Source organism: Enterococcus sp. AZ063 (assembly GCF_051715045.1).
GTDB classification, from domain to species: domain Bacteria; phylum Bacillota; class Bacilli; order Lactobacillales; family Enterococcaceae; genus Enterococcus_D; species Enterococcus_D casseliflavus.
The window spans coordinates 2,694,031-2,809,373 of sequence record NZ_JBIOTA010000001.1; the positions used below are offsets into that span (position 1 = coordinate 2,694,031).

Annotated in this window: 107 protein-coding genes and 3 pseudogenes (2 of these 110 only partly in view); 21 read left to right on the top strand and 89 right to left on the bottom strand. The window is 40.5% G+C overall.

The window, feature by feature from the left end:
- The 8 genes and pseudogenes from IGK61_RS12710 to IGK61_RS12745 form a co-directional block, all read right to left on the bottom strand.
- Positions 1 to 170: the beginning of a hypothetical protein gene (locus IGK61_RS12710; RefSeq protein WP_430601480.1), read on the bottom strand. It extends 601 nt beyond the left edge of the window; only the first 170 of its 771 coding nucleotides appear in the window; the start codon lies at positions 168 to 170; the stop codon falls past the left edge of the window.
- Positions 171 to 301: 131 nt separating this feature from the next.
- Entirely contained in the window at positions 302 to 877 is a 576-nt protein-coding gene (locus tag IGK61_RS12715) for an LPXTG cell wall anchor domain-containing protein (RefSeq protein WP_430601479.1), read from the bottom strand.
- Between the two features lie 28 nt (positions 878 to 905).
- Positions 906 to 4,214, bottom strand: coding sequence for a leucine-rich repeat domain-containing protein (locus tag IGK61_RS12720; RefSeq protein WP_438844913.1), 3,309 nt, complete (start codon positions 4,212 to 4,214; stop codon positions 906 to 908).
- 75 nt (positions 4,215 to 4,289) lie between these two features.
- The gene (locus IGK61_RS12725; protein ID WP_438844914.1) at positions 4,290 to 4,802 is read right to left on the bottom strand and encodes a hypothetical protein; all 513 of its coding nucleotides are present in this window, start codon (positions 4,800 to 4,802) and stop codon (positions 4,290 to 4,292) included.
- Positions 4,803 to 5,462: 660 nt separating this feature from the next.
- A pseudogene (tnpA, locus tag IGK61_RS12730) lies at positions 5,463 to 5,915 on the bottom strand (IS200/IS605 family transposase).
- Between the two features lie 386 nt (positions 5,916 to 6,301).
- Complete coding sequence (locus IGK61_RS12735) at positions 6,302 to 7,756, bottom strand: glucosaminidase domain-containing protein (protein WP_438844915.1); 1,455 nt, start codon at positions 7,754 to 7,756, stop codon at positions 6,302 to 6,304.
- A 942-nt stretch (positions 7,757 to 8,698) separates the two neighbouring features.
- Complete coding sequence (locus IGK61_RS12740; protein ID WP_438844916.1) at positions 8,699 to 9,043, bottom strand: DUF7006 family protein; 345 nt, start codon at positions 9,041 to 9,043, stop codon at positions 8,699 to 8,701.
- 333 nt (positions 9,044 to 9,376) lie between these two features.
- Positions 9,377 to 9,580, bottom strand: coding sequence for a hypothetical protein (locus IGK61_RS12745; protein ID WP_430601474.1), 204 nt, complete (start codon positions 9,578 to 9,580; stop codon positions 9,377 to 9,379).
- Positions 9,581 to 10,394: 814 nt separating this feature from the next.
- On the opposite strand from IGK61_RS12745, the gene IGK61_RS12750 reads away from it, so the two are divergent.
- A complete protein-coding gene (locus IGK61_RS12750) occupies positions 10,395 to 11,891 on the top strand; it encodes a helix-turn-helix domain-containing protein (RefSeq protein ID WP_430601473.1) in 1,497 nt (498 codons plus the stop codon).
- A 717-nt stretch (positions 11,892 to 12,608) separates the two neighbouring features.
- Here the strand turns inward: IGK61_RS12750 and IGK61_RS12755 are convergent.
- From IGK61_RS12755 to rpsP, 33 genes are all read right to left on the bottom strand, one after another.
- Complete coding sequence (locus tag IGK61_RS12755; protein ID WP_430601472.1) at positions 12,609 to 13,049, bottom strand: DNA/RNA non-specific endonuclease; 441 nt, start codon at positions 13,047 to 13,049, stop codon at positions 12,609 to 12,611.
- 26 nt (positions 13,050 to 13,075) lie between these two features.
- Positions 13,076 to 13,339, bottom strand: coding sequence for a hypothetical protein (locus IGK61_RS12760; protein WP_430601471.1), 264 nt, complete (start codon positions 13,337 to 13,339; stop codon positions 13,076 to 13,078).
- 35 nt (positions 13,340 to 13,374) lie between these two features.
- On the bottom strand, positions 13,375 to 13,650 hold the full coding sequence (locus IGK61_RS12765; RefSeq protein WP_430601470.1) for a hypothetical protein: 276 nt from the start codon (positions 13,648 to 13,650) through the stop codon (positions 13,375 to 13,377).
- A 97-nt stretch (positions 13,651 to 13,747) separates the two neighbouring features.
- On the bottom strand, positions 13,748 to 14,167 hold the full coding sequence (gene ssb, locus IGK61_RS12770; RefSeq protein WP_438844917.1) for a single-stranded DNA-binding protein: 420 nt from the start codon (positions 14,165 to 14,167) through the stop codon (positions 13,748 to 13,750).
- A gap of 54 nt (positions 14,168 to 14,221) precedes the next feature.
- Positions 14,222 to 14,602, bottom strand: coding sequence for a hypothetical protein (locus tag IGK61_RS12775; protein ID WP_430601468.1), 381 nt, complete (start codon positions 14,600 to 14,602; stop codon positions 14,222 to 14,224).
- A gap of 33 nt (positions 14,603 to 14,635) precedes the next feature.
- On the bottom strand, positions 14,636 to 14,902 hold the full coding sequence (locus IGK61_RS12780; RefSeq protein ID WP_430601623.1) for a hypothetical protein: 267 nt from the start codon (positions 14,900 to 14,902) through the stop codon (positions 14,636 to 14,638).
- A gap of 525 nt (positions 14,903 to 15,427) precedes the next feature.
- Entirely contained in the window at positions 15,428 to 16,339 is a 912-nt protein-coding gene (locus IGK61_RS12785) for a replication-relaxation family protein (protein WP_438844918.1), read from the bottom strand.
- A 759-nt stretch (positions 16,340 to 17,098) separates the two neighbouring features.
- Complete coding sequence (locus tag IGK61_RS12790; protein ID WP_430601466.1) at positions 17,099 to 17,521, bottom strand: thioredoxin family protein; 423 nt, start codon at positions 17,519 to 17,521, stop codon at positions 17,099 to 17,101.
- Positions 17,511 to 19,685 (bottom strand): type IV secretory system conjugative DNA transfer family protein, encoded by a 2,175-nt coding sequence (locus IGK61_RS12795; RefSeq protein WP_438844919.1) that lies wholly within the window; start codon positions 19,683 to 19,685, stop codon positions 17,511 to 17,513. The genes IGK61_RS12790 and IGK61_RS12795 overlap by 11 nt, the downstream gene beginning before the upstream one ends.
- 15 nt (positions 19,686 to 19,700) lie before the next feature.
- Positions 19,701 to 22,043: a CD3337/EF1877 family mobilome membrane protein gene (locus tag IGK61_RS12800; protein WP_438844920.1), complete on the bottom strand. Its 2,343-nt coding sequence runs from the start codon at positions 22,041 to 22,043 to the stop codon at positions 19,701 to 19,703.
- A gap of 21 nt (positions 22,044 to 22,064) precedes the next feature.
- Positions 22,065 to 24,608 (bottom strand): ATP-binding protein, encoded by a 2,544-nt coding sequence (locus tag IGK61_RS12805; RefSeq protein ID WP_438844921.1) that lies wholly within the window; start codon positions 24,606 to 24,608, stop codon positions 22,065 to 22,067.
- Between the two features lie 9 nt (positions 24,609 to 24,617).
- Positions 24,618 to 25,016 (bottom strand): TcpE family conjugal transfer membrane protein, encoded by a 399-nt coding sequence (locus IGK61_RS12810; RefSeq protein WP_438844922.1) that lies wholly within the window; start codon positions 25,014 to 25,016, stop codon positions 24,618 to 24,620.
- Between the two features lie 80 nt (positions 25,017 to 25,096).
- Complete coding sequence (locus tag IGK61_RS12815; protein WP_079158031.1) at positions 25,097 to 25,381, bottom strand: hypothetical protein; 285 nt, start codon at positions 25,379 to 25,381, stop codon at positions 25,097 to 25,099.
- A 23-nt stretch (positions 25,382 to 25,404) separates the two neighbouring features.
- Positions 25,405 to 26,340, bottom strand: coding sequence for a conjugal transfer protein (locus tag IGK61_RS12820; protein ID WP_438844923.1), 936 nt, complete (start codon positions 26,338 to 26,340; stop codon positions 25,405 to 25,407).
- A gap of 55 nt (positions 26,341 to 26,395) precedes the next feature.
- Positions 26,396 to 26,743 carry a hypothetical protein gene (locus IGK61_RS12825; RefSeq protein WP_438844924.1) on the bottom strand — a complete coding sequence of 116 codons (348 nt, stop codon included), beginning with the start codon at positions 26,741 to 26,743 and terminating at the stop codon, positions 26,396 to 26,398.
- A 15-nt stretch (positions 26,744 to 26,758) separates the two neighbouring features.
- Positions 26,759 to 27,409, bottom strand: coding sequence for a hypothetical protein (locus IGK61_RS12830; protein WP_438844925.1), 651 nt, complete (start codon positions 27,407 to 27,409; stop codon positions 26,759 to 26,761).
- A gap of 10 nt (positions 27,410 to 27,419) precedes the next feature.
- Positions 27,420 to 28,514, bottom strand: coding sequence for a phage tail tip lysozyme (locus IGK61_RS12835; protein WP_438844926.1), 1,095 nt, complete (start codon positions 28,512 to 28,514; stop codon positions 27,420 to 27,422).
- Between the two features lie 96 nt (positions 28,515 to 28,610).
- Positions 28,611 to 29,474 (bottom strand): LPXTG cell wall anchor domain-containing protein, encoded by an 864-nt coding sequence (locus IGK61_RS12840; protein ID WP_438844927.1) that lies wholly within the window; start codon positions 29,472 to 29,474, stop codon positions 28,611 to 28,613.
- Between the two features lie 21 nt (positions 29,475 to 29,495).
- Complete coding sequence (locus tag IGK61_RS12845; RefSeq protein WP_438844928.1) at positions 29,496 to 30,383, bottom strand: hypothetical protein; 888 nt, start codon at positions 30,381 to 30,383, stop codon at positions 29,496 to 29,498.
- Positions 30,384 to 30,415: 32 nt separating this feature from the next.
- Complete coding sequence (locus tag IGK61_RS12850) at positions 30,416 to 30,685, bottom strand: hypothetical protein (protein ID WP_430601455.1); 270 nt, start codon at positions 30,683 to 30,685, stop codon at positions 30,416 to 30,418.
- Complete coding sequence (locus tag IGK61_RS12855; protein ID WP_438844929.1) at positions 30,682 to 31,155, bottom strand: DUF805 domain-containing protein; 474 nt, start codon at positions 31,153 to 31,155, stop codon at positions 30,682 to 30,684. Before IGK61_RS12855 ends, IGK61_RS12850 begins: the two co-directional genes overlap by 4 nt.
- Before the next feature lie 372 nt (positions 31,156 to 31,527).
- Positions 31,528 to 32,982 (bottom strand): glucosaminidase domain-containing protein, encoded by a 1,455-nt coding sequence (locus tag IGK61_RS12860; RefSeq protein WP_438844930.1) that lies wholly within the window; start codon positions 32,980 to 32,982, stop codon positions 31,528 to 31,530.
- A 63-nt stretch (positions 32,983 to 33,045) separates the two neighbouring features.
- Positions 33,046 to 36,063: a SpaA isopeptide-forming pilin-related protein gene (locus tag IGK61_RS12865; RefSeq protein ID WP_438844931.1), complete on the bottom strand. Its 3,018-nt coding sequence runs from the start codon at positions 36,061 to 36,063 to the stop codon at positions 33,046 to 33,048.
- Positions 36,064 to 36,393: 330 nt separating this feature from the next.
- Complete coding sequence (locus IGK61_RS12870; protein WP_438844932.1) at positions 36,394 to 36,681, bottom strand: replication initiator protein A; 288 nt, start codon at positions 36,679 to 36,681, stop codon at positions 36,394 to 36,396.
- Between the two features lie 96 nt (positions 36,682 to 36,777).
- Positions 36,778 to 36,987: a replication initiator protein A gene (locus IGK61_RS12875; protein WP_430601451.1), complete on the bottom strand. Its 210-nt coding sequence runs from the start codon at positions 36,985 to 36,987 to the stop codon at positions 36,778 to 36,780.
- 234 nt (positions 36,988 to 37,221) lie between these two features.
- Positions 37,222 to 37,893 (bottom strand): hypothetical protein, encoded by a 672-nt coding sequence (locus IGK61_RS12880; RefSeq protein WP_430601450.1) that lies wholly within the window; start codon positions 37,891 to 37,893, stop codon positions 37,222 to 37,224.
- Between the two features lie 360 nt (positions 37,894 to 38,253).
- Positions 38,254 to 38,601 carry a 50S ribosomal protein L19 gene (gene rplS, locus IGK61_RS12885; protein WP_002357176.1) on the bottom strand — a complete coding sequence of 116 codons (348 nt, stop codon included), beginning with the start codon at positions 38,599 to 38,601 and terminating at the stop codon, positions 38,254 to 38,256.
- 166 nt (positions 38,602 to 38,767) lie between these two features.
- Positions 38,768 to 39,514, bottom strand: a complete 747-nt coding sequence (gene trmD / locus IGK61_RS12890; RefSeq protein WP_074536035.1) for a tRNA (guanosine(37)-N1)-methyltransferase TrmD — start codon at positions 39,512 to 39,514, stop codon at positions 38,768 to 38,770.
- The gene (rimM, locus tag IGK61_RS12895; protein ID WP_005228921.1) at positions 39,504 to 40,028 is read right to left on the bottom strand and encodes a ribosome maturation factor RimM; all 525 of its coding nucleotides are present in this window, start codon (positions 40,026 to 40,028) and stop codon (positions 39,504 to 39,506) included. The genes trmD and rimM overlap by 11 nt, the downstream gene beginning before the upstream one ends.
- Before the next feature lie 155 nt (positions 40,029 to 40,183).
- The gene (locus tag IGK61_RS12900; RefSeq protein WP_074536037.1) at positions 40,184 to 41,008 is read right to left on the bottom strand and encodes a hypothetical protein; all 825 of its coding nucleotides are present in this window, start codon (positions 41,006 to 41,008) and stop codon (positions 40,184 to 40,186) included.
- 86 nt (positions 41,009 to 41,094) lie between these two features.
- On the bottom strand, positions 41,095 to 41,352 hold the full coding sequence (locus IGK61_RS12905) for a hypothetical protein (RefSeq protein ID WP_074536038.1): 258 nt from the start codon (positions 41,350 to 41,352) through the stop codon (positions 41,095 to 41,097).
- Between the two features lie 113 nt (positions 41,353 to 41,465).
- Positions 41,466 to 41,711: a KH domain-containing protein gene (locus tag IGK61_RS12910; protein ID WP_005228918.1), complete on the bottom strand. Its 246-nt coding sequence runs from the start codon at positions 41,709 to 41,711 to the stop codon at positions 41,466 to 41,468.
- A gap of 11 nt (positions 41,712 to 41,722) precedes the next feature.
- The gene (rpsP, locus tag IGK61_RS12915; protein ID WP_005228917.1) at positions 41,723 to 41,998 is read right to left on the bottom strand and encodes a 30S ribosomal protein S16; all 276 of its coding nucleotides are present in this window, start codon (positions 41,996 to 41,998) and stop codon (positions 41,723 to 41,725) included.
- A gap of 254 nt (positions 41,999 to 42,252) precedes the next feature.
- Here rpsP and IGK61_RS12920 point away from each other — a divergent pair, with 254 nt between their 5' ends.
- Positions 42,253 to 42,804 carry an NADPH-dependent FMN reductase gene (locus tag IGK61_RS12920; protein ID WP_005228916.1) on the top strand — a complete coding sequence of 184 codons (552 nt, stop codon included), beginning with the start codon at positions 42,253 to 42,255 and terminating at the stop codon, positions 42,802 to 42,804.
- An 84-nt stretch (positions 42,805 to 42,888) separates the two neighbouring features.
- On the opposite strand, the gene IGK61_RS12925 is transcribed toward IGK61_RS12920, so the two are convergent.
- The gene (locus tag IGK61_RS12925; protein ID WP_074536042.1) at positions 42,889 to 43,422 is read right to left on the bottom strand and encodes a dihydrofolate reductase family protein; all 534 of its coding nucleotides are present in this window, start codon (positions 43,420 to 43,422) and stop codon (positions 42,889 to 42,891) included.
- 13 nt (positions 43,423 to 43,435) lie between these two features.
- Complete coding sequence (locus tag IGK61_RS12930; protein WP_074536044.1) at positions 43,436 to 44,005, bottom strand: DNA-3-methyladenine glycosylase I; 570 nt, start codon at positions 44,003 to 44,005, stop codon at positions 43,436 to 43,438.
- 100 nt (positions 44,006 to 44,105) lie between these two features.
- Here IGK61_RS12930 and IGK61_RS12935 point away from each other — a divergent pair, with 100 nt between their 5' ends.
- Genes IGK61_RS12935 through IGK61_RS12945 form a run of 3 tightly spaced genes read left to right on the top strand, consistent with a single transcriptional unit; the run spans position 44,106 to position 46,543 of the window.
- Positions 44,106 to 44,492 carry a GntR family transcriptional regulator gene (locus tag IGK61_RS12935; RefSeq protein WP_005228910.1) on the top strand — a complete coding sequence of 129 codons (387 nt, stop codon included), beginning with the start codon at positions 44,106 to 44,108 and terminating at the stop codon, positions 44,490 to 44,492.
- Entirely contained in the window at positions 44,489 to 45,370 is an 882-nt protein-coding gene (locus IGK61_RS12940) for an ATP-binding cassette domain-containing protein (protein ID WP_015510136.1), read from the top strand. The genes IGK61_RS12935 and IGK61_RS12940 overlap by 4 nt, the downstream gene beginning before the upstream one ends.
- 12 nt (positions 45,371 to 45,382) lie before the next feature.
- On the top strand, positions 45,383 to 46,543 hold the full coding sequence (locus IGK61_RS12945; protein WP_074536045.1) for an ABC transporter permease: 1,161 nt from the start codon (positions 45,383 to 45,385) through the stop codon (positions 46,541 to 46,543).
- A 46-nt stretch (positions 46,544 to 46,589) separates the two neighbouring features.
- Here the strand turns inward: IGK61_RS12945 and IGK61_RS12950 are convergent, their stop codons facing one another.
- From IGK61_RS12950 to IGK61_RS12965, 4 genes are all read right to left on the bottom strand, one after another.
- Complete coding sequence (locus tag IGK61_RS12950) at positions 46,590 to 46,790, bottom strand: CsbD family protein (protein ID WP_010749735.1); 201 nt, start codon at positions 46,788 to 46,790, stop codon at positions 46,590 to 46,592.
- Positions 46,791 to 47,183: 393 nt separating this feature from the next.
- Entirely contained in the window at positions 47,184 to 48,602 is a 1,419-nt protein-coding gene (gene ffh, locus IGK61_RS12955) for a signal recognition particle protein (protein WP_074536047.1), read from the bottom strand.
- Positions 48,603 to 48,616: 14 nt separating this feature from the next.
- A complete protein-coding gene (locus IGK61_RS12960; protein ID WP_005228897.1) occupies positions 48,617 to 48,955 on the bottom strand; it encodes a putative DNA-binding protein in 339 nt (112 codons plus the stop codon).
- Positions 48,945 to 49,418, bottom strand: a complete 474-nt coding sequence (locus IGK61_RS12965) for a DUF523 domain-containing protein (protein WP_074536048.1) — start codon at positions 49,416 to 49,418, stop codon at positions 48,945 to 48,947. The genes IGK61_RS12960 and IGK61_RS12965 overlap by 11 nt, the downstream gene beginning before the upstream one ends.
- 150 nt (positions 49,419 to 49,568) lie before the next feature.
- Here IGK61_RS12965 and IGK61_RS12970 point away from each other — a divergent pair, with 150 nt between their 5' ends.
- The gene (locus tag IGK61_RS12970; protein ID WP_010749737.1) at positions 49,569 to 50,276 is read left to right on the top strand and encodes a response regulator transcription factor; all 708 of its coding nucleotides are present in this window, start codon (positions 49,569 to 49,571) and stop codon (positions 50,274 to 50,276) included.
- Positions 50,273 to 52,009, top strand: a complete 1,737-nt coding sequence (gene pnpS / locus IGK61_RS12975; RefSeq protein ID WP_074536050.1) for a two-component system histidine kinase PnpS — start codon at positions 50,273 to 50,275, stop codon at positions 52,007 to 52,009. Before IGK61_RS12970 ends, pnpS begins: the two co-directional genes overlap by 4 nt.
- Positions 52,010 to 52,156: 147 nt before the next feature.
- On the opposite strand, the gene IGK61_RS12980 is transcribed toward pnpS, so the two are convergent.
- Positions 52,157 to 53,065, bottom strand: a complete 909-nt coding sequence (locus tag IGK61_RS12980) for a phosphate ABC transporter substrate-binding protein PstS family protein (protein WP_060792538.1) — start codon at positions 53,063 to 53,065, stop codon at positions 52,157 to 52,159.
- Between the two features lie 194 nt (positions 53,066 to 53,259).
- Positions 53,260 to 54,429, bottom strand: a complete 1,170-nt coding sequence (locus IGK61_RS12985; RefSeq protein WP_074536051.1) for a pyridoxal phosphate-dependent aminotransferase — start codon at positions 54,427 to 54,429, stop codon at positions 53,260 to 53,262.
- Positions 54,430 to 54,607: 178 nt separating this feature from the next.
- Here IGK61_RS12985 and IGK61_RS12990 point away from each other — a divergent pair, with 178 nt between their 5' ends.
- A complete protein-coding gene (locus IGK61_RS12990) occupies positions 54,608 to 55,327 on the top strand; it encodes a DUF2087 domain-containing protein (protein ID WP_074536053.1) in 720 nt (239 codons plus the stop codon).
- Between the two features lie 164 nt (positions 55,328 to 55,491).
- Here the strand turns inward: IGK61_RS12990 and IGK61_RS12995 are convergent, their stop codons facing one another.
- The 8 genes from IGK61_RS12995 to map form a co-directional block, all read right to left on the bottom strand.
- The gene (locus IGK61_RS12995) at positions 55,492 to 56,019 is read right to left on the bottom strand and encodes a prevent-host-death protein (protein WP_074536055.1); all 528 of its coding nucleotides are present in this window, start codon (positions 56,017 to 56,019) and stop codon (positions 55,492 to 55,494) included.
- A gap of 101 nt (positions 56,020 to 56,120) precedes the next feature.
- Entirely contained in the window at positions 56,121 to 58,595 is a 2,475-nt protein-coding gene (locus IGK61_RS13000; protein ID WP_074536057.1) for a heavy metal translocating P-type ATPase, read from the bottom strand.
- A gap of 126 nt (positions 58,596 to 58,721) precedes the next feature.
- On the bottom strand, positions 58,722 to 58,931 hold the full coding sequence (gene copZ / locus IGK61_RS13005) for a copper chaperone CopZ (RefSeq protein WP_005228873.1): 210 nt from the start codon (positions 58,929 to 58,931) through the stop codon (positions 58,722 to 58,724).
- Positions 58,932 to 58,968: 37 nt separating this feature from the next.
- The gene (locus IGK61_RS13010; RefSeq protein ID WP_008377382.1) at positions 58,969 to 59,415 is read right to left on the bottom strand and encodes a CopY/TcrY family copper transport repressor; all 447 of its coding nucleotides are present in this window, start codon (positions 59,413 to 59,415) and stop codon (positions 58,969 to 58,971) included.
- A gap of 141 nt (positions 59,416 to 59,556) precedes the next feature.
- Complete coding sequence (locus tag IGK61_RS13015) at positions 59,557 to 60,543, bottom strand: aldose epimerase family protein (RefSeq protein WP_074536058.1); 987 nt, start codon at positions 60,541 to 60,543, stop codon at positions 59,557 to 59,559.
- Between the two features lie 274 nt (positions 60,544 to 60,817).
- Positions 60,818 to 62,038, bottom strand: coding sequence for a glycosyltransferase family 4 protein (locus IGK61_RS13020; protein WP_074536060.1), 1,221 nt, complete (start codon positions 62,036 to 62,038; stop codon positions 60,818 to 60,820).
- 19 nt (positions 62,039 to 62,057) lie between these two features.
- Positions 62,058 to 62,981, bottom strand: coding sequence for a YihY/virulence factor BrkB family protein (locus IGK61_RS13025; protein ID WP_060792543.1), 924 nt, complete (start codon positions 62,979 to 62,981; stop codon positions 62,058 to 62,060).
- Between the two features lie 79 nt (positions 62,982 to 63,060).
- On the bottom strand, positions 63,061 to 63,825 hold the full coding sequence (map, locus tag IGK61_RS13030; RefSeq protein ID WP_005228863.1) for a type I methionyl aminopeptidase: 765 nt from the start codon (positions 63,823 to 63,825) through the stop codon (positions 63,061 to 63,063).
- A 176-nt stretch (positions 63,826 to 64,001) separates the two neighbouring features.
- On the opposite strand from map, the gene IGK61_RS13035 reads away from it, so the two are divergent.
- Positions 64,002 to 64,448, top strand: coding sequence for a flavodoxin (locus IGK61_RS13035; protein WP_074536061.1), 447 nt, complete (start codon positions 64,002 to 64,004; stop codon positions 64,446 to 64,448).
- 54 nt (positions 64,449 to 64,502) lie between these two features.
- Here IGK61_RS13035 and IGK61_RS13040 read toward each other — a convergent pair whose 3' ends face one another.
- Positions 64,503 to 65,078, bottom strand: coding sequence for a TetR/AcrR family transcriptional regulator (locus IGK61_RS13040; protein WP_005228861.1), 576 nt, complete (start codon positions 65,076 to 65,078; stop codon positions 64,503 to 64,505).
- A 231-nt stretch (positions 65,079 to 65,309) separates the two neighbouring features.
- Between IGK61_RS13040 and IGK61_RS13045 the strand changes: the two genes are divergently transcribed.
- The 11 genes from IGK61_RS13045 (at position 65,310) to vanS (ending at position 76,772) form a co-directional block, all read left to right on the top strand.
- Positions 65,310 to 66,545, top strand: a complete 1,236-nt coding sequence (locus IGK61_RS13045; RefSeq protein ID WP_015510149.1) for an aminopeptidase — start codon at positions 65,310 to 65,312, stop codon at positions 66,543 to 66,545.
- 143 nt (positions 66,546 to 66,688) lie between these two features.
- A complete protein-coding gene (locus tag IGK61_RS13050; protein WP_008377371.1) occupies positions 66,689 to 67,336 on the top strand; it encodes a metal-dependent transcriptional regulator in 648 nt (215 codons plus the stop codon).
- Positions 67,337 to 67,345: 9 nt separating this feature from the next.
- Complete coding sequence (gene zwf / locus IGK61_RS13055; protein WP_010749749.1) at positions 67,346 to 68,872, top strand: glucose-6-phosphate dehydrogenase; 1,527 nt, start codon at positions 67,346 to 67,348, stop codon at positions 68,870 to 68,872.
- 103 nt (positions 68,873 to 68,975) lie between these two features.
- Complete coding sequence (locus IGK61_RS13060; protein ID WP_438844933.1) at positions 68,976 to 69,764, top strand: bifunctional hydroxymethylpyrimidine kinase/phosphomethylpyrimidine kinase; 789 nt, start codon at positions 68,976 to 68,978, stop codon at positions 69,762 to 69,764.
- Positions 69,761 to 70,240 (top strand): ECF transporter S component, encoded by a 480-nt coding sequence (locus IGK61_RS13065; RefSeq protein WP_074536063.1) that lies wholly within the window; start codon positions 69,761 to 69,763, stop codon positions 70,238 to 70,240. The genes IGK61_RS13060 and IGK61_RS13065 overlap by 4 nt, the downstream gene beginning before the upstream one ends.
- 5 nt (positions 70,241 to 70,245) lie before the next feature.
- Positions 70,246 to 70,794, top strand: coding sequence for a TIGR01440 family protein (locus IGK61_RS13070; protein ID WP_074536065.1), 549 nt, complete (start codon positions 70,246 to 70,248; stop codon positions 70,792 to 70,794).
- A 343-nt stretch (positions 70,795 to 71,137) separates the two neighbouring features.
- On the top strand, positions 71,138 to 72,190 hold the full coding sequence (gene vanC, locus IGK61_RS13075) for a D-alanine--D-serine ligase VanC (protein ID WP_074536066.1): 1,053 nt from the start codon (positions 71,138 to 71,140) through the stop codon (positions 72,188 to 72,190).
- On the top strand, positions 72,187 to 72,759 hold the full coding sequence (gene vanXY / locus IGK61_RS13080; RefSeq protein WP_061053864.1) for a D,D-carboxypeptidase/D,D-dipeptidase VanXY: 573 nt from the start codon (positions 72,187 to 72,189) through the stop codon (positions 72,757 to 72,759). The genes vanC and vanXY overlap by 4 nt, the downstream gene beginning before the upstream one ends.
- Positions 72,756 to 74,858, top strand: a complete 2,103-nt coding sequence (vanT, locus tag IGK61_RS13085) for a membrane-bound serine racemase VanT (protein ID WP_074536067.1) — start codon at positions 72,756 to 72,758, stop codon at positions 74,856 to 74,858. The genes vanXY and vanT overlap by 4 nt, the downstream gene beginning before the upstream one ends.
- A 98-nt stretch (positions 74,859 to 74,956) precedes the next feature.
- Positions 74,957 to 75,652 carry a vancomycin resistance response regulator transcription factor VanR-C gene (gene vanR-C / locus IGK61_RS13090; RefSeq protein WP_005228837.1) on the top strand — a complete coding sequence of 232 codons (696 nt, stop codon included), beginning with the start codon at positions 74,957 to 74,959 and terminating at the stop codon, positions 75,650 to 75,652.
- Positions 75,642 to 76,772: a vancomycin resistance histidine kinase VanS gene (vanS, locus tag IGK61_RS13095; protein WP_015510159.1), complete on the top strand. Its 1,131-nt coding sequence runs from the start codon at positions 75,642 to 75,644 to the stop codon at positions 76,770 to 76,772. Before vanR-C ends, vanS begins: the two co-directional genes overlap by 11 nt.
- Before the next feature lie 83 nt (positions 76,773 to 76,855).
- On the opposite strand, the gene IGK61_RS13100 is transcribed toward vanS, so the two are convergent.
- From IGK61_RS13100 to IGK61_RS13190, 19 genes are all read right to left on the bottom strand, one after another.
- Positions 76,856 to 78,295, bottom strand: coding sequence for a glutamate synthase subunit beta (locus tag IGK61_RS13100; RefSeq protein ID WP_005228830.1), 1,440 nt, complete (start codon positions 78,293 to 78,295; stop codon positions 76,856 to 76,858).
- 1 nt (position 78,296) lies between these two features.
- Complete coding sequence (gene gltB, locus IGK61_RS13105; RefSeq protein WP_438844934.1) at positions 78,297 to 82,802, bottom strand: glutamate synthase large subunit; 4,506 nt, start codon at positions 82,800 to 82,802, stop codon at positions 78,297 to 78,299.
- A 368-nt stretch (positions 82,803 to 83,170) separates the two neighbouring features.
- Complete coding sequence (gene ileS / locus IGK61_RS13110; protein WP_074536069.1) at positions 83,171 to 85,966, bottom strand: isoleucine--tRNA ligase; 2,796 nt, start codon at positions 85,964 to 85,966, stop codon at positions 83,171 to 83,173.
- A 583-nt stretch (positions 85,967 to 86,549) separates the two neighbouring features.
- The gene (locus IGK61_RS13115) at positions 86,550 to 87,305 is read right to left on the bottom strand and encodes a DivIVA domain-containing protein (RefSeq protein ID WP_005228824.1); all 756 of its coding nucleotides are present in this window, start codon (positions 87,303 to 87,305) and stop codon (positions 86,550 to 86,552) included.
- Positions 87,306 to 87,325: 20 nt separating this feature from the next.
- Complete coding sequence (locus tag IGK61_RS13120; RefSeq protein ID WP_010749763.1) at positions 87,326 to 88,108, bottom strand: RNA-binding protein; 783 nt, start codon at positions 88,106 to 88,108, stop codon at positions 87,326 to 87,328.
- An 18-nt stretch (positions 88,109 to 88,126) separates the two neighbouring features.
- The gene (locus IGK61_RS13125; RefSeq protein WP_005228822.1) at positions 88,127 to 88,390 is read right to left on the bottom strand and encodes a YggT family protein; all 264 of its coding nucleotides are present in this window, start codon (positions 88,388 to 88,390) and stop codon (positions 88,127 to 88,129) included.
- A 26-nt stretch (positions 88,391 to 88,416) separates the two neighbouring features.
- The gene (locus tag IGK61_RS13130; RefSeq protein WP_010749764.1) at positions 88,417 to 89,070 is read right to left on the bottom strand and encodes a cell division protein SepF; all 654 of its coding nucleotides are present in this window, start codon (positions 89,068 to 89,070) and stop codon (positions 88,417 to 88,419) included.
- Positions 89,071 to 89,086: 16 nt separating this feature from the next.
- On the bottom strand, positions 89,087 to 89,758 hold the full coding sequence (locus IGK61_RS13135; RefSeq protein ID WP_074536072.1) for a YggS family pyridoxal phosphate-dependent enzyme: 672 nt from the start codon (positions 89,756 to 89,758) through the stop codon (positions 89,087 to 89,089).
- Positions 89,759 to 89,770: 12 nt separating this feature from the next.
- Positions 89,771 to 91,015 (bottom strand): cell division protein FtsZ, encoded by a 1,245-nt coding sequence (ftsZ, locus tag IGK61_RS13140; RefSeq protein WP_005228816.1) that lies wholly within the window; start codon positions 91,013 to 91,015, stop codon positions 89,771 to 89,773.
- Between the two features lie 31 nt (positions 91,016 to 91,046).
- On the bottom strand, positions 91,047 to 92,369 hold the full coding sequence (gene ftsA, locus IGK61_RS13145) for a cell division protein FtsA (protein WP_005228814.1): 1,323 nt from the start codon (positions 92,367 to 92,369) through the stop codon (positions 91,047 to 91,049).
- A gap of 153 nt (positions 92,370 to 92,522) precedes the next feature.
- Positions 92,523 to 93,506, bottom strand: a complete 984-nt coding sequence (locus IGK61_RS13150) for a cell division protein FtsQ/DivIB (protein ID WP_074536074.1) — start codon at positions 93,504 to 93,506, stop codon at positions 92,523 to 92,525.
- An 86-nt stretch (positions 93,507 to 93,592) separates the two neighbouring features.
- Complete coding sequence (gene murG, locus IGK61_RS13155; RefSeq protein WP_010749767.1) at positions 93,593 to 94,687, bottom strand: undecaprenyldiphospho-muramoylpentapeptide beta-N-acetylglucosaminyltransferase; 1,095 nt, start codon at positions 94,685 to 94,687, stop codon at positions 93,593 to 93,595.
- Positions 94,688 to 94,702: 15 nt separating this feature from the next.
- Positions 94,703 to 96,061: a UDP-N-acetylmuramoyl-L-alanine--D-glutamate ligase gene (gene murD, locus IGK61_RS13160; protein ID WP_074536076.1), complete on the bottom strand. Its 1,359-nt coding sequence runs from the start codon at positions 96,059 to 96,061 to the stop codon at positions 94,703 to 94,705.
- A gap of 12 nt (positions 96,062 to 96,073) precedes the next feature.
- Entirely contained in the window at positions 96,074 to 97,036 is a 963-nt protein-coding gene (gene mraY, locus IGK61_RS13165) for a phospho-N-acetylmuramoyl-pentapeptide-transferase (RefSeq protein ID WP_074536077.1), read from the bottom strand.
- 19 nt (positions 97,037 to 97,055) lie between these two features.
- Complete coding sequence (locus IGK61_RS13170; protein ID WP_074536079.1) at positions 97,056 to 99,251, bottom strand: penicillin-binding transpeptidase domain-containing protein; 2,196 nt, start codon at positions 99,249 to 99,251, stop codon at positions 97,056 to 97,058.
- Positions 99,252 to 99,671 (bottom strand): cell division protein FtsL, encoded by a 420-nt coding sequence (ftsL, locus tag IGK61_RS13175; RefSeq protein WP_005228796.1) that lies wholly within the window; start codon positions 99,669 to 99,671, stop codon positions 99,252 to 99,254.
- A gap of 5 nt (positions 99,672 to 99,676) precedes the next feature.
- Entirely contained in the window at positions 99,677 to 100,636 is a 960-nt protein-coding gene (gene rsmH, locus IGK61_RS13180; RefSeq protein WP_074536081.1) for a 16S rRNA (cytosine(1402)-N(4))-methyltransferase RsmH, read from the bottom strand.
- Positions 100,637 to 100,661: 25 nt separating this feature from the next.
- Positions 100,662 to 101,093 carry a division/cell wall cluster transcriptional repressor MraZ gene (mraZ, locus tag IGK61_RS13185; RefSeq protein WP_005228792.1) on the bottom strand — a complete coding sequence of 144 codons (432 nt, stop codon included), beginning with the start codon at positions 101,091 to 101,093 and terminating at the stop codon, positions 100,662 to 100,664.
- A gap of 198 nt (positions 101,094 to 101,291) precedes the next feature.
- Positions 101,292 to 101,660 (bottom strand): DUF3397 domain-containing protein, encoded by a 369-nt coding sequence (locus IGK61_RS13190; protein WP_005228786.1) that lies wholly within the window; start codon positions 101,658 to 101,660, stop codon positions 101,292 to 101,294.
- 332 nt (positions 101,661 to 101,992) lie between these two features.
- Here IGK61_RS13190 and IGK61_RS13195 point away from each other — a divergent pair, with 332 nt between their 5' ends.
- Positions 101,993 to 102,112, top strand: a complete 120-nt coding sequence (locus tag IGK61_RS13195; RefSeq protein WP_005237290.1) for a DUF4044 domain-containing protein — start codon at positions 101,993 to 101,995, stop codon at positions 102,110 to 102,112.
- 64 nt (positions 102,113 to 102,176) lie between these two features.
- Here IGK61_RS13195 and cls read toward each other — a convergent pair whose 3' ends face one another.
- The 12 genes and pseudogenes from cls to hpf all read right to left on the bottom strand — a co-directional run.
- Positions 102,177 to 103,622, bottom strand: a complete 1,446-nt coding sequence (gene cls / locus IGK61_RS13200) for a cardiolipin synthase (RefSeq protein WP_005228785.1) — start codon at positions 103,620 to 103,622, stop codon at positions 102,177 to 102,179.
- Positions 103,623 to 103,746: 124 nt separating this feature from the next.
- On the bottom strand, positions 103,747 to 104,631 hold the full coding sequence (gene ftsX, locus IGK61_RS13205; protein ID WP_010749773.1) for a permease-like cell division protein FtsX: 885 nt from the start codon (positions 104,629 to 104,631) through the stop codon (positions 103,747 to 103,749).
- A complete protein-coding gene (gene ftsE, locus IGK61_RS13210; RefSeq protein ID WP_005228783.1) occupies positions 104,624 to 105,310 on the bottom strand; it encodes a cell division ATP-binding protein FtsE in 687 nt (228 codons plus the stop codon). Before ftsE ends, ftsX begins: the two co-directional genes overlap by 8 nt.
- A gap of 112 nt (positions 105,311 to 105,422) precedes the next feature.
- A protein-coding gene (prfB, locus tag IGK61_RS13215; RefSeq protein ID WP_139152385.1) for a peptide chain release factor 2 occupies positions 105,423 to 106,530 on the bottom strand; the annotation gives its coding sequence in 2 pieces (ribosomal slippage) (positions 105,423 to 106,457 and positions 106,459 to 106,530; 1,107 coding nt in all).
- Between the two features lie 88 nt (positions 106,531 to 106,618).
- A pseudogene (locus IGK61_RS13220) lies at positions 106,619 to 106,693 on the bottom strand (SEC-C metal-binding domain-containing protein); the annotation flags it as partial.
- Between the two features lie 45 nt (positions 106,694 to 106,738).
- A pseudogene (gene secA / locus IGK61_RS13225) lies at positions 106,739 to 109,123 on the bottom strand (preprotein translocase subunit SecA); the annotation flags it as partial.
- Between the two features lie 248 nt (positions 109,124 to 109,371).
- Positions 109,372 to 110,187: a DUF1189 family protein gene (locus tag IGK61_RS13230; RefSeq protein ID WP_074536084.1), complete on the bottom strand. Its 816-nt coding sequence runs from the start codon at positions 110,185 to 110,187 to the stop codon at positions 109,372 to 109,374.
- 10 nt (positions 110,188 to 110,197) lie between these two features.
- Positions 110,198 to 111,031 (bottom strand): sugar ABC transporter permease, encoded by an 834-nt coding sequence (locus IGK61_RS13235; protein WP_016608756.1) that lies wholly within the window; start codon positions 111,029 to 111,031, stop codon positions 110,198 to 110,200.
- Positions 111,032 to 111,033: 2 nt separating this feature from the next.
- Positions 111,034 to 112,323, bottom strand: a complete 1,290-nt coding sequence (locus IGK61_RS13240; RefSeq protein ID WP_010749778.1) for a carbohydrate ABC transporter permease — start codon at positions 112,321 to 112,323, stop codon at positions 111,034 to 111,036.
- 160 nt (positions 112,324 to 112,483) lie between these two features.
- Positions 112,484 to 113,749 carry an extracellular solute-binding protein gene (locus tag IGK61_RS13245; RefSeq protein ID WP_015510171.1) on the bottom strand — a complete coding sequence of 422 codons (1,266 nt, stop codon included), beginning with the start codon at positions 113,747 to 113,749 and terminating at the stop codon, positions 112,484 to 112,486.
- A gap of 156 nt (positions 113,750 to 113,905) precedes the next feature.
- On the bottom strand, positions 113,906 to 114,853 hold the full coding sequence (locus IGK61_RS13250; protein ID WP_074536086.1) for a LacI family DNA-binding transcriptional regulator: 948 nt from the start codon (positions 114,851 to 114,853) through the stop codon (positions 113,906 to 113,908).
- Positions 114,854 to 115,037: 184 nt separating this feature from the next.
- Positions 115,038 to 115,343, bottom strand: the 3' portion of a protein-coding gene (gene hpf / locus IGK61_RS13255; RefSeq protein WP_005231866.1) for a ribosome hibernation-promoting factor, HPF/YfiA family. Its footprint extends 252 nt past the window's final position; only the last 306 of its 558 coding nucleotides appear in the window; its start codon lies beyond the right edge, outside the window; the stop codon is at positions 115,038 to 115,040.

Consider the following 115,343-nt stretch of genomic DNA (forward strand, 5'->3'; position numbering starts at 1 on the left):
GCCACATTTTTTTCTTCATTATTCGTTAATTCACCAATTACTTTAACTTTGTCTTTGAAATTTTTAGAATAAATTTCTCTCATTTTTTTTATTGAATAATATTCCCAAGTGTTGCCATTTTTATCAATAAATTTTTTGTCATAATCCCTTTGTTTTTGATATTTCTTCAACTGTATCTCTCCTTCACAAATTTTTCTGTTACAATATAATTAAAGTTGCTTTTCCTCAAAATAAGACTACAGTGTGCAAATTGTATGCTTTGCCTCCTGTAGCCCATTTTCTAGCTAACTTATGAAAAATATTAATCATTCATAAGTAGTTTTTTTATTTTTTTCCAATACATAATAATACACCCAAGTAAAATCAGAAGTCCCATTTGTACCAAAGTATCACTTTTTAATCCTCCGGTTTTTGGAAAAGTTTTATCTGATGAGGATGGGCTGTTACTAACGTCCCCTTCATTTTTTTCATTAGATTCCTTAAAATGAACTTCCAAAAAAGTATCTTCCGCTAATCCTTTCAGCTTAATTTCTGTCCCATTTCTGCTATCGAAGGTTTGCAAATTATTGATTGTAGTTCCTTGTTTCGTTCGCCAAGTAATACTATCAATCTCAGCATTTTTCTCTGGAACTGCCAATAGAACTTTCTCTTGCCCTACAGGCAACTCATAAATCATTGTCCCACTAGCTATTGTTTGAGAACCATCTACCACCATTCCTGGACCACTCACTGAAACAGAAAGTTTATGTTTCTCAGTAATAGAAACAGTATAAACTACCGGAACTTCTTGATTCTTCTCCGATGCTAATGCTGATTCAAAGGAAGCAACGAAAAACAACAAGAATCCAAGTAAAAGTATACAAATACTTTTTTTCATATTGGTTATCCCCTTTCCTTGAAGACACTTATGGATTATATTCAATAATAAACTGCATCGTCCCTGTATAAGTTGCTTTCTCAACGACAAAGCTTTCACTTGGTGTCTTTAACCTGAAAACTCCTTTTCGGTTTTCATTAGTTAACTCCATCAATGGATCGGCTTTGTCTGTTCCCAACCCAGTTAATTTATCTTCAAATGATTTGTATACATTTACTCTTGCTCTATCTTTAGGATCCTTATCATTGGTCATTGTACAAACTGCATCTGTATAAATAGTTATCTTACCAGAAAATTCTTCATTTGATTTGACAGAAACAATGTCTTTTCCACCTACCATACCCGAAACAAGAGGATTCTGTTTATCTACTGTTATATCTGGATTATAGTCAGGTGAGGTTGGATCAATAGTTGGATCATAATCAGGTGAATTTTCATCGATAACATCACCTAAAGTTAATTGAGACGGAATTTCCACCAAATAATCAGGAGTATCTATTGGGCGAAGTGTGACACTCATTGTACCTGAAAACTTCTGTCTAGGTTCAGGCTCGCTTTCCCATTGATAGCTTACCATTTTAGTTTCAGCAGTTACACCTGTCCAAACCACCTTATTTGATACAGCATCATATAGATATTTTTCTGACTCTACAATATCTTTACTTATACCATCAGGAAGATAGATTGTATTTTCAACAGAGAAAGTGTCTTCACCAAAATAAGGTTCTTCTTTACTCGCTACTTGATTTAACACGGAATACTCAAAAATATTATCTTTGTAACTTTGTATATTACTTAAGGGACGTAAGTCAGTTATAAGATTATTATCAAGATTTAATACTCTTAAACTATCACAGCTTTTCAATGGAGCAACACTTTTAATCTTATTTTTCTGAGCATAAAACTCTTCCAAATTGGAAAGTTGTCCTATCTTTTCTAAATAATCCGAGTCTAGATTTGCACTATTAAGATATAAAATTGTTAGTTGAGTTAACTGTTCGACCTTTTGTGGCGCCTCATTCTCCGAAAGATTCAATTGATCTAATTGTGATAAACCCGCTAGTTGACTCACCTCAGAGATTTTGTTCGTACTTAAATCAATATTACGAGCATTCTCACAATATTCTATACCGGTTAAATTTGAGATACCTAAACCTGAGAGTTCTATCTCATTCAAAGTTGCTAATTCTTTAGCATATACCTCTTGTTCAAATACTGTAGGTCTCTCTTGTGGAATCGTATTTACCACATTAGTCACAAGTCCCTGTTTTAGAGCAGAATCTGGAATAGACACAACTTCCTCACCTTTTGTATTCATTTGAGCTTTATTCACTTCACTCCCAACTGTCAACTCATGAGATAATGCGGTAATATCCTTACCCAAAACTTTGGGTATTCGTATAACATATTCAATTGTCCTCACTTGTTGGTTAGCAGGTAATGTGGTTTGTATTTTTTCTCCTTCAAGGAACTTCGTTGCGTCAATTGTTTGATCATCAGTTTCGGATTCTCCCACATAACTCTTAAAGCTCCCCTTTACAATATATGGCTTGTACCAAAATGGTGACGTACTATTGTCTTCTAAGACCCGTTCATTTCTGAATGACTGATCAGTTAATTGTAAATTTACACTCTTTTCCTCTTCAGTTTCTTGAGTGTTCTTTATCTGATAACGGATTTTCACTTCTTCTTCTTCTTCAAAAATAGAGTTATTAGGTACAACTGTTTCATTTCCTGAACCATCTTTTTTAAGATAAGATACATTTATTTCAGGTTGAGAAGTATAGTTTATTTTTTTTATGTGATAACGAATAGGCGCCTTAAGATATTGTCCATCTTGTTGTCCATCTTGGGACTTATCATGTGCAAAGTCACCGGTACATGCAACTAAAGAAATATATGCGTTATTTTTCAGTCTTTGCGCCATTTCAGAAGAAATTTTTTTTTCAGTAATCCACTCACCAAGAGTAAATGTCATCAAATTTTCTGAGCTGTCCCAACTTATCTTAAAATTTTCTGGAGTTGGAAATGCATAGTCCTCAGCGGGCTCATTATATGAAATAGGTACTAACTTGCTAGTTGATGAAACTCGCGCATTTGCATCTGTTTCATTAATACTTATATGAGGACCTTTAGCATTGGCATCTCCATATATCACTCTATTACTATTATTACTACTTGGAGATGAATCTACTTCTAAAACTACACCGTTATCTAGCGGATTTCCATTATATGCACCAAGCCTAGGTACGTCATATACAGCTAAATTAGCAAATGGCCTTGCACCATTGTACCGATCCTTTCCTGTCGGATCATCATGAAATAAAATAGAAAAACCATGGTGCCATTGGCACCAGTCATCATTGAGATCTTGTCCAGTAAAACGAGTTCTTATTAGTTGGAGAGTTCCTTCAATTTCTAAATCACGGTTAAGATCTACTGCAGGACTTGTCATTACAAATTTTTGTCTCATGTAAGATCCTGCTTCTACAGTTCCTCCATCTATCGTATATTTCGTTTTGTGACCCGCATATTCATGCCACGCGTATTTGAACCAATTATCAAAATTGGGTTCTCCTAAAATATCCGAACTACCAAAATTCACCTCACTACTTAGTCCCAACGAATCATCGTTTTCATCCAACGACACTCCACCACTTTCTGTTTCCGAAGTTGCAGGATCAGTATTTTCAGTACGAGATGTGTCCTCTAGTTGCACAGAAAATGACCATACAATTTCACCAGAAAACTCTCCTTTTCCAGTATCATGTTTAAACATTGCCTGATAATTTTGCTGACCATTTTTCAAATCACAAAGATAAATATCTCCTGATTCTGTAAGTTGTGATTGTGGGGTTAAATCAGAAATAGTTTGTCCATGAATATCCTTTAATGGATTTTCTATGGTTATCTCGGATTTAGTTATTAGAGGGATATTTTTTTCTATTTTTTGTTCTGAAATATTCAAAGATTCTAATTGATTTAACGCACTTAATGGTGATAAATCAACAATACTATTTGAGGAAAGGTTGATACTTTTTAAGTTTTTTAAGTTTTCTATACCAGCTAAATTGCTTATCCCTTTATTACTTAAATCAATATTTTCCAAAAGTAGTAAATTTTCTGTAGTTAGTTGTTCATACTTGTTTTGCTCTAAACTTAATTTATTTACTTCTATTAAAAGATTATCGTACAAATTTTTATCCTTAAAACCTAAAGACAACTCTTCTTGAGCATTTTCGTTTGCACTTGCAATATTGGGGACTAAAGCATTTATAACGATAGCTCCCACAAGAGTTATTATTAGAAAAAGAGAAATATATTTTTTCTTTTTCATAAGTCATCCTCCTTTCTTAAAGAAGAGAGCCAGAAAAGATTTTCCTTTTCCGGCCCCCTTAGTCACTCTTGTCTCTTACTGTTTTTCTACGGTGTAAGTTAATGTATCTGTAAATTGACCAACTTTATTTGTTGTCCCAGTAAGTGTTGCTAGACCAGGAATCTTTGCTGTTGTATCACTTCCACCAGTCAACGTCCCAACTTCAACATCACCTGTTGTCATTACTTTAGATCCATATCCTACTTGATAGTCAATTTCTGCATCATCTTTTGTCAGTTTATAGCCGTTAGTTGATGCAAGTTTTACTCCTACATTCAAGCTACTATCAGTATGTTGATTTCCATCCATGTCTTGTAATTCAACTGTAACGTCAACTTTTTTTCGTTCTTCATTGAAGCTCACAGCAGACGGAATTGCAACTTGCCATTGTGGGTCACCTGGATTGTCTGGATCAGGAATTGTATTTTGATTAGAATAAATAACTTTAACATCTTTTTCACCAGGTGTTGCAGCAGATACTACAGAAGGCACCGCGACACTACTCAAAATTGCCCCAATTGCTAAAGTACTTAGTAAAATTTTTTTCATACAAAACACTCCTCTTATTAAGTTACTTGAATAATTTTGTCCCTAGGCCTTTCGGACAAATTTATATTAGCATTTTAAAATGAAACTTCTTTTCTTTTTATTTATTAATTTAACAGTCCTACTAAAAAAAAAAAAAAATGATATAATAAATTTAAGAATACTGAGAAGTTAGTATCGAAAGGATTTAGTCTGCATTCATAAAGATAGATAAATTAGCTAGCTTAATTTTTGTCACAAATAATAGTCTATTTTCGATTCATTAAACTAGAAAATACTATTTTTTACTTTTTTTTAATCCGATTGATTTGTCCCACCAAAAATAAAAAAATTGGTACAAATATATAACTTGTTTTTTATCCAAATATCTTTCTTTAATTAAGATTTTAGGACTTCTTAATTGGTTCTTTTGCACACCAAGAAAGTTATCGGTCTATCCTTACTTTATGCAAGAGTATAACTAATATCACCAATCATGAAGATAATAAAACGAGTATTCTACGGATATAAATCATTCGATAACATGAGAATTAGAAACTTTTTGATCAATTAATTAATCAAAGTAAGATAGTAAAAAGCCCTAGAAGGGCTCACCACTCTCTAGCCCCTTAAAAGGGGCTTTTTAAATGACCACCAACCGCTCACAGCCCTATCTCTCTTTAACTATTTAAATGGATCTACATACTCTTGTTTACTTATACTATCTCTTATTCGATCATCTGCTTCTTGTTCTCGAATATATTTTTCAATTGTTTTTTGATTTAACCCAACCGTACTCACATAGTATCCTTTGGACCAAAAACTTTTATTCCCATACTAATATTTCAAATTCGCATGTTTTTCATGGATTAAGGTTGCACTTCGTCCTTTTAAGTAGCCCATAAAACTAGAAATACTAATCTTTGGTGGTATTCTTACTAACATATGAATATGGTCAGGCATGGCATGAGCTTCAATGATTTCAACATCTTTCATCTCACACAATTTTCTTAATATCTGACCAATACTTACTCTTAACTTTCCTTAAATCACTTTTCGTCAATACTTCGGGGTGAAGACTATGTGAACCTTACAATTCCATCTGGTATGTGCTAAACTTTTATCGTCGTTAGACATAAAAAAACTCCTTTCGATCTGATATGCGGTTGGTAGCCACTATTAGTATATCGAAAGGAGTTTTTTATCGCTAAAGCTATTTCGTCCACGCGCAGAAACGCGCGGTTTTTTTGTTTCGTACGCTACGCGAACGAAACTGACTAAAGTCAATAAACAAAAAATCTGACCCAGATTTGATTTTGCACAACTCATCAGTCCTTATTGACAAAGAGCCCTTTTTGATCAATCAATTAATCAAAGTAAGATAACAAAAAATCTGAGCCAGAATGTGGTTCATTCTGACCCAGATTTGATTTTACGCAACTCATCAGTCCTTATTGACAAAGAGCCATTTTCAGTTGTATATTTCTCTACCATCACTAAATGTCGAAGAACGACTCTTTTTCTTAGAATAAAATTGTTAACGGATCAATCAGTCCATTCACCGCTAAATTGCGATCTAAGGCAAATTCTAAATGCAAATGCGGTCCCGTACTATTTCCTGTTGAACCCACATAACCAATAATTTGTCCCTGTTCAACTGTTTGTCCCACTTCCACACAATATTCTTGTTGATGGGCATAAAGGGCAGCACTTCCGTCTTCATGCTCAATTACTACCACGTTTCCCCAAGAAGGGTGAAACTCCGCTTTGATAACCATTCCTGCCTTACTCGCATAGATCGGTTCTCCTTGATTGGCTGCCATGTCTAACCCTCTGTGGAATTCTTCTCCTCGCCAACCGAAGGAACTAGAAATTGAATAATTTTTTAGAGGTACCATATAGCCATCTTTTGCGAGTGTTGGTCCCGCCACTTCTTTATCAAACGTCGTTAACTCATACGTTTCAATCAACCCATTTAATTTTTGGTCATATTGGGTATCAGTAGCGTATCTTCCTGTTAAAAATTTGGTCGCTTCCTGATAAGTTTTTGCCTTACTTTTCCAAACACCATCATAAAAAGACGTATTTCCAACTAAGCCTTCTTTTAACAGTTTGGCATAGTCTTTTAAGCTTTCTTCGTAGCTCTCATACTGCCGAAAGGTTGCTTGGGTCGTATAAAGTGTTCCGTCCCCTAAATCTTCTTGTGTCGCAAAAGAGACGCCTTTTCCATTATGTGTGCCTTTAATCCCAAACAAATTATAATTCGGTGCTTGGGCTAACTTGCTTTGACCACTAGCTGATTCTAAAATGGCTTGGGCGATCATGACAGAAGCATATAAATCATTTTCTTGTCCAATTTTACGAGCAGATTCACCGATTTTACGGATAAACGTTTCTACAGACTCATCTTTTTCAAAATGAATCTTCCCTTCGGTATCTTGTACGCTAGAAGGGACTAATTCTTGTATCGGTGCGCTTGGTGCTTGATGATAGTTTTTTGTCTCTTCTGAAACGGTTGGTTGTGCCTGTGATACGTCATTCATAGGTGCAGTCACACCCTGTTCAGGTGCCTTTTGTGGGCGTTCCGTTTTTATTGGCTGTTCCACTTCTGTTTCTGTACTTGGTTTTTGAGGAGCCTGTGCGCTTTCATCAGAAGGTTGCTCATTTGGTTTTTCTGACGATTCCTCTTCAGGTTTTTGATTGTCTTCTGGTTTGTCAGGTTGATTCGGTGTTTCTGGCTGTTCTTCAGAATCGATTGGTGGAACATCCGTTTCTGGATTATCTGGTGTATCTTCAGTCGGTGTTTCTGGTTGATTTTCTTCTACAGTGGAACTTGTTGTATTTTCTTCGGTTATCGTTGCAGATTGCGAATTTGTCGGTTGATTGTTGTTCTGTTCATTAGCCAAAACCGCTGGCGTATAACCAAAAACCTGACTAACTATTAACAAAGTAGATAATAGTTTACTTCTTTTTCTCACTCAATATACTTCCTTTCTATGATTATTATTAAGATAGTAGTAGCTTGGTATCTACAAAAACAAGCATTTTTACTATACTTACTCGCTCGATAATGTGTTAATTTTTTGTATATTCTTTCAGAAAAAAAATAATTATTTATCTATTATAGTCTTATATAGTGCATCTAATCGGCGTAACAATCCTACCTTCTTCCTGTAAGTTATAGTCACTCCATCACTATTTGAGATCTTGAAAATCAATTCTCTCCATTATTTCAAATTCTTGAGGATTAAAACTAATACCACACCTCTGTTTTTAAAAAGGTGTATCTTAATCAATGATCTGAAAAGTTAACTAAAACTTTTAAATTAAGTTCAATATGATCAATTAAGTGTTTCACGATCCAGTTAGAACTCTTTATTTGAAACTTTTATTCTTTCCCTGAGCCCTCCCACTTTTCTAAACTTAAACTCCATTATTTAAATTATTAAAATCTGTATTACGATTTTAATGACCAAATATCACTCAAATTAAATCTTTAGATTGGGATTTTTAATAGTTTCTAAAAAATCTTGGGTTCCTTTTTTTATAGTTAGCAAATTTGAAACTATTTATTCTTGATATTTCCATTCCTTTGCATAAAACTTTACATAAATTTTATTTCAAAAAAACAGTTTTAATTAAATAGTCACAAAGAAAACAGTAAACGGTGCATTCATAAATACCTTCTTTATATATATATTCCCCAAAATATTATACTATTTTTTTAGCTTTTAAAAATACGTGATAACATTATCTAGTATGGCTATGCTTTACATTAAACAATTGATACAATTTTTAAAAGTTAATAAAACGTATAGGATCAATTTTTCTCACGGTGCCAATATTATTGGAACTACGAAAACATTAATAACAACGATTATAAAAATACTCCTTCTAGCATCTAATCATAAAAATAAACGTCAGTCGACATTAAAGATCATTAAGGGCTTAACCGGCATCTTTAGATTATATCCGCACAATTCTTTGAAGTAAGTTTGAAAATCATTTTCAACGATGCAAATAATTTCTTGGGAAGAAAAAAAATCATATGAAATAAATTCAGCAAGTAAATTAAGTCTAGCATCAATCCCTAATATTTGAGGAAATACTTGCCAGAACGTTTCTTCTGAAATAATAGCAGTTAGTTCATCTAACCTACATAGTTGCTTATTTATGTAATCATCCCACTCGGTCTCATTTCTTCTCCCCAAAAGAGTACCCTGAAAATATTCTATATATTCTTCCTGAGTTTTGAACAGCGACATGTTTTACCTCCTTTTCTAAATTGACAATAAACAACCTTAAATTTACTAAATCCACCAATTAACTTTTAGATATCTCAAACACTTTATATGTATTCTAGAGTAAGTAACACATTTTGAACGGATTTTCTCTTTGATCACTAAAAAAACATTTTAAATATGAGAAAGACTAAAAAAGTAAAAACATAATAAAAATGAGATTAGTTATAATACTTAATACAATCAATAGAGCACAAAAAACAGCAACTTGATTAAAATTAAAAGACTTTCGCTGTTTTCATCGAAAAAATCGCATTCTTTCTGTTTATTCTCATCTTCAATAATCATCTCTCATGATTATACTAAACTCAATCTATTGTTCAGTTTCCTATTTCTAGGGAATTCATATCCTAGCTTACTCAATTCCTTTTTTGAAAGTAAATAACGTTCCGTCCCATTTTCAATTATAACTGAATTTTCCAAAAAAATAGCTACAAAACCGCGACATTTTACTCCATTAGCATCCTTCCCAATAATTTCCATACCTATTTCCAATAACATAGAATCTTCAATCTCCTTATAATATAAATCTCAGAAAATACTGATGCTTTAGTTTTTCTTTTCTATACTTTTATAAGTCTATTCAGTCCAAACTAAAAACTGTATTTTTCAATTGTTTTTCAACTACTGTAGTGATTATAGTAATTTATAAAAGATTTTTTTTTCAATTTTTGTATCTCATACACTAATAATCAAAAAAAAAAATAAAGTACACAAGCTCTATTCAGATATTTATCATTTTTCGCAAATTTTTTTATCTCTCTCAATTCTATAAAAAAATCGTACGACTGAATTTTTTATGTATGAAACTATAATTAAAAGAAATTTAGTTAGCGGTAATCCTTCCCCTTAAATACTGAAAATGCTAAAATTAGTTAAGGCAGAAACTTTGTGTAAGAATAAAAAAATTCGGTTTACAAAAAGTTAAATGTGTTGATTTTAAAAGAGTAATTTTAAATGATACTATGAGTTATTTTAATAAATAACGTTTACATATCATATCTATCGAAAGCGAGGACAGACAACTAAATTAATCGTTGATACCCTAATTAATTATTTTGATTTGCACATACAGCTATAACTTCCTGTTTTCCATGAACTCACTCTTCACTTACACATTGAATTCAGCATCATGCTCACTTGCAACATAAACTATCTTTATTTATAAAAATGGTAGTAAGCAATCTTATTCCCTTCCATTAACTTATATGATTCTTAAACTGATTTTAATTCCTAACGTTACAGATGTTCCTTTTTCAAAATTATTTTTTCTTATGATTTATCGACACAAAACAATAAGAGAGGACGAATCAAGATGATAGAATCTTATATTGAGAAAGATATTATGCGTCAGGTTAAATTAACAGAATACTTCTTAGATCTCAAGGAATTGAATATTTCCGAAGTCGCAAAAAAACTAAACGTAAATGCAACCACCATCAAAAGAGATTTTGAAAAATTAAGTGCATTTCTAGAACATCATATATTAAATACATCTATCTCCAGTAAAACTATTTCTATTGAATTTAAAACTGATTCTTCTTACTATACTCTTGTTCGTGAGTTATATAATGAATCTAAATTTTTACGAGTTTGTGCTCGATATTTAATGGGAGAACAAAATTACTTAGACATTGTTGAAAATGAATTTGTTTCTGTTACAAAAGCTTTTCATCTCAAAAAGAAAGTAGAAGAATACTTTATTGCTTCTGGAATTATGGATAAAAAGAAAACTTTTTTGAATCATGAGTTTGAATATCGGTTAGTTATTTTATCAATTTGGATGAGATCAGATTTACTAGATGGATCTGTTGACAAAGATGATATGTCTATCGCAAAAAAGTTAACCAATACAATTTTAAGTAACTTTTTAAATAATCCTGAAATTAATCATAGAGACTACAAGCTACTTCTTCTGGGTACTTATTTATCAGTACATAGAGAGAATAAAAGCAACGTGAGTTCATTTAAGTTACCCATATCTTCAGAGTATTTAAGTAAAATCACTACTTCTAGTTTAACTTTTGAAAAAATCAATTCGATAAATTACAAAATATTAAAGGATTGTGCATTAAATACCGAAGAGATAGTTTTCCTAAGCTTTATTTATAAATCTTTGTCATTAAACACAACAAATTATTTGTTAGTTGAGACCAACTATTTTATAGAACGAAATTTCACTATTGCTACTGATCCTAATATTACACGTTTGATTCGAAAATTAGAATACGAGTTTAGTACATCCCTACTAAACGATATCTCATTTGAAAAACCCTTTTTAACTTTTATAAACTCTCTTTGGAATAATACTCAAAACTTCATTGTTGACAAACATTATTACTTAACAAATGTCCAAATCGATTGTTTAGTAAAAATTAAAAAAGCTTTTAACCAATGGAAAAACGAACTAAATTTGTCCAATATCAAGATTAGTGAGATTTCTTTTGAAAAATTCTGTGTACAAGCAACTGCTTCGCTCTTAAAAGAGTCTACATTAAAAACAATTGTAATCATCGTTGCAAAAGATGAACTTTCTCATGTTATTTACAGAGAAAACCTTAAAAGATGGCTTAATTTAGATTTTAATTCTATTGATGACATCATGTATTATGACATAGATAGTATACCAATTTACATTAAGTCGATGCCTCATATAATAATTTGTGAACGTTCATTATTAGTTAATAAGAAAGAAAATAATCATGATGTGTTTGAAATCTCAATCCCTACAATAAATAAAGATTTAAAAAGAATTCTTTATAATTTAATCGATAGAAAGTTAACATGGAAAGATACCTTATCGCATGAATAAAACAAAATTCAGCTTTCTTAATTAATCCATCTCATTTACTAATTGATTAATTAAAAAAAAGATCTACAGATCTAACAACTAGGCCAACAACAAGTTCGTACCAGATAAATAATTATATTCATGAATGCTCGTTGGAGAAAAACTGATTCTAGGACAACTCAAAGCTTTTTGATAACTTCTAATCTATTTTTCACATTGTCAAGCAAATAATCCACGTATAATCCAGCAATGAATTAAAACAATAAACAACTTTCAAAATACAGAACCGACAAAGCGTCGACGATTGAAGTGATTTGTAAAAAAACTTAATCACACCTATGGTCTATACAATTCCAATTATCGATATGATCGATCCTTTCATAGCCCCATGATGCAAAAAGGGCTGTCGATGAACGTTAGAATTATGTCAAGCAAATAACAATGGCTTACGAGACCTGCCAGTTTCTCCTCTATCACTTTACACATAGGAATAACCGAATCTTTTTCGATACAATCAACAGCTTAGAATAACGCATCTCACAATTGTTTTGTAAGAAACTGATTTCTTTATTAAATACAAATTAGGGATTCAACATTCTTTAAAAACCAGATATAGTGATGGTGCATTAGAAGAAATAAAGAATAAGATAAAGTGATAAGATAAGCAACCTACAACTATAGAAATCCCCTCTCTTTTCTCTTAAAATATAAGTGCTAAAAATTTCAACAATTTTTATGTTATTCTCCAGTCCTTTTTAAGAAAAAAGGACTGGTTTTTTTATTTACATAAAATTCTCCTATTAAATAATTAATCGTGTATCCACCTTGCACGTTATGCACGTACATATGAAACGATACCCGATCAACTTCTATAATCTGTGCCTCGATACGCATGCCTCTTACCACTAACTCATTTCCCTGAAAATCTGGTGTGACTCGGTAAAGAACATGATTCCCAGTCGTTCTCAGATAATCAGTTACTTTATTCTCATATTCTATCCTTCCAGGGGTATTAAATGATCGTGTCCCTGTCATCAGATTTTTGGGATTGTTATTTTCTCCTGTCAACTGATATCCAATCAAGTGACAACGATTATAAAGATAATCGCCATTCTTCATTTTCTTTTGTTTCCAGCCAGTCGGCTTAATATATAAGCGTTCCCGTTCTCCTGTTGGCATCATGCTTTTATGCAAAAGTGCGCTGGCTACGCCTCTCGATTCAAACGATCCAAATCTGAAAAAATTTGCCAGTTGCCATTTTCTAACGAAAAGTCTTCTTCAGAAAAATTCGGTTGGTTTTGATTCACTATTTCTACTTGTGTATTTAGTAGTTGTTCTTCATCTTGTTTGATTAATGCTTGTTTTATTTCTGATAAGGAAGCTTTTTGAATATCAATTGCTTCACAGTCAGTCCCAATAAAACCAATCAATGCTAGCGCAATAAAAATACTTCGTTTTAATCGTTTCATTTTTTCTCTCCTCCTAAAAAATTGTCTTCTTGTTCCTATCGATTGAACAATTGAATCGCATTTATGGATTCTTCACCTGTTTGTTTCGCAATCAATTTAGACAAAATTTTTTCCAACCATTTTTGATCTGGGACATAATCTAAAAAGTTGCCTATCGTTGTTAATACCAATTCATCACTTGCGAAATCTACCAAGCGAACGCTTTGATAAGGGGGTAAACTTGCAACGTAATTGATAATATTTTCATCTGTATACTCAAAAGAACCCAAATATTGCATGGTTCGTTGATCGTAACTGTCAATGATTTTCATAAAAAATCGCCTCTTCTCTATTTATGGTTCTATACCTGAAGAAATCAGGCATAGAACAAAATTATTTTTCACTTAAAAATGCGGTATAACGACATGTTTAGAATGGTAAGTCACTATCTGAAATTTGAACATCATTTTCAAACGTTGATTGCTCTACTTGATTATTCGTTATCGCTTTTGCTCGTTGCTCATTGACTTCTTTACTCTCTAACAAATAGAAATCTGTCACTAGAACTTCTGTAACATACATTGTCTGCCCTTGCTGATTCTTATAGCTCCTTGTTTGCAGTCGCCCATTAATACCAATCAAACTTCCTTTTCCAGTATATTTTGCTAAAGTTTCCGCAGCTTTTCTCCAGATTGCACAACGAATATAATCTGCTTCACGCTCGCCGTTTGCATTCGTATAATTTCGATTAACAGCTAAAATAAACGTACCTGTCGCGTTGCCATTTGGCGTATACTTTAAATCCACTTCTTTTGTTAAACGTCCTACTAAATTCACTGAATTCATCATGATTTTTTCTCTCCATTCTTATATTGATTATTTTTGAAAGGGGAAACTATCCCCTTAATAATAACTACTTTCATAAACAGCTTGATTTTTATATCTATGAAACGTGTCCCAACTACGATAACCGCATAACATATCAGGATAGCTTTCTGGATCAATCCGTTTTTTTACAATACTGTCTTTGGTTTTTGCTAAAGGATACTCTATAAACTTGTCTTTCATTGGAACAACTTTTCCACTCATGGACGAATAATGCTCGACCATTTTCTTTTGAATAGGCTGAAACCATGCTGTTTTTTCTGTTAGCTTCACAATTTGCCAAAACGTCACGTTCGTTTGTTCGTAGCCCCAACTACTATAAAAAATATCTCCCACTTGATAAGGTGTGTTTTTTTCCATTTTCTTTTTTCCTTCTCCCTTTATTTTTTTACCGTACAAAGAGAATCATTCTCTTTGTACGTCATGTGATTTTTATAAAAAGTTTTCAAGCTTGCCGTTGTTAATTTCCCACTCGTACCATTCGGTAAAATCCTGCGAAAAGCCATTTACGGCATATTTTTCTTGGTCTTGTACTTCTTGTTCGTTCATCGGGTCTAATGCGGTAGGTTTATTGATTGGTCTAGCATAACAACCAATATAGGTTTCAAAATCTCCTTCAAAGCTCCCCTCAATAATCAAACCTCTTTCTTGCAATTCTTTTCTTGCCTGTTCTTTCAGTTGCTCGTTTTTAGTTGTCATGGTTGTTTCTTCCTTTCTTGAATAGAATGTTTTATTTGATTTTTTCGCCACCCCCACCCACCTTTTCGGTAGTGTGTCGGGGGCGCGGGGGTTTGGGGGTGCAACCCCCAAGGTCTTCATTCGGCTCGTTTTTAGACGAAGGCCTGCTTGTTTGATTTTGGGTTTCAGTTGTCAAGGATCAAAGTGGACTTCTGTTTAGAGGCCCTTTTCGTATAGCGGTCGTTCGGCATAACCGGCTCGAAAACATGTTCTGCCAATTGCCAAGGGCGCGCAGCGTGCATTTTACCCTTGGCAATTGGCAGGTTATGTTTTAGGTTATACTCGCCGAATGACTGCTAGACGATTAGGGACTCTCGAACGTCCACTTCTTTGACAACGGATAAATCCAACAAGCTAGTCCTTCCTAAAAACGAGCCGGTTCAGACGCTTGCGTCTGAACTGTGCCAGCTTGCTGGCACAAAAAAAGAACGAAGCTTGTCTTCGTTCTTTCCCTCTTTCAAATGTGAGCGAAGCGAACACCCTCTTTTACAATACTTCAGGCGTAAACTTCACTTTTGGTTTTTCCTCATTTTCAGTTGATTCTTCAAATAAATTCAAACGACTTTGAACAGCGCCATTCGGATAAATTTTTTCTCGTTCTACTGTCCGCCAATTGACTGCTGGATCATTCTCTAATAGTTCTTCTAATCCCTCTTCAAACTCTAAAGCAGAAAAAACATGCAACCGCTCAAACAATTCTTGTTGACTCGCATCTTTTTCAGTTTCACGCTTGAAAAAAATACGCTTAAACGCATGAAGTTCTTCTTGAATTGCGCCACTAGGTGTCACATAAATTAAATGTGATTCAGGACGTGTTCGCAACTCACGAATATATTTCGGAAAAATCGCTTCACGGTAGCGACGACGTGTTTTCAACGTTAGCTCAATTTCAAAGGACCAATTGATCTCATGATTTTCTTTGTCTCGAAAACGAAAAATAAAATCTGGCACAAAAAATTTTCTTCCTTTTGTTTTAGGATTTAAATCTTTCGTTTCATAGACGGTACGTCTTTCTGAAATAATCCGTTTTAAATGTGGGTGGTCTTTTGCCAATTCCATTCCTTTAATCAAATAATTGTTAATTTGTAAATGGTGATTCAAATTATATTCAGGAACTTTCGGCAACGTATAATATCCACCTATACTTTGGTGTCCTTCTTTCGTTAAATAATAATACATTTCTGTTCCATATTTTTTTCGATCGATTAAATTCTTTTTATATAGCTTTCCCAATACTTTATTTAATCCATCTTCCTTTATGTCCAAATCAAATTTCAATAATTGCTCTAACTGTTTTTTTGTTACTACTCTTAATTCATGAAGTAAACATAAAATTGACAGACTAGTACAATTACGAGCAGAATAATCAATAAAATAGCCATGCAATAAATACTTCATATTTCATCACCTTCAACTTAATAATGCTTTCTTGCAAGTTTCTGTTCGAACAAGTCTTCAAGTTTCCTCTACACTTGTTTTACTCCCACTCTCTCGCAAGTTTCTGTTCTGGACAGCCCCAAGAACACTGGGGCGTTGGCCGTGGGGTTGATTCTCCCCCTCTTTCAAAAGAGGCTGAAAGAGGGGGTTAGGGGGGAGTTAGTTTTGAGACCCCAAGATTGGGGTAGGGGTTGATTTTTTCCCTTTTAAATTTTATGCTACTACTATTTTTAGTAGTGTATTCTTTATCTGTTGGCTGTCGGCGCTTGGTATGTTATTCGGAGACTTCCCGCTTAGGTTTTTGACCATTTTTTCTCATAAGTGGCGGTTTTTCCACGTTGAGAGAAAATGGTCAAAAACCTGGAAGTCGGAGAATGCCTTTAATACCAAGCGCCGACAGCCCTCCTCCATCATATAAGTTTGCCTTCTATTTGCCCTTTGTTTGCCCTATATTTGCCTTATACTTGCCCTGAAACGCAAAAAAAAAATAAACGGATTTCAAACAAAATCCATTTAATTTTTACTTGATTTTATCTCAAAATCGATTCAATTCGAGTAAAATCTTCTTCAAATTTCGATTGATTTTCGTTAAATTTCCGAAGCGTTTTTGTTCTAAAAGCAATTGAATTTGCTTCAAAAGAAAAAATAAATTCAATCGAAAAAAGAGGAAACACTTGATAAAATATTATTTTTTCTCAACGTACTTTCTTTCAGATTTCACTAAAAATCAGGAAGAAATTGTTTCAAAGTTTGCTCAAAAAAGAACGTTTTTCTCTCAATTTTTTTGACGTTTCCGTCCTGAACAATAAGAAAAGTTGGCACACTTTTAATACGGTAACGTTGTAAAAACATTTGAAGTGCTTCTTGTCTTGGTTCTTTTCTTGTTTCAATTCGATACACATTTCTAGAGAATTTTTTGTCGTATCTTTCCAAGAAAGATTCCACTTCTTGGCACTTTTTACAATCATTTCTTGCTAGATACACAAAAAATGACGCGTTCGTTTTTTGAAGTGCTAACACTTGTTCCAAGTCACTCTCGATTAGTTTTCCGTTCAATTTGTCATCATTCGCTACAATCTTAAAACAACCAAATAAGAAACAACTGACAATAAGCATCGCAACAATAGCTTTCTTATTTCGCATGTTGTTTCTCCAAATTTGGTTTCCGAATATAGACGACTCGCGGTGGCTCCTGAACATCTTCAGCTGTTCGATACACCACAAATTCTCCTGTTCTCAATGCTCGAATGCGATTCGGATTGAATTTAAAGCGGTCTACGTCTCGTTTCGTACCTCTTTCTCCTGTCCAATCAACCTTTCCCATATCAGAATAGCCTGCTTCTTGTGTCGTCGTTTCTGTTAATTCAATGTCTTCTTCTGTCCCCATTAAATCTGCCCAATAATCAATTTCTGTCGGGTCATTTGTCTTCCCAATAAAGAACGTATTCACATTCCCAATCAACTGTTTTCGAAGGACAGGATCAATTCTATCAATGTCCGCAAGCGTTTGAGGGGCATACGCCGCATGCACCCCAGCACCTCGTCCCTTATTGACTAAATCTATAAGCTTATCATTTAAATAAGAAGCGGGTTCATCAAACACCACTAAGACTTTTGAACGATTAGCTGTTTCTCCTACTTGTCTATACACTTCTGACGCAAAGAAATTAATATCTCCCACAAGCATTTGAGCCAATGTCCGAATAAACTCACTATAAATCAATCCGTTTAACGAGATATAAACAATCTTCCCTTCCCCGACAACTTCTTGAATATCTAATTCTCTTTTTCCTCCAGAAGTATCAAAGAGCTCCCCTAATTCACTATCCAATAACATATTGATATTGGTCTGTAAATTCTCAGAAGTCGCATACAAATAAAACGGGTTCTTCTTATGTTCGTAACGAACAAACAACCGTTTAAACAACGTTTGCTCGATTTCTGTCATGAGAAAAATGTTTTCTTTTAATAATAGGTAATACGTTTCTAAGTCAACGGTTTTACGATCATGTTCAATCATTCGTTCTTCACTTAACTGTTCCACATCGGCAAAATCACGTTCTGTTTTGTCCATCGCTTCATTCTTTTTCGTTTTTTTCTTCGTGGTTTTCTTCTTTTCTACGACCACTTTTTCTTTAAATAAATCTGGATTTTTCAGCTGAATACGATCCGCAAACAAATGTAAGACGTTTCGTGGCAATAAATAATGTTGTAACCAAACTAGATTTCTTTCAATTTTATGGCTCTTTTGGAACTCGTCTAAAAGCTGAATCGTTACCTGTAATAACGCTTTGGCTGCCGTTGAATAATACACGCTTTCTGTTTCTGCTAGATTGGTTAATTTGTCTCGAACGGCAATATCATTGCCATTTTTTACAGGATTATAACGCAAATCGCCTCCGTCCACAAAGACTTCAAACGGGCGATTATATGCCTCTGCCACTTCTTTTAACGCCTGTAAAGTCTCTCCTGCTCCTTTCCCATCGACTAAGATAACTGGGATACGAAACTTACACGCATGTTCTGCTAGTAATTGAATCACCGTCGTTTTTCCTGAACCTGTAGTCGCTGGAATAATCACATGTTGGTTCAATTCACTAAAGTTCATTACATAAGGGAGCCCATACTCATCTGTTCCTAATAGAATCACTTTGGCTAATGAAGCCAGCTGTTTATTCCGCAAGGCAACGTCTTTTATGACAATTGCTACCTGGTACGCTTGCTGATACTCTTCTGTATATTTTTGGGACTCTTGAAATTTATTTTTCCGACGTTCCTTGTATTCTTTGCTGTTTTGGATAGCTGTTTGTCGTTCTTTCTTTGAAACAACCTTTCTTTTTTCAATAAAAGACGCATACGCAATCAAACAACTTCCTGCACCTGCCCCACCTAAAAGGAGGGCAAAAATCGTTTGTCCATTAAACTGCAACGCATGAGAAAACAAGTTTAATGGAAACAATAAGTAACACGACAAATACCCTCTAGGAAGAACAAAAATAAAACAAAAGAGATTTAATAGCGTAAAACCTAACGCAAAAATAAAAAAAAGAGAGCTTCTTCGTTTCAAGAAGCTCTCATACTCAAAGTCATAAATATGTGCACGTGTCTCTTTTTTATCTATCGCAAAGACAATCGCTAAAGGAATACTGCCTACAATAAAAAATGGATATAGACAAACACCTAATAAAGTGACGATAAAATAAAGTTGTTGAAACCGACTTTTTGGCATTTCTTTTTCTTGTTTTCTTTTGCGATCGACAGAAAACATTTGCTCAAAATGCGTCGGTCGTTTTGGTGCATTCATCATACTATCGATTTCCTCCTATCGTTTTCGTTGTTTCATTTCTCTTCGATAAATCGGTTGTTTTTCTCGTTTTCGTTTCATTTTTGCTTGCGTTGCTCGAAACTCACTCCGTGTCTTCGGTGCTTGTTTTGGTGATTTTGTTTGTTTCATGGTTGAGTATGCTTTAGATACGGTGGAAGGCGCTTTGGTTTGTGCTGTTACTCGATTGACTGCTGACATATGTTCCCGAACCCTCTCTGGACGTCGAACAGATTTCGGTGTGGTAGAACCTGTTGCTCTTGGTACATTCCCTTTTCTTAGTGGTTTTTGTACCGCATGTTTTTGTCCTGCAACTGTCCGGGTTTTCATCGAACTTGTTTTTGTTACGGGAGTAAGTGCCTCCTTCCGACGACGACTTGTTTGTCCCTGACGACGTTTTCGATCGTTCAATTCTGTTCTAGGCGTATGCTTCTGACCATAAGACTTGTGTTTTTGCTTTGGATTCGCTAATGGCACCACCATTGCAGAACCCTGATTGCGATACGGACTACGAGACGCACCTTTTCTACTTCTTTCTCTTAGACTAGGATTGCCTTGCAATTCTCGTTGTAATAAATCGGCTGTTTTTCTTGCCTGTTTCTCCATTGCTGTTCGTTGCATACGTTCTTGACTTTGCTCTTCTGCTTGTTTCGCTTGATCATGCAAGTCTCGTGCTTTTTGTGCCATACGTTCCATACGATTTGGTGCTTTATGACGAGGTTGTTGTGCGGATTCACGCCGAAAAGCACTTCGTGTGGCTTGTTTCGTAGTTTGTGGCATACGAACGTCTGAGCCACCCCCACGTTTTCGTTGACGTTCTTGTCTCTTCCGTGCGTTTTCTTTTTCTTTTTGTTTCTGTGCTTTTCTCGCTTCTTTGCGTTCTTTCAACCGTTGTTTGGCGTCCCTTCTCAATTTTGCCTCTGTCCCAAATGGATTTCCCGCAAAAGCTAACGCTCCTCGGACACCTATTCTTCCAGTAAATAAACTGCCTAAAAACCCTCGGAACAAATAAATTCCCAACGGCGCAAACAAATAAACAATGATCAAGAGAATTTTTTTCCATGGATCGTCTTGTGTACTACTTAATTGGAACCCGTAACTAAGAAAAGAAGAAAAAAGGATACATGCAAAACCTGTCATTCCTTTTAAAAACGTCAAAATACCAAAAACTTTAGCATAGTTGCCAAACACATTCATTGTGACAAGAAACAATCCTAAAAAAAGTAAGAACGGCAACATCGGTACTAACAATAGTTGCATAGTTCCAATAATCAATCGAAACATACTTAAGACAAAATAAACAACGGTTTGAATCAAATTTACGACAAAATAAAACAAGGCAAATGCTGTATTTTTCCAACTATTGTAGTATTGTATGTTCTTGTTTTTCAGTTTATCTGCTTCATACTCTGTGACCTTATCATGAATTTTCTCCCCTGTTTTTGTGCCTAAATCATTGTCCAATAAAAGATTGATTCGATCATATTCTTTTCCAGCATATTTGACTTTCTTCTCACGAATTGTGTCTACATTGGTTGTGTCATAATTTAACAACAGATATGGTTCATAGACATTACTATAAAAGACCCGTGCCGCCATCAATTTGCCTGCCGTTTCCACTTTTTTATCCGCTGTTACCTCTTCTGTTTCTTTTGTTTCATAATTTGTTTCTTCTTCAGGTGTTAACACTGGATTGACCTTCACGAACGCCGTTTCCACTGTAGAATCTAAAGAAAAAAGAACATCAAAAAGATTCTTATTTGTCCCAGAATCTTTTAATACGCTTAACCCAGTAAAAATAAGAATCGTCATAAGAAACACGCGAAGTGCTTGTTTCATTCGAGCCTCTCCGGCATATTTGATTGCCATCATAATTGCTGAAAAACTGATTCCAATAGTTCCTGCAATACTTAACATATTGTCCGCAATTTTTTGTGTTAAGTTTTGAATAGGGGCTCGAATGGCGGAAATAATATCTAATTCAAAGAGAAATTCAACCATTGAGGCATTGAATTCTCCTAACATTTTTACGCCACTCCAAACAAAATTTTTCATCACTCCTGCAACATTGTACGATAGCTTTTTTTTAAGGTTCATTGACTCATAGTCATTGGTCATCAATTCAAACGAATTCTTTTTGTAATTTTTATACAATTGATCCACATCAGTCGTTACTTCTTTTACTTCTACTTTATCGTTGGCATTCTCTCCTTCAGAACGATCTGTTTCAGTGACACCCACACCATCGTTCATTTGATCGGCAGAAACAGTAGCCCCTTGTAGACAGAAAAAAAGACCCCCCAATAAAAGGAGCGTCCACCATTTCAGAGATTTTTTTCGCAAAAAAACCACCTCTTTTTTGTTTTATCGTTGTTTTTCATTTTCTAACATTGCTTGAATTTTTTCATCTTGATTTTCAGTAGAAGAAACAGCCAATAACCAACTATCAAACAACACATCAATGGCAATCGGTTGATTTCTTCCCAAATGATCCTGGAACAAACAAGTGCCTGTTTGTAATTGTTCCATCATTTCTAAATTGGCTGAATTCACTTCCATATCAAAGAAGGACAATAGTTTCTCTCGTGCTTCTTTTTGTTTCGGACGAAACGCAAATTTGTAAGAAATTAACTCTTTTTTATCTTCTTGATCGTAATCTTTAAACGCTTGTATAACAAGGTAAATATCCGTATTATTCGCACGTCCTTTTCGCAAGCTATCATCAATCAAATAGCTTCCTTGTGCGGTATCTTCATACCCTTTTGCCTCGTCATAAATAATCGCAGCGTCTTCTTCTTTGTTTGTAGAAAAAATATACGTAAACTTCATAATGACTTCCATAATCGCCATTCCTGCAAGTTGTTCGCTATTTAGTCGACCCGAGTCAATCTCTTTTTGAGTCGGAATGCGTATTCCTTGCGTCCCTAACACGTTGATTTGTGAATCAAAACGTATCGGCGTACTGTGCTCATTCCCAATGAGAATCTTTCCTAAACCAACGCTATGCCCTAAAATCAATTTAGCTAATTCTTCGTCACTTTTTCGAATTTCTTCGATAACTTGACTTAACGAATGCTTACCTGGCATGGTGTAAACTACATCGATAGCGTCTTGGATCACTGTCTTTTTGTGGCTCGCTGTTTCTCGATTGGTATCTACTTCTCCTAACATTCCTAACACATTTTTAGCGGTTTGAATGGCCTCTTCTTTTGGTAAAAACAATAGAGGATCAAGCATCCCTCGACAGCTTTCATCTGAAGATAACGAAATAAAATTAATTCGTTCATACATAGCTACAAATTCGGGAATATGTCCAAACTTTTCCAGTGCCTTTAAAAAGAACTTTTGCGTCTCATTTTTCGGATCAATGTAGAGAACTTTTTGTCCTAAAAACATCAACCACAAAAAGATATATTTTACAAGGACTGATTTTCCTTGCCCTGGTGGACCAATAATCAACGTATTTCCATTGGTATGAACGGCTCCTTCAATACTTTTCTTTGTCAGATTAGGAAAAAACCATACCAGTTTACTAGATAACGCTAACGCTTCTTTCGCAGATTTAAACTTTTTTGCAATAACAATCCGTCCTAAAGGAAATCCTTTCTTATTTCCTACTTCTTTCTTTAAGTCCAAGCCATAATCTGCCACAAAGCCTGTCGTAGCGACCTGCTCGTAACTTCTAAAACGTTGCGTACTTCCAATTAAGCATTGATTAAACAGTGTCAATTGATCCGCTACCGATCGATAAAATTTAAAATCTGTAGACTCAATCGCAAATTCAATATCTTTGACTCGTTCTTCCAATTCTTCTTTTGAAGAAGCGGATACAACCAGCGTGACGGTAGAATAACACAATCGTTTTTCTTTGCGCTTCAGCTTATCTTTTAAATCCATTAATCGCTCTGTGCCAAAATTTAACACATCATCGGAATCTAAAATGCCGTCAACGGTCTCATATTCTTTTTCTTGTTCATAAATCCGTCCTGCCATTTTATTAATTTTTCGTTCGTCAGATTTTTGGTGCTCAAATCGAAGACGAACATGTGTATCAATTGGAAAAGATAAGCTATCCTGAAGATTTTGAATAAAGCTACTCCCATACATGGCTAAAGGAGCCTCCGTTTGACTTAAAAACGTCGAATAATGCGTTTGATTCAACTGTTCAATCGCAATGTATCCTGCTTCATTCGAAATGACGCCCTCGCAAATTTCCATTGGCGTAAGCTGTCTTTCAGGCAATTTTTCTTCTGATCGATGAAAAAAATAATAATAAATCTGTCCAATCTCTTGGGCAGATAAGCGCTCTATCGGCTTATAATTGGACAATTCCGTATAGAGTTCCTTTTCTAATTTTTCATACGTTGGTAACACACTACTTACAGGAACTCGTTGTCCCGTAATACGATAGATAAACTTTTTAAAAACATACTTAAGCAATTGAAGATACTCGATTGGATCAGACACTTTCATTTCTGTAGTGAAACGCACAAACAGATACGTTCGATACTCGTTTAATTGCACTTCGTCTTTTAAAATTTTTCCTGCTTGTTCAAAGTACACTTTTCCTAAATCTGCGCATTCTCCCTTTACCAAATCTCGAATGGTTTCTTCAATATGCGTATCTAAGTTAAATTGACGCGGAATATTGATAAAATGATAGTCATATTCATCATGTCCAAGTATGCCTTCGCCATCTTGAAGATAGTTTTTGAAAAAATCAATGTCATTTAAAGGAAATACTTGGGAAGAAAGTTGATAGCCTACCCACACATCATCATTTTTGGTCAAGACAAAATTGCGGATAATGGCGTCTATCGGAAATTCTAATCGAGGAAGCTTCGTTTTTTTCTTTTTGAACTGCCAAATTCCGATAATAAAGACAACTAAAAGAAACAAAAACGCCATTTACTCAACTCACTCCTTCCATTTGTGTAGGGAATACGTCACTTTTTCATGAAAAAACGGCACATACAGTTCATGTTCAAAGCGTTGTTTCCGTTTCTGATAATAGGACGTTCGCCCAATTAAATACTCAAAAAAGTGTTTATTGTCCCATTTCATTGAAAACAATGTCCAAACGAGAACACCAATCCCAAAAAGCATAATCAACCAGGACTTTCGAAACAGTGTCTGTAAGAAACTAATTTGATTCACATAAGCAATCAAAAATAGGATCAAAAGAACCAAAAGAAATATTCCACCAATCACTAATTGTTCCATGCGAATCCCGTTAGAAATCCAGGGAATTTTTTGTCCTTTAATCCCGTAAATTTTGTGAGGATGCTTAAACTCCTTTGTATAGTTGTATTCCATGTTCACTCTACCTCCTTTTACAAAAAAAGAAGCGACCAGAAGTTCTAATCTTCTGATCGCTTTTGCAGTTTGTCTTTTTCTTATGATAATTGTATCCAGGGCACAATCATTTGCGTTACCCCCACGTTCTCTTCACTATCCTTAATAAAGATAATGTCCTTTAGCCATTCACCAATATCGACGGCATTCGATAACAATAAGACGAGCATTATCAAAATAAAGACGCCTATAATGGCAAACGCTGCCCGCGCAAAGCCTTGGGTCGCATAAGCACCAACCATTAGAACAATCGCAACGATTGCCAATAGCCAAATGACTTGTCCAGATACATCATCAAATAGCGATTTAAGATCAAAAAGTTTCATTTTCCTTCTCCTTTAGTTTCATTTTATTCATTTAACGTAGTAACAAAATAACTATCACCACTTGTTTTTACTTCCATTGAAAAATTTGATTGGAACTCGTTTCCTTTCTCAAAATAGAAACGATACTTCCCTTGTAAAAGGTAATTCCCTTCTTTATTTTTTACTGCATGATCCAGTTGTACATTGACCAATTCGCCGCCTTCTAATCCTTTTTCGTTAGAAATCAATGCCAATTTTTCATCGTTTTTGACATATAACTCAAAGAACCGTTTCACAAATGCTTCTAGCTTGATTTCTTCGCTTTCATTGACCGCTTGCCCAGAAGAATAAAAACGATTTTCCTGATAGTTCACAGAATTGGTATTCTTACTCTCAGAAAGATTCAAAAATTGAACACCATCAAGTACTTTTAAAACATTGTTTTGATAACTGACTGGAAAAGAAAGTTGACTGCTTTTCCAATGTTCTCCTTCTGTAAAAGTAACCTCATAAAACAACCGATACATCGCTTGTGTTGTGTCAATTTCTTCTAGTTTAATAAAGCGAACGTCTTTTGCTACTCGATTGGTAGCCGTCGTTACAAACCCTAAATCAGACGCTTCCAAGCCTTGTGCAAGAAAGTGATTGACGGAAGTCTCCCATTCGTTTCGTATTTCTGGCGAATAAGTAAATAACCTTTCAATAAAATGTTGTCCCTCGTACTTCAATTGTTCCGTAGAAGACAAGGTTTGGTTGACTTCGGTTAACAATGTTTCTGGATTCACTTGTTTTTTCACTGCTAAACGCGTTAATGTATCCACTCGTCCAAAGTTGAGGAGGAGCACGACACCCATTAACAGAAACAAACAAAAAAAAGCGCCTGAAAATACACTCATGGCACTTTTTTGCGAAAATTGGATCATTCGATCCGACGGTTCTGTTTTCTTTTTTTGAAACAAAAAACGTTTCTTTTTTTTCATTTCCTTCTGTTGTTTCGGTGGCTTAGTTTGGAACGCTTGTGGATTAAATTTTGCATTACTCATGAGAAATGCCATACCGTTCTAACAATAATTTCGGTATTTTGTCCACAATCACTACTTCATGAACGACCACACTTGCTCCCTCCAAAAAAGCAAGTGCTTCTTTGTAAGCATTTTGACTGTATTTTTTTGATAAAGCATGACAAATTTCTTGATAAAACAGTTGACTGCCCACCTGGTATCGATTATTGTGTATTTGCCACAAGACGAACACACTGATTTGAATGGCTGGACGAAAAAAAGAAAAATCCTTTCCATAAGAAAGAGCCGTTTCTTTCTGTTTTTCTTCTACTTGTTCTGTTGGTACTTCTTGTACCTCTCTTATTGCTTCTTGTCTTTCCATGACCTTCTCCTTTTATTATTCTTCTAAAAGTTGTTGATTAAAGCTACTTCCCAAATTTTGCATAAATGTGATTTTTTTTGACACTGGATCAAAGTGTACGTCAAAAATATTCATGGCATTATTCCAGGAACTATCATCAATTTTATTGCGATACGTTACAACGACAAGTCCTTCAATGATCGCATTTTGTGTGCTTTTTAGATATACTGAACATTTCTCTAATTCAGAAGATACCCCGTTTGAATCACCATAGGAAACACCTTCTTTGAAGTATTGCTTCATCAGTTTGTCAGAAAGATACGGTGCACAATTGTTTTTGCGTTCTTGAAAAGAGTCAGGTTCATAATTAAAAAGAACACCAAACGCTTCTGTCACTGTTTTTTGAAAAAGTTGAATGTTCCCTTTTTCTGTTGAATCATTGTTTTTCAATTCTTCATTTGCTTTTTTTAACGTCGTGACCTCGCTTTCTACTTGTTTAAGTTGTTCTTTGAGTGACGTTACAAGGGCTTCTTGTCCTTTCTTCACTTCTTCGAACTTGTTTATCTCCACCGTCAATTTCTCTTCTTTTGTGGTCAGCTGTTGCTTTTCATGAATAAGAAAAAATGTACTACCTACACCAAATATGAACAATCCGCCTACACAAACATAAATAAATAGTTTCTTCATTTGACACCTCTTATTTCTTTATCGGTCGAGCAAAACAAATGTCTCCACCGTTAAGCAAATACCCAAACGATAGATTGACTTGCCCTTCACCTACGCCGTTATTGTTCATTCCCCCTTGTTCGATTACTTTCGTAGAAAGTCCATGCCAATCTTCCGCTAAAACAGCTGTGTGTCCATCATTTCCCACACCAGAACCTAAGTTCACAATGATAATATCGCCAGCTTTTGCCTCGCTCTCAGGTATTTCTTGTAAATATTGCTTACTTCCTCTTGCGTCGCTCGTCATTGAGCCGGTAAACCACCCAACGTTCGCAGGTGTTTTATACCCTGCTTTCGTTAAAACAAGCCACACGAAACTCGAACAATCGGCATAACCATTTTTATCTGGATTTTCGACACTACCAAATTGTGCCCGTTGCGGTTGTGAATAATGGAAATAACCAATCAGACTTTTGGCTACATTTAATACATTGCTATCGGAAGAACTGCTTGTTCCTGTTGTTTCAAGACAATAATCGGTCAAGTCTTTACTTCCTGCGTTTGCCCCATTTTCTAATGTAACTGAAGCGACGGGATCGCTGTCATTTTTTCCTAGTTTTGCATACCATTGGTTCGCAAAATTGATACGATTCCCCATCATTGGTATCCCTGCACGCTCAAATTTCACTTGCCAAAGTTCCGTTGCTTCCTCCACGCTTTTTGCTTGTAACGCAACTTGTGAAGCCTTTTCTGTTGTGTTTAGTTCATGAATCAAAAACTCAACTTGTACACCTAAATCTGACCACTCTTTGTTTCGCTCTTTCGCAAAATTTTTCAAAGCAGTCGTTCGTCCTGCCGTCCATTGTGCTATCCCATGCCCAGATAATGGATCGTTTGGTCGTCCAATCGCTGTGGGACTCATACTCGACTCTTGTTGAAAATTGCCTAACATACCCGCTAGACCTTCTAATGTCGTATTTGGAATATGTTTTTGTACTTCCTTTGCAATTTGAAGCCCGTTTGTCTCCATGCCTTGGTTCGTTAATGAGATAGTACTTGCGACAATTTCGGTTGGACTACAGTCGATTTCTTCCTCTTCAGAACCACTACTAATCAAAACTATCATAAACAGAAAACCAAACATACATAGTAATAGTGTGGGTAGACAACCGAACCCACACCATAAAAGAAGCTTTTTCTTCATGTTTGATCCTTCATTCGCTTAGTTCATTTTTTGTTTTGCTTTTCTCTTGCGCCAAAAAGCAAAACAGCTGCCTGAAGCCAATAATCCACCAAGTGCTGTCACAACGATAGACACTTCTTCGCCAGTCTTAGGCAATACTTTCATTTTGCCATCGGACCCTTTCACCGCAATATTTCCGCTTGGAAGTTGTTCGACCTTGTCTGAAATGGGCGTCAAGCCATTTTCTGATTCTTTATAAGCGACACCATCAACGACGGAAACAATTTTTTCTCCTGAAGCTGTTTCAATTGGTGTACTTGGTGTTGGAATATGGGTTAATTCAGACGCATTATTTGTTTCAATTTGAACATTTTGTCCACCTGTTTGTTGGTTGCCAATACTTCCATCTGGTTTCACTACGACGTCCTGTACTGGAGGCGTAGTGTTCGTCCCCCCATTATTGATAGGTGGTGTCGTAGGAGGTGTTGTTGTTCCTTCATTGCCTCCTGGATTCGACGGCTTTTCTGGTGTCTCCGTGTTGCCACCATTTCCTGGGGTTTCCTCAACAGGTGGAACTTCAGGTGTTTCTTCCCCTCCGCCATTATCTGGATTTTCTGGTACTTCAGGCGTTTCTGTTCCTCCACCAGTATCTGGATTTTCTTCTGTTGGTGGAATCTCTGGAGTTTCAGGAGTTTCTGGAACTTCGGGCGTTTCTTCCCCTCCATCTGTCGGCGGTAAAACAGGTTCTTCAGGAACTTCAGGTGTTTCTTCTGTTGGTGGAATAATTTCTGTCGGTGGAACGGTCGGATCTCCTGGTGACGTAGTATCTGCATAGACACTTGTTCCTACCATACCTAGCAATACAGTTGCACTAAATAAGCTTCCTAAAATCAATTTTTTCATGTGTTTTTCCTCTTTTCTTTCTTATTGATTTATTTCAAAATCATCTAGTTCGGGAAGAGTGGAAACTAGATAATTTTTTCCCTGTTCTTCTAATTGAAAGGACACTTTTTTTGTTTCTTGTGTCTTTTTCTCTGTTTCCAATGTAACGATATACGCAATTTGCCAATGCTTGGCTTCTTTCTTCATTTCCCAGGATAAAATACTTTTGACTTTTTCCTTTTGAGGACTGATTTGTTTCGCAACTTTTTCCGCTAGAAACGATTGAAGCTTTTTCCTATACCGTTCTTCTTCCATTTCACCCGAATAATAATTCGTAATGAAATAACGACAAAACGTATCAATTTGTGGTTGTCTCGCAGCGAGTTCTTCCGCAAATGCAATGCGTTCTTGTAGTTGGTGTTCTTTTTTCGTTAGTTGTTCAAGCTCTCTTTGCGTTGAAAGTTGCATAATAAAAAGACCACAAGATACAACGACGATAAATCCAAACAAAAGCCATTGAAAAGACATTTTTTTCTTCTGAAGAGAGCCGTTGCTCTGTGTAAACGCTGTTTCTACAGAAGGTGGTGTTTTCTTTTCCTTTTTGATTTTTGTTGGTCGACGTTCGTTCTTTTGGTCTTTCTTTACTTGATAAAACTTCGGTAATTCGGAATTTAAGGTTTGAATAAAGGTTTGTGCTTCTTCACTTAATTGCCCATTTTCTGTTAAAGATTGTTCAATTAATGAAATCAAATGAAACTCTTCTACTGGAAAATCATACGAGCCTTCAAATACAGGAATTTCATGGTTTTCTGTGTAGATTTCCAAGGTACACCAGCCAATTTCCGCTCGTGCCAATAGCTCTTCATTTTCTCTTTTCAATTGAATAAATGCCTTATCTAATGCAATTTTTTTATCTGTTAGTAAAGACATGTTATCAACTTCTCTAAATCGAATCATCATCATTAGTCAAACACTTCTTCCACCACTTCTACCGCATATACCACTTGAATAGGGTTATTTAAAGAAAACTTCACCCGATATTCTTGATTGTTCAAACTGACGATATAGCTATCCTCATCTTCAGCATAATAGGTATATTCGTTGCCTTTGACTTGAAAATATTTTTGGATCGCTTGTCTTTGTTGCCATTCTCCAATCTTTGGAAAATAGGCTAAATGATAGCCAAATAAAACGCCAATCCCTAATAAAACAATTCCTGTTACTATAATCATCTGTTTTCCTCCTGTACCTGTTTATCTTCTATTGACTCTTTTGTCGGTAAGCAATAAAGAACCAGTAACACAAGAGAGCCAATCGTTGGGACAAAATAGAAAAAAATAAATGCCCAATGAAACCCTGCGTCTCGTAACCGTCGAACGCTGAGAGAAAGAGACGGGACAAGAACTACTAAACAATACACAATCAATACGCCTATCAAACTAACAAGCATTATTTCAGAAGCATTCAACGCTCCTGCTAGTCCAATCACTATGCCTAAGCCAAACCCAATGAGGGCATTCATTAACGCAACGAGCCAATACTCTTTTCTTGTGGCTTTCTCTTTGTAATTAAAGCTATTCTTCCAAAATTTTTTATAATTTGTGATCATATCTTTGTCCTTTCTACTGTTTATTTTCGATTCTAGTTTCTTCTGTTTTGCTAACAATGAAACTTGCCATAAAAAAGGTTGCCAGTACACCACCAGCTAGCAATCCACTTACAAATAACAAAACTTTTTCCTCCTTTTCATACATTTCACCTTAAAAAGGCAAAGTATAAACATGATAGATCTCATGTGCATACTTTACCTTTTTATACGAAATATGTTAACTCTCCAATCAATTACTGATTTTTAAATTCTTTATAAATAAAATAAAAATCGTTTGAGTAAAGAAATAAATCAATGAAGACCCAAGCGATAAAAAATATTCCTAATACTATATTTAATAAACTACGTTCTAGATAGATACGAGATTTCAAATTAAAAAACGAAAATGAGAGATACAAATATATCAAATATTTAAAAAGTAACCACATTTTCTATACCACTCCATATCAAAAACAGCCTTATTCTTTAGAATAAGACTGTTTCTGGGTTGATTAATTTGTCTTTTGTTAAACTACGATCTAAGGCAAGTTCTAAATGCAAATGTGGTCCCGTACTATTTCCTGTTGAACCCACATAGCCAATAATTTGCCCTTGCTCCACTGTTTGTCCTACGTTCACGCAATATTCCTGTTGGTGCGCATAAAGAGCAACACTTCCGTCTTCATGCTCAATCGTGACATAGTTTCCTGATAAAGTATGATACGAAGCTTCTATGACCGTTCCTGCCTTGCTCGCAACGATTGGTTCTCCTTGATTGGCTGCCATGTCTAACCCTCTGTGGAATTCTTCTCCTCGCCAACCGAAGGAACTAGAAATTGAATAATTTTTTAAAGGTACCATATAGCCTTCTTTTGCGAGTGTTGGTCCCGCCACTTCTTTATCAAACGTCGTTAATTCATACGTTTCAATCAATCCATTTAATTTTTTGTCATATTGGATATCTGTGGCGTATCTTCCTGTTAAAAATTCGGTCGCTTCCTGATAAGTTTTTGCCTTACTTTTCCAAACACCATCATAAAAAGACGTATTTCCAACTAAGCCTTCTTTTAACAGTTTGGCATAGTCTTTCAAGCTTTCTTCGTAGCTCTCATACTGCCGAAAGGTTGCTTGGGTCGTATAAAGTGTTCCATTGCCTAAATCTTCTTGTGTCGCAAAAGAGACGCCTTTTCCATTATGTGTGCCTTTAATTCCAAATAGATTATAATTTGGTGCCTGAGCCAATTGACTTTGTCCGCTAGCTGATTCTAAAATCGCTTGCGCAATCATAACGGAAGCATATAAATCATTTTCTTGTCCGATTTTACGAGCAGATTCTCCGATTTTACGGATAAATGTTTCTACAGACGCGTCTTTTTCAAAATGAATAGTCCCTTCGTTATCTTGTGTGCTAGAAGGGACTAATTCTTGTATCGGTGCGCTTGGTGCCTGATGGTAGTTTTTTGTCTCTTCTGAAACGGTTGGTTGTGCCTGTGATACGTCATTCATAGGTGCAGTCACACCCTGTTCAGGTGCCTTTTGTGGGCGTTCCGTTTTTATTGGCTGTTCCACTTCTGTTTCTGTACTTGGTTTTTGAGGAGCCTGTGCGCTTTCATCAGAAGGTTGCTCATTTGGTTTTTCTGACGATTCCTCTTCAGGCTTTTGATTGTCTTCTGGTTTGTCAGGTTGATTCGGTGTTTCTGGCTGTTCTTCAGAATCGATTGGTGGAACATCCGTTTCTGGATTATCTGGTGTATCTTCAGTCGGTGTTTCTGGTTGATTTTCTTCTACAGTGGAACTTGTTGTATTTTCTTCGGTTATCGTTGCAGATTGCGAATTTGTCGGTTGATTGTTGTTCTGTTCATTAGCCAAAACCGTTGGCGTATAGCCGAACACTTGACTTAGCAATAACAGAGCAGATAAACATTTACTCGTTTTCTTCACAAGATTGCCTCCATTCTCCAATCAATCATCTAGAGACAGCTGATTGCTGTCTCTAGTGATTCTTTAATTGCTTTGTTTCATTTTACGACGAACCAGAACAGCCCCCACACCAACAAAAAGAAACAGTCCCCATGCAATTAGCGCATCGTTCACTGTTTCTCCTGTTTTTGGTAAGCTTTGTTTTGGTGTACTCGTCGGCGTTTGTTTGACAGGGGTTGTCGGCGTTTCTTTTTGTACACCTTTTGCTGTCAATGTTTGTTTTTCATTCTTCAAATCAAAGTGACGTGCTTCTTCCTCTTTATGGTCTTTATCCTTATAGACAATATGAGTTGCGACCAATTTCTCCCCGTCTTTTAACGTGCCTGCTTTGTAGTCAAAGGATACTTTAAACTCTTCAGACGCTTTAGAAACTTTACGTGCAGTTTCTACCGTACCAACGACTGTATCTTTTCCATTTTTATCAATCTTATGAAATTGAGTCACCCAGTATTTGGTTTCCCCTACCGTAGATTCTGGAAATTCTTGCGATACATGATCGATCAACTCTTGGTCTTTGTCTGGATCAAATGTTTGGTCGCCATTCACTGTAACAAAGCGTGTTTCGATTTTTGGTTCTTTCGCAGTCACTGTTTGATCTTTATTCGTTAAATCAAAATGACGAGCGAATTCTTCTTCCTCTTCTTTGTCGTTATAGACAATGTGAGTTGCGACAATCGTGTCACCGTCTGAAACCATGTCTGCTTTGTAGTTGAACGTCACCTCAAATGTTTCTTTTTCATCGGTCACTTTTCGTGTTTCTTTTACTGTATCTAATACAGTGACTTTTCCATCGGCAGTAATTTTATGGAATTGCGTCACCCAATATTTCTCTGTCCCAACCGCAGATTTAGGGAATACTTGGGACACTTTATCCACTAATTCTTGGTCTTTTTTCGGGTTGAAATCTTTTCCACCTGTCGTTGTCACAAACAAAGTAGAAATTTCTGGTTGGTCTTCTTCTGGAACCACGATTTCTTCGTTTTTCACAGTAATTGGTTGTACTTCTCCGTCTTTGACCGTTACTAAAATCGTTTCTGTTTGTCCTGAAGCTTGCCCATAATTCTCAGGGAACACAATTTCCGTAAATTTATACGTACCGTCTGGTAATTTTAGTTTTTCTGGTTCTTCTTTGGTTTCATACACAAAGGACACATTTTTATTATGGGCAGTTATACCTTCAATCAGGAATTTCGCTCCTGGTAATTGTAGATGATTGATTGAATCGACTTTATTAAAGTCTACTTCACCTGTTTTTAACAAGTTGTCAATCACATCTAATTCAAACGTAAGCACAGGCGTCGTGTTATCGCCATAGGCCACAGAGAACGTGGTTTGTTCTTCAGAAGGTTGACGGTAGTTATCTGGTACATTTTTTTCAATCAATTGGTACTTGTTTTGATCGCCATTGTAGAATTTTTTGTTTGCTTTCCAGTGTCCGTCTTTGTCAGTTTTTACTGAATCCAAGACTTCTCCTTTTTTCACAAGGACTGTTTCTTTATCTGGCGCAGTAATATCTGTTTTGGCGATAATGTCAAATTCGATATTTTCTGCAGGAACGGTATCATAAACAGGTTTGCCTTGATTCCAGGATTCTTCCGCATTATACACTTCTTTGACTTTCTTTCCTTCTGGAATGAACTGTTGTAAGTCATTTTTTGCGGTTAACATCACTTCTTTGTTTGGTTCGATCGTTATCGTATGAGTTTGTTTGTCTAGAATATACCCAGCTGGTGCTTTGACTTCTTTGACGTCCAATTTATTTTGAACGTACTTCCCCTCTTTTTCATAGAATGCAGGGATATCTTTTAAGGCGATTTCCCCTTTGGCATCAGTTGTATATTGTTTAGTTTGTCCCGTATCATGGCGTTTAATTTCATATGTTACATTAGGGACTTTTTCCCCTGTGACAGCGTCTAGTTTGTTTAGCTTGAAGTCGCCATTTTTTAGCACTTTAATGTTTAGCTGAGCTCTATTAGGATCGGGAATATATAAACGTCCTAAAGTTTGCGCTTGCGGGTTAACATAAGCATAAGCAGCGCCTATTCCTCTATCATCTGCTTTGAAAGGACTTACTCTTACCATTCCATCGTTTGAATTATTATTTGCTTTAATAAACAAACTATTTCCTGATTTTCTTACTTGAACATTGGCAGTATTTACAGTTACTGCACCTACCCAAGCATTAAAATGCCCTTTTGTATCTTTTATTTCTACTTCTTCACCAACTTTTACTGTAACTGTCTGATTATGAAATGAAGGGACTTCTGTTAGTTCATTCATTCTACTATTTATATTTTGAGAAAAGGTATTAAAAGTACTTTCTCCTACTGTACCATAATTGACAAATGAACCACCTATTACATCCCAGACCATCATTTGAGTTAAAACATAATTGTCCATTGTCGGTTGAGAATAATATCCCAAATATCCGATATACGCCAACTTTTTACGCATGTTCGGATTTGAAATAATGGTGTTAAGATCAGAAACATCATAATTTATACCAGCAGAAGTCAGCGTACCTTCTTGAATACAGAAGACATCTTCCCCATCAATTTGCCAGCGAACCATGTAATCATGAGTATACATTGTTCCCTCTGGAGTAATTCGAGTCATATTGATATCTCTACGACCATTTTCAGTCAACGTTAGATTGGTAGCACGCGTCTGTGCATTCTTTTCCAAGATTGCTTGCCATTCTTCAGATTCTTGTGCCAATCGTTCTTGTTCAGAAAAAGATGTCGCATTTTGAATATCTTCAACGGTTATGAAGTATTTCTCATAATCTTCAGGGACCTCTTGAGTCATTACATTGGGAGGAGAAACATCTTCTGTCGCCTCCTGCGTAGTTGGCTCCTCTGTTGTTTCACTTGTGGTTTCAGTACTGATCGTTTCTTCACTACTTTGTGATTCTTCAGTCTTCATTACTTCTTCAGTAGAATTTGGTTCATTTATTGTTTTTGCAAATGCCGTTACAGTTCCTAACAAGGGGTTGAGAAATGTAACGAAAATTGCCAACCAGGTTAATACTCTTTTAAACATATTTTTTTCGTTCCTTTCGTTTTATTCTTTCTGTTTCACTTAGATAATTTCTTATGGACTTCGACATTTATTTAACATTTTTATCCTCCTTGAACAAAAAAAGCTAGAATTATTAATTCTAGCCTTCTTCTCTATCTACATTTTTAATAAAAATCAACTGTATATTTTGTTGTTCCGTCACTATAAATAATTGGCCCCCCAACAAAACCTGTATAGCCTTGAGCTAACCATTCACTGTTAGGATCATCTAATTGAGCATTTCCCCAAGCAGTTGCTTCTCTACAGTATCAAAGATCATACCGCTATTTCCAACTTCACCTGCGACTATTGTTAGCTCTTCAGGTGTCGTTGTGCCACCATTGTTTTCTGGTGTACTTGGCGTTGTTGTGTCACCAGTTGTTCCTGTTTGATCTCCAGCTGGTGTTGTTGGCGTCGTTGTATTTGACTGTCTACTTGATTTCGTTGAAAGGCTAAATCTAAACGTGACCGAAAAACCATAAATGCAATTTTCGCTTTATCAGACAACGAACGATATTTATCGCTTGTAATAAATACCTTTGGAAATTGATAGTATAATTCATTGTATTTACGAGTTGCGGTAAATCTCTTTGTAACCATCTTTTACACCTCATCTTGCCCATGAATTAAGAAAGAATTTTGGTATTGATAGCTATGAACAACTTCCATTGTAGCGATCAATTCTTTTAGATAAATTCAACCGAATTCAACTGTCAGTATGTCGTAATCTTTTAATTCATTTCTGATTTCTTCAATTTCTTCTTCAGATACATTGAGTAAAATTGCTAAATCTTGATTAGTATAAAAAATATAGACATGTTTCTTTTCATCAATCCGTTTTTCAATTAAGGATTCTTCTAAATACTCATTCAGTAAGCTATAAGCATATTTTGCTTGCGCAGACATCGCGTAATATTTCAACGAATTTACAAAAATAATTTTGGCATATGAAAAGTTTCTTGTGTCAGCACATCTGTTGCGCGAAATTTATTTTTTTCATATTTTTTTCCTCCTAGAAAAACGCGCAAAAAAACTCTGCATAAATCGAATTACGCAGAGTTCTTTACTATTATTCAGTTTCAATTTTATCACTAAACAATTTGAGCACCAGCAAATCACTTAATCAGAAATAATGAATTATTATTCATATCTGGCCAATCTTTTTTTTGATCCACATACTAAATTATTTCGCTGTTTTTTCAATTTAATCTGTTTATAATCAAATCCAATTTCACTCATCAGTTCTTCCCACGTTTTATTAGTACGTCTCATAATTGTATACACAGAAGGAAGGCGTTTTGATTTTGAATTACTCTGAAATTTTGTCATAGATAAATCATCTTGCATATTGAGTTTAATTATTTCATTTCTAAGCTCAAATAGTATTTCAAAATTTGTTAACCCTTTGTTTTCTTTCTTTTTAAAAAGAAAACAAATATCTCCCAGTCTATTCTTTAAAGTACTTAAACAGGGAACATCTTTTCCAACCGATTTTTTTTCATATGCACGTTGTGATTGTATTTTTTCTGATTTAATAAATATTTGAGCTACTTTTATTAAATCATCTGTTTGCATTTTAGCCCATTTTCCATATCCAATAGTTTCTGCACCAATGCTATTCAACAAATTCTTCCAAGAACCATATTTATTGATAATAAACCACATACTCGGAGCTGAATTAGGATATTCAGATAATTTTTTTTGATATTGCCGACTAGATTTAATCTCATGTTTTTCAATAAATTGGCTAATTGTTAAAATCAGTTTTAAATCACTTTGATTCTTCCAAATAATACGTTTATCATTTTTCATTACTAAAAAACTCCTAAAATTATTTAAATAGAATCCCATCATATTACCTTTTTAGCAGAAAAGTACATGTTTTGCCTTTTTCTAAAAAAGTAGACCTTTTTAGCAACTCGGGTTCAAAAATTGCTAATTTCGGTAAATGTTTTGGTATTTTTCGTATTAAATTTGTCGTCAAAATGACTACAAAGATTTGCCCTATTATGACGATAATGATAGTCAAAATGGGACAATTCAGGGCAATTTAGGACAATATTAGAAAAAACCATCCAAAACAACTTAAAATTATGATAGAGAAAAAAGAAAAAGTCCTTGATATACAAGGACTTTTCACAAATTTCAGATTTCCAAGGAAGTTTTCCGTGTTTATCTTCTAATTTCTTTGATACGAGCTGCTTTTCCGTGTAATGCACGCAAGTAGTACAATTTTGCACGACGTACTTTACCGTAACGAACAACTTCGATTTGTGCAACACGTGGTGTGTGCAATGGGAAGGTACGTTCAACACCTACACCGTTTGATACTTTACGAACTGTATAAGTTTCGCTGATACCAGCACCGCGGCGTTTGATGACAACACCTTCAAATAACTGAATACGTTCGCGAGTTCCTTCGACAACTTTCGCGTGAACGCGAACAGTGTCCCCAGGACGGAAAGCTGGGATGTCAGTACGTAATTGTTCTTGAGTTAGTTCTTGAATCAATGGATTCATGTTTATCATTCTCCTTATTCCCAAACATTCTTAAAGCATGAAAGCTCCAGCGGAACATCGTAATAGTTGAGTTTACACTCACTGAAATATCTTACCACAGTCGACCACAGGCTGTAAAGAGAATTTTCTTGTCATAGCGCAGAATATCAAAAAAACTGGCACTATTTTAGTTGCCAGTCTTCGCTTCGTCTTCAATTTCTTTTAAAAGCTTCTGCATTTCAGCGGTCAGCGGATAAGTTTCCAGCATATCTGGACGTCGCTGATACGTTCGGCGCAATGATTCTTTTAATTGCCACTGCTCGATCAGTTTATGATTGCCATTCATCAAAACTTCCGGCACTTTCATGCCTTTGAACTCTGCCGGGCGTGTATATTGCGGATGCTCTAATAAACCAGTGGAATGAGAATCAGTTTGTGCGGAGGTTTGATTGCCCAAAACTTCTGGTAATAGCCTGACCGTCGCATCGATCATGACCATTGCCCCCAATTCGCCGCCAGTCAAGACGTAATCCCCCAGTGACACTTCATCAGTGACCAATGAACGGATTCGTTCATCATAGCCTTCATAGTGACCGCAAATAAAAACAAGGTGCTCTTCGGTAGAGAATTCTTCCGCCATCTTTTGATCAAAGGGTTTTCCCGCTGGGTCTAATAGGATCACCCGCTTTTTCGTTTCTGGTGTTGCTTCTTCGATCGCTTTGATATTGTCATAGACAGGTTGGACTTTTAATAACATTCCTGCTCCGCCACCATAAGGATAGTCATCCACTGTTTGATGTTTGTTGTCAGAATAATCACGGAAATTAGAGACGTTGATTTCTAACAGTTCCTTTTCCCGTGCTTTGCCGATGATCGACTCTCCTAGAGGCCCTTCAAACATTCGTGGAAATAGTGTCAGCACATCAATTCTCATCGTCTAACAACCCTTCTGGGATTTCCACAGTGACCTGACCATTTTCAAGATCGATCGTGTGGACAACCGACTCGATATAAGGAATCAAGGCATCCTTCTTCCCTTTTCGCTGTACCACCCAAACATCATTGGCGCCTGGTGAAAGGATCTCTTTGACTTTACCAATGACTGTGCCATCCTCTTCGACGACTTCCAGACCAATAATTTCATGGTAGTAAAACTCATTTTCTGCTAGATCCACCAAATCATCCTTGGTAACTTTTAAAATGCCGTTACGAAACGGTTCAACGTCGTTGATGTTGGGATAGCCCTCAAACGTTAACAAATCAAAATTTTTATGTTTGCGATGACCTGAAACAATCAATGGTAATGGCTCTTTATTTTCACGAAAAAGTGTCAATTCAGCCCCTTTACGGTAGCGTTCTTCTGGAAAATCCGTTTGTGATATCACTCGTACTTCTCCACGGATCCCATGTGTATTGACGATTTTCCCTACGTTTAAATATTCTGTCACGTTCGTTCCCCATTTCTTCTAACTTCTGTTCTATTTTAGCATAGCAAAGTAGCGAATTCTAGCCGTTTCCTAGCGCCCCCTGTTTTCCTCAAAATCATCGCACGAAAAACGCCCCTTCGACGCTTGATCAAAGGGGCAATGTCCTAATCTGAAACTTATTGATTCATTGAAACGGCCATTTCCAATGCTGAACGTGCATCTTGATGTTGCACCGTTCGAAGCATCTTTTCTTGTTGCCAGACCACGGTAGTTGCTGTATGGTCATTTTTTCCCATATCGATAGTGATTTGACCGACCTCAGGTGCTGGAAGCATGGCTTCTTCTAGATACGCTACCACTTCTTTGGCAACCGGCACAGGATCTTGTTCCTCTTGGTTGACTGCTCGAACAGTCAATGACCAATTTCCTTCTTGCCAGCTCAAATAATTGGAGCCAGCAGCTCCTTGCATATGCCCAGTAATCCCATATCCGAGATCGACGGCTTGTCCGCCATCATCCGCTGTTACATTGACCGCTGCAGCCGCTTCATCCGCTGATTGATACTCTTTTGATTGAAAAGCAGCAAGCGGTGTTTCTTCGTTCAAAGCCTTGTCATTGAGAGACAATTGCTGATCAAGTCCATAATAAAGAATCGAGGCATCGGATTGACTGCCAGCTGTGGCAGCATTCAACACTTTACCCGAAGCAAGCGGAACGTCCTTTGGCAAGACAAGATCAGGGAATACCGCTTGTATTTGGCTATAGATGTCTGTGGTGCTACTCGTATTTGAAGAATCCTCAGAAACCGCCTGACTAGTCGATGCAGTTGATTGACTGGTTTCTGATTGACTACTTTTTTGTGTTTGGGTACTTTCCACCATAGTCGTTGCTGTTGTTTCAGCTGTACTGGCTTGACTGGTTTCTTGGTCTTTTTGATTATTACAGCCAGCCAAGGTTCCGATCGTTAGCAGCGTAACAAATAATCCTAGTTCTTTTTTCATGATGTTCCCCTCCTTATACAAAGGATACCCCTCAATAAAAAAAATGACAAACAAGTCAGATTGTCTGTCATTTTTTTGTCGATTTTTTAAAGATTGGTGACCCAATTTTGCAGTGATTGGAAGCCGTCCTTGATCCATTGCCAAACTTGATTGGCGATCGTCGATATGTCGCCCCAACGAAAGTTTTGTGTCCATTGGTTCAATTGGGTCATGATCTCCTCACGATAGACCCAAATTAAAAAGAGCAACAACAAGATCCCTAGCGTTCGCCAAAGAAAAGAACCAATTTTATAAATAAAGACGAGAATCAAAAGAACGACGATCCATGCGATTAGTTGAGACATACAAGCACCTCCTCATTTTTGATTATCTCAAAACCATCCTTTTTTGTCCTCCATCTTAAGCATGAATTTTACAAAAAAAGCATTTCTCTTTGAGAAATGCTTTACACTCTTGCTTATTTACCATCAATGATATTCAAACGAACTTTTTTCGGTCCATTTGTCCGTACACTGTAAACAATCGTTCGAATTGCTTTGGCAACCCGACCTTGTTTACCGATGATACGACCAATATCTTCTGGTGCCACAGTAAGATTATATTCCAAGAAATCATCTGACTCTACCAGCTCAAGCTTGATATCCTCAGGTTTGGTAACAAGTGGTGAAACGATCGTTAAGACTAATTCTTGCAAATCTTTCATCCAAAGTCACCTTATTTCTTAGTGAATTTTGCTTCGTGGTGTTTTTTCATAACGCCTTCTTTAGAAAGGATGTTACGAACTGTATCTGAAGGTTGCGCACCTTTAGATAACCAATCAAGAACTAGATCTTCTTTGATTGTTACTTCAGCTGGGTCTAGTAAAGGATTGTAAGTACCAACTGTTTCGATGAAACGTCCGTCACGAGGAGAACGTGAATCTGCTACGACGATACGGTAAAAAGGTTTCTTTTTAGAACCCATGCGTTTTAAACGAATTTTTACTGCCATTATTTACACCTCCATTGATTTAATCACAAGAGCTAGTTTAACAGGTTTTTCTGATGGTGTAAAGAGTTTTTTCTTTACAGCTGAAAAAAGTTTTTCTTTCCTGTTTTTTCAGCATGGTTATCTTTTGCCAGAATGAATTTGGACGCGTATCATGAATACTAGAGAAACCTTTTTAAGGCCAAATCGTTTTATTTGCACCATTCACTTACTTTTGGTAAGCTTAATGAGTAGAAAACAACAAGGAGGAAATTTACATGACAAAAAAAATCGGTTTTATCGTCGGCAGCTTGCGGGAAGGTTCTTATAATAAACTCGTAGCGAAAAAATTCGCATCACTATTACCAGAAGGTTTTGAAGCATCTTTCATCGAGATCGGCAACTTGCCTTTTTACAATGAAGATTTGGAAGTTGAAGGAAAAGTTCCTGCTGAATGGACAGCATTTCGTGAAGCATTAAGCGCCGTTGATGGGGTCTTCTTCTTTACACCAGAATACAACCGCTCTGTTCCTGCAGCCTTGAAAAATGCTTTAGATGTTGGTTCTCGTCCTTACGGTGCGAGCAGTTGGGGTGGCAAACCAGCCTTAGTCGTCAGCGTTTCTCCAGGAGCGATCGCTGGATTTGGTGCGAACCATCATTTGCGTCAATCATTAGTCTTTTTGGATATGCCTACTCTGCAACAACCAGAAGCCTACATTGGCGGTATCACAAACTTGATCGATGAAAACAATGAGATCAACCCAGATACAGTAAGCTTCTTCGAAACGATCCTTGCAAAATATATTGAATTCTTTCAACGATTCAACTAATGAAGAATCCATACAAAAAGACCAAGAAACTCGGCACTGAGTTTCTTGGTCTTTTTTACTGTGAAGAATAATCGTTTGCGCTTTTTACTCGCTGCCTGACACAGCCTTTCGGACAAAATGGAGTTCTGTCAGTTCTCCCATCTGTTTTGTTTCAACAAACGTCAAGCGTCTCGAATATCCCCCCGGTTCAAACAGCCGCTTGCCTTCTCCTAAAAACACCGGCGCGATTTGAATAAACCATTCATCGATCAAATCAGCTTCCAGCAATGGTTTTAATAAGGAACCTCCCCCTACTACCCATACGTTTTCCTCTTGTTTTAATGCTGAAACAAATGCCACTGGATCCGTTGACACTAGCGTTGCATCTGGCAACGGTTCTTTTTGTGTACGGGAAAAAACATAATTTGTCGTTTCGGGGTACAACAGTCCACCATCCATAAGTTTTTTTGCTTCTTGATAGGTCTTTCTCCCCATCACTGTCGCATCGATGGTTGCAAAAAATGCTTCATAAGTCGTGGCGACACCGGTATCGGTTTGAAACAGCCAGTCCAGTTGATCCTTCAGACCTGCTAAATAGCCATCGAGGCTGATCGCACCATAGAATATCACTTTTCCCATTATGCTCGCTCCTTTATTCTTTGTTTGCTGCTGATGTTCGACAAACACAAGTGACTAAATGGTCGTTGACCATGCCGACAGCTTCCATAAAGGCGTAAATAATGGTCGTTCCGACAAATTTAAACCCTCGCTTTTTCAAATCTTTCGCTAGCTGATCAGAGATTTCCGAATGGGTCGGTACATCGGATTGCTGCTCAAATTCATTAATGATCGGCTGATGATCGACATATCGCCACAAGAATGCGGAGAAACTACCATATTCTTGCTGGATTTTTAAAACTTCTTGGGCATTGCTGATCACCGCTTCAATCTTTCGCCGATTGCGGATGATTCCTGGATTCATCATCAGTTCTTCCACTTTTTCTTCCGTATAGTTCGCTACTTTGGTGATTTCAAACTGATCATACGCCGCATCAAAATTCGCCATTTTATTTAAAATCGTTTGCCAGCTCAACCCTGCTTGATTCATATCTAACACCAATTTTCGAAACAACTGCTGATCCTCATACTCAGGTTTCCCCCAGATTGTATCATGATACTCCTGCATCGCTGGTGTACTGTTGGCCCACTCACATCGTTCCATTGTCCTCATCAGCTCCTTTTTGTTTATTTTATCATAAAAGACTTTACTTCCACTAGTGTACTACGTATACTAGTACACATAAATGAAAGGAGCTGATTTTGTGGTTCGCATTAACAAAGCCAGCAGCAAACCTTACTATGAGCAATTGGTTTTAAGTATCAAAGAAGATATTCTGAACGGTGTTCTAACCGCTGGAGACCAAGTACCTTCGGTTCGTGAAATGGCCAAGCACCTGTTGATGAATCCAAATACCGTCAGCAAAGCCTACAAAGTATTGGAAAATGAGCAAGTGCTTGTCACCATCAAAGGAAAAGGCACCTTTGTGAAAGTTACTGAGGATCTGCCACGCGATGAGATTCGGATCTTACAAGTGAAAGAACGTTTGAAAGAATTGGTGATCGAAGCACGCCATCTACAGATCAGCATGCGTGAGCTGAGCGATTGGATGAATGGTTTTGAACAAGAGTTAGGAGGCGATCCACAGTGAAGATCGAACATGTGACCAAGAAAATGGAACAAACAATTATCTTAGAAAACGTGAACTTCTCTTTGGAAAAAGGAGAACTCGTAGGATTGATCGGCCGCAATGGTTCTGGGAAAACCACGTTGTTTCGGACGGTCGCTGGACATTATTTACTAGATGATGGCGAGATTTCAATCGATAACCAACGCCTGGATCAGCACCCGGAATTAAAAGAACAGCTTTTTTATATCGATGAAAAAGAAAACTTTCTGGCTGCCTACTCGTTAAAAAAAATCAATCAATTTTATCGGCTTGCTTATCCGAATTTTGATCAAAATCTTTATTTAGAATTGATGCAAAGCCATGGTCTGCCGCTAACGCTTTCTTACCGGCGAATGTCAAAAGGAATGCAAGGTCTTTATAAGATGATTCTAGCGATCGCTTCAAATGCGACGTTCTTACTGTTAGACGAACCTTTTGATGGTCTTGATGTGATCGTCCGTAAAAAAGTGATCGGACTATTGCTGGAAAGCCTCAGTGAGTCGAATCGTACCGCATTGATCGCTTCCCATAATCTAAATGAATTAGAGCATATTATTGATCGTGCCTTGTTGATCAAAGGGAAAACGATTGAAGGAGACTACCGTTTGGAAACGATTCGCGAACAATCTCGCAAACTTCAACTCGTCTTTCGCAGCAAGCAGATTCCTCCCCTTATCAAGCAGCGCTCCAAGCTGATTCAAAAACAAGGTCGAGTCTTGACCGCTTTGTTTGACAATTACACAAAAGAGCTGGCGGCTGAGATCCAGCAGCTTGATCCTTTGGTTTTCGAAGAATTGCCCTTGACCTTGGAAGATCTGTTTGAAGCAAATTTACGACAAGAGGCATTAGTGGAAGGATAGAGGTGGAAAACGATGTTAAGCAATATATTTAAAGAACGCTACGGCAAGCTGCTGATCGGCTTTTGTTTTGTCTTACTCTTAATGTATCTTGGTGATGGCTGGCAATCACAAAAAGCCTGGCATCAGCAAGAACGCTATTTGACATCTGAAGAATTTATCAAAGATTTCAACGAAAATCGAGAGTACTATGTCAAAAGCTACAAGGGAGAAACCCCGGTTTACTTTGATTCGGCAACAGAGTACCGCGATGCGGTATTGACGATCAGCAATGAGTCCCCTGATGAGATTTATTACAATCGCCCTTATATGACCACCATGAATCAATTTGTGATTGTCTTCCTGTTTATTTGGGGCTTCTTGTCCTTTTTTGTCGATGGCCGCACCAATTTCAATCGCTTTTTATTTGCTTTACCCTTTAGCAGAAAGCACGTCTTCCACAAGAAACTGCTTTTTATCGGCTTACCCTTGACCGCTTGTTTAGTCTTGGGTCTGTTAGGTCATATCCTGATCGAATACACGATGATCCCAGCTCGCTATCTCGCTGTGCCGCTTCAAGACGTGCTGCTTTCTGCCCTTAGTACCTTGGCAACGAATCTGCTAGTATTTGCTGCAGGTCTCTTGTTAGGCGTTTTGCTGGGGAATCTGTTTACTGGCATGCTCTCGGTCTTCTTCACTATTTCTCTAGGATCAATGGGGTATAGCTTTTTCCAATGTACCCGCGAGTTTTTTAGTTTTGTGTTTCTTGGTCATGGGGATTTTCTGATTCCTTTTCAAACGTGGATCGATTGGCCGCAAGGATATGTCTACCCTTGGTGGCTGCTGCTCCTTTACCTCGGCTTGAGCGGCTTGCTGATTCTTGCTGCCGAAAAAGTGTTCTCGAAAATCTCTTTAGAAAATGACGGTGATTATTTAACGATCCCTAAATTGCGCGCACCAGTTTATTGGCTGCTTTCTTTGGGAACCTGGTTCTATTTATCCATGATTTCTTATTACCCACTAGAAATTTTTTACCGTAATCTCTATGAGGGGTATGATGTCAGTCTCTGGAACATCGCTCTTCGGCTCGGTTTATTACTGGTTGCCTGCTTATTCATCAGTTTGCTGCTTGTCTATCCTAAAGCGCTGATGAATTGGTGGTACAAACGAAAAAACAAACAAATCAGTGGAATATAAAAAAGCATCCCTGCAACATGTTCTTGTTGCAGGGATGCTTTTAAGTTTAATGTTTAGGTTTGTCGTTGTCTTTTTTGTCAAAGAAGTCATTTACTTTACGAGAAACATCATCCGCAAAATCTTCAACCTTATCTTTGGCTTTCCCATATTTATTTTGGGTTTTGCCTTTTAATTCTTCGGAGTCATCTCCTGTAAGTTTCCCTTTTGTTTCGGTTACTTTTCCTTCAATGCGATCTTTGTTTGTCATCGTAAAAAACTCCTTTCATACTTGCTATAAATTAATAGTAGCACCATTTAACAAAAAGCACGAATGTTCTGCTTCTATCCTATTCTTAGAGTTGTCCGCAACGATAGTTGATCGCTATTTTTGACTCTTGGACGATTTGAGATATTCGGTAGAAAGCTGGCTTTCTCTATAAAAAAGGATGTTCTCTAGATGTTTTATTTGATGTTCTTTGAAGGAGTTCATTTAAAGAGGACGCTGTGAGCATAAAAAAACATGACCTGAAGAAGGCAATCTGAGGAGCTGCAGTTGCTAGAATCAGCAGGTACAGCTTCTCGATTTGGTGCCTTTTCAGATCATGTTTTTTAATTACACAAAGATAAGGTTCAGTTCTCAGTTCCTATCAGTGTTAAACGATTATTTGCGTTTTTTCTTTTTCTTCTTTTGTTTTTTGACCATACGATTCATGGCCATTTTTCCAAGTTTCCCTTTGACACCGCCGCCAAACATTTGATCCATGCCAGGAATGTTCATATTCCCTTTGCTCATTTGCTGCATCATTTTGCGGGATTCTTTAAATTGTTTGATCATGCGGTTGACTTCGACGACACTGTTGCCAGAACCGGCGGCAATCCGGCGACGACGGCTTGGATTTAACAAATCAGGATTTTCACGTTCTGCTGGTGTCATGGAATAAACCATGGCTTTTTGACGGGCAATTTGTTTTGGATCAACTTTGACGTTCTCGATGCCAGGCATTTGGCTCATTCCCGGAATCATTTTCAAAAGATCTTCAATTGGGCCCATGCCCATGACTTGATCGATCTGTTCAACAAAGTCATTGAAGTCGAAGGAGTTTTCCTTCATTTTTTGAGCAAGTTCTTCTGCTTTTTTCTCGTCGTAATCTTGCTGTGCTTTTTCGATCAAAGTCAGCATATCACCCATACCGAGAATCCGACTAGACATCCGATCTGGATGGAATACTTCAAGGTCGGTCAATTTTTCACCGGTACCAGTGAACTTGATTGGAGCGCCCGTAACTTGACGAATCGACAATGCCGCCCCGCCACGAGTATCGCCATCTAGCTTGGTGATGACTACCCCTGTGATCCCCAGTTGTTGATTGAAGCTTTCCGCCACGTTGACAGCATCTTGTCCTGTCATCGCATCCACTACCAGTAAAATTTCATTTGGCTGTGCCAAGTCCTTGATTTTTTTTAGCTCTTCCATCAAGTTTTCGTCGATATGCAAACGACCCGCCGTATCGATCAAAACGTAGTCATTTTTCTTTTCCCGAGCCAAAGCCAATCCTTGGCGGACGATTTCAACTGGACTGACATCAGTTCCCATATCAAAAACAGGTACATCCAATTGTTGCCCTAATACTTTCAACTGGTCGATCGCAGCTGGTCGGTACACGTCACCAGCGATCATTAATGGACGTGCGTTTTCGGTTTTGATCAAATGGTTGGCTAATTTCCCAGCAAAGGTGGTTTTCCCTGCCCCTTGCAAACCAGCCATCATGATGATCGTTGGGATCTTCGGTGATTTTTCGATCCCAACTGTTTCTGATCCTAATGTTTTGGTTAATTCTTCATCAACGATCTTAACGATTTGTTGCGCTGGAGATAGGCTTTCTAATACTTCTACCCCCACTGCCCGTTCACGGACATTTTTGGTAAACTCTTTTACAACTTGCAGATTGACGTCGGCTTCTAATAAAGCTAGACGAATCTCACGCATCATTTCTTTTACATCTGCTTCAGATACTTTTCCTTTTCTGCGCAGTTTGCTCATTGCCTGCTGGAGGCGTTCAGTTAAACTTTCAAATGCCATTTTTTTTCATTCCTTTATTCTTCAATTTCTTGGAGCTGTTGAATAAACCCCTGTAAGGTTTCGTCTTTTGGATAGTGGGTTTTCGTATACTCGCTTAGCTGATCGAGCAAGTCTTCCCGCATGATATAATCCGAAAACATATGTAGTTTTTTTTCATAGTCTTCTAAAATACGTTCGGTGCGTTTGATGTTGTCATAGACTGCTTGACGGCTAACTTGATACTCTTCAGCGATTTCTCCTAGAGAAAAATCATCTGCGTAATACAATTCCATGTAATTCATCTGTTTTTCCGTCAATAACGTGGAATAAAACTCAAACAACGCATTCATGCGATTGGTCTTTTCAATTTCCATTTGCTTCCTCCTGTTTTGCAAGCCATTCGACATCGGACAAAACAGTCATGCCTTTTTGTCGAAAATAGGCACAAGCGACACCGACCCCTGTTTTTTTGATTCCAGAAAAATTGCCATCATAAATCGTCTGACTGCCACAAGAGGGACTTTTCTCTTTTAGGATCAGTTGGGTGATGCCTTTCTCTTGCAATTTTTGATAAGCAATTTTCGCGCCTTTAGTAAATTGTTCCGTCACGTCTTCTCCTGAAATGGTGACGACCTTCGCTCGTTGCGCCCAAACATCCACCCCATCGCCACCGACGATTTCGGCCGGTTCACGTGGAATCGGCAAGCCGCCAAGAACTTCTGGACAGACCATCATGGCTTGACCCGCACGAACAAGTTCGATCAATTGTGGTACTGCTTGATGTTTTCCATCGTAGCGGCAAAGGGCACCGCCTAGACACGCACTGATTCCAATCATTTAGCACCCTCAGCTTTCCTATGAAATCGTCCTTTATTATAGCATTTATTTAGTGGTTGCAATAGTACCAATTGTCTATTCATGCTAAAATAGGACTTGTTCGTTGAAATTTAATCGTTTCTTGAAAAAAAGAAACGAAAGGAGTCTATCATGAAAAAAATACTCGTTGTCGATGATGAACCTTCAATCGTCACACTTTTAACCTTTAATTTAGAAAAAGAGGGCTACCAAGTCGTTTCCGCCTCAGATGGTCAAAAAGCCTTCGACTTGGCGTTGTCAAAACCTTTTGACTTTATCATCTTGGATGTCATGCTGCCGAATTTGGACGGTATCGAAATCACAAAGAAATTACGTCAAGAAAAAATCGAGACACCGATCCTCGTCTTGACCGCAAAAGATGATCCGATCGACCGGATCTTGGGCTTAGAGATCGGGGCTGACGACTACTTGACGAAACCCTTCAGCCCTCGAGAAGTATTGGCTCGAATGAAGGCCATCTTCCGTCGCTTAGAACCTCGTCAACAAGCACGAGAAGAAGATCAACCTGCAGAAATCTTGCAAATCGGCGGAATTCAAGCCGATCTGACCAATTTCCAGGTCAGTGTGAATGGGGAGAAAATCTTCCTGACACCGAAAGAGTTCGAGCTGCTGGTTTACTTTATGAAACGTAAAGGCCGCGTGATCGATCGCGATACCTTACTCAATCGTATTTGGAATTTTGACTTTGATGGACAAAGTCGCATCGTGGATGTTCACATCAGTCATTTAAGAGAAAAATTGGAAGCTGATCCCAAGCGTCCAGAATACTTGGTGACCGTTCGAGGATTTGGGTATAAATTTCAGGAGCCGACCCAATGAAAAAACGCTATGGCTATGGTTTATGGTCAATCGGTCTATTGCTGATTTTTTTCCTGTGTTGGCAAGTTCTAAGCAGTTTTTACCGTCAGCAAGTCATCGCCCAGCAAGTGGATTTTCTGCAAGAGAAAGCCGCTGTGTTTTTGAATCTCTCAGATAACCAAACCGCAGCGCTCGAACAATTTGCCGATTCCTATGTTCAAGACAGCAATAGCCGCATCACTTTGTTAGATGATCAAGGCCAAATCATTTTCGATACTTATGATCATACCCTCCATGAAAACCGCTCCGATCGTCCAGAGGTTCAAGCCGTTTTGCGCGGAAGCGCCGTTGGTCAATCGTTGCGGGAAAGCGACACCTTGCATGAAGAATTGCTTTATGTGGCGATTCCTGTCAAAGAAGATGGAAACTTAACTCAAATCTTGCGGATCGCAGAACCGACTGCTGCTTTTTTTACGAAAAACCAAGGAATCAAGCAATCGATCTTGATTGTCTATCTTGTCTTTTGCTTTTTGATCAGCCTATTGATTTTCCATACCTTGCGCCAGCGAAATCGGCCGATCCAAACGATTCTGCCCGTCGTAAAAAAAATGATCACCTCGCCCGATCAACAAGCAATCATTATGCAAGAAACCCCTGAACATGACGAGTTGTATCAACTGATCAATCAGCTGAGCGAACAAATGAGCCAGACCTATCGGGCCTATGCGGCATCTGAACAACAGTTGTATGGACTGCTCAGTGAACTGATGATCGGTGTCTTTATCATTAATGAAGAAAATCAACTGCTGCTGTTGAATCCGACGATGCAAGAACAGTTGGGGATGGAAACTGCGCCAACCTTGCCGCAGCCCTTCACTGAAGTGATTCATGACACACAACTGATCCAATTGATCTATCAATTTAACGACGAGACCCCTATTTTCCATGCGGAAACCACCCTTAGCGGGGAACGTTCAAAAGTCTTGGATGTTACCTTGCGAAGCTTCCAAGAAAACCAGTTGATTGGTATTTCTTATGACTTGACGCGCATTCGACAATTAGAAAAAATGCAAAAAGATTTTGTCGGCAATGTTTCCCATGAATTAAAAACGCCGGTAACTTCCTTGATTGGGTTTACCGAAACACTGCTGGACGGAGCCAAAGAAGACCCAGAAACGTTGCAGACCTTTTTAGAGATCATTCAAAAAGATGCTTATCGCTTGAAAAATCTAATACAAGATATCATCCAACTGTCTCAAGACAGTGATTCTTTCCAGTATGTCGACCAACCGATCAACTTTTCTAAGCTGCTGCAACAAGTCGTTCAAACCTATGGTCCCGCAGCTGCTAAGAAGCAATTGACCTTTCAATTTGAAGGACCCGAACACTTCATTTTATCTACCAAAAAAGAGCTGCTGCAGCCCATCGTAAAAAATCTGGTAGAAAATGCTGTCACCTATTCAAAACCTGGTGGGGTCATCACATTATCCTATTCAGAGCAAGACGGCCAGCTGCTATTTCAAGTGCAGGATCAAGGCATCGGCATCGATGAAGAAGATCAAGAACGGATTTTTGAGCGGTTTTATCGGGTGGACAAAGCCCGCGCTCGCAATTCTGGCGGCACTGGACTTGGGCTGGCTATCGTTAAAGACTATACCAAATTATTAGGCGGCAGCATCAAGGTTGACAGTTTCCCCAAAATTGGTTCTACCTTTACGGTGACTTTGCCGCTTCATGAAAAAAATGATTATTGATAAAAAACAGCCGATAACAGGTGAATAATTGTTATCGGCTGTTTTTGTAGTTGTTTTTCATTACCAAATGAAGCATCAGTCAATAGCATCTTCTTGATGCTTTAAACACAAAAAAAGAAGGAGCATTCTCCTTCTTCGGTCATTTCACTATTCAACATTCGTTACTTCGCCGTCTACACTGCGTTCTACTTTCATATCAGTGATTGGCAAGTAACCTAATTCGATAACGATTCCTTGTTGGACATCGTCTGTCATGATGTAATCAAGAAAGGCTTTGACGTTTGCATCTGGCTCGCCGTTCGTGTACATATGCTCGTAAGACCAGATTGGCCATTTGTTATCTGCAATATTTTCAGGAGTCGCTTCTACCCCATCAAGAGATAGCGCTTGGATCGAATCGTCCAAATAGGATAAAGCAAGGTAGCTGATTGCTCCTGGTGTTTCAGCAACGATTTTACGGACTGTTCCAGAAGAATCTTGCTCTTGTGTTTGGATCGTCTCTGCACCATCTAAGCCCCATTTTTCAAAGGTCGCTCTCGTACCGCTGCCTGATGCGCGGTTGATTACAGAGATTTCTTGATCTGCTCCGCCTAGTTCAGACCAATTCTTCACTTTGCCTGTAAAGATATCGATCAATTCTTGTTGGCTAAGATCCGTAACGCCTGCGTCTTTATTTACCACTGGTGCCATACCAACTACGGCTACTTTATGGTCAACTAATTTGCTAGCATCCACACCATCTTTTTCATCCGCAAACACATCGGAATTGCCGATCGTCACCGCGCCTGCTTCTACTTGACTTAAGCCAGTTCCGCTGCCGCCACCTTGAACCGTAATTGTATAATTGGGATTGTCTGCTGAGAAGCTTTCACCTGCTGCTTCAACCAAGGGTTGCAATGCCGTTGAGCCCACAGCTAAAATTTCTACATTTTCATTTGATGCGGCACCTGATGAAGATCCGCCTGATGCTTGACTGCTCTCAGTGCTTGCGCCACCGCTCCCACAGCCAGCTAATAATAATCCAGTTGCAAAAAATAAAAGTCCCAATTTTTTCATTTAGTAAATCTCCTTTCGTTATATGCTTAGTTTAGCAAGGCGGTGTAAACCCTTGATGGATTTCATGTAAAGAATCGATAAAGCGATGTAAATATTTTGTAAAGTTCGTCGATTGCCTAAAAAAGCCCCCGCTGCATCCATCAGAGGGGGCTTACTTTATCTAACACTTATGAACTAAAGAAATGTCTGTAGAATCATTTGCTTTGCATATAGCGTGTCAAGCGATCCATCGCTTCCACCAAGTTCTCCATACTTGCCGCATAGCTTAAACGAACATAGCCTTCTGCTTCGGGACCAAAGGCGATCCCTGGAATGATTGCTAATTGATTCTTTTCGGCTAAGTCGACACAAAAAGCCATGGAATCTTGGTTGAAACCTGCTGGTATTTTGGCAAAAATGTAGAATGCACCAGATGGCTTCGCCATTTCAAAACCAAGGGCAGTCATCTTTTCAAACAAGTAATCTCGGCGTTCACGGTAATCGGCTTTCATGACTTCTGCATCATTGATGCCTTCGATCAATGCCCGCACTGCGGCTTTTTGAGAAATCGTTGAGGCCGCGGTCACTAAGTATTGGTGGACCTTAATGATCTGAGCAGTCAACGCTGCTGGTGCAAAAATGAAGCCGACGCGCCAACCAGTCATCGCGTGTGATTTCGACAAGCCGTTGATCACGATCGTTTGATCCCGCAAGTATTCAGCAATGGACACATGGGTTTCATCATAAGTCAACTCACTATAAATTTCATCGCTAATAACAAAAACGGGGTATTTTTCTAAAACTTCTGCCAATGCTTTGACTTGTTCTCGGGTATAAACAACCCCTGTTGGATTGCTAGGATAATTTAAAATGACTGCCTTGACTTGCTCCCCATGTTCTTTTAAGGCTGCTTCTAAAACTTCTGGCGCTAAAACAAAGTCATTATCCGTCGTATCAAGATAAATCGGTTTGGCATGAGCTAAATGGATGACTGGTTCATAGCCTGGATAAATTGGTGCTGGTAAAATCACTTTATCACCAGGTTCCAGCGTGGCTAATAAAGAAGCTGAGATTGCTTCCGTTGCACCGATCGTCACTAATACTTCTGATTGAAAGTCGTAATCAAGCTGATATTTATTTTTCAAAAAGAGGCTGGCTGCTTGCCGAACATCTGCTAAGCCTGCCATTCCAGAATAGTGGCTGAAATTTTGTTCGATTGCTTGGACACCCGATTTTTTCACGTGCTCCGGTGTGTTGAAATCCGGCTCGCCTAACGTTAACTTTAAAATATCAGGAATTGAAGAAACCCGTTCATCAAATTTACGAATCAATGAAACAGCTATATTGTACACTTCGTGATTGAAGCGTTGGCTTACGTCTGCCATAGTATCACTCCTTTGAATTAAGCAAATTCATTCGCTATTGTTGTTAATCCTAACACAAAAAGGCGACAATTTTAAGCAACGGATGAAATTAATCTAATAACGATAAATTCGTTTGCTCATTTACAAACGAAATCAATTTATGTTAGTATATATCTAAACAATAAAAGGAGAACCCAAAATGAAACCTTATCAAGAGTTTACCATTTCTGATTATCAGCAAGGATATGTCGCAACACCAACGGAATATTGTTGCGTATTTTGTCAGGAGACCTTCGACAAAGAAGAAATCTATCCCGTTGATGGCGCCTTTTTTACAGCAAAAAAACGAATGATGCAGCATATTACTGACCATCACGGAACCGTTTTGTCCGCATTGTTGGCTTTACCCAAAGAACAAACAGGCTTATCAGAGAGCCAACAGGAGATTTTACAACTGTTTGCCCAAGATGTTAGCGATACTGTGATTGCCCAGCGCTTAGGTATCTCTTCTTCGACTGTCAGGAATCATCGCTTTAAACTAAAAGAAAAACAGCGACAAGCGACTGTTTTTTTAAGTATCATGTCCTTGTTGCAAGATACCCCGTTGCTGCCGCCTCATAAAGGGGCGACGATGCTTGATGATCGCTATGCCATTACGGCTAGTGAAAGAGAAAAGATCATTGCCACTTATTTTGATGAAACGGGGTTTATCAAACAGTTTCCCAGCAAAGAAAAGCGCAAGATTGTTGTCTTGAGTGTACTGGCACAAAAATTTGATCCGAAGAAAAATTATTCAGAAGCTGCTGTCAACGATGTATTAAAACAAGCGATCACCGATTATGTCACTGTCCGACGTTATTTGATCGAATACGGATTTATGCAACGGACGAAAGACGGGAAAACTTACTGGCTGACTTAAAACCTAGTCTGTAACTGGCTGGAACTTTTGTTGGTTGGATGAGCAGTATCTTTCACAGTTTAAAAAAAGTTAATAATCTCCACTTTTTTACAACAAAAAAAGACAAAGTACGAAAACATCCGTACTTTGTCTACCGTCTGAAACGCTGGGACAAGTTCCAGCGTTTATTTTTCTTTTAGAAAGATTTTTTTGATGATCAATTTATCAAATAATTGCGTTTGATTGTCTTGTTCTCCAATGACATCAGCGGTCACCGATTTACCATCTTGTTTTTTACGTAGCTGGTAAACGATCTTGCCTGTTTCTTTCAATTCGTTCACCATGTCAACGACACCGCCAAAACCAGTTTTACGAGTGATGAACCCTAGCGCCACCATTCGCTCATCTAAATTTTTTGCCGAGATGCTCGCACCGGTGATCAGCGCTTGCCGCATGATTTGTAAGAATTCCTCTAGCCCTGCCACTGGCGGCTGTTCGGGTTCTTCTTCCATCATCGGTCGCTGACGCAAATAATCTAATTCCTGCAATAACGTTTCATACTGCTCTTGTGTCAACATGACCCCCGCCACTTTTTCACGATTGAATACATATACTGCTGTTCCTGCTTCTCGCGCTTGATTAAATACATCCATCGGAGATTTTTTTACTTCAGTAATTGAAGTAGTGGGAACATCCAATTTCTTCAGTTCCATAATCAACGTCCTCCTTGTCTCAACGAACACATTATAGCATAAATCCAGAAGCAGATTATAGAGGTATTTCACTGCTCCTAGGAAAAGAAACAAAAAAGCGGCTAATCGCCGCTTTTTTCGATTGATAAGGTCATTGCATTGATGGCAACGATGATCGTGCTCATAGACATCAAGACAGCTCCGACTGCTGGGTTCAAAATGATCCCGATCGGTGCGAGCACGCCAGCTGCCAAAGGAATGGCAAAAATATTGTATCCTGCGCCCCACCAGAGATTTTGAATCATCTTGCGTCTTGTTTTTTTCGCCAACGTCAAGAAGTGCAAGATGTCTTGAGGTTCGCTATTCGTCAAAACGACATCGGCTGAATCGATCGCTACATCGGTACCCGCTCCGATCGCAATCCCGATCGTCGCTCTTGCAAGACTTGGGGCGTCATTGATCCCATCGCCTACCATTACGACGCGCTTGCCCTCTTTGACATAGTCACTGACTAGACGTTCTTTATCGTCTGGCAACATTGCCGCATGGAAGGCTTCGATTCCTAGGTAATCGGCTACGGCTTGCGCCGCTTCTTGGTTGTCTCCAGTAGCCATAACTGGCGTGATGCCTAAGTCTTTCACTTTTTGAATAAATTGACTCGCTTCTGGTTTCACCTTATCCCCTAATGCGACGATACCTTCCACTTTGCCGTCATGAACCAAATAGCTGATGGTATTGCCCTGTTCTTGATAATTTTTCAAGGAGTTCCCTTGATACTGAATGGCTAATTGCTCCAATCCTTTTTGATTGACGATCAACCACTTTTGTCCATCGATCACGCCTTCCAGACCAATCCCTGTCCTTGTTTGAACATCAGTCGCCTTTTTGGCTGTGATGTTTTCCTTTTCAGCTTCGGCTAAAATGCCTTCTGCGATCGGATGATTGGCGGTTTTCTCAAGACCTGCTAGGTAAGCTAGTACTTCTGATGCAGAAAGACTGCCTGTCGCCTCGATGCCAGTTACGGTAAACGTTCCTTCTGTTAACGTACCGGTCTTATCGAGGATCAGATAATCAACATGATGCGCATTCTCCAGTGCGTTGCGATTTTTTAAGAGCAAGCCATTTTTGGCAGCGATCGATGTCGAACGAGCAACTACGAGGGGAATCGCTAGCCCTAACGCATGGGGACAGGCAATGACGAATACCGTGACCATTCGATCAAGAGCAGTCGGTAGATCAGCAACAAACAGCCATACAGCAAATGCCAAGACACCAGCAACTAACGCAATATAAAACAACCATTTTGCCACTTTGTCCGAAAGTGCTTCTAAGCGGGATTTATCAGCTTGGGCTTTTCGCACCATTTCCATGACTTTCGCTAAGTAGCTGTCTTCCCCAGTTCCTGTGACTTCCATCGTGATGGTACCGTTGCCGTTGACAGATCCTCCAATGACAGTACTGCCGATGGTTTTAGGTACCCGTCTGGATTCACCAGTCACTGCCGACTCATCGATCGTTGTTTCTCCTTCAAGGATCGTTCCGTCTGTAGGAATTTTATCTCCTGAGCGAACGATCAACTGTGTTTTGTTGGTCACTTCTTCTAATGGAATCTGTTCTTCTGATCCATCCGCATTTTTCCGAATCACTTCTTTTGGCAATAGTTCTGCTAATTTCTGTAATGCATTGCCAGCATTAGAAACGGCATTCATCTCGATCCAATGCCCCAACAACATGATCACGATCAGAGTCGCTAGTTCCCAGAAGAAGTCCATTACATGAGGAACAGCAAGAAAATGATTGGCGATAAACGCATATAGACTATAAAAATAAGAAACCGTGATCCCCATAGCAATCAACGTCATCATGGCTGGGCTTTTTTGTTTCAATTCCATTTTCGCACCATTTAAAAACGGCTGCCCTCCATAGAAAAACAGGATCGTTCCTAAAAGTAATACGACCCAATCTGAGCCAGGAAACGTGAATTGAAAGGGCAATTCGATGCCCATCATTGGCGATAAAATGACGATTGGAATCGCCAAAACCAAGGATAGCCAAAACTTTTGCTTAAAATTTCCCATATGCATACTATGATCCATGCCACCCATTCCATGATCCATCTGACTATGATCCATACCAGACATCTCATGATTCATGTGACTATGATTCATGCCAGACATCTCATGATCCGTGTGACCGTGATCCATGCCAGACATCTCATGATCCGTGTGACCATGTTCCATGCCAGACATCTCATGATTCATGTGACTATGGTTCATGCCAGACATCTCATGGTCCTTGTGACCGTGATCCATGCCAGATATCTCATGGCCCTTATGGCTATAATCCATGCTGGACACTTCATGATCCATAGGACCATGGTTACTATCAGAGCTTTCAAGCTCCTGCTGTTTTGATGTCGCCCTGTGATGATCCATCCCATTCATCTCATGGCTAGGCTCAGGGACTTCTGTCACTTGTGATTGCACATGTTGCTCTTTTCCCTGTGTACCATTATCCCGCTCATTCAAAGCAGGTTCATGCCTATGATGGCTTGACGTCTGACTATTACTTGCGGAAGACGTTTTTTTCTGATTCATCCTAGTATTCCCCTTCCTATTTCACTGAATGTGCGTACAGTCTTGCTCCTTCATACAAAAGCTTCAAGCGGCTGGACACTTTTCATTTGTTTTGATTTTTCATTTTCACTTTAGCAATTCCATTGCTTACTCAAATACCCCTTGATAACCCGCTTCGGTGACCGCATTGACTAAGGCTGTTTCTGTCACTTGCGACTCGTCAAACTTGACTGTTCCGCGAGCTTTTTTCAAGTCCACTTTGGCTTTTTTCACACCCGGTACTTCACTAAGCGCTTTTTCAACTTTTGCGGCACAATGGGCACAATTCATTCCGCTGATTTGCATGTTTTTTTTCATTACGATTCCTCATTTCTTTTAACAGTTCGTCGGCTACTTATTTTGTTGCATGGGTTTTGCATTGGCACTGACCAGGAATACAATTACATGAAATCGCTGCTACTGGCACTTTTTGGTCGACTGCTGCTTGGAGCATCGCCAAATCTTCTGCCGTCAATGCTGCTTCTTGGATCATTTCTGCTAATGTCTGCCCAACTTTTTTGGCACAAATATGAGAAAAAAGATTCTCAGCTGCGCTGCGAACGGTTGCTTCTTCGGAAACAAGCGGCGAATAAACAAATTTTTTTCCTTGGCTTTCTGTTTTCAATACGCCTTTTTTGACGAGTCGTCCTAAAAGCGTCTTGACCGTTGCTGCTTTCCAATTTTTATTTTCGCTCAATAAAGCGGTGATCTCTTTCGCGTCGGATTGTCCTAATGTCCAGATCACACGCATGACTTCCCATTCAGAATCGCTGATTTTGATTGGTTCGACCACAGATTGCATTTGTCCACTTCCTTTCATAAGTGATTCACATTTTTAAGTTTACATCTGTAATCGGATTTTGTCAAAAAAAAGCATCGCCAAACTTTCTGCGTTTTGACAATGCTTTTTTCTATTTCATTAAAAATGATTTGGTTCCTATGCTTAAAAGTGGACCTGATACGTCGTCACAGAGTGGAAGGGTTCTTCTGGACGCAACACGATCTCACCAAAGTGGGTAAATTTCTCAGAGCCAGGAACACCTTGTGTTTCGATCGCCATCCCGCCATGATTGGCAAAAGGACCAGTCTTCATTGATGCACCAGCTTCTCCCTCACCCGTTGTGTAAATAACAACGGCAGGACGGTCAGTAGTTACAGTCAGCTGCACTTTTTGATCGGGACTGGTTACTTTTAGATCCCACTCTTGCGTATGGTCTAATAAGAACGGATCATCCAACATCGTCGTTCCCATCGGGCGTTCTTGTCTAAAATCAAACTTTGTGCCTGCGACAGGCGTTTTTTCACCGGTCGTCGTCACATCGTCATTCGTTTCAGCCACATGTTCGGCATTGATTTGAACCAAATGGTCATCGATCGGCTGTTGGGTATCACCTGTCAAATTGAAATAACCGTGGTTCGTTGGGTTAAATAAAGTCGCTTTGTCAGTGTTGGCATCATAAGCAAGCAATAGTTCATTGTCATTCGTCAACGTATAGGTGACTTGATAACGAACATTCCCAGGAAACCCGCCATCGCCATCTTGCCGTGTGGTAGTAAAAATCACCCCAGCTTTGTCTGCATCTTCAAAGGTTTCAGTGATCCATGTATCAGTATCCAGCCCCTTTGAACCGCCATGAAGCGTATTGCCGCCATCATTGTTTTCCGTTTGGTATTCTTGTCCGTCGATCTCAAAGCGAGTACCTGCGATCCTTCCCGCCACAGGGCCGATCGTTGCGCCATAATAACGTGCTTGGCGATGTCCTTCGATCGTGTCATAACCGACCACAATGTCGCGACCTTCTTCTACTGGAACGACCCAATCCAATAAGCGTGCGCCTTCAGGACTTAGCCTTACGATGGTACCGCTATCATTGGAAAGCTCATAAATTGTTCCCATTTTTTCTGACGTCAGTTGTTTCACATTTGGCATTCGTTCATATCCTTCTTTCTTTGGTTAGTCTGCTACTCTTTTTAAGTATAGCCGTTAAGGGCTAGATCCGTCAATTCAAGACGGAAGAATTCGACAGGAAACGGCTTTGCTTCTGCCACTTCAAAAAAGCGGCAAGAGCACCCCACTGATTTTTATGAATCATTGATACGCAGCTGCTCGGCAAAAATCAGGATTCCCGGCCTGATTTTTTACCGTTTGGTTTCTATCAATATCCATTTCATCCGTTGGGTTCTTTTGCCGCAACTGTCATCGGTTATTTTTTGTGTTTTGCTTGGTAATGTTTTCTCTTTCGTCGCTTTTCTTTAGTCTGAGAAACATTAGCAGCCAAATCTTTGTTTTCTTTTTCTTGATCAGCATTTCTTCTTTCAGCACGTTCAGTTAGTAAACTTTGTCTGAATCGCCGATTTCCCAGAAACTTTAACGCACACATGAGTGGTTGACGATTTTCACCGACTAATCCAATCAGCTCAATAAACAGCTCAATTCCAAATCCTGTGCTAATGATTAATAAAACAATCGCTGTATTGCTCGCGTAATTCATTAGTAAAGCAATAAAAGAAAAGACTAATGCTAAGGCATAGATCGTTAACACTGTGCCGCGATGAGAAAACCCTAACGACAACAATCGATGATGCAAATGCATTTTATCGGCAGAGGAAATCTTCTGTTTATTAAACTTTCTTCGAATCATCGCATAAACGGTATCCGTGATCGGTACACCGAGAATAAACATGGGCGTCAGAACAGAAATAAAAGTTGCGTTTTTCAATCCTTGTAGTGAGAGCACAGAGATCATAAATCCTAAAAACAATGCTCCGGTATCTCCTAGAAAAATGGTTGCTGGATAAAAATTATATGGAAAGAAACCGATGATTGCTGCGATCAAAGTAAAAATGACCATTGGTACTTCCACAAAATTCGGCAGAAAGAAATAGCTGATAATCCCTATCGTCGTCAAACTGATAATAGAGACGCCGCTCGCCAACCCATCGAGACCATCGATTAAGTTCACCGCATTGGTAATTGCCAGTATCCAAATCAAAGTCATAGGCAAGGCAAACCATCCCAGATCAATAAAGCCAAAATAAGGAATCGTGACTGTGCTGATTTTTATTCCAGCAACGAAATAAATTTCCAGCGCTGCGAATGTCAGACCTATTAATTTTTGCATTGGCGACAGTTCAAATATATCATCCAACAATCCTGTAATCACCACTATTGTTGCACCTAAAAGAATCGGCCAAACGAAGTCGAAAGGAATCATTGTTCGAAATTCCCAAAGCAGCGCAAAGGAAAAGGCTAAAAAAATACTTAATCCCCCAGCTGAAGGCATGGTCTTCGTATTGATCCGACGCTCTCCTGGGCGATCAACTGCGCCAATCTTGCAAGATATCAATTTGATGACTGGTGTCAATAATAAAGACACGATCATTGTTATAAATAAGCGCATTACAAATTTGAATGCAAAATCCATCGTTTATTCTCGCTTTCCGTTATTTCTCTTTATTGGTAAATGTATCTTCGATCTTCGAAGAAATCCGCTGAACAGGATCTGTTCGTTCTTTGATCTCTTGTCCCGACACATACTCTTCTACCACTGCGTTGATGATTCCACCCAAGATAATAATCGTCGCAGCAAGATTCAACCAGATCATTAAAACAATAAAACTTCCAATAATTTGATAGCCAATGATTTTCGCAGCAAAGTAACGGGCGTATAAGCCAAACACTTGTGACAGCAACATCCAGCCAATCGTTGCAAAGATCGCCCCTGGCAAAGTCGAACGCAACTTGACCTTTGCATTCGGCACTAACCAATAGATCAGCATCATGATAAACAGCAAAGCAACGATCGTGACTGGCCATTTGACTGTTTGGAACGTATCGATCAGATTGTCTTGAAACTTAAAAATCGGCTGCAAAAAATCAAGAATGATTTTTCCAAGCCCAAATACCATCGTAACACCAACGATCGCAATCATAAAGAGCAGGATGATCACAAATGATACTGCGCGCACCACGACAAAATTGGAACGCTGGTCCACACCGAAGGCTTTGTTCATCGCAATTTGCAAGGCATTGATACTTTGACTCGCAGACCACAACGCAGCCAAGGCGGAGATCGATAATAACCCGCCAGAGCTTGTGGTGAGGAGGTTTTCGATCGCTGGTCCGATAAAGTCATAGATTTGACTAGGGATCAATTCTTGTACATAAGATAAAACCGTGTTCGGATCAATCGATAAATAAGGCAACAGATTTCCCAGCGCAATCATTAACGGGAAAAGTGAAAGCAATAAATAGTAGGCGACGACGACCGATGTGGTCCCCATCTCTGAATCGGTTATTCTATTTTGCGTTGTTTCAATGAAACGCATCAGCTTTTGATTGCTTTTTACTTTATCAACGATTTTCATGTTTCTTCCTCCGCCAGCGAATCATCTGCCTTTTTTTCTTTGTCATACGTAACAATCAGAAGTCTCCTACCGCCAAAATTCAGTAGGTTCCTTCTTCTCCTTGAGAAGTCAAAATGCGTGGCCCTTCTTTGGTGATCGCCAAACTATGTTCGTATTGGCAACTTAAGCCACCATCTAGAGTATAGGCGGTCCAGCCGTTAGGATCCATTTTCATTTTCCACGTCCCTGTATTGATCATAGGTTCGATGGTAATAACCATTCCTTCTTTTAAACGTAACCCTTTGCCGGCTTCTCCGTAGTGAGGAATCATCGGACTTTCATGGATCGTTGGACCAATGCCGTGTCCTACGAAATCGCGCACAACACCGTAGCCTTCTTTTTCCGCATAGGTTTGAATGGCATGACCGATGTCACCGATTCGGTTACCCACTTGGGCTTGTTCGATTCCTAGATACAATGCTTTTTTGGTTACTTCCATTAAACGATCGATCTCAGGCGTCGAGTTCCCTACGACATAACTCCAACAAGAATCAGAAATGGCGCCTTTTAAATCAATACACATGTCGACTTTGATCAGATCGCCGTCTTTCAATGGTTTTTTTCGAGGAAACCCGTGACAAATCTCATCATTGATACTGCAGCAAGTGGCATATTTGTAATCTTCAAAACCAATTTGGGCAGCGATGCCGCCGTGGCTTTCAATATAATCTCGGACAAACACTTCGATATCCCAACTGGTGATACCTGGTTTGATGAAGCTGCGTAATTGTTTGTGGACATCTGCTAACAGCGCGCCGGATTCGGCCATGCGGTCAATTTCTCTGGCAGATTTTAATGTAATCATGTTCTCGTCTCCCTTAATTAAATTCCTCTTATTTTACCATAGAAATCCCTTATTTTACAAAATTCACAGACATTGTAAAGAGTTTTTCAAGTTTTGTTTTCAATCTTTCGTGCATTTGCTATAATCTGTAAGAGAGTTTTCCTTGAGAATAGGAATGAGATTGGAGGAAAAAGCCCATGGCTTTAGCAAAAATCGTCTATGCGAGTATGACGGGGAATACGGAAGAAATTGCAGATATCGTTTCTGAAGCCCTTGAAAATCTTGACATGGAAGTTGAAATGAATGAGTGTACCCAAGTGGATGCCGATGAGTTTGAAGACGCCGATATCTGTATCGTCGCAACCTATACATACGGTGACGGTGAATTGCCTAATGAGATCGTCGATTTTTACGAAGATTTGCAAGAACTTGATTTAAGTGGCAAAATCTTTGGGGTCTGCGGCTCTGGCGATACCTTTTATGATGACTTTTGTAAGTCCGTCGATGACTTTGAAGCCGTCTTTAGTAAGACAGGTGCAACAAAAGGGGCAGATAGCGTCAAGGTCGACTTGGCTGCGGAAGAAGACGATATTCAAAACTTAGAAGCCTTTGCCAAAAAACTAGCGGAAGCATTTACAGAATAAAACAAAAAAACCTCTGACAAAATCACTTGATTCTGTCGGAGGTTTATTGTTTGCTTAATGATAGCTGATATCGATAGGTGTTTCTCTTGCTAAAATATTATCGGTGGTTTCCGTCATCAGCTTAGCAATCTGATCTTCTGTCGGATGAATGATTCCCGAAGACATCAATGCGGCTAAGCCAGTAGCAACGATCCAGACACCGGTATGCAAGGATTGTAATTTTACATCAGAGAGATCTTGATACTTTGGTTCTTTTTTCACTGATTTCACAAAAAGGTCAAATGAAAACTGCTGCATGGAATCCCCACCACCATGCTCTTCTAAGTATAGCGCTCGGTATAATCGTTTTTCTTTATTTGCAAAGCCAATATAATTTAACGTTAAGTCAACGATAACATCTCCCCGTCTCTCAACTGGAAAAACTTCTGTCGCTAAGTAGTCGTAAATCTGATTGATCAATGCATTTTTTAAGTCATCCATATTTTTAAATTCTAAGTAGATCGGTTGCGTTGAACATTTCATCTTCGCTGCGATATTGCGTGCGGTAAAACGTGTAAATCCTTCGGTTGCGACAACTTCATAGGCAGCTTTTAAAATCTGGTCTCTAGTAATAGTTTTCTTTCTTGCCATAATTTTTTAATCTCCTTAATTCTGCTATACATCGCTTTCAGAAATACCTTTTACTTATTGTATCATGTTTTTTTAAGTTTGCAAAAAAACTTTTAAAATTATTGCCCCTAGTGTTTTCAGTTTTTCAATTTGAAGACCTCTGTTTTTTTGCTCTCTTTTTCGTTTGTTTTCAAAAATACTTAGTGCTATCATGAAGACAGTTATAATTTTAGAATAAATGGAGGAATTTTAATGGTTTTACCAAACTTTAATCAGAACCTTGAAAAATATGCCCAACTGATCACAGAAGTTGGTGTAAATGTCCAAAAAGGGCACACCATCGTCATCCAAATCGCCGTGGACCAAGCACCGTTAGCTCGACTATTGACAAAAAAAGCGTATGAGCTAGGCGCAGATGAAGTAATCGTTCAATGGACCGACGATGTGGTTCAAAAAGAATTTCTTGCGCATGCAGCTGAGGATCGTTTGTCTACGATCCCTCAACACAAAATTGATCAAACAGAAGATTGGGTCGAAAAAGGTGCCAGCCGCATCAGTGTCGTTTCTGCCAATCCCGATGCGTTAGCGGGCGTTGACTCAGATCGGGTCGCCGCTTTCCAAGCAGCTTCTGGTAAAGCGATGATGAAACTGCGTCAAGCAACACAAGCCAACAAAGTCAGCTGGACCGTTGTTGCGGCGGCTGGTCAAGATTGGGCACAAAAAGTGTTCCCTGATGCTTCCCCAGAAGAAGCACAAGACAAGCTTTGGGATCAAATTTTCAAAACGACGCGTATCTACGAAGAAGATCCTGTTGCTGCTTGGAAAAAACATGATGAAACGCTGCAAGTCAAGGCAGAAGAATTGAACAAAGAACAATTCAGCGCATTGCACTATACGGCACCGGGTACTGATTTGATCATCGGCCTACCAAAAAATCACTTGTGGGAAGGTGCTGGCAGCTACAACACCCGCAATGAAAAATTCATGGCGAACATGCCGACAGAAGAAGTCTTTACTGCCCCAGATAATCGTCGCATCGATGGCTATATTTCAAGTACGAAACCATTGAGCTACGCAGGCACCATCATTTCTGGCATGAAATTCACCTTCAAAGACGGTAAAGTCGTGGACTTTTCTGCAGAACAAGGCGAAGAAGTGTTAGGCAAATTGCTAGCGATCGATGAAGGAGCGAAATCTTTAGGTGAAGTCGCTTTAGTCCCTGATCCTTCCCCTATCTCACAATCTGGCATCATCTTCTTCAATACGTTGTTTGATGAAAATGCCTCAAACCATTTGGCTTTAGGCTCCGCTTATGCCTTCAGCTTACAAGGCGGCACTGAGATGAGTGAAGAAGAACTGGCAGCGGCTGGTTTAAACCGCAGCCAAACCCACGTAGACTTCATGGTCGGCTCTGACCAAATGTCCATCGATGGCATCAAAGAAGATGGCACCACAGTTCCTGTCTTCCGCAATGGTGATTGGGCTTAATAAAAAAAGGCTGAGGTGGAGTTGCTCCCCTCGGTCTTCTTTTTACATAGAATATTGAGAACCGGCGGCTTTTTTCATAGTAATCAGCTGGCTTTTTTGATAAAATCTACTTTGATAGTCTTTGATAAGAGAGGATGGATCCGATGACACCAAATCGTGAAGATTATTTAAAGCTCATCTTGGAGCTTGGTGGTGACCAAAAGAAGATCAATAACAAACAAATCGTGTCAGGTCTGGACGTCTCAGCAGCTTCAGTAAGTGAAATGATTTCAAAATTATTAAAAGAAGGCTTAGTGGAACATTCACCTTATCAAGGGGTACAGTTGACTGAAACTGGTTTAGCTTCTGCAAGTGCCCTCATTCGTAAACATCGTTTATGGGAAGTCTTTCTTGTGGAGCACCTGCATTATTCATGGAATGAAGTTCATGATGACGCAGAAGTTTTAGAACATGTCACCTCAGAAACATTGGCGAGCCGCTTAGAAGCCTACCTTGATCATCCTCGGTATTGCCCACATGGCGGAATGATTCCTGAACAAGGAGAACTCATTCACGAAGGCGAAAAAAACACCATGAGTTCCTATCCGGTAGGAACCAAGATTCGCATCGCCCGTGTCCTTGACGAACGAGAACTGCTGGATTATCTCGTTTCGATCCAATTGAATATTCATGAAGAATACGAGATCATCGATGCGGCAGCATACGAGGGTCCGATTACGATCAAAAATGACACAAAAGAAATTGCTGTCAGCTACAAAGCCGCCAGCACGATTTTTGTCGATAAACTGTAAGGAGTGAAGATGATGGAAAAAAAGGTCCTTTTTACGATTTTTGGCGGTACGGGCGACCTTGCCCAACGCAAACTATACCCTTCTTTGTTTCGGTTGTACAAAAAAGGCGATTTGAAAGAAGATTTTGCAGTCATTGGTACTGCACGCCGTCCTTGGTCGGATGAACACTATCGTGAAGTGGTGATGGGTACGATCAAAGAGTTGAGTGACTCACAAGAACAAGCAGAGACATTCGCTTCTCATTTCTACTACCAATCACATGATGTAACAGATACGAGCCATTATGATTCATTAAAGGATTTGGCGGAAACCTTAGATCAGAAATACCATTTAGAAGGCAATCAGATTTTTTACTTAGCAATGTCCCCTAATTTCTTTGGGACGATCGTTTCTCACTTGAAATCCCAAGGAATGCTAGATACTGACGGCTACCATCGGGTGATCATCGAGAAACCGTTTGGAAGCGACTATAATTCAGCAAAAGAATTGAATGAAGAGATCAATCAAGTCTTTACGGAACAAGAAATCTACCGAATCGATCACTATTTAGGAAAAGAAATGATCCAAAATATTTCTGCGATTCGTTTTGCCAATAACATTTTTGAGTCAATGTGGAACAATCGTTACATTGACAATGTTCAGATCAATATCGCAGAAAACTTAGGCGTAGAAGAACGCGGCGGCTATTATGATAAGAGCGGTGCATTGAAAGATATGGTCCAAAATCATATTCTGCAGATTCTTTCCTTATTAGCCATGGAACCGCCAGTGGCTTTTTCTGAAAAAGAATTACGGACAGAAAAAATCAAAGCCTTAAATGCGATCCGTATCTACTCCGAAGAAGAAGTGAAACAACACTTCGTACGTGGTCAATACGATAAGGGACAATTAGAAGACAAGAAATTTGTTGGCTACCGTGAAGAAGCCAATGTGGATGAAGAATCGGCAACGGAAACCTTCGTTGCTGGGAAATTTTTGATCGATAACTTCCGCTGGTCCGGCGTACCATTTTATGTACGCACTGGGAAACGGTTGACGGAAAAAGGCACTCGCATCAACATTGTCTTTAAACAAGTCCCAGTCAATGTCTTTAAGCAAGACCTGAATGAACAAAAGCAAATCGAGAGTTTGGCACCGAATGTGCTGACGATTTACATTCAACCGACGGAAGGCTTCTCTCTTTCCTTGAACGGAAAAGAAATTGGCCAAGGGTTTGAGACATTGCCAGTGAAGCTCGATTACCGAAATAGTACTGAAATCGTCGAAAACACCCCAGAAGCTTACGAAAAACTGATTCTAGATGCCTTGAACGGTGATGGCACTAACTTTACCCACTGGGATGAAGTTGCCCAATCTTGGCGCATCGTTGATGTGATCCGTCACGCTTGGGACCAAGAAACACCTGATTTTCCAAACTATGCCGCAGGAACGATGGGCCCCCAAGCAGCCTATGATCTCTTAGCTGCCGATGGCTTTGAATGGATCTGGCGTCCCGATGAATGGTATCGTGAGCGAGATTTACTAAATGAAAAATAAGCAAATGGTCAATTGGATGAGGAAAAAACATCCAATTGGCCGTTTTTCTTTTTTACCGACTGTTTATAATAGAAAGAAATGAGAAATGAAAGGAGCAGCAGACATGAAACAAGTCTTATCGATCGCCGGTCTCGACAGTTTGGCAGGCGGCGGCATGACGGCTGATTTGAAAACATTTGAGGAATTCGGGGTGTTTGGCCATGCCCTATTAACATGTGTGGTCGCCATCAAGGATGATCTTATGTTCCATGATCTCCCTGAGCCTGTGATCCAAGCACAGCTGGATTCACTGCGTTCGGTCGTATCCCTAGATGCAATCAAAATCGGGCTGCTTCATCAAACGGCCATCATTGAATTGCTGCGAGATTTTTTACAAACATTTACCGGACCGATCGTGCTCGATCCCGTTCTCGCCTTCAAAGAAGGAGATACTGCCTTTAACCACTCCTATCAAGCAGGATTGATCTCATTGTTTCCTTACACAGCATTAGTGACACCTAATCTGCTCGAAGCACAACACTTATCTGGACAAAGCATTACCTCTTTAGCAGAGATGAAAACGGCGGCAAAAAAAATCCATGCGCTTGGTGCCCCAAATGTTCTGATCAAAGGTGGCAGTCGACTAACTGAGGAAACAGCCTATGATGTTTTGTATCAAGAAGGACAATTTACCGTTTTTGAGGCAGAAAAAAGTACGCGAACCACAACCAACGGTGCTGGCTGTACCCTCTCATCAGCGATTGCCGCAATGCTTGCTAAAGGCACTTCGTTGGAAGCAGCTATCCAAACCGCAAAAGCATTTGTTTGGGCAGGGATTGAAGACGGTCTGCCTTTAGGTACCTCTGGCAACGTCAATCAGCTCGCCTATTTTAAAAAGGAGGAACTCCTATGAAAGTAAGAAACCTAACGACGATCGCTATGCTGACGGCACTCACGTGTGCACTTTCTTTGACCTTTATCATTCCTGTTCCGCAAACGAAGGGCTTTGTGACCTTATGTGAAGCAGGGATCTATATCTCGGCCCTGTTGTTCGGACCTAACGCGGGTGCCTTCGTCGGTGGAATGAGCGGCGGCATCATTGATTTTCTATCAGGTTACCCTGAATGGGCCTTCTTTTCCATCGTGATCCATGGTGTGCAAGGCTGGATCGTAGGTAGAATGAGCCATCGGCCACTATCAGCCGTCATTGTCGGCAGCTTGATCATGATCGCCGGCTATGCAGCAGCAACGGTTTTGCTATTCGGTTTAGGCGCTGGGATCGCCTCGATCCCAAGTAATTTGATCCAAACGGTCTTTGGCAGCATCGTTGCTTTACCCCTGACGCATGCCTTGCGCCGCACGAAAAAGTTTTCTTTAAATGAAAGGTGATTCTTATGACAGATATCAATCAATTAAAAACGGATTTAACTACGATCGTTGAAGAAGTCATTACGACAGCGAACGTTGGTGAAAATGATCTTTTTGTCCTTGGTTGTTCAACAAGTGAAGTCGTGGGCGGCTTGATTGGCAAAAATTCCAGTCAAGAAGTAGGCATGGTTATCGTTGAAACACTACGATCGATCTTGCGTCCCAAAAATATTCATTTAGCCGTTCAAGGCTGTGAACATCTCAATCGGGCTTTAGCTGTTGAACGTGAAACGGCTCGACTATATCAATTAGAAGAAGTCGCAGTAGTGCCCCAGTTGCATGCAGGCGGTGCTTGCTCAGTTGCCGCTTTCCAGCTGTTCGATGAGCCTATTGAAGTGGAGCACATAGTAGCAAAAGCTGGCATCGATATTGGCGACACAGCAATCGGCATGCATGTCAAACATGTTCAAATACCGATCCGTCCCTCTATCAAGTCCCTCGGCGCTGCCCATGTCACAGCTCTGGGATCACGGCCCAAATATATCGGTGGTCCTCGTGCGCATTACGCACAATAAGCGAATCGTATAATAATCGAAAAGCCCTCATCAAAAAGAAAAAGCATGCTTCGGCGTGCTTTTTTTGTGTCAACGTTCCTGCTATTGCCTCCCCCTTTCCTTACTTAAAAGTGCTCTCCTTTCACTATTTTCTCCGCTCCATCTTATGACAGCTTTTTCTACTTCAAATTCTGTTTCCTTTCTTGCGTAAAAAGAGCGGCAGCTGTCGCCTTCCTTTTGTCATAAATTCGTCAGAATTTCATCACAAAAAGAAAAGAAAGATACCAGTAAGCCCGCAAATTTCTTTTTTCTTTCCTTGATAGACTGAATGTAGTAAGAATCGAAAAGCGGAAGGAAGAAAAACATGAAAAAAATCGCCATTATTTTTGGAGGCAATTCACCGGAATACACCGTTTCTTTAGCTTCAGCAACTAGCGCAATCGAAGCACTCCAATCATCTCCCTATGACTACGACCTCTCTTTGATCGGGATCGCCCCAGATGCTATGGATTGGTACTTGTATACAGGAGAACTGGAAAACATCCGACAAGACACGTGGTTGTTGGATACGAAACATAAACAGAAAATACAGCCGCTATTTGAAGGAAACGGCTTTTGGCTAAGTGAAGAGCAGCAAACGTTGGTACCTGATGTTTTATTTCCCATTATGCATGGCAAATATGGGGAAGATGGCAGTATCCAAGGATTGTTTGAATTGATGAAGCTGCCTTATGTAGGTTGCGGGGTGGCAGCCTCTGCCTTATGTATGAACAAATGGCTGCTGCATCAAGCTGCAGCAGCCATTGGCGTACAAAGTGCTCCTACGATTCTCTTGACAAATCAAGCCAACCAGCAAGAACAAATCGAAGCTTTTATCCAGACCCATGGCTTTCCAGTTTTCTTTAAGCCTAATGAAGCGGGCTCCTCAAAAGGGATCACTAAAGTCACCTGCGTTGAAGAAATCGCTTCTGCCTTAAAAGAAGCCTTTACTTATTGTTCCGCAGTGCTCCTACAAAAAAATATTGCCGGTGTTGAGATCGGTTGCGGTATTTTGGGCAACGACTCTTTGACTGTCGGTGCTTGTGACGCCATTTCATTAGTAGACGGCTTTTTCGATTTTGAAGAAAAGTACCAGCTGATCAGCGCCAAAATCACCGTCCCTGCGCCATTGCCTGAAACGATTGAAACCAAGGTCAAAGAACAAGCTCAGCTGCTCTATCGTAGTCTTGGTCTTAAAGGTCTTGCTCGCATCGACTTTTTTGTCACGGATCAAGGAGAACTATACTTGAATGAAATCAATACTATGCCGGGCTTTACGAGTCACTCCCGCTATCCTGCCATGATGGCAGCGGTCGGCTTATCCTATCAAGAACTACTACAAAAACTGCTTGTCTTAGCAAAGGAGGAAGTCAAATGAATCCCTATCTACAGTTAGTTAGCAAAGAATTTCCGTTAGAAAAAAACCAAGAACCCCCTCATTTAGTCCTTGCTGCCTTCAGCGAAGACGAGGTTTACTTGCAGCCAGAAGCAGCCAAACAATGGGAACGGCTCGTCAAAGCTTTAAAGCTTGAAGACGAGATCTGCTTATTAGATGGCTACCGAACCGAAAAGCAGCAACGGTATTTATGGGAATATTCCTTGAAAGAAAATGGGCTAGCCTATACGAAACAATTTGTGGCATTGCCCGGTTGCAGTGAACATCAGTTAGGCTTAGCGATCGATGTTGGTTTAAAAGGCAGCCAGGATGATTTGATCTGCCCACGATTTCGTGACAGCGCAGCCGCTGATTTATTTACCCAGGAAATGATGAACTATGGGTTTATTTTACGCTATCCCGCGGACAAACAGGAAATTACAGGGATTGGCTATGAACCATGGCATTTTCGTTATGTCGGTCTGCCCCATAGTCAAATCATCGCCAGCCAACAGTGGACCTTGGAAGAATACCATCAATACCTTGAACAAACGGCGAGGCAGTTCGCATGAAGAAGAATCAAGGAATCGAGCAATTTCGGGTAATTTTGGCGATGATGGTGGTGGCGATCCACTGTCTGCCTCTTCATCACTTATGGCCTGACGGTGATATCCTGATCACGTTGACGCTCTTCAGAATTGCCGTTCCCTTCTTTTTTGTGATCAGCGGATATTACGTGTTCAGCGACTTAGCCACCCAAAACAGCTATCCTGCCAGACATCGTGTCTGGCAGTTTATTAAAAAGCAGCTGCAAGTCTACCTCATAGCCACACTGCTCTTTTTGCCGCTTGCTTGGTACAGCGGCATGCTAGGGTTGAACATGCCACTAGGCACTTTTATTCAAACTTTGCTGGTCAATGGCATCCTTTATCATCTATGGTATTTTCCTGCGATCATCACCGGCAGTCTACTAGTGATGGGCCTCTTGACACGTCTTTCTTTCAAGCAGGTGTTTTTCATTGCTGTCGGTTTGTATGTGGTTGGTTTAGGTGGGGACAGCTGGTCTGGCCTGGCTGCACAAACACCCATTACGCCACTCTATTCACTGATTTTTCAACTATTGGATGGAACTCGCAACGGCATTTTCTTTGCTCCTTTGTTTTTGATCTTAGGGGTACTAGCCAGAAGATTTTCCAAGAAACCAGCTTCTCCCCATCGCTATAGTTATCTGCTGATCAGTCTGATTTGTTTGCTTTTGGAAAGTTACCTTTTGCATCACTTTACCACGCCGAAACATGACAGCATGTATGTTTTTTTGCCCTTCGTCCTGTTGTTTTTATTTCCGATCATCCAGCAATGGCAAGCACCCATAATCTGGAAACAAGCGGGTCGACTGTCCCTTTGGCTCTATTTGCTCCATCCTTATACCATTGCAGTGACCCATTTTCTTAGTCAAAAGCTGCCCTTGCTGCAAAACAATCTGATCAATTTCTTCGTGGTCTTAGGACTGACCATTGGGGTGGTGCAAGGTCTCTTTGCTTTGCAAAAGCTGTTCCCGTTTTCGAAAAAAACGCCGCCCCACTTGCAGCGAGCAGCCAAAGAATTTTCCGCCCTCGCTTTGTTGCACAACCTGCAGGAAATCAAGCGATTGATCCCAGCAACAACTAAAGTGATGGCGGTGGTTAAAGCGGATGCTTATGGTTGTGATGCGAAGACGGTCGCCAGTACCCTAGAAAGAGCCGGCGTCGATTTCTTTGCCGTTGCTACCCTTGAAGAAGCCATTGAATTACGGCGAGCTGGCATCAAAAGTCGCTTACTGATTTTAGGGTACACTTCTGCCCAACGTGCCAAAGAGCTGAAACATTATTCCTTGATTCAAACCATCGTTAGTGAGGCCCATGGGCATGCTTTAGCTCAAACAAGTATTCCGATCGAATGCCATTTAGCGGTAGATACTGGTATGCACCGCTTAGGTGTTGCACCTGATCTTGAGACAGTTACTGGACTTTACGCCTTGCCATCTCTCAAGATCACGGGCATTTTTTCCCATCTAGGCTCTTCAGATCAGCTGGATACGGCAAGTATCTTGCGGACACAAGCCCAAATCACTTGTTTTGATGATCTGTTGGCTGGCTTATCCGCTAGAAATATCGCCTATGGACTGACACATCTGCAAAGCAGCTACGGAATATTGAATTACCCAGAGAAACACTATGATTATGTACGTCCCGGTATTCTTCTAACTGGTTCATTGAGCGTCCCGAACGAACCAACGAAGCAGAAGATAAACGTACAGCCGATTTTGACACTCAAAGCCTTACTGGTAGACAAAAAAACAGTTGCCGCTGGTGAAGCGATCGGCTATGGATTAGGCACTGTTTTTGATCGACCAGCCACGATCGGGATCGTTAGCATCGGCTACTGCGACGGGGTTCCACGTGCCCTATCAAACCAAGGGTTCCAGCTTTCTTATCAAGGTGCTTTACTCCCGCAGATTGGGTTGGTTTGTATGGATATGCTCTTGATCGATTTAACGGACTATCCAGAACTGGCGGTCGAAAGTTCGCTCGAAGTAATCAGCGATTGGACGACTACCGCTGATCAAGCACAAACCATTACCAATGAATTGATCAGCCGCCTAGGTTCCCGCATCACCTCTAGTTCAAAGTAGAAAACGAATGCATTCGCTTACCGATTACGGTATGATGGGTGTAGAGTAAATGGTAGTGTAAATGAAAAATGATCGTAGATAGTTGGAGTGAATCAAGGATGGCAGAAAAAATAATTGTTGTTGATGATGAAAAAGAAATCGCGGAGTTAGTCACGACGTTTCTAAGGAATGAAGGCTTCCAAGTAGAACCTTTTTATGATGGAACGAGCGCTTTGGCCTATCTTGAAAAAGAAACGGTCGACGTGGCGGTTTTAGATGTGATGCTGCCGGATATCGACGGCTTCCAGCTGTTGCAGCAAATTCGTAAGACCCACTTTTTCCCAGTACTGATGCTCACGGCAAAAGGGGAAGACTTGGATAAAATCACCGGTCTAAGCCTTGGGGCAGATGATTATGTGACCAAGCCCTTCAATCCTTTAGAAGTCGTTGCTCGGGTCAAAACGCAGCTGCGGCGATACCAGCGTTACAACCAGTCAGCGAATCCCCAGAAGATTGAAGAATACGAAAAGGAAGGCTTACTGTTGAAAATCAACAGCCACCAATGTTTTCTTTATGGCAAAGAGGTTTTCTTGACCCCCATCGAATTTAAAATCTTGCTTTACTTATTTGAACACCAAGGATCGGTCGTTGCCTCGGAAACCCTTTTTGAAGCAGTTTGGAAAGAAAAGTATTTAGACAACAATAACACAGTGATGGCACATATCGCCCGTTTGCGGGAAAAACTGAACGAACAACCCCGCAAACCGAAATTAATCAAAACCGTATGGGGGGTCGGCTATATCATTGAAAAATAGAAGTCCATTGATCCGCAAGCTCTTGACCCAATACTTTATCACCACGGGCATCTTGATGGCGATCTTGATCATCATTCCTTTCGCAGTACGCTTCGTTGCTGGAATGAGGGTCTGGTATGGCTATGAACCCATTTATCAAATTTTACGACTTTTTGCTGACTATTGGCTTCTTTGCTTAGCCATCGGGGCCTTACTGATTTGGGTGAGCACAACGATTTATTATATGAGTAAAGCTATCAGTTATTTGAATGAAACGATCCAAGCCACAAACCAACTGATTGCCGAACCCACGAAGCGAATCGTTCTTTCCAGCAATATGATTGATGTGCAAGAAGAAATGAACCAGTTGCGAGAGAAAAACTTACAGGATCAACGAGCCGCCAAAGAAGCGGAACAACGAAAAAATGATTTGATCGTCTATCTCGCACATGATTTACGAACGCCTTTGACCAGTGTGATCGGCTATTTGACGCTTTTAGAAGAGGAACCGCAGCTTTCTACCGAACTACGCGCACGCTATACGAAGATCGCCTTGCAAAAAGCCCAACGGCTGGAACTATTGATCAGCGAATTTTTCGAAATCACCCGCTTTAATCTTACAACGATCGCCTTGCAAACTGAAACCACGGATCTGAGCTTGATGCTGGAACAGTTGACGTTTGAATTTTTGCCGCTGTTAGAAGAAAAAAATCTCCATTGGCAACTTCAGCTACAGAAAAAAGTCTTTGCGACCGTTGATACGGAGAAAATGGAACGCGTTTTTGACAACTTGATCCGCAATGCCATCAATTATAGCTATCCTAACTCCCCTTTGCGATTAGCCATCAGCGAGTCTGATGATATCCTGATTCGTTTGACCAATCAAGGAAAAACGATCCCAGCTGAAAAGATCGGCTTGATTTTTGAGCCTTTCTACCGCATGGATGCTTCCCGAGCAACAGCGACGGGTGGGACGGGTCTTGGTTTGCCGATCGCCAAAGAAATCGTTGAAGCATTAGGTGGAAAGATTTGGGCGGAAAGCCGTGATGAAACCATCGTCTTTTCGATTCGCCTACCGAAGGCAGCAATGGAAAAAAATGAACAGCTGTCAAAGCCCCATCCATCTGAACCAACCGCTTAACAGGCAAACAACCTGAGCATTTCGCTGCTCCCCTTCTAATTCAGAAGGAGGAATAGCTGCTCAGGTTGTTTTTTATTGATTGCTTATTGATACACCAAAGATCGTAACGCTTGATCGACTTTTTCTGCCGCTAAGCGTCCTTCACGAATCGCCCAGATGACTAAACTCGGTCCTCTTTTGGCATCTCCTGCGACTAACACTCGTTCATTGTTCGTCGTGTAATCATCGTACACTTCTCGCACACCAAAGGCATCGAAGAGTTGGGTCTCTGCACCAACAAAGCCCATTGCCAGCAAGACCAAATCCGCCTTGATCACTTGCTCTGTGCCAGGGATCGGCTGAAACTGTTGATCCACTGAGACCGTTTCGATGGCGATCAACTGGCCGCGTTCGGCGCCGATAAAGGCCGTTGTGGACACCCCATGATACGTCACTTGTGTTTGTAGCACTTCAGCCGCTTCTTCTTGCCCATATCCTGTGCGGGCTGTCATTGGGTATTCTGGCCAAGGATTGCTGTCGGTCCGTGTCAATGGCAGTTGGGGCGTGATCTCCAATTGACGCACAGAAGCGGCTCCTTGCCGAATCGCTGAACCAATACAGTCATTTCCAGTGTCGCCGCCACCAATCACGATAACATGCTTGCCAGCAAGTTTTTTACTTGTTGCCGCTTTGCCATGCTTTAACACATCTTTGGTTGCTTCCGTCAGATAATCGACTGCAAATTGCACCCCAGTCAATTCACGCCCTGGAATCTTCAAGTCACGAGGAACACTAGCTCCTGTTGCCAAGATGACCCGATCATACTGAGCGGCCAATTCTTCTGCCGACAAGTCACGACCGATCTCCGTATTAGCGACAAAGGTCACGCCTAGCTCTGCCATCAAGTCAATCCGTCGCTGAACGACGTCTTTATCTAATTTCATATTTGGAATACCGTACATCAGTAAACCGCCAAAGCGATCACTGCGTTCATAGACCGTCACTTGATGCCCTAGTTGATTCAAGCGCCATGCAGCGGATAAACCAGCTGGTCCGCTGCCGACGATGGCAACTTTGAACCCAGTCGCTTCTTGAGGCAATCCCGAGGCTTTGACCCAATCATTTTCAAAAGCAGTATCGATAATAAAGCGTTCATTGTCGTGGATCGTGACACCCGAGCCATTCAGTGCTTCGGTACAGCCTTTTTCACAAGGAGCTGGACAAACACGACCAGTCATTTCAGGTAATGGGTTGGTTTTGGCAAGACGCTCAAAAGCGGCTTGGAAACGCCCTTGATAAACCAAGTCATTCCATTCAGGAATCAGGTTGTCATTGGGACAACCTGAAACCGCTCGTTGCCCCCCGTAAAAAGAACCGGTATGACAAAAAGGAATCCCGCAGTTCATACAGCGTGCTGCTTGCTCTTGACGCTCATTTTCAGGCAATGGCGTCTGTAATTCTTGCCAGTCTTCGATTCGTTCTGCCACTGGTCGGGTAGGATTTTCTACTCTTGGGTACTTTAAAAAACCAAATGGATCTGCCATATTAGTCACGCTCCTTTCCTAGGATGGTCAATTGTGGACCGACGACAGCTTCGAAGGCTTTCGTCACAAGTTCATCTCCGACAAACCCTTGGTCCGCCAAGGTCTCCGTCGCTTGGATCATCTGATGGTATTCTGTCGGATAGACTTTGATGAAATGGTGCTGCTGATTTTCCCAATCTTCTAGGATCTCAGCCGCCTTCAATGAATCTGTATAGGCGAAATGCTGCTGGATCATCTCTTTTAGTTGGTGGTCATCGCCACTTTCGCCAATCCGATATAAATCGACCATTTCCCGATTGCATTTATCGGCAAAGGTTTGATCGGGGTCGTAAACATACGCCACGCCACCGGACATTCCAGCACCGAAGTTGCGGCCGGTTTTTCCTAATATCACCACGACACCGCCAGTCATGTACTCACAGCCATGATCGCCAACACCTTCGACAACGACATTGGCTCCACTGTTACGAACACAAAAGCGTTCGCCAGCAATGCCTCGGAAATAGCCTTCGCCTCGATTTGCCCCGAAGCACGCTACATTACCAACAATTGGTGAATGCTCTGCGTCATAAGCGGCATCTTCAGGTGGCACAATGATCAAGCGGGCACCGCTTAACCCTTTGGCTACATAATCGTGGGCCTCACCGATCAGTTTCAACTGGATGCCCTGGGTGGCAAAAGCCCCAAAGCTTTGTCCAGCAATACCTCGATACGTAAACTGTAACAGACCTGGCGTAACTTCATAATTGCCAAAACGTTCCGCGATCCAGCCTCCTAAACGCGCGCCGACTGAGCGTTGAACATTATTGATCGTATGATTCGTCACGATTTCTTGATTGTTGTCGATAGCAGCTTGTGCAAAAGCATCTAATTCTGGCCATTGACGTTTCTCAAGGAATGGATCGGTCACTTTGCGTTCGATTGGGATTGTCGTCCCAATCATTTTCGAAAAGTCTAATGATTTTGCTTTGCCTTTAGCAACGAAGCGTGGTGTCAACAATTCCGCATGTCCTACCATCTCATCGATGGTACGAAAGCCTAACTCAGCCATCGTTTCCCGTAGATCTTCTGCTAAAAAGTACATCGTATTGATGATGTGCTCAGGTTTTCCAGCAAAAAATTTTCGCAACGCTGGGTTCTGTGTAGCAATGCCGACAGGACATGTATTGATACTGCATACCCGCATCATGACACAACCAATCGCAACTAGCGCTAAAGAGGCAAAGCTATATTCTTCTGCTCCTAAAAGAGCAGCAATGGCGATGTCCCGACCCGTCATCAATTTTCCATCTGTCTCTAAGGTCATTCGCTGCCGCAAATGATTCATAGCTAACGTTTGATGGGCTTCTGCGAGCCCCATCTCCCAAGGCAAGCCGGCATCACGGATCGAATTTCTCGGAGAAGCACCGGTCCCACCGTCATAGCCTGAGATCACGACTACGTCTGCGCCAGCTTTGACGACACCGGTAGCGATCGTACCCACGCCCGTACTAGAAACCAATTTGACATTGATCCGTGCATACGGATTGATGGCTTTTAAGTCATAGATCAGCTGGGCTAGATCTTCAATCGAATAAATGTCGTGATGTGGTGGCGGTGAAATCAATCGAACACCAGGCGTAGACCCTCGAATCTCGGCGACCCACGGGAAGACTTTATTGCCTGGTAATTGGCCGCCTTCTCCAGGTTTCGCTCCTTGCGCCATTTTGATCTGAAGTTCATCTGCACTCATTAAATATTCGGCGTTGACACCAAAACGGCCAGAAGCTACTTGTTTGATGCGACTATTATAATTAATGCCCTCTACTGGTTTGAAACGATTTCGGTTTTCGCCACCTTCTCCACTGTTGGATTTTGCCCCGATCGCATTCATTCCTTCAGCAATACAGCGATGCGCTTCTTCACTTAGTGAGCCGTAGGACATCGCCCCGACTTTAAATCGTTTGACGATCGTTTCGACAGGCTCCACCTCAGCTAACGGAATACTGCGTCTTGTGTTCGCAAAGGTCCACATAGACCGTAACGTCGTTGGATTGTCCAATGCCTCTTGATTCATTTCCGCCGCATATTCTTTATAAAGCTCATAACTGCCTGTGCGAACGGCTTTTTGGAACCCATAGATCGTTTTTGGATTGAACAAATGATGCTCCCCATCGGCTTTGTACTGGAAACTACCGCCAGAATCAAGATAATCCATTCGTTTTTCACCATATGCTGCCTCATAACGCGTCAAATATTCTTGCTCGATTTGCGCTAACGAGAGACCACCGATACGGGTAACCGTGCCGGTAAAATATTCAGCGATGACTTTCTCAGAGATACCAACCGCTTCAAACAATTGTGCCCCGTGGTAACCGGCGATCGTTGAGATCCCCATTCGTGACATGATTTTGACAATGCCCTTTTCACATGCCTTGCGGTAACTCTCGATCTTCTCTGAAAGCTCAAAATGCGCCAATGTCTGGTAAGCCCCATAAGGATGGACCCCACTTGCTCCGTAGCCGACTAACATGGCATAATGATGGACCTCACAGACTTCCGCTGTATCCGCAACGATCGATGCCAAGGAACGTTTGCCTTTTCGCACCAAATAATTGTGCAGGCCTGATACCGCCAAGAGAATCGGAATCGCCACTTTTCCTTCTTGCGCTTGGATGACTTCCCGATCACTTAAAATGACGATCGTTGCCCCAGCATCGATTTTTTGCTCCGTTTCTTTAAAAAGCGCTTCTAACGCTTGTTGCAAAGCTACCCCGTTTTCTGGTACATAATCATAAAGAATCGACTGTAAAACCGCTTTTTGACCATTTTGATTTAACTGTTTGATCTTTTCATATTCACTCGTTTTTAACACAGGACTAGCAATCTTCAGCTTATTACAATTGATTCGGATGTCCTTTGAAACATCCCCATCTCGACCTAAAAACAGCTCGGTACCGATTACTAATTTTTCGCGAATCGCATCAATGGGTGGATTGGTCACTTGGGCGAATTGTTGCTTGAAGTACGTAAACAAGGATTGGGGACGTTCGCTCAAAATAGCTAAGGGTGAATCAAACCCCATGGAGATCACTGGTTCTTCTCCCGTTTGAGCCATTGGTAAAATCAACGTGCGTATGATCTCATCCGTGTAGCCATTTCGTTTCCAAAGGGTCTGGATCGCATCGTCTGCTGTTTCCTCCTGCTTCTTAGTCCCAGGAAGCAGCTCTGGTGTCAATAGGTGTTCCGCTAGCCACTCCTGGTAAGGATGGGCATTCGCATAATGCGCTTTGATTTCTTGATTTCGTAAGATCATCCCTTTTTGGGTATCCACCAAAAACATATTTGCTGGTCCAAGCACCCCTTTTTCAATCACTTCCGACGCTGGCAGATCCACCACGCCTGACTCAGAGGCCACGACAACAAAACCAGCTTTTGTGATCGAGTAGCGAGATGGTCGCAATCCATTACGATCAAGGGCAGCTCCCACCATCTCCCCATCGGTAAAGCATAAAGCTGCTGGTCCATCCCAAGGAGCCATAAAGCTTGCATTGTATTCATTAAAAGCCGTCAGTTCTGGCGTCAAGCCAGCTTCTTTAGACCACGCTTCTGGCACCATCATCAACAGTGCTTGGGGAATGTCTCGACCTTGACGATACAAGTATTCCATACAATTTTCCAGCTTCGCAGAATCGGAGTTTTCGTCATCGTAGACTTCGATCTGATGTCCATGCATCCAATTTTCCGCCCCGCGTAACGTGTTGATTTCGCCATTATGGGCTAAGAAACGAAATGGTTGCGCCCGACTCCAGCTTGGAAAGGTATTCGTTGAAAAACGAGAATGGGTCAAAGCAATACTCGAAGTCATTTCTGGGCTTTGAAGATCTTTGAAAAACAAGCCAACTTGATAGGCATGCAGCATCCCTTTATAAACAACTGTCTTACTGGACAAGCTGCAGATAGACAACTCATCGATATGATACGTTTTTTCCAGTTTACGCCGTAGCCGGTAAAGCTGATCTTCAAAGGGACGGCCAGCTGCTACATCGACAGGCTTCTCAATAAAGACTTGCACAAAAGATGGCATGACTTTTTGCGCCCCCGGCCCACACTGATAATAATCATATGGAACGTCACGCTGCCATAAAACCGTAAAACCCATTTGTTGAATATCTTTAGCTACTTCTTCTTGGACCTGTGCTGCTCGGAGCTTTTCTTTCGGTAAAAAAAACATCCCAACAGCATAGGCGCCTTTTTCAGGCAATGGGATTCCTGCCTCTTTTGCTTGCTGCTGAAAAAAAGGATCTGGCATCGCCATCAAGATTCCTGCTCCGTCCCCCGTGTCAGGTTCAGCGCCAGTTCCCCCTCGATGATTCATCCGTTCTAACATCGTTAAGGCATTTTGGACGAGCTCTCGGGAATAATGACCATTTTTCTGAGCAATGAACCCCATCCCACAAGCATCTTTTTCAAAAGCGGCATCGTACATCGTTTGGTTCGTTGTTTTCATCATCTCTAAATCACTCATGGAATCACACTTCCTTTCAATATTCTGAATATTCCGATTTTTAACAGTTTACAACCTGATTTTCTATCTGGCAAGTTTTTTTTACTTGATCCAATTTAGTTGATTTCTTCCTTCAAGGGTTACTTAAATCCATAGAACAAATAGTGACTTGTAAATCACAGGCAGGAATCTTCGTCTAATAAGGTTTTTTTATTATACAATAAACTGTCGGAAAATTATTGCAAACAAATGAGAATCGTTATCAATTAACGCGAATTTTCTCATTTGGATGTCACAAACAGCTGCTTATGTCCCATTTTCAAGGAACAAGCTTGACTGATTTCAAAAAAAAAAGATGACCCGCAATGGGATCATCTTTTTCCGTTTTTTTATTTTTCAAAGCCTTCTGCAACCGCTTCAGGATAGTTTTCTTTGACAATAGCTGCGCAATGGCCGCAAAGTGTTGGTAGCTGCTCTTCTACACCGACATCCACACGGACTTGACGACAACGTTCGCAGACTTCACCTTCGGCTTTTTCCACTAAGATCGCCACGTCTTCAAATTGATAGGCCGCTTCTGGTGCTGCTTCACCTGCTTCTTTGATCGTTAAGAAGTCCGGTGAAATGATCAGCAACTGAGCGATATCTGAATCGATAGCTTTTAGTAATGCCGCAACTGGCTCAGTTGGATAAACAGTGACTTTCGCTTCAAACGATTTCCCGATCAATTTTGCATTACGTGCTTCTTCCAATGCTTTTAAGACATTGTCACGGAAATCAAGGAAAGCACGCCATAAATCAAGCAGCTCTTCTTGGTTAGCAAATGTATCATAGCCAGGGAACTCCGCTAATTGGACATATTCCTCTTCTTCTTTCAAATGTGACCAGATTTCTTCTGCCGTATGCGGAATGATCGGCGTCAGTAATTTCGTCAACGCAACCGCTGTTTGATAGAAAACGGTTTGCATGGCGCGACGTTGGAAATCATTTTCAGCTTCGATATAAACGACATCTTTCGCAAAATCCAAATAGAAGGATGACATATCGACTGTCAAGAAGTTAATGACTGTTCGGTAAATATGCAAGAAGTTGTATTTTTCATAACCATCTTCTCGGATCGTTTTGATCGTTTGATTCAAACGAACCATCATGTATTTATCGACAGAACGCAAGTTTTCAAATGGTACGCTGTCTTTTGCTGGATCAAAATCACTCGTGTTCGCTAATAGGAAACGCATGGTATTGCGAATTTTCCGATAGACTTCTGATACTTGATTCAAGATATCCATAGACACTCGGACATCCGCTTCGTAGTCAACACTGCTGACCCAAAGACGCAAAATATCCGCACCCATTTGGTTGATCACTTTTTCTGGTGCAATGGTATTACCAAGAGATTTACTCATCTTACGGCCTTCGCCATCTAAGGTGAAGCCTTGAGACAAGACGGCTTTGTATGGTGCGACTTCATTGATCGCCACACTAGTTGTGATACTTGAGTTGAACCACCCGCGATATTGATCAGAACCTTCCAAATACATGTCAGCTGGGAACGTCAATTCTGGACGTTGACGTAACACGGCTTCGTGAGAAGAACCTGAATCAAACCAAACATCCATGATGTCAGTTTCTTTCGAGAATTTACCGTTTGGTGAGCCTGGATGCGTGAAGCCAGCCGGCAGCAATTCTTCGGCTTCTTTTTCAAACCAAATCGTTGAACCATGTTCAGCAAACAAGTTTGCCACATGCTCGATCGTTTCAGGCGTGATGATGGCTTCGCCGTTTTCTGCATAAAAGATTGGCAATGGTACACCCCACGCACGTTGACGAGAGATCACCCAGTCGCCGCGATCGCGAATCATATTGTATAAACGGGTTTTGCCCCATGGAATGATCCAATCTACTTTTTCGATCTCATCCAAAATGTTTTGACGGAACTTATCAATTGAAGCAAACCATTGTGGCGTTGCCCGATAGATGACTGGTTTTTTCGTCCGCCAATCATGTGGATAGCTGTGAGTAAAGAAGTTTAGTTTTAATAGCGCCCCTTTTTCTTCTAAAAGCTCAGTGATCATTGGATTGGCTTTGTCATAAAAAACCCCTTCAAATCCTGGTGCTTCTTCTGTGAAGACCCCACGGCTATCGACTGGTGATAAGACATCCAGTCCATATTTTTTGCTGACGATGTAGTCATCTTCCCCGTGTCCTGGTGCAGTGTGGACCAAACCAGTACCGGCATCCAATGTCACATGATCCCCTAACATCAACAGAGACGTACGGTCATAGAAAGGATGTTGCGCCGTCATTTTTTCTAATTGATCGCCTGCAAATTCTTGCAATACTTCGACAGATTCCCAACCAATCTCATTCGTCACGGTTTCTAATAAATCTTTTGCCACGACAAATTTACGACCATCAGCTAAGATTTGAACATAGGCAAAGGTTGGATTCACAGAGATTCCTAGATTCGCTGGCAAGGTCCATGGCGTCGTCGTCCAGATAACAAAAGATGTATCTGAATCAAGCAAATCTTTGCCATCTGCGACTGGGAAAGCAACATAGATCGATGGTGATTTCACATCTTTGTATTCGATCTCGGCTTCTGCTAGTGATGATTCACTAGATGGTGACCAGTAGATTGGTTTTAATCCTTTGTAGATATAGCCTTTTTCTGCCATTTTTCCGAAAACGCGAATTTCTGCAGCTTCATAATCGGGCGTCAGTGTGATGTATGGGTGCTCCCAGTCACCAGAAACCCCTAAACGTTTGAAGTCAGCTCTTTGTGTATCCACTTGTGTCAAAGCATATTCTTCACATTTTTTGCGGTATTCTGCCAAGCTCATTTCTTTGCGCTTGATTCCTTTATTTGTCAACACTTGCTCGATCGGCAAACCATGGGTATCCCAACCAGGTACATAAGGGGAACGGAAACCTGACATTGATTTGGAACGTACGATAATGTCTTTACTGATTTTGTTCAATGAGTGTCCGATATGGATGTTCCCATTTGCATAAGGAGGACCATCGTGTAAGACAAAGGTTGGCTTGCCTTCATTTAATTCTTGACGGCGTTGATACAATCGATTTTCTTCCCATTCTTTTTGCCAATCCACTTCGCGGTTCGGCAAGTTGCCTCGCATTGGAAAAGCGGTTTTTCCAAGATGCAGTGTTTCTTTCATTTTCATTCTTGTTTCGCTCCTTTTCGTCTCACTACGTTTCCGTATAATTTCTAAATCCATTGACTCGACCAATCAATTGCTTCTATTGAACGTATCAAAATGGATTGGTTGCCATGACTTCCTTGTGTTTAGGTCTCACTGATTTTAAAAATCAATCCTAGTGATTCCTCGTTTGGTTACTACGCTCCCTACGGTCGCCTAGTACTGTTCATCATCTATTCTGTCTTGCTTCGCAAGCCAATCATAGTGATTCCTAGTAGGGTTACTACGCTCCCTATGGTCGCCTAGTACTGTTCATCATCTATTCTGTCTTGCTTCGCAAGCCAATCATAGTGATTCACAGCAAAAAACACGTCCGTCCCTGGCAAGGGACGAACGTGTTCGTGGTACCACCCAAATTTTTATTGTCGTTAGACAATTCTTTGATGATCGGTAACGGGATCAGGCGTCGTTCTCTACTTGAGTCTTTGGATAATCGGCTCTTTAAAGAACGCAACTCACAGATGATCTGATTTCTTACAGGGTTTTATTTGGCTTCCACTCTCCCAAACTCGCTTGAAAAATATAAGAAATTTTTCTGTTCTGTGTCTTAGTTGTTATCTGTTTTGTTCAATTCGTCTAATAAGTTTCTCGCATCATCTAATGTTTTCACTTCAGGGCTTTCGCTTACATCAACGATTTTTTCATCTGATTCAACAACGTCCACATCAAATGTGTCCACTGCTTCTGAGTTTACTCCAGAACCATTTTCACTGTCAAGTTCTTTTGATAAAACTTCTCTGATTACTTGATGGGAATCTTGCACGTAGCTTGAAAATGGCGCCAAAATCTCTTCCCACTCTGGGCTCTTCACTTGTTCTAATTGGGTTTGTAACATAACCAATAAGTTGTTGTGGAAGACTCTGGTTTTCTTCTTCAAGTCATTTGTTTCTGTTGCCAATTGACGGGCATTGTCTGTTGCATCCGTCAAAATCTCTTTGGCTTTTTCTTCCGCTGAGGTCATCAAGGCATGGGCATGTTTTTCTGCAGTAGCAACCATTTCATCCGCACGGTTTTGGGCAGACGTAACGATCACTTCTGATTCTTTGCTTGCGCTTGTTTTTACTTTATCCGCGGTATCTTGAGCCACGATGATGGATTGGTTCAAGGCGTCTTTCAGTTCATTGAAATACTCTAGTTTTTCTTCGGCATGTTTCAATGATTTCTCTAACTCGCGATTGCGTTGAACCGCTTCTTCATAATCGCGAACGATCATATCCAAAAAGTCATCGACTTCGTCTTGATTGTATCCTCTCATTTTTACTGAAAAGTTTTTATTTTGAATGTCTAATGGAGTTAATGCCATATTCTATACACCTCTTTGATTTATTTACGTAATACACCTAATAACAATCTAACTTTTTCTTTTTTCGTGGTTCCTTCTAACCCCTGTATTTGAATCCGACCAAATCCTCTTACTGAAACGATATCCAGTAAATCCAGAACAAAATCTGGTCGTAGTGCTTCTGTCCAGTTTACTTTTACTTTTCCTGATTCGATCAACTGTTTCGAACGCTGACGTGAGATGTTGTATACGGCAGAGATCACTGTATCAAGACGCAATGAACTAACCGTTTCTCTTTCCTCGGTCCAGCCATCTTTAGGAACGATCAACTCGGTGTATTTTGTTTCTTCCAAGCGCACCGATACGTTTCCGATTTTATCCACTTGGAGTTGGATAAAATGACTGACTTCAGCGGCAACGAATACTTGCCATATTTCACCATCGGAAAGAATGTCTCCAAAGTATTCCCTCTTGACTCCAGTCCCCATTAACGTGCCTAAAACTTTCCCATGACTCAACACCGTAAATTTTTTCGGATATTGAATCGTAAACAAAGTCATGTCAAACTCATCGGTGGTGGGCTCATAATAATCGGGATAAATCAAACAACGTCGTCTTTCAGCAGCTTCGTAACCACCAAAAAAGCGGAAGCTTAAATCCGTTGATTGACGAATCAAGCTTTCTAAAATATACGCTTGTCTCGGATCTAAAAAATCAGTTAAGTAAGGCGCATACTGCATTTGCACTTGTTCGATCCATCCTTGAGCGGAATCAATAAAAGGGCGTTCATCGTTTCGAAAATGTTGATAGACATTTGCGTTCACCGATAACCACCCCTTACGTTAAAATAAAATTGATTGTAAGATCAATATCAATGCTTGTGATGCTAGCTGTAAGACGATAATTGCAAACGCAATCGTAAAATCAATACCAGCAAAACTTAATTTCAATCGATCAAATAAACTCAAATACGGTTCACACACTTTTGCTAAGAAACGGCCAAAAGCGGATTGATACCCTCCTGGAAACCAAGACAAAAGTGCATAGATCACTAATAAAATGGTATACAGATAAACAGCATCACTTAGTAATTTAACGAATCTCAAAAATAAAATTGGCGTTCCTCCTCACTTTAGATATCAAAAAAATTGGTATCTGCTAATGTTTGGGCAGTGCCTTCAATTTCCATACCCTTAGGCGTGCAAAGAAAAATTTCATCGCCAACACGCTTGATATCACCATCTTCAGCGTACACTGTTCCTGTTAAAAAATCAACTATTCGACGAGCTTGGTACTCTTCAATTAAATGAAAATTAACAAGTACAGCATCCCCATTGATGACCTGCTTGGCAATCCCCATCGCTTCGGAATAGACGCGTGGCTCTACGATCGTTATTTTACCAGCTGCTTGTGCGGGTGTTTCTTTTGCTTTTGTTTCTTTGACTCTCGTATTGCTTCTTTGTTGTGCCATCGGAACGACTTTTTCTTCCGTCTTCGTCACCGGTCTTACCCGTTCAGCCGCAGCTGAAGCTTGTTGATAGACAGCTGCTTGTGGTTGCTGTCTGTATTGATAGGCTTGATTTTGTGGTTGACTTGTTGTACGTGTTGCCGCTTGGCCAGATGCATACGTATTCGTGGTTGCTCTGGGGGCTGTAAAAGCTCCTCCTTGGTTCACAGCTTGTTTAGACGCTGTGCGTGCCGGTTCTTCCGTGGCAAATGTTTCTTCGTAGTAATCTTCTTCGTCAGTCAATCCAAAAAAATTGGTCAGTTTCTCTTTGAGCGACATCGGTCAACCTCCTTTTTTATTGAAATAATGCTGTTCCTACACGAATAAATGTTGCACCTTCTTGAATCGCAATGGGAAAATCATTACTCATTCCCATACTCGTTTCTAAGCAAGGGGCATGTGTAAGATGCAGGTCAGCGATCTGTTGTTGAATCCTTTTTAATTCTTTAAAAATCTGATGCTGCTCGTCTTTGGAAGCAGTGAGCGGGGCCATCGTCATCAATCCAACAACACGAATTTTGTCGAACGAAGCAAGTGCTTCAATAAAAGCCATTACCTCTTCAACAAAAATCCCTTGTTTCGTTGCTTCCTGCGAAACATTCACTTCCACAAAGCAGTTGATCGGATGCTCTGCTCGTTTTTGAATTTCTTGTGCCAGTTTGATTGAATCTAACGCATGGAAAAAATCAATCTCATTTATAATTGATTTTACCTTTCTGCGTTGCAAATTGCCAATAAAATGCCAACGGACATCTGGATAATCCTTTAGTGCTGCCTTCTTTTCAAGTAGTTTTTCTACTCGATTTTCTGCACAATCCCGCACACCATTTTCTAAAAGGACTCTTGTTGTTTCTGTATCGACGGATTTTGTCACAGCTGTCAAACAGACATCATTGGCATTTCTAGAAACAAGAGCACAGGAATCCTGTATCTCTTGCTGAATCTTGTGCAAGTTCTCAGAAATCATGTGCTCTGCCCCCTAGCGTTTACGACGGAAAAATGGTGGTGTGCTTAATTCGTCGTCATCATTCGAACGTACTTCATCACGGCTGAAGGTATCGAATTCTTTCTTTTCTACATTTTCAAATGTGTTTTCTTCTACTTTAGGTCGTACATTTTGTTCTTTGCGGATATCCCAATCACCAAAGCCATTGCTTTCTTCTGCTTGCGCTGGGCGTGCTTGATCCATATCTAATGTTGGTTTTTGAGGGATAGAATGAATTTGACCTTGGCTTTGTCTGCTAGAGCGAGAACCCCGTTCTTTTTTTGAAGGGTCAATGCCGGTTGCAATGACAGTCACACGGATCTCATCGCCTAAGTCTTCATTGATTGATGTACCTAAGATAATGTTTACGTCGCCTGTTGCCGCATGAGCGACGATATCAGAAGCATCTTGTGCTTCAAATAAAGTCATATCCAATCCGCCAGTGATGTTCAATAGCACTTGTTCTGCGCCATCGATCGACGTTTCTAGTAATGGTGAAGAGATCGCTTTTTTCGTTGCTTCGATCACACGTTCTTCCCCGCTAGCAACACCGATTCCCATCAAGGCTGTGCCTTGATTTTCCATTACTGTTTTCACATCAGCGAAGTCTAAGTTGACATAACCAGGTGCAGTGATCAAGTCTGAGATCCCTTGAACCCCTTGACGCAAGACATTGTCTGCTTCACGGAATGCTTCAAGCATTGGCGTTTTCTTGTCAACAACTTCTAATAAACGGTTGTTTGAGATGATCAATAAGGTATCGACATTCTCTTTTAATTTAGCGATCCCTTCAGCCGCAAAACGGCCACGTTTTGGTCCTTCAAAAGTAAACGGACGAGTAACGACACCGACTGTCAACGCGCCGATTTCTTTAGCGATTTTTGCTACGATCGGTGCAGCACCTGTTCCGGTTCCGCCACCCATACCAGCGGTAATGAAAATCATGTCTGCGCCTTCTAATGATTCGCGAATAGAATCTTCACTTTCTTCCGCTGCTTTTTGACCAACTTCTGGTTGAGAGCCAGCACCAAGTCCGCGGGTATATTTAGGGCCTAATTGAATGACTGTTTCTGCTTTTGAGTTTTTTAACGCTTGAACGTCAGTGTTGGCTGCAATAAATTCTACGCCCTTGACATTTTCTTCGATCATACGATTGACTGCGTTGCCGCCACCGCCACCGACTCCGATGACTTTGATCACAGCGCCGTCATTGATGTTATTATCAATTGAAAATTCCATAATTTATCTTCCTCCTGAGAATCGTTTTAGATTATTCAAAGATATTTGAGAAGAAATCTTTTACTCGGTTTGTGATCGACTCACCTTTTTTCTCTTCTTCTGCTTCTTCATAAGTTTCTTCTGGCGCTTCATATTGTTCGTAATGCACTTCTTGTTGTTGAATAGCAACGGGCTGTTGCGCCACTGTTTTTTCACCAGTGATCGCACTTTTGGCAAGCTGATACACTTCGCTTAAGTTTGCCGAATAGTCAACGATACTGATCACATTCGTGAAAACAGGATTTCTAAGTCCCATATGATTAGGAACGTAAAGCTTGACGTTTGTTTCGAATACTTCTTGAGCAAGATCTACGACACCAGGAAGACTTGCAGCGCCACCAGTCAAGATCACGCCACCCGGTAAATCAAGCCCATCGATTTCGTCTAAAACTTCTTTTGATTTGGTGAAGATTTGTTCCATACGGGCTTCAATGATTTCTGATAAATAGCGTTCATCGATTTTCACTGGTTCTGATTTCCCGATCACATCAACCGGAAATTCTTCGCTGGCTGAAGTGCGTTCAGGATACGCATCCCCATAATTGATCTTCAATGCTTCTGCATTGTTGAAAGAGGTATTTAAAACCGTCGAAATGTCTTTTGTGACAAATTCGCCGCCCTCTTGGTTCACATGGGTGAATTTCAATTGCTTGTCGTGCATCGCTGCGGTGGTTGTTTGGCCGCCACCAATGTCGATGACGATCGTACCAAAATCTTTTTCACCGTCTGATAAAATCGATTCTGTTAGTGCTAATGGCGTAATGACTACTTCATTAACAATCAAACCAGATTTTTCAACACATTTGCGAATGTTGTGAATGATGGTTTTTGGTCCTGTATACACAACACCAAACATTTCTAGGCGAACCCCGATCATGCCACGAGGATCTTTGATTCCTTCAAAACCATCAACGGTAAATTCCTGCGGTAAAATAGCAATGATCTGTCTTTCAGGAGGGGTAGAACGAACGAGTGCTGCGGAGGCAACATTACGCACGTCTTCGTCGGTGATCTCTTTTGATTCACTATTGACAGCGATCATTCCTTGACAATTTTCCACTTCAAGAAGATTGGCTGGTACACCAACACTTACACTGCGAATTTGAATTCCTGCTTTTTCTTCTGCTTGTCTTACTGCTCTTTGAATGGCTTGTACCGTTTTATCGATATCTACAATGATCCCACGGTTGATTCCTTCTGATTTTGCATTACCTACACCAATGATATTCATTTGGCTGTCAACGTATTCGGCTACTACAACTTTTACAGATGTCGTACCGATATCAAGGCCAACATACATTCCCGTTTTTGCCATGGATGGGGTTCCCTCCTACTTAAATTGGATATATAGCGAACCATCACAGTCCGTTTTTAGAGTTCATTCGAATAATTTGTTCACTGTTACCAATTCTACCATATAATGGCGCTTTTTAGAAACAAGTTAATGAAAAAAACTCTTGAATTTTTCCTAAGAATCACTATCAGCTGTTTGATTTTCGTCTGCATCGTCTTCTTGTGTATTTGAAATTGGGTAAGTAAAGATTCCAACTTCCATATCCACAATACTGTCCTCGGTCAAATCTTTGGCAATTTGCGGATAATACTGCATTTGACTCACCATATTCGAAATGTTGACGATCACTTGATTGCCATCATTCATAAAGAGAGTCAGCAGCTCATCATTGCTGTCACGGGGGGTATATTTGATTTGAGAAACGCCATCGCGAATTTCTGAACTTAATTCTTGATAGGCACTAAGTGTTGCTTTGATTTTATCTTCAGCCGAAAAATTTTCTAAAACCGGCAATCCTTCCACTGGCTGCTCACTGATTTCATCTAACACAACGCCATTTTCTAAAACCGGCGCATAGCCACCATCTTGGGCTAGTAAAGCAACTTCTTGAAATTCAGTGACAGTGATATCGAAGCGATTGATACCAGATAGAGAAATTGAGGCATTTTTTATACGTGGCAATTCTTTTTTGATGGCAGACACGCTTTGATTACGTTCGAAAAATTGCGGCCACATCTCTTCATTGACGGTTAGGTCCGAATTTTCGAGAATTGCTTCTGCGGATACTTCATGATTGCCTTTGACGACCACATTCGCCAAACGACTAAGGGGCGAAACGAAATACAAAACAATCAATAAAGGAATCATCAACAATCCAATAATCAAGGCTAAACGGCGAATCAACACTTGGTTGCGGTACGCCTTTAGGTTAGGCAGCCGATCAGCAAAGGAGCGGGCCTTTTTTTCTGGCTCTGGCAATGCTTCCTTCTCATCAACGGACTCTTCCATTGCTTCATCTGCTTCAAAAAATGTTTCTTCTTGCTCGTCTTCATGGTCTGCTGACGCATCTTCTGTTTCTTCAGGAGCAGGAGAAGACCAAGCTGGCTGATTGCCTTTTTCTTGCAAATACTTTAGATTTTCTTTTTGCCAAGGGGTCAACTCTTCCGTTGACGAGGGGGTTTGATCATCATGAGGTGTTTTGTCTTTACTAATGATAATCGCTCCTTTCTATCCCACACATTGTACTATTTGATTACCTCTTGCACAAGTCGAAATAATCGTTCTGAGGCATCGCTGATCCCTTGTTCTTTTGAGGCTTTTGCCATCTTACTACGAAGGGCTTCATCTTGCATGATACTGTCTACTGCTTCCACGAGGTTTTGACTGTTTAGTTCATGATCGGCAATCATTTTGACTGCTCCTGCATTGGCTAAACTTTGGGCGTTCTTCGTTTGGTGGTCATTGGTCACATAAGGACTAGGAATCAAAATCGCTGGAATCCCTAATGCAGTGAATTCTGCGATCGATGTGGCTCCTGCTCGTCCAATCAACAAATCACTATTTGCCATCACTTCTGCCATCTGATCAATGTAAGGGCGAATACTGATATTAGGAAAGGCATCTTTTGACATGCCGATTTTTTCTTCGATCTCTTTGTAATACCGTTCACCTGACGCATAGAGAAGCTGATACTCTTTTTGAGCAAACAGCGGCAGCGCATCAATGATCGCTTGATTGATTTTCAGTGCTCCTTGACTCCCACCAAAAACCAAGACCGTCTTTTTCGCCGGATTTAAATCATAGGAAGACAAGATCGCTGACTTTTGACTGTTGCGTACTTCTTGACCTCGAGGATTCCCCACCAGCACCGTTTTCTTCGCTGGAAAGTACTGAGACGCATCGTGAAAGGCAATGGCGATTTTATCCACATATTTGGTTAGAAATTTATTCGTGATCCCGGGAACACTATTTTGTTCATGAATAATTGTAGGAATTTTCAACTTCGCTGCGGCAAAGACCACCGCGCCAGAAACGTAGCCGCCGGTGCCGATCACCACATCCGGTTGAAACTCCTTGATGATTTTTTTGGCTGCGTAATAACTTTTCATGAAAAGTTGGATCGTTTTTACATTATCGAAGGACAACTTACGCTTAAAGCCTTGGATTTCTAATGTTTTAAAAGGAATACCTGTTGGAGGGACGATTTTATTTTCCAAGCCCCTTGTTGCACCAATGTATAAAAATTCGGCTGTCGGGTCAATCTCTTTTACATAATCGACAAAAGACAACGCTGGATAAATATGTCCGCCAGTACCGCCGCCAGTCACAAGTATTTTCATATCCGTCACTCATTTCTATTTAAGTTCTGCTACTGCCGCCATAAATTTGTCGCCGCGAACTTCAAAATTAGGGTATTGATCCCAACTTGCATTCGCAGGTGACAATAAAATCGTATCTCCAGCAGCACTTAAAGAAAAGGCTAATGGGACTGCTGTTTCAACATTGTCTGTCATTTCAATTGTTTTTACCCCAGCTGCTTGAGCGGCAGCGGCTAATTTTTCCTTTGTTTCACCAAACAACACGATGGCTTTTAGCCCTTTTAGTGCGGGAACTAAGTCATCAAAGCTGTTCCCCCGATCCAGACCACCTGCCAATAAAATCAGTTTCTCATTGTCAAAGCCGCCTAATGCCATTTCTGTGGCTAGAATGTTTGTTGCTTTGGAGTCATTGAAAAATTTCACCTGATTGATGGTGGTGACATACTGAGTCCGATGGGGCACGCCTGTAAAGGTTTGTAACGCTTGCTTAATGGCTTCGTTTGGCATATCGCAAAGTTTACCGACAGCAATCGCTGCTAATGCATTTTCAATATTATGATCTCCTGGCACGCCAAGTTCATCAGCTGCCATAATCACTTCTTCTTTATAATAGAGGATACCGTCAAGCATGTACGCGCCTGCTACTTTTTCCTTGGTGGAAAAAGGAATGATTTGCGCTTTTGATTTTGTCGACAGTGCTTCTAGTTCTGGCTGGTTCCAGTTGATCACCAAATAATCATCTGCAGTCATTCGCTGTTGCAACCGCCACTTTGCTAGGACATACTCTGGACGACTGCCATGGTAATCGATATGGGCTTCATAAATATTGGTGATCACGGCGATTTTTGGTCGCAAAGTATCGATCCCCATCAATTGGAAACTTGAAAGCTCCATCACCAAGCGATCTTCAGGCTTAGCTGTTTGAGCAACGGAACTTGCAGGAAACCCAATGTTCCCAGAAAGCAGTGCCTGCCCTTTTTGCATCCCGGCGTTTAAGACATTGGCGATCATGGTCGTTGTGGTGGTTTTTCCGTTCGTACCAGTAATGCCGATAATCGGTGCCTCAGAGATTTGATACGCTAGCTCCACTTCCGTGATTACAGGAATTTTTTTCTCTAAAGCTTTTTGAACAAGTGGCTGTGAATAAGGGATTCCTGGATTTTTCACAACTAACGAAAAGCCTTCATCCAATAATTCGATTGGGTGGCTGCCAGTGATCACTTTGACCCCTAACGCCAAAAGATCTTGTGCTTCGGGATTTTCAGCAAATGGCTTGCCGTCATTAACGGTCACAAGTGCGCCCAAATCATGTAACAATTTGGCCGCACTGAATCCACTACGCGCTAATCCTAGCACAAGAACTTTTTTATTTTGATATGTTTTAATTTTTTTCATTTTCTTCATCTCCTACCATACAAGGGCTATTGTGAGCAACGAGCAACCTAGCGCAATACACCAAAATACAGTGTCGATCTTCCACTCAGACCATCCGCTCATTTCAAAATGATGGTGGATGGGTGACATCTTGAAGATTCGTTTGCCCGTTAATTTGAATGAGGCAACTTGCAGCATCACGCTTGCTGTTTCACAAACATAGACCAGTCCGACAAGCAAGAGGGTCCATTCTTGGTGTAAAAGAATCGATATTGCTGCCAGCAGACCGCCTAAAGCCAGCGAGCCGACATCCCCCATAAAAATTTTAGCCGGTTTGCGATTGTACGGAAAGAAGCCGATCAATCCGCCAATGATTGCTAGACAAACGATCAACACATCAATTTGATCTTGCCGCCAAGCAATCAGTGCGTAAGTTGAAAAAGAAATCGTGCCCAGTCCTGCGACCAGACCATCGATACCGTCGGTCAAGTTGACTGCATTTGAAAAACCGACCAGCCAAAAGATGACGAACACTCCGTAAAAGATCGACAGTGGCACATCGATCCCAAAGAAATTTAACACGTCTGCATTGCCTTCCGTTCGAAAAACAAAGTAAAAGACGAGTCCGCCTAAAATTTGTCCAATCAATTTTTGCAGCGAGTTTAAGCCCATATTTCTTTTGCGGAAAATCTTGATGAAATCGTCAAGAAATCCTAATGCACCATAAACCAAGGTAATGAACAAAAGAATGAACAATGAAGCAGTCAGTTGATTTTGCCATGCCCCTACCCAAATTGCAGTGATCATTGCAGAAATCAAAAATACAAACCCACCCATCGTTGGTGTACCAGCCTTTACGTTATGCCATTTAGGGCCGTCACCACGTATTTCCTGTCCGTATTTCTTCATTTGAAAATAGCCGATAAACAAAGGCATCGCGGCTGTTACGATCGCAAAGCCGCTTGCCAAAGGTAATATCATCTCTGTCCATTCCATATCGTTCTCTCCTATTATTCTATTCGTTTTCGCTTAGTGTAAACTTGATCGATTGTCCCGATAACTCAGTATAAGGCTCCACGCTCTGTTTGGTACAATAGCCGTCCCCTTCAAAACTGACGTCCACATTCAACAGACTGCCAAATTTGATCAAATCTGCTTTGGACCAGGAGGTCGTATCAGGCATGTAATACTTGTCGCTATCCGTAATCAGCAGTACCCGTCCGCCAGGCATGATCGAAGTGCCGCTGTCAACGGACTGTGCGATGACCTTCTCGCCATCACCGATGACAACAGGGGTCAACCCAGCTTTTTGAACGTCAGTTGCCGCTGATTCTGTATCAAGATTACGATAATCCCCTACAGTCGTTTCACTACCAGAGGTTGTACTATCTTCTAATGCAGAATTTTTTAGATCCATGACTCGTTTCATCAATGGATTGGCAATTTCACCCAACACGGTGCTTTCGTGCTTCTCTGGCAATTTGATCGTCAAATACAAAATATATTCAGGTTCTTCTGAAGGAAACATCAAAACAACAGAATACAGATAATTGGTACCACCAGACAAATACTTACCGGTCGTTGGATCGGCTACTTGGGCCGTCCCCGTTTTTGCAGAAATGTTGTAGCCAGGTAATTCATAAACGCCATAAGCACTTCCATAATTTTCACTCTCGACAACATCACGCATATATTCACGGACCTCTGTTGCAGCCTCTTTTGTGATTGGATGGCCGACCTCTTCTGGTTGCGTGACCGTTTCTTCTCCAGTATTGCCATCAACGATTTTACTAATAAATTGTGGTTTCAACATCGTTCCATTATTTGCCACCGACGTAAAGGCCTGCATCATTTGGAAATTCGTCACACCAATCGCTTGACCAAATGACGTCATCGCTTGGCTGACAGGGTTATCCTCTGGTGTGATCCCAGTATTTTCGTTAGGCAATCCTGAATAGGTACTGCGACCAAAACCAAATTCTTTTAAGTATTGTTGCCAACGATCTGCCATTCGCTGCTCCAAGGTCACCATTCCGATATTACTGGACCATGAAAGTGCTTGGCGCATCGTCAGTGTTCCTTTTTGTCCGAAGTCCCAGTCGTTGATGGTTGCATCATAAAGTTTCATTCCATCAGGGCTTGGGGTAAAGGTTTCGTTTTCATTGAAGATCCCTTGATCGATCGCTGCTGCCGTCGTCAAGATCTTCATGGTTGAACCTGGCTCGTAGTTGTCCTCAACTAATAGGTTTTGCCAATCATTGATGGAATCCAAATTTTCTGGATTATAGGTTGGTCGTTGTGCCATCGCTATAATCTCGCCGGTTTTGGCATCCATTAAGTTGGCTGTTAAGTTTTCTGGTTTATTTTCTTTAAAGACACTGTCCATCAGCGTTTCCAAGTAGCTTTGGATCCGACTATCGATGGTTGTATAGACGTCTTTCCCGTCCACAGCTGCAACAGTTTCGGCTACGGTTCCTGGCAACGGATTTTGATTGTTGTCTTTTTGATAAACGATCTCGCCATCGGTCCCTGAAAGCACGTCATTGTACGCAGCTTCTAGTCCGGTTTTCCCAACTAGACCAGTATCGTCATCATTGGCAACAGCATACCCGATAAAGTGAGAAGAAAAGACACCATTCGGATAAAGTCGAGCTGGATGGCTGTCAAAATGAAAGCCAGCAATCTCTTCTTTTTCCATTGCATCTTCAATCGCATTCTTTTGTTCTAATGTAATATTGTTTCCTTTACTTCCAAAAGAAACACGCCATAATTGTTGCTCAAGCCCTTCTTCTAACGTGTTGACTGCTGTTTCTTGATCGATGGACAATACATCCGACAAGATTTTGCCCAATTTATTGAAGTTTGCTTTTTCTGCAAAAAGATTCTTTTTGCCATCTTTGTAATTTTGGTTTAAAACAGCGTAAATTGAATAGGAGGTCACATCTTCAGCAATTGGAATCCCATTGCGATCATAGATCGTTCCACGTTTCGCTTTGATGACTTCACTGCCTTCATAAAGATTTTTCGTTTTTTCAGCTAAGGAAGTCCCTGCGACATCTCCGACAATGACGATGTAGCTCAAACGCGTGACAAACAAAAAGAACAATCCAATACTCGTAGCAAAGAGAATAATACCTACTTTTTTGCGATTGTTCGTTGTAGTTTGATTGTTCTTTTTTAAGTATTGCTTGAATTTATCTGTTAACTTCATTTAGTCCACTTTCCTTAAATTGCCGTCATCGATCGACAATCCATTATCCTCAGCAATCTTTTGGATGCGCTCGGTTTTAGAAAGTTCATTTTTCTCTTGTTCCAACTGTTCTGCTTGTGTTGTTTTTTCATTAATATCCGATTGGATCAAAGAAATATCGTGTTCGACTTGACTGATATTGGTTCGAATATTGATGGTCAAGATCGCCAACGTCAATACAGAGATGATCACAAAGGCAGCGATCAGTTTTTCCAGAGTAGAAATGCTTTTTAACCGACGAGCCGGAGATGCTGGTACGCGGATGACCTCAGGACGCTGGGGATCAGTAGGCAGTTTTTCAGTTGTCGGTTCAGAGTGTTCCATAGGTTGTGATTCAAGTGGTTCTCTGAATTCATAGTCATGAACTTTTAGTTCTGCCATAGTTGTTACCCTTCGCTTTCCTTGATTTTTTCCGCGATTCGCAGTTTCGCACTACGAGAACGATTATTTTCAGCTACTTCTTCCTCAGTAGGAAGAAGTGGTTTTCTTGTTATAAGTTTAAGTGTTGGTTGGAATTCTTCTGGTATCATCGGCAAACCTGGCGGCATATCCTTCGGTGTGCTGTATTCCTTGAACATCGATTTCACGATGCGATCTTCTAAAGAGTGAAACGTGATGACACTCACACGTCCGTTGACTGCTAAAAGATGAATCGCTTGTTCAAGTGATTCTTCAATCACACCTAGCTCATCATTGACTGCAATGCGAATGGCTTGGAAAACCCGTTTTGCAGGGTGTCCGCCTTTTCTTCTTGCTGGCGCAGGAATGGCTATTTTGATGATATCGACCAACTCACCCGTTGTTTCGATTGGATGATCTTGTCGCACCCGCTCGATTTCACGAGCGATTTGTTTCGAGAATTTTTCTTCTCCATAACGGAAGAAGATTTTGACTAATTGGTGGTAGTCGAATTGATTGACTACTTCATAGGCAGTCAATGCTGCAGTTTGATCCATCCGCATATCCAGCGGTGCATCTTGGTGGTAGCTAAAGCCGCGTTCGGCTTCATCTAATTGGGGTGAGGAAACACCTAAATCGTACAAAATCCCATCGACTCGGCTCACACCGTGTTGATGCAATGCTTCCTTTAAATAGCGGAAATTACTTTTAATGAACGTAACCATTCCTTTAGCAACATATGGTGCTAAACGTTTTTTCGCATGATCGATAGCAGTTTGGTCTTGATCAAAAGCAAAGAGATGTCCCTCTTCAGACAGTTGCGACAATAAATATTCACTATGACCGGCTCCACCTAATGTACAATCGACATAGACGCCTTCTGGACGAATCTTTAACCCATCAACGGTCTCCTGTAGCATAACGGTGTAGTGTTGAAAATCTGCCATGTGTTTTTTCCTCTTCCTATCAAGCCTATAAGCCAAAATCAATCATTGTTTCAGCAATTTCATCAAAGTTTTCTTCTGCTTCTTCAGAGAATGCTTGCCAACGCGTTTCATCCCAAATCTCGATTCGGTTTGAAACGCCGATGATCACACAGCTTTTGGTAAGGTCTGCATGATTTCTCAATGTAACAGGGATATTGATTCGTCCTTGTTTATCGATTTCGCACTCTGTTGCAGCAGAATAAAAGAAGCGGACAAATGTCCGAGCGTCCTTTTTCGCTAAAGGCATTTCGTTTAGTTTTTCTTCAAGTTTTTCCCATTCAGATAAGGGGTAGCCAAATAAACAGCCATCTAATCCACGTGTCACAACAAATTTTTCTCCGAGTTTTTCTCGTAGTTTTGAAGGGACGATTAGTCGGCCTTTTGCATCTATCGAATGTTGAAATTCACCCATAAACATCGATAAATAACCCCCGATCTCCACCTGATATTCACAGTCTACCACAATCCCCCACTTTCTACCACAAATTATATGAAATTTGAAAGGGAAGTTGTTTGACTTTTCTTTACCAAATGAGGAAAAAGAGGAAAACCGACTACTTAAAGTTTTTAAAAAAACTTTAAGTGAAAAAATGGGCGTTTATCAAGAGTCAAAACACTATAAGTAACTAACAATATTTAGAATGATCAAAACGACATGAAAAATGATCGTAAATAGAAAAATACTACGCCAATACATCTTTAAATAGCGACCATATTGGATCTCCTCATAGTAATACGCCTGAAAGACTGCCAGCAGAATCCCCAATAAAAAAATGGAGATCAAATAGTACAATGTGATTGCTTGATCAAAAGTATACTTTGATAATTGATGAATCCCGACCATCAAAAATGGTACCGCTAAATCCGGTGCCTTCACGTGGTAACGATCATTCAAGGACAACGCGGAAACAATAAACCGACAGGCGAAATAGACGAGCACAGGAAAGATATACCAAAACAAAACGATTGGATTAAATCCAGACATACAGCAAAATCCTTTCTAACAACTAGTGTCACTATACTTTATTTTCTTTACATCCGTGTTTCAGTTCTTTTAAAAATCTGAGCTGGAATAAGACAGCCATGAAATTTTTTAAGGAGCCTCTTTGTTCATCAGCTGACTTTTGAAAGTCTTGAAGAATGCATTTCTTTACCTATTAAAACAGAAGGGCGTAGCTTCAACAAGTCTATCTTGCCATTCTAGTGATTTTTTTTATCCTGAAATTGAAATTTTCTTAATTTCTCCTTGGTTCAACTTGAGTTCTTGTGTATTTGAGGGTAAACTGTCACTAGAATAACTCTAAAAGGTGGATTAGAATGAACGAGAAAAAACCAAAAAGTACCTTTGCAAAAATCACGCAAGTCGTGATCTGGACCATGCTTATTCTCACTGTTGGCTCGATTTTCTTAGCAGCATACACAAGTATTATGGGTTAATCCTATTAAAAAAGTGCCCTTTTCCAAAATGATGGCTTCCATCTTTTGGAAAAGGGCACTTTTTTTACAGCAAGGGTGACACAAGGCGTGCCAAGCCTTCTTTGATTTTGATCGTCAGCTTTCTTTGCTGATACGCTTCGATCGTTAAGTGCTTGGAATCGATCGAATCCGCCAGAAATGCTTCTTTCGTTTGCGTCGCGAGTTGTGCATCGTAGATGATCGTATTGACCTCAAAGTCTAAACGAAACGAACGGACATCGATATTTGCTGAACCAATCGAAACGAGCCCACTGTCAATGATCATCGTTTTTGCATGCATAAACCCTTTCTCATAGGTTTCGATGACTGCCCCAAAATGCAGCAGCTCAGCCGCAAAGGAATAGGTCGCCCAATATACCAAGGGATGATCCGGTTTGTTAGGGATTTGTATATGGACTTTCACCCCAGAAAGCAGTGCCAACTTCAAGGCATTGTGAATGGCTTCATCCGGAATATAATAAGGTGTTTGGATCAAGATTTCCTTTTTGGCTAAGTTGATCATTTTCAGATAGGTCATTTTGATTTCTTCATGTTCCGTATCAGGACCACTCGTGATGACTTGGGCTGCAACTGTCCCGACTTGTTTGATTTCAGGAAACAAGGAAGGATCATATTTGATCTCCAACGCATGTTGTGAATTCCAATCCATCAAAAACCGATTTTGCAGCGAATAGACAGCTGAACCGGCAATTCGCAAGTGATTGTCTCGCCAATAACCGAATTTTTCCACTTGCCCTAGATATTCATCTCCCACATTAAAACCGCCTGTATAGCCAATTTCTCCATCGATCACCACGATTTTCCGATGATTTCGATAATTGATTCGCGGATTGACATAAGGAACGAATAAAGGAAAGAAGAAGGCAATTTGACCGCCATGCAGACGCAACTCATCAAAAAACTTTAATGATACTTGGGTGCTGCCCCAAGCATCTAATAAGACTCTTACTTTTACGCCCCGCTTCGCCGCGCGCACCAGTGCCTCTTTGACTTCATTTCCCAATGTATCACTGCGATAAATGTAATATTCCATATGAATGTGATTTTTTGCCTGTTCGATATCCGCGATCAAGGCATCAAATTTCTGCCGTCCGTCAGTATAAAGCGTCATACTATTCGCTGTCGTATACAGGGATTGCCCAAAGACTGTCAACAGGTAGACCAGCTGCTGCACTTCTACCTGCGCGGTCGGCGGATGCGGAAACAGCTGACGAGCGAGCGCTTGTTTTTGTTCTTCTAATTCAACATTCAGCCCCACCTTTGCCTGTGAGCGCATATCAAAGATCTTTTCTTTAGAGATCCCTCTACCAAAGAAAAAGTAAAGCACAAAGCCAACGATTGGAATGAACATCAAGACCAAAAGCCAGGCCCACGTTTGAGCAGTCTGCCGCCTTTCTCTGAAAATGATAATGATTGATAACAAAATATTGACTATAAATAAAATGGTTACCAAATTATCCATTACAACCATTTCTCCACCTCTTCCCCGATTTCCCGCTACTAAAGCATATCAAAAAATAGTACCTAAAGTAAAGAAACACTGTGATGAAACAAAAAAAGCCGATCTTGACGATCGACTTTAAGAAAATATCGGTTTAGAATTTTAAGAAACGGCGCATTGATAACACGGAACCAAGCGAACCGATCACGATCCCAATCAGTGCCATCACACCGCAAACTTGTAATAGAAACATATTTGGTGCAATTAAACTGTAATTTGAACGCAGTAAGGATGGATTGACCATTGCATAAACTTGGTGGTAGCCGAAGTACATTAAAGCAATCGGAACGATCGAACCTAAGAGTCCGATCCAGCCGCCTTCAAGGAAGAATGGCCAACGAATGTAGCCGTTTTTCGCCCCCACCAGACGCATGATCTGAATTTCTCTTTGACGAGACAAAATCGTGATCCGAATCGTATTAGAGATCAGGAACATTGCCACAAAAATCAATAAGACAGCAGCAGCTAAGCCCCAAGTCCGCACAGCAGCAGACAATTCAAAGATTCGGTCAGAAGAATCTCCGCCGTAATCGGCTTTGAAAACATTTGGCAATTCGCCAGCTTGCTCAGCGATCTCTGTCGTATACTCTGGATCTGTTGCACTGACGACAAACACGTTATACAGCGGATTGCTGTCGCCTTCGAACAAGTTCCATGAATCCCCCATTGCATCTTGGATCTTCTGCAATTCTTCGTCTCGGCTAGAAAATTTCACTTCTGAAACGTTCGGCAGATCATTTAAGGACTGTTCCAAAGCATCCATGTCTTCTTGTTCCGTACCAATATCAACGAAAACCGAAACGTCCACATTCTCGCGAATGTCTTCGGCTAGTTTTGTTGCATTTAAGATTACACCTAGAAAAATACCGACTAATGTCAGTGTGATCGTTACCGCACTCAATGACGCAATAGTCATCCAGCCGTTACGCTTTAAACTTTTGATACTCTCCAGGAGATGACGGAAAAATGTTCTAATCATCGTAACCATATTCTCCTTCCGCTTGGTCGCGAATAATGCGGCCATTTTCAATCGCGATCACGCGATGACGAATCGTGTTTACGATCGTACTATTATGGGTCGCCATAACGACCGTTGTTCCTTGGGCATTGATCCGATCAAGCAGCTTCATGATTTCCCATGAGTTTTCAGGATCTAGATTCCCCGTTGGTTCATCCGCAATCAATACTTTCGGCGTATTTACGATGGCACGAGCGATCGACACCCGCTGTTGTTCCCCACCGGAAAGCTCACTTGGAAATACCCGCACCTTATGTTTCAGGCCGACCAAGTCTAATACTTCCATCACCCGTTTTTTGATATCACGAGGTTTGCGGCCGATAACTTGCATTGCATAAGCAACATTTTCAAAGACCGTTTTCCGTGGTAAAAGTTTATAATCCTGAAAGACCACGCCGATTTCTCGACGCATCAATGGGATCTCGCGGTTTTTCATGCCGACCAAATCATATCCTGCGACATTCAAAACGCCTTTTGTTGCTTTTTCTTCCCGATACATCAATTTGATAAAGGTTGATTTGCCGGCACCCGATGGGCCCACGACATAAACAAACTCTCCTTGATCAATTGAAATCGAAAGGTTACGGATAGCAGTCGTACCATTAGAGTACTTTTTCATTATATCTTTCATTTCTATCATACAGCTATCTCTCCATCTCAAATTTTCATTCTGGCTTATTATAGCATGAATATATTTCACCTTGCTTGCAACAGATTACAATTATGTTTCAATCTGTTTAAGTCACACAAGGTTATTTTTGATTCAGTTTCAGCTTCAAATACGCGTCGATAAAGCCATCCAAATCGCCATCCATGACTGACTGTACATTCCCAGTTTCGAAATTCGTTCGGTGATCTTTGACCATCGAATAGGGATGGAAGACGTAAGAACGAATTTGCGAGCCCCAACCAATTTCTAACTGCTCGCCTCGCAAAGCTGCTGCTTCTTGTTCTTTCTTTTCGACTTCTAGTTGATACAGCTTGGCTTTCAACATTCCCATCGCTTGCTCACGGTTTTTCAATTGTGAGCGCTGGGCTTGGCTAGCAACGACCGTTCCTGTCGGAATATGGGTGATCCGCACAGCAGATTCGGTTTTGTTGATGTGCTGTCCACCCGCACCACTTGCGCGGTACGTATCGATTTTCAAATCATCTGAGTTGATTTCCACATCGATCGCCCCATCTAATTCTGGCATCACATCCACCGAGCAAAATGACGTGTGCCGTCTCTTGGCTGAATCAAAAGGTGAGATCCGAACTAAACGATGAACGCCTTTTTCCGATTTCAAATACCCATAGGCGTTGTGGCCTTTTACAAGTAAAGTGACACTTTTGATCCCCGCTTCATCACCAGCTTGATAGTCGAGGGTCTCTACTTGATACCCGTGTTGTTCGCAAAAACGAGTATACATCCGTAACAGCATGCTGCCCCAGTCTTGTGATTCGGTACCGCCTGCACCAGGATGAAGCTCGATGATGGCGTTATTTCGATCATAGGGTTCATCTAACAGCATCGACAATTCATAAGACGCCATTTTCTCGTTTAGCTTCGTGATCCGTGCTTCAAGTTCTGCTTCCATTTCTGGGTCTGCTTCTTCTTGAATCATTTCCAACATCACTTCCAGCTCTTCCAATTCTTCTGCTAACTGATTGAACTGATCGTAGGTCTCTTTGTTGGCATTGTTTGCGTTAATGACTTGTTGAGCTTTTTCTGAGTCATCCCAAAAGGTGGGATCTGCCATTTGGTGTTCCGCTTCCGCAATGTCCTCTTCTAACTGATCTAAGTCAAAGAGACCCCCTAAAACTGATTATTTTTTCATTCATCTGGGTCAATTGATTCCGAATATCTGCGATTTCCATTAAAATTCCTTCTTTCTTTTTTTCTTACAAACGAAAGTAGACTGGACAAAAACGTCTGCCAGCCTACTCTCAACTTTTTCAAAACGTGTTACATATTTTTCCCGTGGCAATTCTTGAATTTTTTCCCGCTGCCGCATGGACAAGGATCGTTACGACCAACGTTTTTGAAACTTGGTGCTTGGGCAGCAGGTGCTTCTTCTACCCCTTGTGCTTCCCCTTGAGCAACTTGTTCCCGTTGAACGTTTTGACGAATCTCTGCCTTCATAAAGAGACGAGTTACTTCATATTCGATCGCTCCAACCATGTTCTCAAACATATTGAATCCTTCTGTTTGGTACTCAACTAATGGATTGTTTTGTCCATAAGCCCGTAACCCAACCGATTGACGCAGCTGATCCATAGCATCGATGTGGTCGGTCCACTTCGTATCGACAACTCGTAAGATGACGACTTTTTCAAATTCCAGTAATTGTTCTGGACTATTAAGTTGTGCTTTCTTTTGTTCAAAGACTTCTTCTGCCCGTTGGTTTAGGTAGTCTTTGATCTCTTGAGCTGATTTGCCCTTGATGTCCTCGATACTGATAGTATCTTCATGAACAAGTGCATTCGCCGCAAAATCAACGATTCCTTCGTAGTTCCAATTGCTTTCTTCTAATTGCGTATGACTGTCGACGACTCGGCTGATGGAACGTTTCACCATATTCATTAATTGTGGTGAAAGATCCGTTTCTTCCATGATCACTTCTTGACGTTGTCCGTAAATAACTTCCCGCTGTTCTCGCATCACGTCATCGTATTGCAAGACGTTTTTCCGAGTATCGTAGTTATTTCCTTCCACTCGTCGTTGGGCAGATTCTACTTGTTTTGAAAGCATCTTGCTTTGGATCACGGCGTCGCCTTCATCAATCTTCATCCGATCCAAGAACACTTTGATTCGTTCAGAACCAAAACGCTTCATTAAATCATCTTCTAGCGATAAGTAAAATTGCGACATCCCTGGATCTCCTTGACGTCCCGCACGTCCCCGTAACTGATTATCGATCCGTCGTGATTCATGACGCTCAGTACCGATAACTGCCAAGCCGCCTAGTTCTGCAACACCAAGACCTAACTTGATATCCGTTCCCCGACCAGCCATATTGGTCGCGATCGTTACAGCGCCTTTTTGTCCAGCATTCAAAATGATTTCTGCTTCTTTAAAGTGATTCTTGGCATTCAATACTTCATGAGGAACTTTCTCACGATCAAGCATTGATGACAGTAATTCAGAAGTCTCAACAGCGACCGTCCCTACAAGCACGGGTTGTCCTTTGCGGTGACGCTCTTTGATGTCTTGAACGACTGCTTGGAATTTGCTCGTAAGCGTTGGATAAAGCAAGTCCGCACGATCATCCCGTAAGATTGGTTTGTTCGTAGGAATCTGAATGACTTGCATGTTATAGATTTCTCGGAACTCTTCTTCTTCCGTTTTCGCTGTACCGGTCATCCCAGACAGTTTTTTGTACATCCGGAAGTAGTTCTGGAATGTGATCGTCGCCATCGTTTTGGTTTCATCTTCGATTTCGACACTTTCTTTCGCTTCGATCGCTTGATGGAGCCCATCAGAATATCGGCGACCATCCATGATCCGACCTGTAAATTGGTCAACGATCATTACTTTCCCATCTTGCACGACATAATCGATATCGCGAATCATAATGTAATTCGCTCGTAGTGCTTGATCCAAGTGATGGGTCAATGCCGTGTTTTCAATATCATACAAGTTTTCTAAGCCGAAGGTCTCTTCCGCTTTTTCGATCCCACGTTCTGTCAAACCGATCGTTTTTGATTGGATATCGATTTTGTAGTCTTCTTCTTCCGTCAAGCGTTTGACAAAATTGTCGACCCGATTGTATAGCGCAGTTGATTTTTCTGCTTGTCCTGAAATGATCAACGGTGTTCTCGCTTCATCGATCAAGATCGAATCGACCTCATCGACGATGGCATAGTTTAATGGACGCTGTACCATTTGATGACGGTAAACCACCATGTTGTCCCGCAAATAGTCAAACCCTAATTCATTGTTTGTACTATAAGTGATGTCACAAGCATACGCCGCACGTTTTTCTTCTGCTGATTTTGAGTTGATGTTCAAGCCGACCGTCAACCCTAAAAAGTTGTACAGCTCCCCCATCTCAGTCGAGTCACGAGTTGCCAAGTATTCATTGACAGTTACGACGTGGACACCTTGACCGCTCAAAGCATTCAAATAAACAGGTAATGTCGCCGTCAAGGTTTTCCCTTCACCAGTACGCATCTCTGGGATATTCCCATCATGCAAGACGATCCCACCCATTAATTGGACGTGGTAAGGATAAAGGCCCAAAACGCGTTTTGCAGCTTCACGTACTACTGCAAAGGCTTCAGGTAATAATTTATCCAAAGTCTCTCCCTCTTGGAAACGACGACGAAATTCATCGGTTTTCCCGCGTAATTGTTCATCAGATAAAGCGGCCATTTCATCCGCATGTGATTCAACTTGATTCGCAATATGGTCAAGACGTTTTAATTCTTTTTTGTCGTTTTCGATTAATTTTCTAAAAAAATTGGCCATACCTTAATAATTCTCCTTTTACTTCTGCATTATCCTAGCTGGAAACTCTCCTAACTATTTTAGCACTAGTTCACCATAAATGAAATATTTTTCGATAGAACTATCGCATCAATCTTGCGTGATAAACGGATTCTTAACCTTTTTTCACAGATTTTAAAGAAACGCAGGAAAAAAAACACGCAACAAGCCATTGATCGGCACTGAAAGTCCAGCACACGCCCAAACGTCTTGTTGCGAAGGTTTGCAAATTATGCCGTTTTAAAACGGGTTTTTAAGAAAGCTAAGAAGAGCATCAGTAGCATGCCTAAAGACTGAATCCCGATCATCAAGACGATATCAGCGCCAATAAATCCTGCCAACATCGCAACGAGAGAGCCTGCCCCCAGTGCATTTAAAATCACGTTCGTGCTTTCTTTGAAGCTGCCGATTGTCGATAGTCGTGATTTTTTCGTCAACCAGAGGAAAAACGCTGCCCCTATGACTAGAATACTATTCATTGCCACCAATAAAAATGCCACTGTGATCGTCTGACTGAAGAAAATCGCTGTCTCGTTGTTGCGATAGAAGCCGTCTTCGATCGCTTTTTGAAACGAAGCCGCATCATCTACTTGATCAGGTGCCATTTCCGCCGTGTACCGCATTTCATAGTGATAGGTTTGTCCATCGATTTCTTCTTTGATGGTCCAGTCTGTTTCCCGAAAATTGATGGCGTATTTCGCTTTTTCAAGAGCCGCTTCTGAAAGCGCAACGCCTATGATCCCCGCTTCTGTTTGGGAAAAGACTTGTGACTCATCCGCTAAAAGTTTGCCATCTTCCAGCTGCAACTCATTGTATTTTGCTGCCGTTTCTGCCGTCACGAGTGTTTTTACATGGGGAAAAAATGCCGCAAAGGCTTGATCCGTTTGCTTGCTGATCATTAAGGTCAACGGGATCATCAGCAAGGACATCAAGAAAACATAGACGAACACTTGCTGCCAGCGATTTAATTTTTTACGCCATGCATAGACTTTTGTTGGAGAAAAAATGGCCCCAAAGTACGTTAAGGGAAATCGTTGTTCAGACATCCTATCATTCCTATCCTTTTGTTCCGCCAGAGGTCAAACCTGAAACAAAGTATTTTTGTAAGAAGAAAAACAGTGCAGCGATCGGTACGGCGATCAAAATCGCCCCTGCCGCAAAGAGTGCGACCCGTTGGTTACGGGCATCATTGATAAAGGTTTGTAGCCCGACTGCGACGGTCAAACGCTCTTGTGAGCGAAGCAAGAATCGCGCCAGCAAGAATTCGCCGAATGGTCCCATAAAGGCCCACAATGCTTGGACGGCAACCATTGGTTTTACGAGGGGCAAAACGATTTGCCAAAAGATACGAAAATGCCCTGCACCATCAAGTTTTGCTGATTCATCCAAGTCGATGGGTACCGTATCAAAGTACCCCTTCATCAGCCAAGTATTCATCGGAATCCCACCACCGATATAAATCAGTGTCAAGAACCAGAAGCTATCTAGACCGTTTGCTAATAAGCCCATGACATAAAAAGCGGTCAACGCCGACATTGTCGGTACCATTTGAACGATCAAGAACACCATCAGACTACTTTTACGACCAGCAAAACGGTAACGACTGTAAGTATACCCTGCTAACGTTACGATCATTACTTGAATGATCATCGTCGAAACGGCCACGATCAAGGTGTTTTTATACCATGTCAAATACGGGGTTTCATTGAATAAACGTCGAAAGTTGTTCAATGTCCAATCCGCATCAAAATCTAAGCGAAAAGCGATCATGTTCCCTGCCTTGAAGGCTGAGGTTGCGGTAATCAACAAGGGATAGATGATAATGATCGATAACGCGATCATAAACAAGTAGGTAAATAATTTGCTGAAAGAAAACTTCTTCTTTTTCATCCTCAATCCTCCATATTAAATGCATTCGTCTTTTTAAACACCAGTAATGAAATGGAGATCACCACAAAGGAAATGATCAAGGTCAATGCAGAAGCAATCGAATATTGTGGTGAGCCGCCGGTCGTCAGTTTGTAGATCCATGAAATCAAAATATCTGTCGATCCAGCATTTCCGCCTAAACTTCCTGGTCCACCTTCGTTAAATAGATAGATCATCGAGAAGTTATTAAAGTTCCCAGTATATTGCGTAACGAAGGTTGGGGCTGCTACCAAAAAGATTGCCGGCAGCGTAATGTTCCGAAAACGCTGCAACGCATTGGCTCCATCCATTTTTGCTGCTTCATACAAATCTTCGGAAATGGATTGTAAAATCCCCGAAACCATTACATAGATGTAAGGAAACCCTAACCAACCCTGAATCAAAATAATCGCCGTTTTCGTCCAAAACGGATCAGTCTTCCAAGCAATGTTCCCAATATCCACAAAAGGCAGATTGTTCAATAGCGGGATCACCTGCGTATTGATCGCTCCTGCGGTATCATTAAACATATTTGAAAAACTCATGATTGTGATAAACGCTGGCACCGCCCAAGGAAGCAAGAAAATCACCCCAAAGACGCGACGAAACTTCACAAATTTTTGGTTGGCAACAACTGCTGTCAGTATGCCGAGTGTAATTTGCAAGGTGGTTGCTAAAACGGTCCAAATCACCGTCCAACTGAATACTTTTACAAAGGTGTCGCGGTAAGAACTTAAGGTGAAGATATTCGTGAAATTCGAAAAACCGATCCAGTCGATTAAGTTTGCTGGCGGAATGTGTCGAAAATCATAGTTGGTAAATGCCATAAAGAGCGTCACCATTACTGGAAAAATAATTGCTACGATCATTACCAAGTAGGCAGGGATCGTCAGTAAGTACGCGAACCCATCTTCGTATAATTTTTTGAAAAATTCTTTTCTCGTAACAGCTACCGGGAAGCCTTTTTCAATGCTTTGCCGAACCTGATAAGCATCTTTGATATTTAAAACCCAAAAGATAATGAAAATAACGGTAACGATGACCTGCAGTGTTCCTTCAATCAACAAGAACAAAGAGTTGTCTTCCATCGGTACTGATCCGAGTGTGACAAAGTTATAAAGTGCTTGTCCACCAAACAAAAGCATTTCGACCAGAAAAATCAGAAAGGCTGCAAAAAAGAGACCCGCTTTGAATTTCTGACCATTTTTGAATTGTCCCCCACCAGGGATGATTGAAAGAAGCGCTGTCTGCATGGCTTGTGAATTCGTCCTCATATGTATCCTCCTTAAAATCGAAAGTCTGCCAAGCGGCCGACGATCGATAGAAAACAATCTCGTCAAGCAATTTCTTGCGTGCTACGTTGCAAGGAATCCTTTTGACAAACATCCTCTATAGAATCGTCGACATGAATGACAGACCGTAATCGGCTAATTATTAGTATTTCTGCTCAATCGCTTCTTCGATTGTTTTGGCAGCATTATCCGCTGCTTCTTGAGGAGTCATATTGCCTGAACCTGCATCAAACAGCATGTTTTCAGCCCCTACCCAAACCTCAGACATTTCAGGGATATTTGGCATTGGTTGTGAAACACTGTATTGCTCAATCACTGCTTTTGCTACTGGATCATCAGAAGCAGCGACTGTTTCTTGAGCCATAATGTTCGCTGGAATATCATGACGCATGTCATACAATTTCTCTTGATTGGCTTCGTTGGTCAAATACTCGACAAATTGTTGAGAAACGTCTTTGTTTTGTGAGTAGTTAGATACCACCCACGCTTTTCCGCCGCCAAATGTTTCATAGTCGTTGCCGTTGTTTAGCGTTGGGATTTTCGCTACTCCATAGTTGATGCCTGCTTCTTCAAAGCCGTTCACGCCCCATGGTCCATAAATGATAGCTGCTGTTTTGCCTTGATTGAAGTAATCCAACATCAAGTTTTCGTTGGCTGATACATCAAGCATTCCTTGCGGCCAGACATTTTGGAACCAATCAGTTGCATACGTGATTGCTTCAACAGAACCTTCATTGTTCAGCCCTAGATCAGATGGATCTGTTCCTTCATCACCAAAGACATACCCGCCATGCCCCGCTAATAGACCATACGTATAATAAAAGTCCGTCCAACGAGCTAAGAAACCAACATTGTCATCGCCTTCTGCAAAACGATCATCTTTTGCTAGTTCTTCTAAATCAGAAAAAGTTGCTGGTGCTTCATCGATCAAGTCTTTGTTGTAGAACATGACAACCGCTTCGATCATTGCTGGTGCGCCATAGATCTTATCATCGATGGTCACTTGTTGCTTGTCTGTATCGCTGTACCGTCCATCATCTGGCAAAGTCATTTCTGCCAAATGCCCTTGGGAGCCTACTTGACCCACACGGTCATAAGGAGACATCGTAACATCTGGGCCTTTCCCAGCAGGACCGTCTAGTTGAAGCGCATCCATTTGATCGAACATGTCCATTTCCACAACGTTGATGGTGACATCATTTTCAGATTCAAAGTCAGATTTCACTTCATTGATATAATCAATATAGTCTGCGCCTACAGAGACCGTGATCGTTTTTTCATCGCTACCTGAACCTGCATCTGCATTACTACCATCGGTACTACCGCCGTTGCCGCCACATGCTGCAAGCGCTAACAACGCACTTCCTGAAACTAATCCTAGAGCTGCCTTTTTCCAATTCACTTTCATCCTGTTTACCTCCTGCAATTTGTAACTCTATTATGCAACCGGTTTCTTAAAATGGCAAACATTTTCTAAATGTTAGCGATAACAAAAATTGAAAAAGCCTTTAAATTAAGATATTGAGTAATTGAAAAGAAATTGCGCAACCATTTGCTTAATTTTTCACCTTGTGGATTCTCGAACCACGAGTTGCGGTAAAAAACGCTGTTGTCGCTGGCTTGTATCGTTCTGTTCAATTTTTTGGATCAGTAATTCACCACAAGCTTCGCCCATCTCAACGATGGCTTGCTTCATAGTCGTCAACTTGGGCGAGCTGACCTGATCCAGGAATACCCCATCGTAGCCGACAATCCCAAAATCCTTTGGTATCTGCGCGCCAATCGACTGCAAGCCTTGATTGATGCCTAGGGCCAAACGATCCGTCGCACAAATAAAACAAGTATTTTCCGCAAATTGCTCCTTCTGTGCTGTGATAAAGGTGCGGGCTGCGGAAGAACGGTTCTCAAAACGATGGATTTTTGGTGCTTGTCCTGTTTTTGTGACTGTATCTATGTACCCTTTTTCTCGGCTTTTCGTAAATGCTTCTTCCAACTCTAAACCAATATAGACCAAGTGTTGATAGCCAGTATCGAGGGCGTGTTTACAAGCAGAAACGATCCCTTGGTAGTTGTCACTATCAACAAAGCTGAATCCAGCTTCATTTTCACCAAATAGAACGACGGGTTTCTTTAAATTTTTTATCCAGTCCATATCCTTTTGGCGAAATCCCGTAATGATACAACCATCTGCTGGGCCACGATCCACCCCATCCGTCGTAACCAGCTGCAACGAATAATGCGCTTTGCCGATGGAACGAGCGATCCCCACTAATAAATTCATATAGTATGGCTCCGTCGTGTCCATCTCCTCTAAGATATACACTTTGATGATATGGGAACGCTTGGAAACTAATGATTTGGCAGCAATATTCGGTTGATAATCCAGTTCTAGCATTGCTTGATGAACGAGCTGCTTTAGCTCTTCGGTCACTTTATCTGGATGGTTGATCACTCGAGAAACGGTCATTGCGGAAACATTTGCTTTTTTGGCGACATCTGCTAACGTAGTCATGATTCACTCTCCCTGTATTATTTCATCTATAGTATAACACAATAAAACAAAAGAGAAACAAAGCCAACTTTTATATAGAAAGATTTCTTGCTTCATTCCAAAAGATAAAAAAACAGAGTAGCTTCTCAGCTACTCTGTCAAAAAAGACTTTTTTTGGGGTGTCGCCAAAAGGATCCCACACGTGTTAATCCGTTTCGATCAACCCGTATTTACCATCTTTCCGACGATACACAATGCTCGTTCCATTCGTTTCCGCATCTTCAAAGATAAAGAAGTTGTGTCCAAGCATGTTCATTTGTAAAACAGCTTCTTCACTATCCATTGGTTTTAAAGACAAACGTTTTGTACGTACGATGTCTAAATCAGAACCATTGGTTTCTTCATCGTTTGCTTCAGTTGTGAACAAATCACCATCTGTTGGCGGAACCAACGCTGTCTCACGAGATTTGCGATTGATTTTTGTTTTGAATTTGCGGATTTGGCGTTCCAA

Coding starts and splice junctions, on each gene's coding strand:
- IGK61_RS12715 (WP_430601479.1), bottom strand. CDS start 877: ATGAAAAAAAGTATTTGTATACTTTTACTTGGATTCTTGTTGTTTTTC.
- IGK61_RS12720 (WP_438844913.1), bottom strand. CDS start 4,214: ATGAAAAAGAAAAAATATATTTCTCTTTTTCTAATAATAACTCTTGTG.
- IGK61_RS12725 (WP_438844914.1), bottom strand. CDS start 4,802: ATGAAAAAAATTTTACTAAGTACTTTAGCAATTGGGGCAATTTTGAGT.
- IGK61_RS12740 (WP_438844916.1), bottom strand. CDS start 9,043: ATGTCGCTGTTCAAAACTCAGGAAGAATATATAGAATATTTTCAGGGT.
- IGK61_RS12745 (WP_430601474.1), bottom strand. CDS start 9,580: ATGTTATTGGAAATAGGTATGGAAATTATTGGGAAGGATGCTAATGGA.
- IGK61_RS12750 (WP_430601473.1), top strand. CDS start 10,395: ATGATAGAATCTTATATTGAGAAAGATATTATGCGTCAGGTTAAATTA.
- IGK61_RS12755 (WP_430601472.1), bottom strand. CDS start 13,049: ATGCCAACAGGAGAACGGGAACGCTTATATATTAAGCCGACTGGCTGG.
- IGK61_RS12760 (WP_430601471.1), bottom strand. CDS start 13,339: ATGAAACGATTAAAACGAAGTATTTTTATTGCGCTAGCATTGATTGGT.
- IGK61_RS12765 (WP_430601470.1), bottom strand. CDS start 13,650: ATGAAAATCATTGACAGTTACGATCAACGAACCATGCAATATTTGGGT.
- ssb (WP_438844917.1), bottom strand. CDS start 14,167: ATGATGAATTCAGTGAATTTAGTAGGACGTTTAACAAAAGAAGTGGAT.
- IGK61_RS12780 (WP_430601623.1), bottom strand. CDS start 14,902: ATGACAACTAAAAACGAGCAACTGAAAGAACAGGCAAGAAAAGAATTG.
- IGK61_RS12785 (WP_438844918.1), bottom strand. CDS start 16,339: ATGAAGTATTTATTGCATGGCTATTTTATTGATTATTCTGCTCGTAAT.
- IGK61_RS12790 (WP_430601466.1), bottom strand. CDS start 17,521: ATGCGAAATAAGAAAGCTATTGTTGCGATGCTTATTGTCAGTTGTTTC.
- IGK61_RS12795 (WP_438844919.1), bottom strand. CDS start 19,685: ATGATGAATGCACCAAAACGACCGACGCATTTTGAGCAAATGTTTTCT.
- IGK61_RS12805 (WP_438844921.1), bottom strand. CDS start 24,608: ATGGCGTTTTTGTTTCTTTTAGTTGTCTTTATTATCGGAATTTGGCAG.
- IGK61_RS12810 (WP_438844922.1), bottom strand. CDS start 25,016: ATGGAATACAACTATACAAAGGAGTTTAAGCATCCTCACAAAATTTAC.
- IGK61_RS12815 (WP_079158031.1), bottom strand. CDS start 25,381: ATGAAACTTTTTGATCTTAAATCGCTATTTGATGATGTATCTGGACAA.
- IGK61_RS12820 (WP_438844923.1), bottom strand. CDS start 26,340: ATGAAAAAAAAGAAACGTTTTTTGTTTCAAAAAAAGAAAACAGAACCG.
- IGK61_RS12825 (WP_438844924.1), bottom strand. CDS start 26,743: ATGGAAAGACAAGAAGCAATAAGAGAGGTACAAGAAGTACCAACAGAA.
- IGK61_RS12830 (WP_438844925.1), bottom strand. CDS start 27,409: ATGAAGAAACTATTTATTTATGTTTGTGTAGGCGGATTGTTCATATTT.
- IGK61_RS12835 (WP_438844926.1), bottom strand. CDS start 28,514: ATGATAGTTTTGATTAGTAGTGGTTCTGAAGAGGAAGAAATCGACTGT.
- IGK61_RS12840 (WP_438844927.1), bottom strand. CDS start 29,474: ATGAAAAAATTGATTTTAGGAAGCTTATTTAGTGCAACTGTATTGCTA.
- IGK61_RS12845 (WP_438844928.1), bottom strand. CDS start 30,383: ATGTCTTTACTAACAGATAAAAAAATTGCATTAGATAAGGCATTTATT.
- IGK61_RS12850 (WP_430601455.1), bottom strand. CDS start 30,685: ATGATTATAGTAACAGGAATTGTTTTATTAGGGATTGGCGTTTTATTT.
- IGK61_RS12865 (WP_438844931.1), bottom strand. CDS start 36,063: ATGTTTAAAAGAGTATTAACCTGGTTGGCAATTTTCGTTACATTTCTC.
- IGK61_RS12870 (WP_438844932.1), bottom strand. CDS start 36,681: ATGGTTACAAAGAGATTTACCGCAACTCGTAAATACAATGAATTATAC.
- IGK61_RS12875 (WP_430601451.1), bottom strand. CDS start 36,987: ATGTCTGCGCAAGCAAAATATGCTTATAGCTTACTGAATGAGTATTTA.
- IGK61_RS12880 (WP_430601450.1), bottom strand. CDS start 37,893: ATGAAAAATGATAAACGTATTATTTGGAAGAATCAAAGTGATTTAAAA.
- rplS (WP_002357176.1), bottom strand. CDS start 38,601: ATGAATCCATTGATTCAAGAACTAACTCAAGAACAATTACGTACTGAC.
- trmD (WP_074536035.1), bottom strand. CDS start 39,514: ATGAGAATTGATGTGCTGACACTATTTCCACGAATGTTTGAAGGGCCT.
- IGK61_RS12900 (WP_074536037.1), bottom strand. CDS start 41,008: ATGAAAAAAGAACTAGGATTATTTGTTACGCTGCTAACGATCGGAACC.
- IGK61_RS12905 (WP_074536038.1), bottom strand. CDS start 41,352: ATGTCTCAACTAATCGCATGGATCGTCGTTCTTTTGATTCTCGTCTTT.
- IGK61_RS12910 (WP_005228918.1), bottom strand. CDS start 41,711: ATGAAAGATTTGCAAGAATTAGTCTTAACGATCGTTTCACCACTTGTT.
- rpsP (WP_005228917.1), bottom strand. CDS start 41,998: ATGGCAGTAAAAATTCGTTTAAAACGCATGGGTTCTAAAAAGAAACCT.
- IGK61_RS12920 (WP_005228916.1), top strand. CDS start 42,253: ATGACAAAAAAAATCGGTTTTATCGTCGGCAGCTTGCGGGAAGGTTCT.
- IGK61_RS12925 (WP_074536042.1), bottom strand. CDS start 43,422: ATGGGAAAAGTGATATTCTATGGTGCGATCAGCCTCGATGGCTATTTA.
- IGK61_RS12930 (WP_074536044.1), bottom strand. CDS start 44,005: ATGGAACGATGTGAGTGGGCCAACAGTACACCAGCGATGCAGGAGTAT.
- IGK61_RS12945 (WP_074536045.1), top strand. CDS start 45,383: ATGTTAAGCAATATATTTAAAGAACGCTACGGCAAGCTGCTGATCGGC.
- IGK61_RS12950 (WP_010749735.1), bottom strand. CDS start 46,790: ATGACAAACAAAGATCGCATTGAAGGAAAAGTAACCGAAACAAAAGGG.
- ffh (WP_074536047.1), bottom strand. CDS start 48,602: ATGGCATTTGAAAGTTTAACTGAACGCCTCCAGCAGGCAATGAGCAAA.
- IGK61_RS12960 (WP_005228897.1), bottom strand. CDS start 48,955: ATGGAAATTGAAAAGACCAATCGCATGAATGCGTTGTTTGAGTTTTAT.
- IGK61_RS12965 (WP_074536048.1), bottom strand. CDS start 49,418: ATGATTGGAATCAGTGCGTGTCTAGGCGGTGCCCTTTGCCGCTACGAT.
- IGK61_RS12970 (WP_010749737.1), top strand. CDS start 49,569: ATGAAAAAAATACTCGTTGTCGATGATGAACCTTCAATCGTCACACTT.
- pnpS (WP_074536050.1), top strand. CDS start 50,273: ATGAAAAAACGCTATGGCTATGGTTTATGGTCAATCGGTCTATTGCTG.
- IGK61_RS12980 (WP_060792538.1), bottom strand. CDS start 53,065: ATGAAAAAATTGGGACTTTTATTTTTTGCAACTGGATTATTATTAGCT.
- IGK61_RS12985 (WP_074536051.1), bottom strand. CDS start 54,429: ATGGCAGACGTAAGCCAACGCTTCAATCACGAAGTGTACAATATAGCT.
- IGK61_RS12990 (WP_074536053.1), top strand. CDS start 54,608: ATGAAACCTTATCAAGAGTTTACCATTTCTGATTATCAGCAAGGATAT.
- IGK61_RS12995 (WP_074536055.1), bottom strand. CDS start 56,019: ATGGAACTGAAGAAATTGGATGTTCCCACTACTTCAATTACTGAAGTA.
- IGK61_RS13000 (WP_074536057.1), bottom strand. CDS start 58,595: ATGAATCAGAAAAAAACGTCTTCCGCAAGTAATAGTCAGACGTCAAGC.
- copZ (WP_005228873.1), bottom strand. CDS start 58,931: ATGAAAAAAAACATGCAAATCAGCGGAATGAATTGTGCCCATTGTGCC.
- IGK61_RS13010 (WP_008377382.1), bottom strand. CDS start 59,415: ATGCAATCTGTGGTCGAACCAATCAAAATCAGCGATTCTGAATGGGAA.
- IGK61_RS13015 (WP_074536058.1), bottom strand. CDS start 60,543: ATGCCAAATGTGAAACAACTGACGTCAGAAAAAATGGGAACAATTTAT.
- IGK61_RS13020 (WP_074536060.1), bottom strand. CDS start 62,038: ATGGATTTTGCATTCAAATTTGTAATGCGCTTATTTATAACAATGATC.
- IGK61_RS13025 (WP_060792543.1), bottom strand. CDS start 62,981: ATGAAAATCGTTGATAAAGTAAAAAGCAATCAAAAGCTGATGCGTTTC.
- map (WP_005228863.1), bottom strand. CDS start 63,825: ATGATTACATTAAAATCTGCCAGAGAAATTGACCGCATGGCCGAATCC.
- IGK61_RS13035 (WP_074536061.1), top strand. CDS start 64,002: ATGGCTTTAGCAAAAATCGTCTATGCGAGTATGACGGGGAATACGGAA.
- IGK61_RS13040 (WP_005228861.1), bottom strand. CDS start 65,078: ATGGCAAGAAAGAAAACTATTACTAGAGACCAGATTTTAAAAGCTGCC.
- IGK61_RS13045 (WP_015510149.1), top strand. CDS start 65,310: ATGGTTTTACCAAACTTTAATCAGAACCTTGAAAAATATGCCCAACTG.
- IGK61_RS13050 (WP_008377371.1), top strand. CDS start 66,689: ATGACACCAAATCGTGAAGATTATTTAAAGCTCATCTTGGAGCTTGGT.
- zwf (WP_010749749.1), top strand. CDS start 67,346: ATGATGGAAAAAAAGGTCCTTTTTACGATTTTTGGCGGTACGGGCGAC.
- IGK61_RS13060 (WP_438844933.1), top strand. CDS start 68,976: ATGAAACAAGTCTTATCGATCGCCGGTCTCGACAGTTTGGCAGGCGGC.
- IGK61_RS13065 (WP_074536063.1), top strand. CDS start 69,761: ATGAAAGTAAGAAACCTAACGACGATCGCTATGCTGACGGCACTCACG.
- IGK61_RS13070 (WP_074536065.1), top strand. CDS start 70,246: ATGACAGATATCAATCAATTAAAAACGGATTTAACTACGATCGTTGAA.
- vanC (WP_074536066.1), top strand. CDS start 71,138: ATGAAAAAAATCGCCATTATTTTTGGAGGCAATTCACCGGAATACACC.
- vanXY (WP_061053864.1), top strand. CDS start 72,187: ATGAATCCCTATCTACAGTTAGTTAGCAAAGAATTTCCGTTAGAAAAA.
- vanT (WP_074536067.1), top strand. CDS start 72,756: ATGAAGAAGAATCAAGGAATCGAGCAATTTCGGGTAATTTTGGCGATG.
- vanR-C (WP_005228837.1), top strand. CDS start 74,957: ATGGCAGAAAAAATAATTGTTGTTGATGATGAAAAAGAAATCGCGGAG.
- IGK61_RS13100 (WP_005228830.1), bottom strand. CDS start 78,295: ATGGCAGATCCATTTGGTTTTTTAAAGTACCCAAGAGTAGAAAATCCT.
- gltB (WP_438844934.1), bottom strand. CDS start 82,802: ATGAGTGATTTAGAGATGATGAAAACAACGAACCAAACGATGTACGAT.
- ileS (WP_074536069.1), bottom strand. CDS start 85,966: ATGAAAATGAAAGAAACACTGCATCTTGGAAAAACCGCTTTTCCAATG.
- IGK61_RS13115 (WP_005228824.1), bottom strand. CDS start 87,305: ATGGCATTAACTCCATTAGACATTCAAAATAAAAACTTTTCAGTAAAA.
- IGK61_RS13130 (WP_010749764.1), bottom strand. CDS start 89,070: ATGTCGCTCAAAGAGAAACTGACCAATTTTTTTGGATTGACTGACGAA.
- IGK61_RS13135 (WP_074536072.1), bottom strand. CDS start 89,758: ATGATTTCTGAGAACTTGCACAAGATTCAGCAAGAGATACAGGATTCC.
- ftsZ (WP_005228816.1), bottom strand. CDS start 91,015: ATGGAATTTTCAATTGATAATAACATCAATGACGGCGCTGTGATCAAA.
- ftsA (WP_005228814.1), bottom strand. CDS start 92,369: ATGGCAAAAACGGGAATGTATGTTGGCCTTGATATCGGTACGACATCT.
- murG (WP_010749767.1), bottom strand. CDS start 94,687: ATGAAAATACTTGTGACTGGCGGCGGTACTGGCGGACATATTTATCCA.
- murD (WP_074536076.1), bottom strand. CDS start 96,061: ATGAAAAAAATTAAAACATATCAAAATAAAAAAGTTCTTGTGCTAGGA.
- mraY (WP_074536077.1), bottom strand. CDS start 97,036: ATGGAATGGACAGAGATGATATTACCTTTGGCAAGCGGCTTTGCGATC.
- IGK61_RS13170 (WP_074536079.1), bottom strand. CDS start 99,251: ATGAAGTTAACAGATAAATTCAAGCAATACTTAAAAAAGAACAATCAA.
- ftsL (WP_005228796.1), bottom strand. CDS start 99,671: ATGGCAGAACTAAAAGTTCATGACTATGAATTCAGAGAACCACTTGAA.
- rsmH (WP_074536081.1), bottom strand. CDS start 100,636: ATGGCAGATTTTCAACACTACACCGTTATGCTACAGGAGACCGTTGAT.
- mraZ (WP_005228792.1), bottom strand. CDS start 101,093: ATGTTTATGGGTGAATTTCAACATTCGATAGATGCAAAAGGCCGACTA.
- IGK61_RS13190 (WP_005228786.1), bottom strand. CDS start 101,660: ATGTCTGGATTTAATCCAATCGTTTTGTTTTGGTATATCTTTCCTGTG.
- IGK61_RS13195 (WP_005237290.1), top strand. CDS start 101,993: ATGAACGAGAAAAAACCAAAAAGTACCTTTGCAAAAATCACGCAAGTC.
- cls (WP_005228785.1), bottom strand. CDS start 103,622: ATGGTTGTAATGGATAATTTGGTAACCATTTTATTTATAGTCAATATT.
- ftsX (WP_010749773.1), bottom strand. CDS start 104,631: ATGATTAGAACATTTTTCCGTCATCTCCTGGAGAGTATCAAAAGTTTA.
- ftsE (WP_005228783.1), bottom strand. CDS start 105,310: ATGATAGAAATGAAAGATATAATGAAAAAGTACTCTAATGGTACGACT.
- IGK61_RS13230 (WP_074536084.1), bottom strand. CDS start 110,187: ATGTCTGAACAACGATTTCCCTTAACGTACTTTGGGGCCATTTTTTCT.
- IGK61_RS13235 (WP_016608756.1), bottom strand. CDS start 111,031: ATGAAAAAGAAGAAGTTTTCTTTCAGCAAATTATTTACCTACTTGTTT.
- IGK61_RS13240 (WP_010749778.1), bottom strand. CDS start 112,323: ATGAGGACGAATTCACAAGCCATGCAGACAGCGCTTCTTTCAATCATC.
- IGK61_RS13245 (WP_015510171.1), bottom strand. CDS start 113,749: ATGAAAGTGAATTGGAAAAAGGCAGCTCTAGGATTAGTTTCAGGAAGT.
- IGK61_RS13250 (WP_074536086.1), bottom strand. CDS start 114,853: ATGACTACGTTAGCAGATGTCGCCAAAAAAGCAAATGTTTCCGCAATG.